The following is a 115,343-nucleotide window of genomic DNA, read 5'->3' as shown; positions in this document are numbered from 1 at the left end:
TCCATGCGTTTCAATATAGGATATGCTCTGCGCAGGTACATCTGCCATATACAAAGCTCTGCGGATCACATCCGCTTGCCCCTCAACGCTAGGAGCCGTGAATCCTACCTTGCGGTTCCCATCATTATTGACAGCAGAACCTCGAATAACCGCATAGATATGATCCCTGTCCTTAACCGCATTCTCAAGCCTCTTGAGCACTACGATTCCGACGCCATTACCCTCCACGGTGCCTTTGGCATCTTGGTCGAACGGGCGGCAATGCCCATCAGGTGAATTAATCATGCCATCCGTATATAAATAACCATTACGGCTAGGTACAGTAAAACTGCTGCCTCCAGCAACAGCAACTGAACATGCTCCGGTAAGGAGCTGACGGCAAGCAAGATCAATAGCATACAAGGAAGTCGAGCATGCACTATGCACAGTAACGCATGGTCCTTGAAGGTTAAGGCTATAGGCAATTCGAGTCGCTGCAAAATCTTTATCATTCAACAAACCAGTGCCAAACATATGCTCATCGTTATCCATACTGAGTTTCATTGTTTCAAGTTCCCAAGCAAAGTTACTTGTAGAACCTAAAAATACACCTATATTATTGCGGGGTTGTTCCGTTACATACCCGGCATCTTCCAAAGCATGGTAGACTTCTTGATGCAAAATACGAACTTGCGGATCTAATGTCGCAGCATCACGATGGGTGTAGTTGAAAAAATCAGCATCAAAGTACTCAATGTTAGGAAATACACCTTTAGCCCCAACAAAGTTAGGCATATCCAGCAATTCCGGATTCATCCCACTCGCTACAAGCTCATCTTTATCAAAAAAGGAAATTCCTTCTTTCCCATCAACCAAATTACTCCAGAACTCTTCGAGATCTCCCGCACTAGGAAACCTTCCTGACATCCCGATAACAGCAATTTCCATACCTGTATAATTATTTTTCATATCTTTATTTAGCCCTCCAAGAAACGAATTAGTCTATCAGTTTGTAATAGAGTTCTTCTGGATTCATTCAATTCAGCTTCCTTATCTTGTTCTTCTTGGTTGTCAATTACCTCTTTGGGCTGCAGGTATTTGGCCAGACGGGCTATACTGGTGTGTTCAAACAGAACCGTTAAGGGTATATCTCTATTTAGCTTCGCTTTGAGCTTATTGTTAATCGTAATAATGTTTAGCGAATTTACTCCCAGTTCAAAAAAATTATAGTTTATCGGTACAGCTTCTGTTTCCAATACTAAGGCAAAAATATCTGTTATAATGTTCTCCATTTCACTTGCTGGCTGCATTCGCTCGGATCTGCCTGGAACTATTGATGAGGGCAGCGGTAGTGCCCCCTTGTCAATCTTGAAGTTTGGTGTCAAGGGTAACGCTTCCATCTGAATAAAGAAAACAGGAATCATATAGACCGGCAACTTGGAAGCCAATAGCTTCTGCCAATTATCTATATCAGGAACACCTCTGCTAGTATAGTAAGCACATAGTTGCTTTTCCTGTCCTACGTTCTGAATCTGAACGGTCACTTCTTTGAGGTCTAAGAAGTTCGCCATAGTACGTTCAATTTCACCGATCTCAATGCGATATCCCCTAAATTTCACCTGAGAATCAGCTCGGCCTAAGAAATCGACGGTTCCATCAGGAAGCCAGCGGGCTAAATCACCTGTCCGGTACATCCTCCCATCAGGCATAAACGTATCTTGAACAAATTTCTGATCGGTAAGCTCCCCGTTATTGTAATAACCCAGGCTTACCCCATCACCGCCCACGCATACTTCTCCTATAGCACCTACAGGGAGAAGATGAAGTCCCTGATCCATAACATATACCGATGAATTGTCCAGAGGACGTCCTATCGGGACACGATCTGCTTCCAAATCGGAATCGTTAATAATGTGAACGGTGGAAATTGTCGTATTTTCTGTAGGTCCATATCCGTTAATTAGAATCAAATCAGGATTCGACTCTCTTACTTTGCGAACGTACTTAGCTAATAGAACATCACCGCCCACCATCATACTTGTTAAAGAAGAGAACACTGCAGGGTCTTGATCGCATAACCGGTTAAACAATGCAGTAACCAACTGCGTACTGTTAACCTTTCGGCGGATTAATAATTCACCAATCCTTCCAGAATCAATACAATCCTCCTCGTCTGCCACAACCAGAGTGCCTCCTTGCAGCAAAGCCACCCAAATTTCGAAAGTGCAGGGATCAAAGGTAGGCGAGCAAGTCTGAAGCATAACCTGACCATGCTGGAACTTCATAAACCCAGCACTACTTACTAGATGAATAATATTCCTATGAGTAATCATCACGCCTTTGGGTTTCCCTGTTGAACCAGATGTATACATGATATAAGCCGGACTCTCAGCAGTATGACTTTGGCTTATATCTTCGAACGCTACGTCGTTGTCTGTATAATCTAGGAATAGAGTTGCTATACCATCTGGCAGTTGAGATTCTAGTTCTTTCTGGGTACATACCATCTGGATATCTGTATCCTTAATCATTGTTGTCAATCTCTCAGCAGAGCTATTAATATCCAGTGGTACATAGACTGCACCTGTCTTCATTATTCCCAGCATGCCAGCTATCATTTCTGGTGAACGCCCTACTAATAAGCCCACATTACCACCAGGGCTCACCCCTCTAGCCCGCAGTAGAGCGGCTAAGCGGTCAGACCAGGCATCCAGCTCCGCATAAGTGAATTCTTTATTTCTCCATACAAGAGCAGTGTCGTTCGGATAGCTTGAAGCAATACTCTTAAAATAAGCGTCAACGGTAGTATCGGACGGATAGGTGGATCTCTTTCCATTGAAGCCTTGTATAATCTGCGTTTGATCGAGAGCTGAGCATAAACTCAACTCATCTACAGAAACATCCGGACTGGCGCAAGCCTCCTCTAGCAGGTTTATCAGACTTCGCTCCAAGCCTTCTATTGTTTCTCGCGAGTACCGTTTCTCATTATAGATAAATGTAACCGAATACTCATTTCCCGGATTGACGATAATGCTGAAATCATAATTCGCACGTTCATACACCTGAATATCCTCGAACCATAAAGAGTGTTCCGCTTCCGTCTCCCTTTCTCTAAGTTGATCGATTAGGGGATAATTCTCAAACGCCACTACATGGTCCAGCAGCCTATTCTTCAGTTCACAGTGTGTTTGAATTTCATAGAGCGGATAATATTCATAGGCAGTCGATGTAAAACTTGCATCTTGCACTTTGGAACAAATCATGGCAAAACTGTCTCCATCAGCGGTTTGAACACGTTGTGGCCTTGTGTTTATGAATAAACCAACCATGGATTCCACACCGGGTAAATCAGGTGGTCGCCCAGATACAACCGTTCCAAACACAACATCCCGAACATAGTTATACTTTTGGAGCAGCAGACCCCATGCACTTTGAAACAACGTATTCACCGTAAACTGTCGTGCTTTTGCCAAATACTCCATTGCTTCCACCAAATCCGATTTCAATGGAAAGACATGCCTAGCATGACAATAAGAATCCGTATTCCCCAGTGTAGGGATCGATGCTGGTTTATCATATCCATCAAGATACTGTTTCCAGTAGGCACAGGCCTCATCCACACTCTGCTTTTGAAGCCAACTGATATATTCGCTATATTGGTAGCCCGCTTTAACAGCCGGTATCGTCTGATTATTAACCGCAGTTTCATAATATCCGAATAGCTCCTGAAAGAAGGGCGCAAGTGACCATCCATCCATCACGATATGATGAAAAGTCAATATTAACCTCCAGGCTTTGTCCCCGACTCTCAATAACGCTGACCGAAGCAGCACATCTCGACTTAAATCAAACCCTCTAGCTCTATCTTTTTCCTTGAAATTATCTACAGCAGCTTCTATTGAATGCATGTTCCTATAATCCTCAACTGTCATTTGAGGGTGCCAGGATTTCAATACGATCTGCCTGGGCAGATCCGTTTTCTTGTAGGAGAACACCGTACGTAGAATATCATGGCAGTCAGAAATCTGAATCAATGCGTATTCCATACATTGGGGATTCACATCACCCATAATATTAAAATCAAATTGCTCCAGATATGCTGAAGATAAAGGATCGAGAGCATGACTTATTAACATCCCGTTCTGCATTGGAGACAAACCGTAAATATCCTGTATATCATCCTTATGGATCATATTGCAGCTCCTTGTTTATCCTTTACCGCCAAATAAATAGTACCATATTTGGTTAATATAAACAAACATAATCACTATTTAGCGATTTATTTAAAATAAAGGATATTAATTGTAATATTTAGAATTCATATACACTCAATTCAATGTTATATCCTCTAAGATACTATCTAGTTCTTCTTTGCTTAATTTGGTTACCGTGTAATCTGAAGCAGTTTTCTCACTGCTTTCTCTCTTCAAACAGAACTCGGCAATCTGCTCAGCCATCGTATCAAGCAGCGCCAAGAGCTCTTCAATCTCTTCTTCACTGAACATTGCGCGGGGATATCGCATTTCTATGGATATTGCCGATTCCACTCGAACTGCGACGATATCCAGCACCCATTGGCTCTCCCATTCGTCATCAGTGGTGACTTCGCCTGGCAAATGGTTAATATTCATTTCTGAATCATTTGTATTTCCTTGCACACCAAGATAATTAAAGCAAACCGCAGGTACCAGACTTTCCAACAAGGCTCGATCCTGATCTTCCAGTCCTGAATCCAATTGACGAAGAACACCATATCCAAAGCCCCGTCTAGGTACTCCGCGCACTGCTTCCTTAGTGTTCTTAATTGTATCTCCAATTCCGCTGACCGCCTTTAGCAACAACGGATAGGTGCTCGTAAACCAGCCAATCGTCCGGCTGATATCTAAACCTGGAGCGAAGTCCTCTCGTCCATGGCCCTCAAGGTTGACTAATAGAGCCGTTGTCTTAAACCATTCACACAATGCACGAGCCAGAACACTTAGCAAGAGATGGACAGTCTCGGTGTGATATGCAGAGTTGGCATCGCCACATAGCGCTCGGCCAACGTCTCCCTTAATCCAGTATTCTGCTCGCGCAGTATCCTTGCGCAAGACATTTACCGGGGCAAGCGGTGACGGCAATTTCCTAACCTCATTGGCTAATTCCAGCCAATACGGCAGCTCATCTCTAGCGCCTCCGGATCGGGCCCATTCTGTTAGCTCCTTGGTCCATGCGGAGAATGATGAGGTCTTCTTGGGTAGCGAAATCTCTGCATGTTCTAAACAGGCCTGAAAATCCTCCAATAGCACCCCCCACGATACAACATCCATAGCCATATGATGCACTGCAATGAATAGTTGACCTGCCTCTTGGCCTGACCCAATAGCTGCAGCCACCAGCGGACCTCCGTCAAGATGGATATGTTTTTGCACTTCAATCATTGCTTCATGAAGCGCATCTTCATTTAAATGCGGTGGCAAGTCCGTTAAATAGTACATCGGACCTTCATCTGGACTCCGCAATCGCATCCTTCCATCCGATGATACTGTCAGCCTAAGGGCATCATGATGTCTGCATATACTGGTCAACGCCGCTTGAATTTTTGTACGATCCCAGCTTGTATTGCTTCTGATGAACATGGCCTGATTGAACCGTCTGCCGGCATTCAACTCATTACTTAAAAACCAACTCTGAATAGCGCCAGGAGCACAGACGCCTTGAATATCGTGCTGCTCAACCTGCATCTTGAGTTGCATATTTAGATGTGGAGCCAAGGATTCAATACTCTGATTTTTGAACAAATCCTCCATCTTCACGCTATAGCCTTTATCTTGAAGTCTTGCGATTACTTGGATGGCTTTGATCGAATCGCCGCCCACATTGAAGAATTTATCATCCATGCTTGGCGTACGAATGCCCAGAACTTGAGACCATACATCGGCCAGCAACAATTCATGTTCATTGCGGGGCGCGCGAACCGGTTTCTGTGCACCTGAGAAGGGTCCGGGAAGTTGACTCTCGGCAATCTTTCCATTCTTATTGAGCGGTAAGACGGAGATAGGAATCACAAACGATGGCACCATGTAGCTTGGAAGAGTCTCTTCTAGCGAACGGCGTACATTCTGGCACCCAACTTCACTTGAATCCCCATCAAGGACTACCCACAAGCAGAGGCTCCGCACTCCTGCTTGATCCACATGAATTCCAGCATACGCTCCTATTACAGAGTCCAGGCAATTGGCGGTCGTTTCAATTTCCCCCAGCTCAATGCGATATCCTCTAAACTTCACCTGCTGATCGCTGCGACCCAAATATTTTAGAAGTCCGTCAGCCCCGCGAACCACCAGATCGCCACTGCGGTACAACCTTTCATCCGGCTGGAAGGGATTCTTAACAAAGCGCTCTCTCGTAAGCTCCGGCTGGTTCAAATATCCTATTGCCACACCAGGCCCTCCAATGTACAATTCCCCTGGCATTCCAATAGGCTGGGGATGCATCCGGTTATCCAGCACATACAATGAAGTGTTGCCAATAGCATATCCGATGGGAATTCCTTCATCTCCCGGCAAACAGTCTATTGCATACGTCACAGCGAACACCGTTGTCTCCGTAGGTCCATAGCCATTAATTAGACGATTAGGACCTATGCGTTCGTAAGCTTTCCGCACATGATATAGCGATGCTGCTTCACCACCAAAAACGACTTTTCGAGTAGAATCAAAGCATTCTAAATTGACATCAACCATCGCATTGAACAGAGAAGTAGTAACGAAAAGCACAGATACCTTGTTTCTCAAAATGATTTGGCTCAGCACTTGGGGATTGGTGACCTCATGCTTATGAAGCAATACGAGCGCTGCGCCATTTAATAATGCATTGAAGATGTCGAATACTGAGCCGTCAAAGGAGTAATTAGACAACTGCAATAATACGTCATCAGGAAGGATGTCAAGATACCTTGAATTACGCACCAATCTTATAACTGATTTGTTGCTTACCAGAACACCCTTAGGCGTTCCAGTAGAACCTGATGTGTACATGGCATAGGCTGCAGTATTACCATCCACTTGTAAGGCAGGATTGGCGTCAGAAACATCAGGATTTAGCGCATTAAGATCCAGCACAGGATTTTCATAATCAAGGCATTCCCTATATTTATGGAATAATTCTCCATGAGAAAGCAAAAGCTTTGCCCCACCATCCACCAGCATCATTTGCAAACGAGCCGTGGATAGTTCAGAATCCATTGGGATATAATAGCATCCGGCTTTTAGAACACCTATTATTGCAGCAATCATATCGAAGGAACGGTTTAATAAAAGAGCTACACCGGATCCGGGTTCAACACCATGCGCAGCAATCTCTCGCGAAATACGGTTGGCCCAAGCATTCAGTTCCTCATAGCTCAGGCGCTGGCCATCCATGATTAATGCGTCTACCTTGCCTCGGCGATCGACCATCTCTTCGAAAAGGGCGGGAATTCCCCGTTCATCAGGATATGGCATCTCAGCACGGTTCCATTGATTTAGAATCAAATCCATCTCCCCCTCCTCCATCAGATTCAGTTCATCTAAGGGAGAAGACGGATTATCCACTATGGAGGCAAGCTGCCGTTCAAATCGCCTAGCCATTCGTTCTATAGTGGAATGCCTATAAAGAGCTTCTGCATATTCCCATTCCATAAGCAGACCTTCCGGGGTTTCTCTTGCACTTACCGTAATATCAAACTTTGCGGTTCTCGAATCAAACTCTATAAATTTCTCATCCGAGCCCGACAGTCCCATGTCAACGTTTTGTAGAGCAAAATAGACATCAAACAAAGGGTTACGGCCAGGAATACGCTCAGGCTGTAAATCCTCGATCAAAGCTTCGTAAGGATATTCCTGATTATCAAAAGCTGACATTACCGTCGTTTTAAGTTGACCCAGAAAATCATGAAAGCTCTCCATATCGGTGGATCTTGTCCGAATAGGCAGCGTGTTAACGAACATCCCTACAATCTCTTGAAACTCCAGATAAGGTCTTCCGGCTACCGGTGTTCCAATGACAATATCACGGCCGCCTCCCAGACGGGCCAAAAGATTGTGAAAGGCTCCCAGCAGGACTGTAAACAAAGTCGCTCCAGCGTTCTTGGCCAACTGCTTCACCTGGGCTGTCAGCGCACCGGGCACCATATGAATAACCCGTGAGCCGCGGTAATCCCGTAACGCCGGACGGGGCTTGTCCATATAAAGATCCAGCACAGGTATTCCATCAGCGAACTGCTCCATCCACCATTGACGCTGCTTCTGCAAGGCTGTCTCATCAAGACGCTTCCGAATCAGTGCGGAGGCTTCCCGATATCCCATCAACAAAGGTGATAATGTCCTGTTCTCGGCCAAAGCCATGTATTCGGCAAAGAGTATCCCCATTGAAGCTCCATCTGTAATGATATGGTGCAGATCAATAGCTAGATAGGCCTCATGACCATTGATCTCGAAATATCCAGCCCTTACCAGCGGTGCCGTTTCCAGATCAAACGGTCGGACAAATCGTTGAAGCTCTGCCTGTAGCATGTTCATCCGGATATCCGCATGATCTTCACACTCCAGTAACTTGCGCTCTACATTAAAATTCACGTTGGAACGAATGACTTGCACAGGCAATCCATCTTGCAGATGGAACGATGTACGCAAACTTTCATGACGTTCGATCAGACGGCGCATTATTTTTTCAACATCGTCGATATTTTCATGCTTCCGAATTCTCGAAACTCCCGTAACGTTATACGCTACCGAATCGGGCATCATACTCACCGACAGGAACGTTCTGCTCTGGGCAGGAGTAAGCGCCAAGGTATTCTCCTCACCTTGAGAGCGTTGAATAACCTGAGCTTGTACGGTAGACCCCTCCAGCAGAGAATCCAGTACTGCATCTGTGAAACCGAAATCCTTGAACACGGTTTGCACAAAATCGCTAAAGACCGGGAAACCCAAAAGCGACGACGGGGGTAATTCTAGGCTGTACGCTGTATTAAGCACTTGGATGATTCTGAGCGCATTGATAGAATCACCACCAAGCGCATAGAAATCATCCTGAGGATGAATGACTGGATACCCCAATACCTCAGACCATATCCAGGCCAATAAAACCTCTACGTTACCAGAAGCCTCATGCTCTGCAGGTAATCGGGAACCTGATGCTACTGCTTCCTTCCATATTGATACAGCATCGAACTTCATACTGTTCCCTGTTTCAGACGCCTCTGACTCGCTCTCCCCTAAGTTCCGGGGAGTTTCATCCCAGTAACGCTGATTGTTAAATACCTGGGGAGGTAGCGGAGTTCGTCTTACTGACTGATTCGCATAGATCCCCTCGAAGTTAACGTTAACCCCGGTGATATATAGTTCAGCCAGTGACATCCATGCATTTGGCATTTCCCGCATTTCCGGATTTGCCAGAGACGCTACAAGACTCTGCATGGCAGTCTCGCTATCCACAGTCTGCTCTTCCTTCTGAGCAAAGGTAGAGGATTCCGGTGTTAACCACAGGCTAACCCCTTCTCCCGACTGCTGATAGGTATATGTATCCCATCCTCCTTTGGAGATAGCTTTCGCCAAGACCTCAAGTCCAGCTATGAGACCTTGGGCATTCCGGCATAGTATAGCTGCGCGCACATGATGATGCTCGCGCCCTGTACTGGCAGTAAAGCACATATCATGCCAACGCATGTTTGGATGCTTCTTTACATACCTCAGATGGTGCAGAACCGTTTTTTCCAAAAGCTTAATGTTACGTCCCGATAAAGGATACAGGCTCAGCCCCTCATCTATACCAGAACGTTCATCAATCGGAGCTTCTTCTACCACCAGATGACAATTTGTACCCGACAGACTAAAGGAGCTGATTCCCGCACGCCTTGGGGCCATGCCAGCATCCCATGATGTTAAAGTGTCTTGGATGTAAACTGGGCTGTTGCAGAAATCAATATATGGATTTGGCATTTGAAAGTTAATTGTTGGAGGCAACGCGCGTGCGCGCAAGGATAAGAGCACCTTAATCAGAGAAGCCATTCCAGCCGATCCTACCGTGTGGCCTATATTGGACTTAACAGACCCAATGGCACAAAATTGCCGCTTGTTCGTAAACTTGGAAAAAGCGCCGGTCAGTCCTTTTATCTCGATAGGATCGCCTAAATGGGTCCCCGTACCATGTGTTTCAATATAAGAAATCGTTTCAGGAGGTATTCCCGCACGCTCCCAAGCCTTTAGCAAGACTTCCTGTTGTGCACGGGCACTTGGTGCAGTCAAGCCGTTGGATTTCCCATCATTATTAATCGCAATACCGCGAATGATTCCATATACATGATCCTGATCAGCCAGAGCTTTCGACAACGGTTTGATAAATACCGCTCCTACACCTTCACTCCAGACAGTACCACTTGCGCCGCTGTCGAAAGCTCTTACAATATACTCACTGGACTGGGTCTCATTATCAAAATTCACCGGGTCTAAAAAGAGGTTGGCACTCCCTATAAGAGCAGAATCACAATCGCCTTGCCGGATAGCCTTAATGGCATAATCCAATGCCACCAGAGCTGAGGAACAGCCGGTATCGAGTACAATCGCTGGCCCATGAAGGTTCAACAGATAGGATAAGCGGCTGGCCAAAACACCTGTCCATGATCCGGTCACAGTTGTAAAATCCTGATCCGACACAAAGGGCATATAGGACATGCTCAATCGGTGTGTATGGTCATTGCCCACAAAGATCCCTACGGAACGTCCTTGTAACTGGCCGCGATGATAGCCTGCATCTTCTATCGTTTCTATAAAGGTCTCAAGCAACAGACGATGATAGGGATCTAGGTGTAAGGCCACTTGAGGTGGGATATTGAAGTATTCCGCATCAAAAGCATCAATTGACTCCAGGAATCCCCCTTGACGAAGGGGCCCCTTAATCTTGCGGATACGTTTAAAATCTTCGAGTCTCGCAGCCGGGAACGGCGTAATGGACTGGCGGCCAGCAGAAAGATTATCCCAGAGCTGGTCAGGATTGTCGGCATCAGGGAAATGGCAGGACATGCCCACTATTGCTATAGGTTCAACATCACTCTTAGCTGTACTCCCCAGTTCCTTCAAGTATTGCTTCACCAAATTTGGATCAAGCTCCCGTTCTTTCACTTTAGACAGAAGAAACTGAATCAATTCCTTTTTGACATTCATACTATCCTTCGCCACGCTGTCCCCCCCCAGTAGACTTATCTAAAAAGAACTCCAAAAATTCTGTTCCGCTCAATTCTCTCTCTAAGAGTTCCATGAGTTCATCCACCACATCATCCGATTGGCCTGCAGTTAATGATTCGTCAGGCACAGTATGTTGTCGTTGGCTGTCAATGAAGTCTGACATGTCATTAACCGAGGGATATGAAAAGATGTCCGAAATATCAACAAGTCCCGGGAACTGATCTTCAAGCAGCTTCAATAGCTGCGTAGACATCAGAGAGTTCCCCCCCATATCCTGAAAGCTTGCAAATACATCTATTTCACTTAGTCCCAGTACCGCAGCAAAAATATTACCTAATGTACGCTGCGTATCGGTTATCTCGACAACTCCCTTTAATTTGACCGATGCCTCACTCTGACTTTGGCCTGATCCCTTATCACTGGCAGCCAACGGTATAGAAATTTCTGGAGCCAGCCGGAAAGGCAGATCATCAGCAAGTTGAGCCGCCAGTCTCGTATTAAGAGCTGCCGGAACGATACGCTGCTTAGGATGAACAATCAAGTATTCAAGCCAGTTAAGCCCGTCCTCTACATCTAGATGGCTGAAGAGGTTATCAGCAGCATCTATACTGAAATCTACAGACATGCCTACCTCCTTCCAGCTCGGCCAATTCACTGAGATGACCTTAAGCCCCCGTTGTCTGCTTGCAGACTCAGCGAAAGAGTCAAGGAATGCATTCGCGGCAGAGTAGTCACCTTGCCCTTCTCCTCCGGTCAATGCTGTGATTGAAGAAAAGAGTGCCAAAAATCCCTTGCCCTCTTGCGGTAGAAGAAGATGCATCAAATTCATCGTGCCATCTAGTTTAGGATTCAGTACCTGCGAGAACTGCTCTTTATCCTTAGACATCAAAAAACCGTCTCCCGCTACACCAGCGGCATGAAAGATTCCTGCGATCTCTCCATAACGATCCTGCAGGGAATCTCCTAATACTCGGACACTATCACGATTTGAGACATCAAGGCTTATATATTCCAAACTTCCTAACCGGGATTTTAGATCAATCAGTTTGCAATATAATGCTGTCCTTTCGGAAGGTCCTGATTCCGATAAACTCTTCCATTCATCAGCCGGCGCTATAGGCGTTCGGCCCAGCAGTACGACGTTTGCCTTGCCTTTCTCAGCCAAACGTCCAGCCACAGCAAGACCCACACCGCCTAGACCACCGGATATTAAATAGACACCTGTACGCTCCATTGAAAGACTCGTGTTCAGCGGCACACGATGCGGCCGCAGTTCCTCAATGAAAACTCCCGAAGTACGTAATGCCCGTAGTCCGGCTCCTTTGAACCGGAACAACTCATCCACTACGGCAATTTCAGAGACCGGCCCCGATACGTCCACAATGTCTACATTTAAGTGCTTATACTCCTGACCGATTACTCTTCCAAGCGCTCCTGTAGCCGCCGAAAGGGGAACGATCCACTCCGAATGGTCTACAGCCCAGGCATCCCGTACCAATACTTTTAGACCGCCGGGCCATTTGGACTTTCCGTTCAGAATGCTCTTACATAGCTGGAACAAGGCATCCACGCCGAGACTGCGTCTTTCGGCAAACCCCAGATCAGATTCCCCAGCCTCTAAGGTGTAATCGCATGAAAACAGCAGTCCCTTGACTCCGTTCTTCTCGGCAATTGACAATATCGTATCCATACCTTTTGGATCTGGTGTATAAGCAGGAGCAGCTTCTTCCTTGTTATCCGCTGCCAGCAGAAAGGTCACCACCTCGACTCCAGCTACTTCCAAAGCGTTCCGCAAGCCCTGATAGCGACTTCCTTCGGTTGCAATGAGCGCCCACGGTCCGTCCTTCTCTTCATACAATGACTTCTTCGACTCTTCGCGGGCTACCCATGTCATCTGTAAGCAGGAACCTGCTGTATCATCACTGCCTATTAAATCGAGGTCATGCACCCGCTTAACAGAATAATCGCTGATTTGTGCCGCAATCCGTCCTTCAGCATCTACAATATCTATGTCATAGGTCATAGTCTCGCCTCTTCCATCCTTAGCAGTATGGAGGCGGATATGAGTATATAATTCCTGTGTAAACGAACGATAGAATCTTAGCCGCTTGTACATGAAGGGAAGGAATGTCTCCCCCGTACTTTGGCTGGTCAGATTAACTGCATTGTCCAGTAGCGAAGGATGTAAAGGATAGATATTAAGCTCCTGCTGTAAATTCTCTGCTAGCTGCAAACGAGCCAGTGTTTCAGAACCAATCCGCCAGACTGCACGTACCGTATCCCAGTGGGGACCGAATCTAAAAACTCCAGTGTCGTGGTCATCTATGAAAGGATCTTGCACCTCATCTGCCCGGGACTTGAGATCCGTTAGATCCATCCGATCCTGACCTAATTCAACATCCAAAGCATATACCTTACCCTCTAAGTGGGAAATCCACTCCCCAGCCTGATTACAGCTCGCCACAGAGAACGAGTACCCGGACTCCCTTGGCGTTAGCGTTAATTGGGCCAATACTTCAGCCTCTTCTTCAACGATCAGAGGAAACAGAAAGAATACATCACGAAACTCAATGCTCTCCTGGCCAAAAGCTCGAGCCGCAGCAAATCGCACCATTTCCAGGTAGCTTGTACCTGGCAGCACAGCTTTGTTGCTTATCCGGTGGTCCGACAGTACCCAATGCTTATCAATTCTGAACGTTGTTTGATAGCTGTGTTTTCCTTCATGGGCTGGAAGCTTCTCTTCTACCAGAGGATGCAGATTATCTGCGGGCTTTGTGCGGATTTTGCTGACCTTGGGATCAGCCCACACACGTATTCGCTGTAATGGATATACTGGAATAGGTATCCTTCTGCGAGATTCTTTATGATAGAGAAGCTCCCAGTTAATATCGGCTCCTTCGACATAGTGCCGGCACACTCTCTCAAGTATCGATGCGTCCGATGAATCCCCGTTCAGATAATCCTTCATCTTAAATGAGGCTAATTCACTAAGGTTATTACGTGTGTACACGCTAAGCTCACCAGATTCAAGCAGTTGCTTCTTCTCACTTACAATCATGTGATAGCCCGTGTATACTCCGGTTAACCCTAGGGGACTCCCTCCGTTATTCACTAAGGCCTTTACTTTCTCGCGCAGTTCATTCTCAGTTCCTGCAATAATTACAGTCCTGTATTCATAATGTCCCCGGCCAATGTTCGAGGTGTAACATAAGTCAGCCAGATTCCATGAATCCCCTTCTAAAAATGGCATGTAGCGCTGGAGGTATTGCTGCATCACCTCTTCATTCTTAGCGCTAATGGATAGACAATACCGGGGCTGCAAAGCTGGCTTCGGCTCCATATTAGGTGCTTCTTCGACAACCAGATGACAGTTCGTCCGACTGAAGCCGAAGGAACTGATTGCAGCCCGGCGGGGAATTCCATTAACATCCCAGGATTGCAGCTTGTTATTTACATAGAAAGGACTTTCAACGAAATTAATATACGGGTTAGGCGTATAGAAATTGATTGTAGGCGGCAATTCCTTATGCTCCATGGACTTAATAACCTTAATCAAGGATGCCACACCGGAGGCAGCAACCATATGCCCCATGTTGCTCTTCAGTGATCCGATGCCGCAGAATTGCCGCCGGGATGTATATCGGCGAAAAGCACTCATCAGTCCCTTTACCTCAATGGGGTCGCCCAATACAGTACCTGTCCCATGGGCTTCAACATAAGAGATCGTTTCAGGCGGAATGCCCGCTTTTTCCCAAGCATCGACAATTACATCTTCTTGCGTTTTTGCACTTGGTGCTGTCAAGCTATTCGTTCTGCCATCGTTATTGATGGCGCTGGCTTTTATTATGCCGCGGATATGGTCTCCATCCTCGAGTGCCCGATGCAGTGGCTTAAGCAGGACTACTCCGGCTCCCTCTCCCCATACTGTACCGTTAGCCTTTGCATCGAAAGTCTTGACTAATTCATCGTTTGACTCCACGTTTTCCATGTTCGCCCCTTCTAAGTAACGAGGCTTTATTTCACCTGTTGTCGTCAGATTAAGACCTCCGGCAATCGCTTGATGGCATTCACCAGCAATCAGAGCTTGAGCTGCCATATGGATACTAACCAGCCCTGCAGAACAAGCCGTATCTATGATCATAGAGGGTCCCTTAAAATCGAAAGCATACGAAATCCGGCTGACAATCATACTCTCCCACGAGCCCGTGAGCTGCATAGGATGCTTATCAGAGCTAAGCCGGTAAAAAGAATAATTGGTTTCATCCCTGCCTATATAAACACCCGTCCGGCTCCCGATCAGAGAATCACCGCCGTAGCCTGCATCCTCCATAGCCTCCCATGCAATCTCCAATGCTACACGCTGATTGGGGTCCATGTACGTTGCCTCAGTGCGGGGTATTCCAAAAAAAGCGGCATCGAACTTGTCTATTTCGTCTAAATATCCGGCCCGGACGTTAATGTCAGGAATATCCTCAGGATGTATTGCATTACCGAGCATAAACTCTGAGTAATGCGGGTTACGTAATACATGTTCAATATCACGAAGCCTCTCCGGAGGGAATTCACGGATGCCATTCACACCGTCCCTCAAGATTTTCCAGAACTCTTCAGTATCATTGGCACTTGAGAAACGGCCTGCCATCCCAATAATCGCGACGTCCCGCTGAACGGATTCAGTAGTTTTCATCAGTTCTGTAAGCAAGACCTTCGCTTCGTCTTTACTCAACTGTTGTTTAGCGACCTGGGACAATATATATTTTTTTAGCTCCTCCATCTGTTATCCCTCCTTCATTTTTTTATTGGTTAAGCGTGAAGAAGATTCCTCGACCGTCAGTTCTCCCGTTGCTACCAGCTCAAGTATTTCGTCCAAATTTTTATTGAAATCTGTAATCGGAGCTGTAGCTGCAGAAGCAGCTTTACCAAGCTGTTCTCTTACATATCCCGCTTGTTTATGTATGGTCGTATAAGTGAAGAGATCTGCAATTTCCATTATCCCGGGATAGATTTTTTCATATTCCCTGAGCATTTGTGATGTCAGCAGAGAATTGCCTCCTATACTACTGAACTCATCGTCGGCCTCTACTTTGTCTAATTCAAGTGTACGAGCCCATATGCCCGCCACTTCCAAATCGAATTCGTCCGGTTCAGTGATACCCAACAGTGTAATTTGTGTCCTTTTTTGTGGCACTGTATTGTGAAGCATCTTTGGCTTTTGTTGTATATAACCATTCGTTTTGAATGTCCTTCCAGGCATAATAACAGGTGGAAGCTCCTGGCCTCTCCATACAATCCTATCGAATAGCGCCAAAGCCTCATCGGTGTTCAGAGGGGTAAATAGTTCGTCTTCATCTACAGCATTCATCCGCCAGGCTATACCGGTCTCACGCCACGCCGGCCATTGAAGACTTAAAGCAGGTAAACCCATCTGCCGTCTATATGCAGCCAGCGAATCCATAAACATATTAGCTGCTGTATAATCCGACTGGCCGGGATTAAGCAGCAGCGAGGAGATGCTTGAGAACTGTATAAAGATCTCCGGTTGATCCTCCAACGTTACAAGATGCAGATTCAAAGCGCCATTAGCCTTCGGGGCATATACCTCGCGGAAGGTTTCTTCCGTTTTTTGAAATAAGAACCCTGATCCTGCCCGGCCAGCCAGATGAATAACACCCTGAATCGGTCCGTGGTCACTACGAAGCTCCGACATGAGAGCAGCAACTGCTTCAAAGTCTTCGATTCTAACTGAGCGGACCTCCAATACCTCTAACACCCGTTCCAACTCCAGCCATTGCTTCAGTCGCATAACCAGTTCAGCATCCATTGAGCTCTCAACTAAATGCTCCCAGGAATCCCTTGCTGGAATAGTACGATAACCTAATAAAGCCATTCGCTTTACCCCGCGCCGGGCCAAAAGTCCCGCTACCTCCATTCCAAGACTGCCCGTTCCTCCACTAAGAACAAACATTCCTGAATGCACTGGCACTGGAAGTGCAGCTTGCGTTGGCACAGCACAGTCTTCTACGACTGGCTCATAGGCCTGCCCTTTTCTGTAAGCCAAAAATGTCGGTCTGCCAACATCCGCAAATTCATCCAACATAACATCGCTAGAAGTCTCTTCGTCCTGATCGATACAGCGTAAGTTCATTGTCTCAAACTCAAGAGCGCCTACACGCCACAGGCCCCCCAAAGCCGCCTGCCCCGGATGTAGATCTGTTTCGTCATCGCCCACAGACCAGCCCCTATGGGTAAGGGCAATCACACCTGCTTGAGTCTTGAGTCTGGCGGTTGACCATGCCTTTAAGAAAGCGGCCCCCTGATATACAGCCTCATCAACCTCCCCCCAACTCTCAAGCTGGCTGCTGAGAGCTCCTGGAGTGTCCCATACAAAAATCGCCTGAGACAGCCATTCATTAGATAACAACTTTAACGGCTGCTCCCAATCACCGGAATCCGAGGTAATCTCAATTACGCGGTGTCCTCTCTCTTTCAGAGCCTGCAACAACCGCTCGTAGGTTCTGGAGATTCTTCCTGCCAGTACTACCGTTCCAGAAGGTAATTGCTTCGGCATAGGCAAGGGATAAGGACGGTAAACCTCTCTACGTCCATAGTTATTAGCCCCCTTCGTTCCAGAGAACGCTTCAGAAGCAGACTTTATACAATAATTACGGATCTCAACGACCAGACTGCCTTGGGCATCATACAGGTTAATATCGAAACGGTGAACAGGGTCTCCCTTTACTCCATGGATCTTACGTAAATGCGTGAAAAAACGGGCCGGAAGACGTCGGTGTACAACTAACTTGCCGTAGGACAATGGTAGATAGAGTTCTCCTTCTCCCATCATATTGTTAGCCGCATTCACTGCGTTATCCATTAAAGCGGGATGCAGAGTATAGGCGGCTTCATCCCCCATATATTCAGCAGGCAAAGAAAGTTCGATTAAAAATTCCTCCGCAGAATCATCAATCATACCGCTCACAAAAGAATGAACCCAACGCCCCCCAAGCTCTAATCCTCTAGCCAAGTCTTCACTTGAGTCCATCGCAACGGACCGGTTCATTCGTGCCCTTATCGCTTCTAAATCAACCTTAGAATGAATGTCCGGCTGTATAACGTCTTCGTTATACCAGAACCCTTCAGCATGCTGTACCCATTCACCATCAGACGAAAGACTGGCAAACCGGAGGTGCGTACGACCACCGTCATCCTCTGCAAGAAGATGCAGCTCTTTAGAGGATTCGTGATCCACCATGAACGGCTGTTCAAAGCGGATATCCTTAAAATACAAAGACATGTCTTGCCCGTTATGTCTCCCCGCATAATCCATCATCATTTCAACAAGAGCCGTTCCGGGTAGTAGATATGTACCTTGGATTTTATGTTCAGCCAGCTCCCAATGAGTCTCAGGCCCGAGAATGCTTTTGATTAATGTGTGTCCAATGGTATGCACCAATGACGTACCTAATAAAGGATGGAGCGGGTTCAAGCTGGTATCAGTTCCATCCTGAGAAGGTTCCGGCCAGCAACGTATATGTTGAAACGGATAGGTTGGCAGCGGGATGCGCCGGGCTTCCAAATCGATAGTAAGCTGGCTCCAAGGAAGCTCTCCCCCTGCGATATAGAGCTGTGCCCATTTGAGCAGAACTTCTTTTGTCGGCCTGTGTTGACTACCCTCAATCATAGTCATCGCCTCATGGCTCATACGCTCCTGTTCCATCTCCGTTATATCTGTAGAACGGCGCCGATTCATTCCATCTGCAATGAGGCGGTGCTCCCCATAGAACAAGCATGTGTCAGACAACATCTCCGGTCCGTTGTTCGCATACCGTTCCAGCAATGAACATAATTGGTCACGGGTCTCGAAAACAACAACCAACCGCAGATTATGATGCAGACGTCCCCGCGAAGCAGTCATAACTACATCAGCCAAGTCTACAGTAGACTCCGCTATACGGTTACTGTAAGCTGCGGCTAATTGTTTTAACGCCATCTCATTTTTGGCACTCAAAGGTAGCAGGAGCGGGCCTGGTTCCGTAGAACGTGAGCGCTGCTGTAGAACCGGAGCAGACTCCATTATCAGATGGCAATTGGTTCCACTAAGCCCAAAGCTGTTGATTCCTGCGCGTACAGCCTTATCTTGATCCCCTGGCCAGGATACAGTCTGATTATTTACATATACAGGAGACTGCACAAAAGGAATACTACGGTTGGGTATAGCAAAGTTTAAGCTGGCTGGAAGCACTCTTTGCTGCATGGCCAACACTATCTTCGCTACTCCCCCAAGACCTGCAGCATTGTCTAAATGTCCTATGTTTGTTTTCAAAGAACCGATCGCACAGAATTGCTTCTTGTTCGTAAAATGCTTGAAAGCGCGCTGAATGCCGCTGACCTCAATGGGATCTCCGAGGCGGGTGGCCGTCCCATGAGCCTCAATGTAGCTGATGCTCTCAGCGGAGACACCCGCATCTCTCAAGGCCCGAACAATTAACATTTCCTGAGCCTCAGAGTTAGGAGCGGTAATTCCATTAGAAGCACCATCTTGATTAGCGGCTCCTCCCAGAATTACAGCTCGGATAGTGTCTCCGTCTCTTACCGCTGCTTCCAGTGACTTCAATACAAAGGCAAAGGAACCCTCAGCTGCCGTAGTACCTGCACAAGCATTATCAAAGGTGCGGGTATGTCCATCCTGAGCAAATGTATCTTGAATATCTTTTATGCCTACTCTGCTCTCCTTACTTTCTAACAAAGGAACAAGGTCACATTTGACAGCACCGGCAATAGCCATGTAGCATTCCCTTGATTGAATGGAGCGGCAAGCTAAGTACATGGCCATTAACCCCGAGGAACAGGCCGTATCGACCAATAAAGCAGGGCCTCTAAGATCTAAATGGTATGCCAACCTGCTTGCTATAATCGATTTAATATTCCCGGCTACCGCAACTTCAGACGCATCCGGGTCTAGTGACGTCAACATATGCCGGTAAGCTTCACCAAAGTCTGATGAGAATCCTACATAGATTCCAGTATCCGATCCCTGTATTTCCTTTCCCCCGTACCCTGAATCCTCTAATGCTTTCCATGCCGTTTCCAGGAAAATTTTCTGGTTAGGATCCATATACTTTGCCTCTTGCTGGGATATACCAAAAAAAAGAGGGTCAAAACCGGTTAAATCTGTTAAAAAAGTTCCCTTAACATATGCGTTTTCAGGAAGAGGGGACTCCAGGCCTCTTGTTTTTGTATAGTTATCCAAGTCTCGGCGTCTTTGTTCCGAGAGAGATTTAAGCCCCTCCCGCTCATTCACTAATAGTTCCCAAAATAACTCCAGATTTTCCGCTTCACCCACTTTACCGTCCATACCGATAATGGCAATTGCCCGGGAAAGGGGGCGCAAATTCTCGGAATGTATCACAAGCTCAGTGTCAGACGAGCTATCCGATATATCATTAAGATCAATATCATCAAGACTGAAAATCGGTGTTACCATCAACAGCCCTCCTTAGCCGTTGTCAAGTACTCTGGAAAATCCCGGTCAGTTTCCGATGCCTTTAATAACAAACTAAATCTTGTAAACTGTTCCTCTGGAGGAATGCCCTTAGTCATAAAAATTTGACGCAATAGAGCTAATGCTTCCTGCATTTCTTCGTGGTTTGGAGTACGCCCTTCTTTTGCAGCCTTGTCGTACAGGTTTTGGATATTTTTGTAAGGCTCCACAACACCTTTATGATAAGCCGCCTCATCCCAATTTGTATTACGTGTGCTTACCGCTGCACCCAGGCAAAGTCCCACCAGGTTTGGCAGTCGCTCTTTATTCTGAAGAATTGCCGCAAGCTGTGTTCTACTAGCTTCATTGTCTGCTTCATCATCGTAGGCATAGAATTTACTATCAGGAAATGTTTGTAATCCAATTTTTTTGAGAACATCCTTTGGTCCCATCTCCAGCCACAGCGCTATGCGCTCTTCGGATAATCGGTCAAGCACCGTGGTCCAGCGTACTGGTCCAGTCAATTGAGCTGCAAGAATAGACTTAATATCATCATCTTTCGTATACAGCCGGCCCTCAAGTCCATTCATAACAGGAATTGACATATCCCCAAACTTCATAGGCTCCATAGCAGCAACCATTCTCTCAACCGCACTTGACATAAAGGTACTATGGAATGCGCCGCTTACATTCAGCGGATGTACCTTCCCTCCTATGGCAACCAGACGTTCTCCTGCGGATTGTAGCCCTTCAGCACTTCCCGACAATACTGTCTGCAACGGGGTATTGTAGTTAGCGATCTGGACACTATATCCTTCAGCTTGTAATTTTGCCACTATCACTTCAACTTGGGACGCTTCAACATTAGTTACTGCTGACATTCCTGTCTTAATGCCTGTAGAGCATGCAGCCATAGCCTCTCCCCGAATTCGCGCCAGCCTGACAGCATCTTCAAAATCCAACACACCAGATGCCGTCAGCGCAGACAACTCACCGAGACTGTGACCAGCCAAAAAAGAAGGCTGAAACCCTTCCTTTTGAGCCACTTCAAACATAGCCACACTAAGAACAAGAATCGCAGGTTGAGTGTTTTCAGTCTGTGTTAATGTAGCGGAAGGTCCGTTGAAACACAACTCAGACAGATCAAAGCCCAATATTTCCGAGGCTTTCGAGAATCGTTGGCGCACCGATTCATGGCGCACGAATAATGTTTTACCCATACCCACATATTGAGATGCTTGCCCAGGAAACATTGCAACTATTTGGCTCATGAAGTATCTCCTTTTGATTTAGTTTTGTTAATCACTATATTCAGCATCTTTATTAATCGGTTCAGGTGGTTCCGTATAATTGCCGCCTTTAGGCGTCCATTATAATAAATAGCGAGCTTGATTTCTTCGTCCGCTCCTTCAAGTGCAAGCACGAAATCCAGGTCATTCAGCACACGATGCCAATCAAGTCCATGGTCTGTGATGAATCCCACTCGCACCCCGTTCTCTGCAGTGATTAATGGGCTTATCGTCTGTAAGAGTCGATAATCACTAAATGACTGAACAGCAGAAGACCATTCACTGAGCATCTGTCCAATATCCGAGCGTCTTCCAAAATCAAAATCAATGAAACCTGCTCTTTCCGAATCTGCTATTAACCAGATAGGTATTGTTTCTTGCCCTAATTCCTTGTGCAGGTATACAGCAAATAGAGACATTATGATTTCTGAGATGCTGATCTTATTATTCTCTGTCCCCATTTCTCTTAAAGTCCGAACCATTCCCGGGGTCAGAGTCGCTGCAAAACGCCCTTCATTCCCGGAAGAATGGTTGAACCAAGAATCTGCAAGGGTTAGTACACCTTCTTGTCTTGTAGACGCACTAGAAATGGAACTATGAATATAATGTCTCAACCGTGCAATCGTAGGATTCGCAAACAAGTCCGCTACCGAGACAACACCCGGGAAGATCTTTTCTAACTCAGCCTGCACCAGCACAAGGCTAAATGAGTTTCCACCCACATCAAAGAAGTTATCGTGGATCCCAATATCGCGCTCACCCACGAATGTTCTCCATATATTCAGCAGAGTAGTGTCCAATTGATATAGAGGTTCTTCGATGTTTTCATTACGAACAGTAACAATAACGGGTGCTGCAGGCAGAGCCTTCCGGTCTATCTTTCCATTCGGAGTCTGCGGAATGACAGACAGCTCTGATAACCTTGCAGGCACCATATATTCAGGGAGACGGTCTGCAATCCATTCCATAAGCCCATCCTTGACTATCTCCATTCCGGGTTTCGTTTGAAAGTACGCGGCTAATACACTGTTACCTGGGCCCAGCTCCTGTACCGCCACAACAGCATTGGCGATAGCAGGATGTTGTTTAATAACCTCCTCTACTTCACCAAGTTCGATACGATAACCGCGAATCTTGACTTGATCGTCATTGCGACCGACAAATTCTAGTTCTGACCCCTTCCATATTGCTCGATCTCCCGTGTGATACATTCTTCCTTCATAAAAGGGATTCTCGGTGAAACGTTCTGCAGTTAGCTTAGGATTATTGATATATCCTCTAGCCACTCCTGTTCCTGCAATCCAGAGGTCACCCTCTACTCCTTCAGGAACCAATTGTCTATAGGCATCCAGCAAATAGATTTGTGTATTTTGTATAGGAACACCTATGTTAATCTCTTGAGCAGAGGTCAGCTCTTTGCATGTGGACCATATGCATGTCTCTGTTGGTCCGTAAACATTGAATATCCTCAACGATTCGAACTGCTGGAGCATTGGCAGCACCTTCTTCGGAAAGGCTTCACCTCCAACGATGAGGGTCTGAATGGAACCCATAACCTCTTTCATCACTTGCGGGTCCGTCAGAATTAACTGCAACCGTGTAGGCGTCATTTGTAAAATGTCCACCTGTCCCTCACGTACAAGTCGTGCTATAGACTGGGGATCAGCTGTCTCACGTTCATCCGCCAGAACCACGCATCCCCCTTGAGACAGACAGAGGAATGTTTCTAGCAGAAATATGTCAAAACTAATGGTAGTCAAACAAGCTGTCCGGCTTCCCCGCGTCCAATTCAATGCCTTAGCCATACCACAGAGGAAGTTAGCCAAAGAACCATGTTCGATCTGCACGCCCTTTGGTCTGCCTGTTGAACCGGATGTGAATATTAAGTAAGCCAAATCTTCAGTGCTGCTCTGATTCTCAAAGGTACATTCCGTCTTATATTCCATTACATCAGCCGGATCTAAGGTAGGTATAGAGAAATGGGAGCGGCCTTCATAGGAAGCTTCGCATATTACCAGGCTCGTTCTGCTGTTATCTAACATGTAATGCAAGCTTTCATCTGGATATGACAAGTCCAATGGCAGCCATGCCGCCCCCACCTTAAGAATTGCAAGCATCGCTGCCAGCATTTCTGGTGTTCGAGGCAACAATATGCCCACTATATCTTCTTTGCCTATACCAATATCCGCCATTCTTGCAGCCAAAGCTCCTGCGCGGACATCAAGCTCCGAATATGTCCATTCTCTCTGCCGAAACCAGACTGCAGGCTTATCACTCTGTTCCTTAACTACTTCAGCCATGATCCTGTCAGTCATTGCTCCTGTCTGCTTGACCTCGGGCCCCATTCCTTTGCTTGTTAGTTCTTCCTCTTCATCTTCTCCTAGAAGTCGTATTTCATCTAATGACTGGGAAGGATTAAGAATCATTTCGTGTAAATAGCTCTTAAATTGTATGATCCATTCGTCAATTCTCGATTGACTAAATAAAGGAACAGCATAATTAATACTGGAGAAGAGTTGACCGTCCCGCTCGATCATCTCTAGCGTCAGATCAAAAGTAGCATGTTCCGTTGGAACTTCTTCCGGCACGCCTTGAATTCCACCAAGTTCCACAATTCTCTGCTGGCCATTCTCATAAATAAACATGACATCAAATAGTGGATTTCGCCCCAAATCCCGCGGTACATTTAAATCTTCCAATAACCTATCTAATGGATATTCCGGATTTCCATAAGCCTCCAGGCATCTTTCCTTAACGGACGCCAGAAACTCTTCAAATGATAGCGTTGGCTCCGGCTGTAGCCGTAATACCAGCGTCTGCGCAAACATACCGACTATGCCATCAAGATCATTGTTGTTTCTCCGGTTCCATGGAATGCCGATACAGAAGTCCGACTGAACTGCAATCCGTCCTAAAAATGCTGCCCAAGCTGCCAAAAATAACATGAAAGGAGTGGTTTGATACTTCCGAGCCAGTACCTTCACATTAGATAGCATTTCAGACTCTATAGTGAAAAATCTGCTTGCTCCCTTGAATGTATTAATTGCCGGTCTTAATTCATCATTCGGCAAGTTAAGCCCAGCAGGCAGGGGACTCAGTTGTTTTAGCCACCAGTCCCTTTGCCGGGAAGCCTCAGGACTTGCTAGAAATACTTTCTCTGCTTGTACATAATCCTGATAAGTGAAAAAAGATTGTTGTGGAATAGCACCTCTGGAAACTTGCTCCAAATCTTGCAGAATGATATCTATAGAAGCGCCATCCACAATTAGATGATGAAAGCAAAATACGAGCTTATAACAGCCATCATGATCTACCAATAGTCCCCACCGCCATAGAGGAGCTTGAGTAAGATCAAATGGGCGCTTCCATAGTACTTCAAACCGCTCCAAGCTGTCGCCATTCCGTAAATCGGCATGTATACATTCAGGTTCTATGGTTTCGGCAATAACATGGATTACCTCTGAATTCTTGACATGGAATGAACTTCGCAACATCAAATGATTGTCGGATAGGGATTTAAAAGCTTTCTTTAATTCAGGAATATTAGGAATTCCATCCATGGCGAGCAAGCCGCGTACTTGATAGGCTTCGTTGCCGCCTTTGAACCTAGACATGATGTAAACCCTGCGCTCCTCAGAAGACAATCCAAACTGAATCGGGCTGGATTTAGACATCTCATTCGGATCAATGGGGTCTTTGGGATCTTCTACCGCTCTGAAACAAAAGCCTCCGGCTCTCAGTGTCTCCACACTGTACCGCAATGCCTCCAGAATCTTACTTGAATCCTCATTGGTATGAGCTGCTGAGAAAAAGCAGGTATGCCTCTCCCACACATACACACCTGCTTCCATCATCAGACGGAAGAACAGATTAATTTCTAATGACAATACACTCATATCTGTAGAGACCCCTGTAACAAACCGGTACATCGAACCAAACTGTAAGGTTGTAAGGGGCACACCCGCTTCAGCAAAATAAGCATTAGAACGCTCAACAAAGCAGCGGGTGCGTTCATTAATCTCGTCAATCAGAGCTGTTCCATTGTCTCTCAAGCGCTCCAACACTACTTTGGAAGCAGCCATTGTCAGAGGATGCTTACAGAAGGTGCCTGCGAAGAAGGTTGTCTCAGCTGACGGTCCTGACTCATCGCCATACGACCAGTTACCGCCATCCACTGCATCCAGATACAGTGCTTTGCCTGCCACTATACCAATCGGCATGCCGCCGCCAATCAGCTTGCCATAAGTAACGATATCCGCCTGAATCCCGAAATACGCCTGTGCTCCGCCCGTATGAATACGGAAGCCTGTCACCATCTCATCAAAAATCAAAGCGATGCCATACTCTGAACAAATAGCCCTTAGATGATGTAAATATTCCCTTGGTTGAAGCCCTGGATTCCGGCTTTGGACAGGCTCTACCAATACGGCTGCCAACTCCGACCCATGTTTGCGGATAGCCGCAAGGGATTCCTCGCTACCATATCGCAGTACTACCGTATCCTCCACCATAGACTGCGGTATGCCTGAGGTCATAGGCTGGCTATAACCGCCATCAGCTTCTGCCAAAACACCATCAAAGCTTCCATGGAAAGAGTTGGTAAATTTAGCTATCATGCTTCTTCCACTGACCGATCGCGCCAATCGCAAAGCGACCATAACGGCTTCAGTACCTGTATTACAGTAAGCCACACGTTCCACATCAGTAAGCTCACGGATCAGCATGGTTACCTCCCCAACCAATTGCGATTGAGGTCCAAGCTCGAAGCCCTTATCCAGCTGATTACGAATTGCCTCAATAATAAACTCAGGCTTATGTCCAAAAAATGATACTCCATAGCCCATTGCAGTATCCAGATATTCATTTCCATCTACATCCCAGAACTTGGAGCCTTGGGACTCTGCCGAAACCAATGGATAGACTAATTCTTTAATGCTGCGGCTAAAGTTAAGACTTACGATCCAATCAGCCAGCGTTTCTCTATACTCAGAGGCATATGCTTTAGATTTCCGGGTGCGCGAGTTCCATCGAATGATGAATTTGTTCAAGAATTCTTGCTGACGCGGTGTTAGTGAATCCTCCGTGAGCTTGATGCCCCTGGAGCTAGTGATACTAACAGGCGGCGAGCTTGAAGCATTTTTTTTCTTATCTGGTACAACAACACCATTCAACAGGCGCAACTGTTCTTCCATAATGGTTAGCTGACGGTTAATAATCTGTTGCACATCATCAGAATTACTATTACTTTCTACTTTCACCGGAACCTGATAAGCAGGTACTGCTACCGTGTGATTTTTTAAGATATAGTTCGCCAGTAGTTCAACAGTATGTAATTCTGCAAAGAAGGTTTTTATAGGAATATCCACTCCGAAACTTTTTCTGATATTCTTCCCTAGCTGCACTAACATCAGAGAGTCCAACCCTAGAGTAAACAGGTTGAGGGAACCAGAGATCTCAGCGGCAGCAGCACCAGTCACCTGTGAAATCATTTCTTTAAGCTGCTTCTGAATTCCACTGGTGTCTACATCCCAAGCAGGCGTTGCCTCAAGAGTCGCTGCAACCTCACTTCTGATCGATTCAGATTGCAATATATTTCCGGGCAAAGCAGCAATTCTGTTATCGGAATACCACACTCTCTGACGCTCGTAGGGGGTATGCGGTAAATTGCCAATGCGAGCAGCATGTCCACCATAGAGAGCCTTCCAATTAATAGGGTACCCTAGCTGCCACAATTGCCCCATACACTCATGCATCTGTTTCCATGCTAATCGATTTTTACGCAAACTTGGCAGTACTAGAATATCCGGATTACTAATATTCTGAGCAACCAACCCACTTAGGGTAGCGGTTGATCCGATTTCTAAGAACAAACTCCCCCCTGCCGCTACCGCAGTGGTTATCGCTTCTGAGAAGAGCACAGGCTCTACTAGATGGTCTCCCCAGTAAGCCGCATTCATAATTGTATCTTCTGAAACGAAGGTACCGGTACAGGCGGATATCAAGCGCCGGGATGGAGCATGAAACTTCAGATTTGCCAGCATCATCTCCATCTTCCTTGCGTCGTCACGCATAAGTACGGAATGAAATGGATGTGATACCTCTAGCTCTTCAATGAAAATCCGTTTCTTTTTAGCACGCTGTATCAGATTATCCATACTGGCTGTTCCACCAGATACGGTGATATTCTCAGGGGCATTTACAGCGGCTATTGATACATCATCATAACCGGCTATAAGCTCCCTTACCTTGACTTCATCGGCAAGTACACCGATCATCCGGCCTTGGACCGGAGTTCCATCCATAATCTTAGCGCGGGTAGCCACCATATACACAGCATCCTCTAGACTCATCACGCCTGCTATGCAAGCCGCAGCATATTCCCCAATGCTGTGCCCAATTAGTAGATCTGGAATAATGGAAAGAGATTCCCAATAATGCACCAACGCTATTTCTATCGAGAAAATTAGGGGTTGGGCATACAAAGGGCGCTGCAATGCATCATTTGAGTGACCATACACTAAATCGACAAGGGACACATTGATCTGAGACTGGAATGCTGCATCCAATTCATCAAGCTTGTCCTTGAATACGGGAGCCTGCTGGTACAATTCACAAGCCATGTCATGATATTGTGAACCTTGGCCTGTAAATAGGAACACTATCATTCCCGGTTGTTCAGTTGCTTTCACTCCCACAGGCATCTGTAGTTCCGCCAAGGCTTCCAGGCGTGCGGCAAGCGTATCCATGTTATCGACACTGAGGGCAAGCCGGTGGGTTAGAGTTGCTCTGCCTATACTCAACGTACGACAAAGCTCTGTAATCCCCACACTAGGTTTGCGGCACCACTCAGCCAGAGCTCTCACATACTCACGCAGGGCCGGCTCAGTCCTGGCCGAAACCGTAAATAGATTTGATGGCTCCGAGAGCCCTACATCTGAACTTGTTAACTCACTTGGTACGTTCTCCACCACAATATGTGCATTAGTACCATTGATCCCCAATGAACTGATGCCCGCCCGTCTCAATCCGTCCCGGGCTTCCCACTCCTGTACCTCATTCACAATGGTAAAAGGTATCTCGTTCCATTTAATCAACGGGTTCCCTTTATTAAAGTGCAAGTTAGCCGGAATCTGCTTATAATGCATGGATAATAAAATTTTGCAAAGCCCGGCTAATCCTGAGGCCGTCTCCAAGTGACCTATATTAGATTTAACGCTTCCTATATAAAGAGGACGCTCCCTCCCACCGAATACATCTACCAGCGCATTCATCTCTTGGGGATCTCCTAGCTTGGTGGCCGAACCGTGTGCTTCCAAATAATCAATATCATCCGGCTTGAGTTCAGCATCAGCTAAGGCCTGACGAATAACCTGTTGTTGTGCCAGCCCGCTGGGTACCGTAAAGCCTCCACTCTGACCGTTATGGTTGACTGCAGCGCCTTTAATAACTCCCCAAATATGATCTCCATCTTTACAGGCATCCTCCAGACGTTTGAGAACAAGCACGACTCCGCCCTCACTCCGGATATAGCCATCCGCCGATTCATCAAAACTACGGCATCTGCCCGAAGGCGATAAGGCTTCCATTCTAGAGAAGCTGGCATGCCCTTCAGCTCGCAAAATCAGGTTGACGCCTGCGACCAATGCGGCATCACAAGTATTAGCCCTAAGCTGTAACATGGCCTGTTGCACTGCTACAAGTGAAGAAGAACAAGCAGTGTCAATGGCCATACAAGGCCCTTGAAGACCAAAGACGTAAGAGAGACGGCCGGCTGCACTACTGAGCATTGCTCCCGTAAAAGTGTATGGTCCAGGTGCATGCCCCAGATCCCGGCCAACCTGTAAATAATCGCTACCGGCAATACCAACGAAAACGCCGGTATTGCTGCCCTTAAGAGACTTGGGATTCCACCCGGCCTCCTCCAGCGCCTCCCAAGTCAGTTCCAGAAGAAGCCGGTGCTGAGGGTCAAGTGCCTCAGCTTCTAACGGAGAAATCCCGAAGAAGAGCGGATCGAATGCATCAATATTATCAAGAAAGCCACCCATGCGCGTAGTTAGATCCGCTTGGGCCTGTGGATCTTTCTCCCAACGCCATTCCGGGATTTCTTGTACAGGGTCTATTCCTTCGCTTAGCAGACTCCAAAAACGCTCCGGTGAATCCACTCCTCCAGGAAAACGACATCCTATACCTACTACTGCAATGTTCCCGCCTTCAGCGGATGCAGGACGTTCAGTTTCGCCGGATTCCTTAAGATCCTCCTGTTGCGATAATAGCTTTGTCAAAGCGCTAATGCTTGGATAGTCCAGAACTGCTGTACTCGATATAGCAACACCCAAACGCTTCTCCAAGTTTTCTTGAAGTATCATTAGCTTGACCGAACTCAGTCCAAGATCTACCAAACCAGCATGCATATCTATACCGCTGCGTCCCAATAGATTCTCTACTTCTTCTCTTACCACCGTTAACATTTCTTCTTTATGTAAGGGCGAGGGGGCTTGTGAAATATCAGCTGAAGCTCTTTTTGGATGTACCCAATTTGAATTATCCATGTTCCCAGCGAATTTCCCATCAAGAAAGTCTCGAATTAACTTATGACGCTGTACTTTTCCGCTCGTTGTTTTCGGGATTTTTTTGACGGGCAATACGTAGTCTACTTTCAGCCCTAACCCATCCAATACTTGCTTGCGAACAAATTCTATAATAGGCAGAAACTCTTCGCTGCTCTTTTTAAAATATACAAATATCACTAAATCCTCTGTGCCTGATTCAGGATTAGGTACACCGCAAACAATATATTGATTTAGCTTATCTTCTCCCATACCGCGCAGTATGGCCTGTTCGATATCATGAGGGAAGTAATTTATTCCGCCGATAATAAGCATTTCCTTCAATCGGCCCACCATAATCAAACGTCCATTGTGCAGGAATCCTAAATCCTGTGTGTCAAGCCACCCCTCTTCGCTGAGAACTGCACGGGTAGCTTCAGCGTTCTTGTAGTATCCTGAAGTAACGCACAATCCTCTAACTTCGATATGTCCTACAGTGTCTTCCCCCAATGTCCTTCGCATATCATCAGTAATTCGGATCTCGCTGTGCTCACAAGGCAAGCCGCAATCTACAAATTGCAATGCTTCTTGTGCCGTATGCTCAACAAATCGGACAGGCTGGCCCGATGCCAATTGCGTCCGGTCAACCGTATACGTTAATATCCCTTCTTCCGGCGGAACAACCGTTACAATGAGCGTAGATTCAGCTAATCCGTAGCCGGGCTTAATCGACACAGGGGGCAAGCCCCAGTCCCCTAGCTCTTTTGTGAATTCTTCACATAACGAAGTCGATATAAGTTCAGCCGCATTAAAGATAATTTTCACGCAGCTCAAGTCCCATTGCTCCGCTTGTGCAGTATCTCGCTTGAACCGTTTAAGGAAATGTCTGAAGCCAAAGTTGGGAGATCCCAGGATTGTAGCTCTATATTTGTTGACTGCAGAGAACCAGCACATCGGATTCCAAACAAAGGTATTCGTGGGTATACGGTATTGCTGCAAGCCAGCAACGATCGGAGTCAGATGGAAACAGATCATTCCGAAATCATGTGAAATGGGCTTCCAGCTCAAAAAGGAATCCGTATCCTGCACGTTGTTACTTGAAATAATGTCATAAATGTTGTGCATGAGGTTCTCATGCGTAAGTAACACACCCTTGGGATCTCCGGTAGATCCTGAAGAAAACTGAATAAAGGCGATGTCTTTGCAATGAATTACGGGGAAATAAGGTTCCCGTCCAGCGCACTCAATCTGCTCCGGGTAAAAAAGATGAGAGGACATCCCTTCATAAACTGACAACAGATTTTCCTCATCAGAGAAGGATTTCAGCTTATTAAACAGAGTATCATTGTCGGTGGTAATCCATGGCTGCTCCAAGATGCCCCACACTGTAAATAGCTTAAGCATCTCATCCTTATTCTCAGGAAAAGCAAGAGGTACCGGCACAATCCCCCCTAAAAGACAGGCCCAAAATGCTGCCACAAAAGCGCGTGGTGATTTGTACAATAACAACATCTCATCGCCAATGTTCACTCCAACTGACTGATAAGCTGACAGGAAATTACCTGCCTCATTTAAAAGCTCTGAATAGGAGAAAAAATCGTCATCTAATGCGTTGTTAAGAAAGTGTATCCCAACATCATCTCGAGCATGATCTCGAAGTGCCTCGACCAAGTTATTATATGTACACATTTTGACCTCCTTATGAGAGAAAGCTAGCGTCTGCGATATTTCCTCATCCCATAGTTAGCAATCATCAATTGCTGAATCTGTGATGTTCCTTCAATAATTTCAAGAATCTTAGATTCACGGAATAATCGTTCTACCGGATATTCGTTCCAGCATCCATTGCCGCCGAATACCTGCACTGCGTCAGACGTTACTTGGCGGGCCATAATCGATGTGAAATACTTGGCGATATTGGTTTCCATAACAGCACTATGATCTCCGGCAATAGATAGCTCTCCAGCTCTAATGCATAGCGCTCTTGCAGCATGGACCTGTGTAACCGCATCACCAATAAGACCTTGGACCAATTGGAACTTGCCAATTTTCTGTCCAAACTGTTCCCGGGTCCTTGCGTAACTCACCATTTCCTCCAACGCTGCCTGACCGATGGCCACACCGGCCCAAGCTATGCTGTAACGGCCATAGAACAGGGCTGTATTAACAACAAAGCTAAGCCCTTCGCCTACATTGCACAAAACATTCTCTGCCGGCACCTCTACGTCTGTAAATGAGATTTCGGCAACATGGGCTGCTCTGCTCCCTAACAAGCCACTCATCGGTTTGACTTCGACACCCGGCATTGTGCGCTCCACTATAAAGGCGGTGATTATTCGTGTATCAGCTTCAGCAGCAACGACCAAGATAATATCCGCTATGCCGCCAAACGTAATCCATTTTTTTTTGCCGTTGAGAATAAACATATTTTCTTTCTTTGTATACTGGGTTTTGACAGAAGAAGCGTCTGAGCCCGCACCAGATTCGGATAATGCAAAACAGCCTAATTTTGTCCCTTTAGCAATCTCTGGCAAGTAACGCTCACGCTGTGCGGAACTTCCCAGTTTAACCAGCGTCTCACCAACAAGTGAAGTATGTACTGTCAATAACGCACGTGTAGAACAACAGGCTTTGCCTATAATTTCAGTTAAAGATCCATAGAATAGAGGGTCTAGGCCTAATCCGCCATATTTTTCAGGAATAGCAGCCCCTAATAGCCCTCGAGAAGCCAGTCCATCAATAATCTCCCGAGGCAGATATTCTTGGCGGTCGAACTCTCCTGCTCTAGGTCTGATTACTTTCTCAGCATACTCTGTAGCTTTTGAAAGAATCGATTGTTGAAATTCCTTATGCATACGAGCCTCCTTTAACTTTTTCTATTAAGCACAACATTTGATCTACCGAACTAAAGTTTGAGAGCAGGATATCTTCATCCTTAACTTCTATAGCAAAATCCTGTTCGATAAAATTCAACAACTGCATAGCAAACAAAGAGCTGACGAAGCCTTTTTCAAAGATGTTGTCAGAGTCGTGAACCTCATTATCATCAAACATTTCGTTCATATTGTTTTCAATAAAAGTTCGAATGCGCAAACGTGCTTTTTCCGCAGTTTCCATCATGCTATTCCTCCTTTACTAAGAGAATCCACTTGAATATATGGCGGGTATTCTTGAATCTTCGTAAGATCGTTCTCAAAGATTATGATATCTTCAACACATTCACGTTCCACGAAGTTAGCAAACTGATAGGTCAATAACATCTGGCGGTTACGTTCTGTCCGCCGAAAAACAGCTCTTAATCCTTTAGCTTGCGCTTTGGCTTCTTTCATCAAGAAAGACAGCAGGACGGTTCCTACTCCCCTGGAAATTACCCGGCAGGACATCAGCAACAGATGAATAACCCAAGCCTCTTCTTGTACCTCTACCAGCACCAACCCAATCTTACCGTAAGAGCCGTATTTATCCGTCAGCTCACAAATCCACAAATGATGATGCGGGGAATTTAACAATTCCTTAAGTTCATCAGAACTGTACTGAACTCCCGTTGAGTTAAGCTGATTCGTGCGAACCGTCAATTCCTCTGCACGCTGCAGATCCGATTCGTTAGCTTTAGATATGGTGAATACCATGTTCAGGCTTTTCAAGAAATCAATGGGCGTACCTTGGTATACTAGCTCGTCCCCTTTGCGCTGTTGCTCCTCTATATACATTAGCCTGCGCCTGCAGCTATCCTCAGTGATTACTTTTGGCATTAGAGTTGCCATTCCCAGCAGCTTATTATAGTTAGAAGCATCCACAATACTAACTTCCGGATGTGCCGCGCTTACCTCATCCCGCTCAAAGATCTGGTCATCTATAAAAAGAATGGTGTCCATACCGATATTCAGGCTTTTTTGGATATTAGCTACAGAAATAGATTTGGGCCCCCATCCAATCTGCGGATAGAGAAAGTAATGGGCAAGTCCAACTTGTTCTAAGTACTCCATCGTTTCCTTATAGTTGTTTTTACTGGCGATAGATAAAAGAATACCCCTTGAGTCTAAAATTTGTAAAATCTCCGAAATACCCGGTTTCAAGTAAAGCTGATCTCCCTCAAGTAGTACCCCCTCCCATAGAGTATTGTCGAGGTCCCAGATTACACATTTTATGTCCTTCAAATTCATATTCCTCTCTCATTATATGTATAAAAGCCCCGACCACTTTTACGGCCCTTCAGCCCGGCGTCAACCATCTTTTTCAGAAGCGGACAACACCGAAACTTAGGGTCCTGATAATTTTGGTAGAGTACATCAAGAGAACGCACAACGGTATCCAGCCCGATTAGATCCGCAGTTTCCAGCGGGCCCATCTTATGGCCGTATCCCTGTTTGAATAATGTGTCAATCTGTTCCGGCTCAGCCACCTGCTCTTGAACCAAGAAGGCTGCCTCGTTCATGAACAAGTGTGATAGTCGGTTTGATACGAAGCCCGGAGAATCCTGAACTAGAACCGATGTCTTACCAAGGCTTCTAAGAAAAGCTTCGGAAGCTTCAATCGTCTCATCAGAAGTATGAAACCCCCGGATCGTCTCAACAATGCCTTTCAACGGCACGGGATTCATAAAATGCATTCCAATAACTCGCTCAGGCTGGGGAACAAGACCTGCCAGCTGGGTAATTGTAATACAACTGGTATTTACAGCAAACCTTACATTTGATGAGCATACTTCACACAGCTCTCTGAAGACTGCGCTTTTCACCTCTACATCCTCAGTGGTGTTCTCAATAATCCAGGATGCCTGCTCAAAGCCTTCATAGCTGTCACTAAACGTAATTCTGGAGAGAATGTCCGATATATTCCAATTCTGAAGATCCTGAGAAATCATCTTATACTTTCTGATATTCTGGCGAATGATATGAGGCGCCTTTGCCAGAGCCTCAGGATCAACATCTTTTACAATGACTTTATATCCATGGAATGCTGCCGTCGCCGCGACATCTCCCCCCATTACTCCTGCTCCTACCACCGCGACCACTCCGATAATAGAAATCATCCCTTTCCGTTGGCATAGTTGGATAAGAATATTATTTCTTGTTCAGAATATAAATTGCGCCTCCATAACCGAGAACACACCAAATGGACAAATTAACATAGTGCCACCAGTCCACTGCGAAAGTAGAAGCAGCCATAGCAGAACGCATCACTTCCGCCATTGAATATATAGGCAAGACATGATGGGTGAGCTGAAGCCATTCCGGCAGTCTATCAATCGGAAAGTTAATTGGTGAGAACATGAGCGTTGCAAATGCCAATACTTGAGAAAGCGCCATAGCAGCATTACCTGGCAACGCATAAGAAAAACCGGAACCAATTCCAATACAGGTTAGTGCAGTAAGCAGAAATGCCGGAACAATGGTCCACGAAAAATCAAATCCAGGTTGAAAGGTGAGCTGTGAAATAATGGTTGCAATCGATATTCCGGGTACCGTTATCATCAGCCATACCAATGTATCCGAAACAATAACAGATGCGCGATTTACTGGCCATGTGCGAATAAATTCAATATATCCTTCGACCTTTGAAGTAGCCAACTGTTGCGGTAAAATAACCAACCCCGTCATTGTCAGAATGATCGTTGGAGCACCTGTTGCCAGAAACAGCATCGAATTTGAATCAGGATTTTCAAACAGATAAGTAAAACCAATAACAATCCCTACTGAAACCATGATTTGAATAATGGCAAAGAACACGAGGAATCCCTTGGTTCTATTAAATTGCATAGCAAATACATAATTAACTTGCTTTATAAAGTTCATAGCGCCGAACCCTCCTTTCCTCCTGTCAATTTAACATACACATCTTCAAGTGAGGTTGGGGACAATGAATAATCCAGGAACTTCCCTTCGTCTATTTGAGACTTCGCCCATTCAATTACCTCGACTACAGTATTTGGATTTATGTATATTGCAATACGCCCATTATCCTGATTGGATGAAAGAGCCCAGCCCGGGAGATCCACTTTGTCTATTCCTGCGGATAAACTCGCTTCAATACGTAAATGACTGCTTATTGAACCCTTCACCTCTGACGGAGTACCTTGCGTAATGATCTTTCCTTTATGTAAAATGGCTACTCGATCTACTGCCTTCTCTGCTTCAAGAACGTTATGTGTTACTAGAATTACCGACACGCCTTCTTTGGTTAGGTTACGGATTTCATTCCAGAGGTATCGCCTACGGACAGGGTCCACATCATTGGTAGGTTCATCCAGTATGATAATTTTCCCGGCCTGCACCACAGACATGCAAAAAGCGGTTAATCGGCGCACGCCTCCGGATAGCTTGGTCCCTTCCGTCTTAGACCATTGGCTGATATCCAGTGCTTCAAATAGCCTCTCTGCCTGTTTTATGACTTCAGATTGTTTCCCTCCTCGCATTTCCCCCATAATAGTAACCGCTTTCAAAGGAGTCAGCTCTCCTAGCGGCACCTGAGACTGCGGCTGGATTGAACATAATTTCCGAGCACGGGCAGGGTCGTTAATTACCGATTCCCCTAAAACATAAATCTCGCCTCGAGTCGGCTTAGTTAAACCTATAATCTGGCTTACCAGAGTCGTTTTCCCTGCTCCATTGTGACCTAAAAGGCCTAAAATCTCACCCTCTTTGACACTTAGATTCAGGTCATCGTTAGCAAAGATCTCAGATCCACCTGAACCTTTGTAAATCTTAGTAACACCTTGAACATTAATAACCATAATTACCTCCACACCATTATTATTAATTTGTCAAAGATACAAATATGTAATCATTAATATATAAACCCATAATTAAACAAAGAAAAAACATATATACACTTACATAATTACACTTTTGGTTATATTGTGCAATACCTAACATGAAAATGTTGTAATTTTTTTAATATAAATGTCTAAAAAGGTACTTTTCATTCAAACAAAGTTAAAATCTCCATTTCCCTCGACCACTCTTAAAAACGAGTAAAATGCTATATTCGTCAACACAGTTATAACAGAATCATGAGCAACAGTTTTTTTGAACTAGAGTAAAGGGCTGGCTTTAAACCAACCCCTCCTCATCAAACCGTACGTCATCCATCTCCTCCGTTGGCTCTTCTTCGCTTGCGAATATCTACCTGAACTACTTTGACCGGTAGTTTAGTTGCCATCTGCAGCACTCGGTCCCGTAAGGTCGGGATGCCTAGCGGTCTGGGCTTCCCATCTTTCTTGGGAATGTAGTGCCGCCGTACGGGCTGCGGATGGTACTTGCCTTCCTTTAGTTCTCGCTCGCATTCCTTGAGGAATCTTGTTTCTCCTTGTTCTTTAACATCTGCGCGCGTTACGGTATCCACTCCCGCAGCTCCCTTATTCGCTTTCACCCGTGTTCAGGCTTCGCATAGTACATCCCACCGGTAGACTTTGTCGTACAAGGCTTGGAATTTACGCTTATTATTCTCCTTGACCGCATGACCTAACTTTCCTTGGAGTTCTTGAACTTTTTCCTTAGGTTTCGTTAGCCGCTTGGCATTCACTCATTCGTACCTCCTTGAGAAACGTAAACAAAGCAGGGCTCCTCCCCTCCCTAAGATTATGTTACCCTTAGGTTCTTGGAGTAAACGAAAGTTAATAATAACAAGAAAAAGACGACATCCATTCGGAAGAAACGAATGGATGTCGTCTTTTTGAGATATGATTGTGACTTTACCAGGAAAGGTTAGTTTTTCAGTGGCCTCGCTGTTACCGTATTGTTTAAAACGGAACATGCCGTAGAACCCTACAATCTCAACGGCATCCAGCGTCACATCGGTACTTAAAATGGCTAGCCATTCCCATTTTTCATTCCGGTTGCGGACAAAAACAAGCTTTATGGGTAGTCCACAAGCTGTTTGTACGATGACGGAGCCTTTAATGTCTTTTGCCCTCGAGGCAGGAAGGCTTTGAAATACCTCACGCAGTGTCAGTCGCTTGCCTTGCCCGAGATAACGCCGCTTCATCTCTTTCACCATACCAATAACAGGAAGCCCCTGGGCCGCAAGCTCACGAAGAAGTGGAGCTTGTGTAAACCAGCTATCCATAAGGACGTAGTCGGCGGTAAATCCTGTATGCAGTGCCTGTTTTAGCATAGCCACGACCGCATCTGGTTTCCGAAAAAAGCCTCCAGCCGGCGTTTGTACCCATGACTGCGCTTGGAGAGAGCCCTAGACATTTCGCATACCCGGTTGGTGATTTTAGCGGAAGACAGCATGACAAAATTAAGTGGAGCAAAGCTAAATTTCTCCGACCAATTCAGGGTTAGTATGGTGTAGCCCTTAGTGAATTTGCCCATAGAATGGTCAAAGACGCGTACTAAAAACTCTGCTTTTTTGCTACGGTTTCGGCTCAAAACGGAATCGCCGATAATGAACACACTTACGAGCTGAGAAGAGGTAAGCGATTCGAAATGACATACAATACGAAGACTTAAAGCCTGCAAAAAGCGTCGCCAAGCAAACGAAGCTTGATTTAAAAAACGGTAAACAACATCTTTACCAGGAAGATCTGCTGCACGGTCGCTTTCCAGAAGCTGAAACCAGTTCTTTCCTTCGAAAACTAACGAGAATACGATTTGAAAAATGGATAAACTGGAAAGATCTAAAGATTTGAAATACCACTTTCCTTAAGGTTTTTCCAAGGTGAAGAGTGGCAAAAAGTTTGGAAAAGCGAGGTGTGTTTTGTAAATACAAGTAAACCTACAGAATTCTCCTTACGCGCTCAAGGGTTTAAGCCATTTTTCTAGGTGCGAAAGTTGAGTTAATAATAATAAAAAAACAGAAACCCTTGATCATTCAAGAGTTCCTGCTCATTTCCTAGTATGCGGTAGAGAGGACTCGAACCTCCACGGGTATACACCCACTACCCCCTCAAGATAGCGTGTCTGCCATTCCACCACTACCGCATATTGGTGACTCGTATGGGATTCGAACCCATGTTACCTCCGTGAAAGGGAGGTGTCTTAACCCCTTGACCAACGAGCCAAATTTATGTTTTTTCTTTGTGACAACAAAAATGAGTATATCAAACCTTAGTCCATTTGACAAGCCTTTTTTTGAAGGTCAACTTTCCTGGAAAATACGGGGAGAACTACAGTGTGCAGTCTCTGCTTCTCCCCTCTTAAGATCACTTCTCCCCGCCCGCAGCCAGCACCTGGATTCCATCCGCGTATTCATACCCCAGACTCCCGGCCACCGCAGCATTGGTCACCTGTCCAGCTACCACATTCAGGCCGCGCGCAAGCGCCGCGTTCTTCACCGCAGCCGCATGAATGCCCAGATTGGCAATTTGTAGCGCGTAGGGGATCGTCACATTGGTCAGCGCCAGTGTCGAAGTCCGGGCGACCGCTCCAGGCATGTTGGCTACGGCGTAGTGGACTACGCCATGCTTCACATACGTCGGGTTCTCATGTGTGGTGATCCGGTCAATGGTCTCAATCGACCCGCCCTGATCAATTGCAACATCCACGATGACAGAGCCCTCTTCCATCTGCTTCACCATATACTCCTTAACCAGCTTTGGCGCACGGGCACCGGGAATCAGCACTGCCCCGATCAGCAGATCCGCACGGCGCACAGCCTGCTCCAGATGATAGGAATCCGACATCACGGTCACCAGCCGTCCGCCAAAAATATCATCCAGCGCGCGCAGACGGCCCGCATTCAGATCCAGAACGGTGACACGTGCCCCCATGCCCAGTGCTATCTTCGCCGCATTTGTGCCGACAATTCCGCCGCCGACAATGACCACCTCTCCCGGTTGTACGCCAGGTACCCCGCCCAGCAGAACGCCTTTGCCGCCATGCGGCTTCTCCAGCAGCCCGGCACCAATCTGCACCGCCATGCGTCCGGCGACCTCACTCATCGGAATCAGCAGCGGCAGCGAGCCGTCCTCAAGTTGAATCGTCTCATAGCCCACGGCGGTCACACTGCTCTCCACCAGCGCTTTGGTCAGCTCCGCTTCAGGTGCCAGATGCAGATAGGTGAATAGAATCAAGCCTTTGCGGAAATAACCGTACTCCTCCGGCAGCGGCTCCTTCACCTTGATAATCATCTCTGCCTTGCTCCAGACCTCAGCAGCCGTATCCAGAATCACTGCACCTTTATCTGAGTACTCCTTGTCACCCATGCCGCTGCCTGCTCCGGCTGAAGCTTGGATGTAGACTTCATGACCTGCCTTCCGGAGTGCTTCCACCCCGGCCGGGGTGATGGCGACGCGGTTCTCGTTATTCTTGATTTCTGCGGGTACGCCAATAATCATGCCGATTCCCCCTAAAAGTTGTGTAAGCATAGCCTTCCTTGATATCTCACCGGCACAACTCGCTCCGGAAGCATCTGCTTAGTTGTGTAAGTATAGTCAACATTCTATCCTTGTGAGATGCGAAAAGAAAGGCTCCCATTCGGGGCCTTCCTCTTCACGGTTAAAGTGAGGCAAGAGGCTCCCTGGCCTCCTGCAGACCGGCTCCCCGTTCCCTTCACCTTAGTATATGCAATTTCACTGCTTAAGGATTAACCTTGGTTTCAAAGGTTTGCTTCCCGTCAACGAATTTCAGCACAACTGCGGCTTTGACCGGGTCATGCTTGTCGTTCAGGGTGATTTTTCCTGTAGCGAGCTGCAGATCCTTAGTCGCTGCCAATGCTTCTGTAATCTTGGCCGGATCGGCTTCACCGGCGCGGGTGATCGCATCAGCTACCAGTTTCAGGGCGTCATAGCCTAGGGCAGCCATACCATCTGGAACTGCTCCGCCGTTAGCGGCTTTGTAGGCATCCACGAAGCTGGTTACTTCAGGAGCTGTATCTTCTGGCGAGTAGTGATTGGACATGAACGTGTTCTCCAGCGCTTTGGCACCGGCGATTTCCGCCAACTGCGGGGAATCCCAGCCGTCGCCGCCCAGGAACGGAACGGTGATGCCCATTTCACGGGCCTGCTTCACAATTTTACCTACTTCTTCATAGTAACCAGGCAGGTAGATGACATCCGGGTTCGCTGCTTTGATGCGGGTCAGAACTGCTTTGAAGTCCGAATCCTTCTGCTGGTAGGACTCCTGGCTGAGCACCTCGCCGCCTTTGGCCTTGAAGGTCTCTTCGAAGAACTTCTGCAGACCCTTAGAATAGTCGGACGAAGTATCGGTATAGATGACAGCCGTCTTAGCCTTCAGGGAATCGAGCGCAAAGTTAGCCATTACCTCACCCTGGAACGGATCGATGAACGCTGCGCGGAACACGAATTCATTCACATTGCCGCTGCGCTCATCCACGGTAACCTTCGGATTGGTAGCCCCTACTGAGACAAGCGGAATCTTTTTCTCCATAGCTACCGGAACGATCCCCAGCGTATTGGTCGAAGTGGATGCGCCGATAATGGTCACGACCTTGTCATTGGTGATCAGCTTCTGTGCCGCCTGGGTAGCTTCTTCAGACTTCGATGCATTGTCTGCAACTACCAGTTCCAGCTGCTTGCCGAGCACACCGCCTGCGGCGTTGATCTGCTGAACCGCCAGCTTCGCGCCCTTGGATGCGGAGTCGCCGAAAGAAGCCTGACCGCCTGTGAGCTCAAGGTCAGCCCCGATCTTGATGGTGCCTCCGGCCGTGTTGCCGCCGCTTGCAGAGTTACCGCTGTTCTCTGTGTTGTTGCCGCAGCCGGATGCTAATACCGCAGTCAATACTGCCGACAAGATAATGGCCCCAATTTTCTTCATAGTTTCTCCCAGCCTCCTGATTATTTAGTTTATATATGTTGTTTCTGTGATGCTGCTGTACGATGGATACCCTGCTTAGTGCCCGAGATAAGCCATTTTGATCTCATCGGAGTCGGCCAATTCCTTGGCATCCCCTTCAAGCACTACCCGGCCTGTCTCCAGGACATAAGCGCGGTCAGCGATTTTAAGTGCCTGGTGCGCATTCTGCTCGACCAGCAATACAGTGGTTCCGGCATCATTGACTTCTTTTATAATTTTGAAAATATCCTGGACCAGCAGCGGCGCCAGCCCCATCGACGGTTCATCCAGCAGCAGCAGCTTCGGGTGGCCCATAATTGCCCGGCCCATCGCCAGCATCTGCTGCTCCCCGCCGGATAAGGTTCCCGCCTGCTGCTTCTTGCGCTCAAGCAATCGCGGGAAGGTGTTGTATACCTTCGCGAAGTCCGCAGCCAGACTGCTTCCATCCTGCAGGTAAGCGCCCAATTCGAGATTCTCCTCGACCGACATATTAGCGAATACGCGCCGTCCTTCGGGACAATGGATCAGCCCTTCTTTGACAATCGCCTGTACACTTTGATTCGTTATCGATTTACCCAGGAATTCAATACTTCCTGTCTTGGGCTTCAGCAGCCCCGAGAGCGTCTTAAGCAGCGTTGACTTGCCGGCGCCGTTGGCACCGATTAGCGTCACAATTTCCCCCTGCTTGACGGTGATGCTGAGGTCCTTCAAGGCATGAATCGCTCCGTAATATACATTAATCCCTTGTACTGTAAGCATAGCCCTACGCCTCCTGTCCCAAATACGCTTCGATGACCTTCGGATTGTTGCGGATCTCCGCCGGCGTTCCGTCAGCGATCAGTATTCCGCGGTCCAGCACGTAGATGCGGCTGCAGACCCCCATTACCAGTGACATATCATGCTCAATCAGCAGAATCGTCAGGTCGAACTCCTCCCGGATCCAGGCGATCAGGTTCATCAGGTCACGCGTCTCATTCGGGTTCATCCCGGCAGCCGGCTCATCGAGCAAGAGCAGCTTGGGTCCGGCCGCAAGCGCCCGGGCAATCTCCAGACGCCGCTGATTCCCATAGCTCAGGTTGCTCGCTACCTCTTCACTCTGATCAGCCAGATTGAAGATGGAGAGAATATCCATCGCCTTCCGGGTAATCTCCTCTTCGCCCTGGAAATGCTTCGGCAGACGTAGCATCGAAGAGAACAACGAGTGCTTCGCATGCTGATGGAAGGCAATCTTGACGTTCTCCAGCACCGTCATAGCCGTAAACAGGCGGATGTTCTGGAACGTACGCGCAGCGCCTTTATGATTGATCTTGTAGGGCTTCATCCCGCCGATAGACTCATTATTCAAAAGAATGCTGCCCGACGATGGCGGGTACACTCCGGTCAACAGGTTGAATAGTGTGGTTTTACCTGCACCGTTGGGCCCGATCAGGCCGATCAGCTCGCCTTTATCAATATGAAGAGATACCTCGCTGACCGCCTTCAGTCCGCCGAAGGCCCGGCTGGCCGCTTTCACATCAAGGAGTACCGCTGCTCTTGATTGCGTCATTTGCCTTCGCCTCCTTTTTGCCGAACTTGCCAAATGAGAATTTGCTTACGCCAAGCAGGCCGCTTGGACGGAAGATCATCATCAGAATGAGCACAATGGAGTAGATAATCATGCGCCATTCCGGGAATTCACGTAAGTAGGTATACAGCAGGGTAACGAACACCGCACCCACGATAGAGCCCGCGGTACTGCCCAGCCCCCCGAGAACAACCATGACGATGATTTCAAAAGACTTCAGGAAGTTGAAGCTGCCTGGCGTAATAACATAGAACGTATGGGCTGACAGGCCGCCCGCCATTCCGGCAAACAGCGCACCGATAGTGAAGGCAATGATTTTGTAGCGTGTCGTATTAATCCCCATCGCCTCAGCGGCAATCTCATTCTCGCGGATCGCAATACAGGCCCGGCCGTGAGTAGATCTAATGAAGTTATTAATCAGTACAACTGAAATCAGAGTGAAGAAGAAGAGCATGGTCCAGGTGGTTTTGGCCGGAATACCGCTTAGCCCTGAAGCTCCGCCGACAAATTCTGTATTCAGCATAATGATGCGGATGATCTCACCGAACCCCAGCGTGGCAATAGCAAGATAGTCCCCGTTAAGCCGGAGCGTAGGCATCCCGATCAATACACCGAATACCGCTGCCAGCAGCCCACCCGCAAGAATCGCAGGAATGAACGGCACATTGTAGTCAAGAGTCAGGATCGCCGAGGTATACGCACCCACTGACATGAACCCGGCATGACCAATGGAGAACTGCCCGGTAATCCCGGTAATCAGGTTCAGCGACACGGCCAGCATGATGTTAACCCCGATGAGCAGCAGCATAGACTGATTCACATCACTAAGAATTCCCGTTGTTAGAAGAACTTTTACGATTCCATAGAACGCAAGGGCGGTCAGTATGCCCAGCCAGAACTTATTATTTATCTTTTTCACGGCAGCTTCCCCCTACACTTTCTCCCGGACATTCTTGCCGAACAGTCCGGATGGTCTGAAGATAAGGATTAGAATCAGTACCGCAAAGGCTACACCATCACGCCAGGAGGAGAACCCGAGTGAAGAAATCTCTGTCTCAACCGTTCCCAGCAGCAATCCGCCGACAAGCGCACCCGGTATACTGCCAATCCCTCCAAGTACTGCCGCGACAAAAGCCTTAAGCCCGGGCATTACGCCCATGAGCGGATCAACCGAATTGTACGTCATTCCGAAAATCACGCCCGCTGCAGCGGCAAGCGCCGAACCAATTGCGAAGGTGGCTGAAATGGTGCGGTCTACGTTGATGCCCATCAGCCGCGCCGCTTCTACATCGAAGGATACGGCCCGCATAGCTTTTCCCGTCTTGGTGTAACGAACGATATATTGCAGTACAAGCATAAGAATAATCGTTGTTAGCAGAATCATGATCTGGTTGGATTCGACCTGGATGGAGGACCCGAAGAGATGATACTGCTTCTTATCCATAATATCCGGGAAGCCCTTGGCCTGCGGCCCGAGGATCAAGACTCCGGTATATTCGAGCAGGAAGGATACGCCGATCGCTGTAATCAGCGCTGCAATTCGAGTGGACTTACGAAGCGGCTTATACGCCAGACGTTCAATGCTGATACCGAGCAATGCACTGATGGTCATCGAGATGATCAGCGACAAGAGCAGTACAACGATCGGCGGCAATCCGGCATTCGCCAGGTATTTGGCACTGTACAGACCGATGAACGACCCAACCATGAATACATCGCCATGCGCAAAATTAATCAGCTTGATGATACCGTACACCATTGTGTAACCAAGGGCGATCAGAGCGTAAATACTGCCTACGGAAATCCCGTTTATTAGTTGCTGAATGAAATACTCCATCGCCATCCCCTTCTCCCCATATTCATCTTGTATACCCCTTTCTCTGTGCTGCTTCTCTATTCTTGGATTATGATGTCATTTATATTAACACAAGGTCGGAGAATCGTCACTAATAATTGTGGGAATTAATACAAAATTCAATAGTTGGTGTTATATTACATAACATGATATATGTAGGATTCGGTAGGTTTTTGTAGGTTTACGAAAAATGCGTAGAAAACAGTAGAAAAACAGAGGATTTTTAAGCAGGAACGTTTTAGAAGTTGTTTCCTTTTCTTATACAATACTTTTTTTCTGCGCAATTAATATAACATTTGTCTCTTTACAGCATCATTCCTTCAACAAGTGGAAACGGATTTGCCGTCCCTGTAAAGGACGGTACCGTTTCAGCGAGAAATAGAAGGATAAGTTATCATGTGAAACCTATAAATTCTTATATTTTTAATTAAAGAGGTAACGGATTGAACCAGCAGTGTGCGGTAGCAGAGGTCCAGATTATGCGTATAAAAGTTTCCCTACATCTACAGTCTCATAGATGACTGGGCCAAGGTCCCAATGGCCTGCTGGGCTCCAGGTTGTTCCTCACTTCCCCGTTCGTTGCTATACTCTACCAAGCATTACACACATTCAAAGGAGTGAAATTGAAATGAGCACCATCGAAAAAGAGGAGAGCGTCCAATCTGCCAGGAGAGGGTTGCTAGTATTCTTCCTGATACTTATACCCCTTACGGCTATAAGTTACATGTTGGCCCTTACTGTAACACCTGTGTACGGCTTGCTGCTGATGTGGGCGCCCGGGATCTCCTCCATACTCACCCGTATCCTGCTTCGTGAGGGCTTCGCGGATATCTCCCTGAGGTTCGGGGGACGGCGCACATTGAAGACGATTCCGTTCATCTTGTTGTTGCCGGTGGCGGTTGGCCTGGTGGCCTATGGGGCCGCTTGGATCACAGGACTGACGGAGTATACCGGCCACAATGGCAATGTTGTCGGTGCACTAGTCGGGGCGATCCTGATTCAAATGTCTGTTGGGACCGCGATGGGAATTATCAGCAGTGCTGGAGAAGAGCTAGGCTGGAGAGGATACATGCTGACCCGGCTCATCCAAGCCCGCGTCTCGAAGCCTATTCTCATGAGCGGACTGATCTGGGGCATGTGGCATATCCCGGCGATTCTAATCGGCAGCTACTATTCCGGCCCTTCCCTGGCCTTATCGATCGTATTGTTCATGGTAACCATCAGCTCATTTAACATCATTATTAGTCTATTGCGCTTAAGCACGGGGAGCATATGGCCGGCGGTTCTGCTCCACGCCTCATGGAATGCTATCATTCAGGACGCTTTCGATCGGTACACCAGCGGGAAGAATGCCTATCTCTGGACAGGCGAGTCCGGGATACTGGTGGCTGCTACGCTCGTGATTGCAGCGTGGTTCTTCTACAGAAGATCTACGCTAGATGTCAGATTGTAAATGGCAATTCGGCAAAAAATAGATAAACAATAAGAGGGTGTCCATAAGCCATGAAATGGCTGGGATACCCCTTGTTTTGGAGTTAGATGGACGTTTGTGTCGATGAGGACGCTCCGCAAACGGAACGTTGTTACAATCGCTGTTGTGTCCAGATTTTTTTCGTTCCCCTCAGCGGTGAAAATCCGGACACAAAGGCGACCGCTACCGCTTTTCCGCGGGTCGTTCCGTCCGCTCCGCTGTTTAAGCGGGATGCGAAAACAGATTTTTTAACACAAAAAAGAAACCGTCCAAACATCAATGGACCAAAAACAGAAAGCAGCGATTCTCCAATAACGAGAGAATCGCTGCTTTTTTAACATTTGAAGCTTTTACGAAATCTGAGATTTGACTCGGGCAATGACCGCCTAGTCCAAATATACGGCTTTCCCCGTCTGTGCCGATTCATAGATGGCCTCCAGAATCCGGGAGACCACATAAGCCTGTTCAGGAGTCACGACCGGATCTTTATCCTGCTCAATCGCTTCGATCCACTTTCTTAATTCGATATCCGTAGCTTTCTCTTCTTTGCCTTCATAGAAGGCCACTCCTCCGGCACCAAGCTCAATTTCATTCGTGTAGAGCTTGCTATGCTTCTCCCCGTTAATCCGGAGACCGTTCTTCATGTCCGCACCCGCTTCGGTTCCGCTTAAGCTGCACTTGGCTTCATCCACATCCAGCGAATTCAGCGCCCAGCTCGCCTCCAGCGTAATCGTTGCTCCATTCTCCATTACAATCATCCCGAACGCAGAGTCTTCCACGGCGAATTTCTTCGGGTCCCAGGGTCCCCAGGCGTTGGCCGCATCTTCTTTTTGGGAGAGCTCGTGGTATTTGGTCCCCAGCACAACCTTCGGTTTGTAGTTGTCCATCATCCAGAGCGTCAGATCCAGCGCATGGGTTCCAATATCAATGAGCGGGCCGCCCCCCTGCTTCTCCTCATCCAGGAATACCCCCCAGGTAGGGACCGCTCTCCGCCGGATCGCATGTGCTTTCGCATAATAGATATGGCCGAGCTCGCCTGCTTCACAGACTTTTTTCAGATACAGGCTGTCTTGCCGGAACCGGTTGTCATACCCTATGGTCAGCTTCATCCCAGTACGTTTCGCTGCTTCAGCCATACGTTTGGCGTCCGCCGCTGTTTTGGCCATGGGCTTCTCACACATCACGTGCTTGCCCGCTTCCAAGGCTGCAATGGATATTTCCGCATGCGCGTCATTAGGAGTAAGCACATGAACAATATCAATGGAAGCATCCTTCAATAATTCCTGATAGTCCGTATAGACAGCAGCATCTGCACCGCCATATTGTTCAGCAGCCGCTTCAGCCCGTTCCTTGATAATATCGCAAAAAGCTACCACTTGAACCTTATCCTGTCTGCTTAAGGCAGGCAAATGCTTCCCGTTCGCAATCCCTCCACAGCCGATCACTCCAACACGATACACTTTGCTCATCGCCGCACATCCTCACTGTTCATGTATTTTTCGGGCCTTGCGGTATGCAGCCGGGGTCATGCCCAGCCGCTTGCGGAATACCGAATGCAAATAGGTCGCAGTGGTGAACCCCTCGGACTCCGCGATATGTTCGATCGACAGGTTACTGGCTTCAAGCTTGCTGCACACTGCCTTCAACCGGATCTCTTCAAGAATCCGGCTGAAGGTCTGATCCGGATCGATCTGCTTAAATATCCGCTGCAGCTGTCTTGCGCTGATATTCAGCTTCTCTGCAACATTCTCCAGCGTCACGGCGGCTGAATAATTCGCTTCCATGTACTGAACAGCATATTGATAGCGGTAGGTTAACATGTCCCTTACGGGTGCCTCAGCTCCCATCCCGCCTGTATCATAAGCTCTGGTTACCTTCAGCAAGATACTGATCACGAGATGCTTGATGGATGTGTAATATCCCGCAAGCTTGCCGTCACAGGCTTCATAGGCTTCCAGAAAACACTTCATCGCCCTGTGATAATCCTGCGCAGGGACAAGCGGCAGCCTCCTCAGCTTCTCCACACATTCCTCCGCTTCGGCAACCTCCCATGGGTCTGCATCGTTCCGGGGCTTCTCCGCAATATGGATATGCAGACATAACTCCTCCATCGACTCTTCCGCATCTGCTTCCTGACGATGCATCACTCCCGGTCCGGTCAAATAGAGCATTCCCTCCGATAAAGGATACTGCTGATCGCCAAGAATGACGGTTCCCTTGCCCCGCGGTATGAAATGAAATTCAAATTCAGCATGGTTATGGAAATCAATGACCCTCCCCGGCGGAAAAGAGGTCAAATGAAACCGTAGAACGGAAATTTCATAATGTCCCCACAGGATAGAAATATCCAATCTTTCCAACAGATCCATCTTCTCAAACATAATCTCGAAGGGAAAAGGGCTCATGTTAACCTCCTGCTTAGGTTACGTTCTGTCTCGGATTTTGAATCAAGACTTCAGTTCGGCTAACCGGACCACCCGTCCTGCCTTCGCCGAGAGATTGGCCGCCTCCATTAACCGGGTAAGCTCCGTTGCCGCTTGAATATTGTCAGAAGCAAGCGTGTCATCCTGGATGTGGGCCACCCATTGCTCAAAAGCGCTATCACGGTTGGCCAGCACAGGCGTATCGTTCCAGGCAGCCCCTTGATCTGCTGCTTGATTACTTCTAACAAGCAGCTTCGCTTCAGGCGTTCCATAGAGTAGAGTTCCTTCCGTTCCATGCACTTCTATGGTAAAAGGGGAGTAGCTGTTCACGAAGCCGGCTTCCACCACACCGATCGCTCCCGAACCGGTATAGAGCGTCGCTACCGCGTTGTCTTCCACTTCCTTGCCCGTCACATATCCGAAGCTCGCGCTTACCCCGGTCACCTCTTGACCCAGAAACAGTCTGGTCAGGTACATGGGATGACATCCCAGATCAATCAATGCCCCGCCCTGGCATTGCTCGAGACTATAAAAATGCTCGGGAAGCCAGTTGGCCGTTGCGCCGTTATGAGATAAGCGGACTCTGACATAAGTGATCTCCCCCAGCAGTCCCTGGCTTAAAATGTCTTGAACCGTTAACGTATAACCGTCATTTAGCCGCGGCAAGGACACGGTTAGCTTCACTCCATGCTCCGCTACCTCAGAGAGGATTTCGTTCACCTCATTCAGCGTTGCAGCTACAACCTTTTCGGTGAAGATGTGCTTGCCTGCTCTGGCCGCCGCAATCATAACCTCCCGGTGCATATGGGTTGGCGCGTCGACAATCACGGCATCGATATCCTTCCTGGCAAGCATGTCCTCCAAAGAATCATAAAATGGGACATTCAAACTCTCTGCCGCCTTCCTGCCCCTCTCCGCATCCTCGTCCCATACCGCAGCAATCTCCGTATCTTCATGCTCCTGAGCCTGCTTCGTATAATCCCAGGCATGCACATGCCAAAAGCTGATCTTGCCAATCTTAATGCTCACCCGCCTGCACCTCCATATACATTATTCTGACATCACCTATAAAGTATCATATAATAAGCAGTATTTTTAGTAGATAAATGCGACATCGACTATATGGAATTACGACATCAGACAGGAAAATCGTATCTTCCAGGGATTCAGCGTTTCCCGCTAAAGGGACCCGCTTATATGAATCACATTGTTGCACATTATGCAGGATTCTTCTAAAAATATTACGGACTTTGGTACATTGTTGCATCATTTGCAGGATTTCCGGTGTTTAGTGCAACCTAGCGCTAGCTTTGTTGCCTTTCATGCAGAATTTCAGTACTGCTCGCTTCTATTGGGCCGTATTGCTGCACTTCTTGCAGGATTTCTCTACAAGGTTACGGGCTGCGGAGCAAGGCCCCCTCCTTTATCACAGCAGTACCGATTGTATTCGTTTCCCGTATACGTTTAGCCACTTCCCGTTATGGCAGTGCATTGTGTTCGGTTTTCCGCATATATTTGGCCCGAGATCCTTCGCGGCAACACATTGTATTCGGTTTTTCATATACAATCGGGCCAGATACCTTCGCCCAGCAAATTGTATTCGGTTTTTCATATGCACGTCAGAAGAAAATTGTAATTTTCTAAAAACAAAAAAAAGGAGCTCAATATGAGCTCCTTATGTGTTAATTCAAGAACGGAGAGAGAGGGATTCGAACCCTCGCACCGCTTACGCAGTCTAACCCCTTAGCAGAGGGTCCCCTTATAGCCACTTGGGTATCTCTCCAAGTAATGGCTCCCCGAACAGGACTCGAACCTGTGACAACTCGATTAACAGTCGAGTGCTCTACCAACTGAGCTATCAGGGAACATTAACATGAACAAGGATTAATTTATCATGATTCTACAGGTTAGTCAAGCGGGTAGCGAGAGATTCTGAGATCGTTTACAATTCAGACCCACTCCCCATCCAGCGGAATGGCAACGCGGGCGGACAGACCTTCCTGTTCAAGCCGCTCCTTCAATAGCTCCCTCGTCACACGGCAGTGGTTAATCGTATCCATATGCACAGCAATTACCGAAGCAGCCGGAGCGGAATGGCATACCTGCACCACGTCCTGCTCATCCATGGTAATCGGCCCTCCTATCAGGAACCGTGCCCCTCCGGCATTGACAATGATCACCTCAGGCGATTCCTCTTCTATCACCTGCTGAACCTCTTCGCACCAGATCGTATCGCCTGCCAGATACAGCACAGGTTCGCCTTCCGCCCGAAAAACGAAACCCGAAACCTTGCCCATTAATTCTCCGATCTCCCCTGTCCCGTGATGCCCGCCTGTACGCGTCAGAGTCACACCGCCGAAGGACGCAGACCCGCTATCCTTAATCTCAGTAACTCGCCCATAACCTTGGGCCGCAATGGTCTCTCCGTCACCTTCCTGGCAATACACCGGCAACTCCTTGGACAACTGCTCTGCTGCCGCAGCATCCCAATGATCCGGATGCAGATGCGTGACCAGCACTGCATCCGGTTCCAGCCACTGCTGAACAGGGCCCGGCAGAGGCACCAGCGGATTCCGGCGGTCATCGCCTGAATTCATAATCGGCGGATTCACGCCCTGCACACTCAGCATGGGATCGATCAGAAACGTTGCACCGCCGTATTCCAGCCATAGGGTGGCGTGGCGGATCAGCTTTATTTTCATCATATGCACCTCTTCCCGGATGTCTACCTTATGTTCACTTTCTGATACAATAAGTATAAATCAGGGCAAGAAGAGAAGACATTGTGCCGCGAAAGAGATTGTTATGTTCTGCTTTCAGCCGGAAAGGAATTCAAGGAAATGACCTCTTACCTCATCGACAATACCGATTACCGCATCCTCCAGCTCCTTATCGAAGACTCCACCTTAAGCCATAAGGATATCGGGGCGATGGTCCACCTGACCGGCCAGGCTGTAGGCGCACGTGTCCGCAGAATGCGGGAGCTTGGCATCATTGAGGGCTACACCATCCGTTATAACCCGCTGCGGATCGGCCAGAGCATTCACGCCTTTATCACGGTTTTTCTGAGCAGCAATAGGGATCATCCGCCTTTTCAGGCTTTTGCGAAGGCCCATGAGAGTGTCACCGAGCTCTACCGCATCAGCGGGGAGGGCTGTTACTGGATGCGGGTGCGTACTGTGGATCAGGAGGCGCTGACCGTTTTTTTGGATGAACTGCTGAAGTATGGCAATTACCGGGTCAACCTGGACATGGGCCAGATCAAATAAGGACAAATAAGGCTAGGGCGTGTCTTAAAACTAGATATTGCTTCCAACGCATAACCGTAGCATAATTTTACAAGGACGCAATTACGAGGAGCTTGTAAAAGATGCTAAGACGCCACGAAATCAAAGACCCGGACTGGGAAAGGGTCAAAGAACTGTTGCCACCTGAAAACAAGGGTGAAGGCAGACCCTCAAAACCCAATCGGGTGATGCTTAATGCCATGCTTTGGAAAGTCAAAACAGGGGCACCTTGGCGTGATCTGCCAGAACGTTTTGGTTCTTGGAAAACCGTGTATTCCCGGTTTCGTTTATGGAGCAATGACGATCTTTTTCAAAAGATATTTGAAGCGCTCGCCAGCGATGCAGACTTGCAGGATGTTTCTCTAGACAGCACCTCTTGTAAAGTTCACCAGCACGCAGCGGGGGCTAAAAAAGGGCTGAAAATGCCGCAACCAACCAAGAAATCGGACTTTCCCGAGGGGGACGCAATACCAAAATCCACGCTGTAGTCGACGCGCTAGGGAATCCGATTCGCCTATTTTTAACGCCTGGAAACATCCATGATTGTACGGCAGCGGTCGAAGTCCTGTCAGGGGTAAGCTTGTCCGGAACCGCTATTTTAGCCGATAAAGCCTACGGAACGGTAGAGATTCGAACGTACATTGAATCCCAAAACGCAACATACTGTATCCCGCCCAAATCCAATGCCGCAAATCCTTGGACATGTGATTTTTACCATTATAAAGAACGCCATGTAGTGGAATGTTTTTTCAACAAACTCAAACAATTCCGCGGAATCGCAACACGCTATGACAAGCTTTCTCGAAACTTTTTAAGCTTTGCCTTTCTCGCTTCCGCGATGATTCTGTTGAAGTAGCTTCAATATGATTAGTTTTCAGACACGCCCTAGGAACTGCCAAGGAGGCCGACATGAGTAACAAGATAGAACCACCCAGAATCACAGATCCCGGGCTACTTACGCCGCAGGACATTCACGCCCTTGCTTCCAAGGACGAATTCAGCAACTGCCTCATTGAAGGAGCGCTCATTGAATATCAGGAGGCTACGCGGGTAGCTTTCGACAAGACTATTTTCAAAAACGTCACCATCACGGAATCCTCGCTGCAGCGCATTGAGCTTACCGATGTGATCTTCGATCATTGCGACCTGTCCAATGTGGATTTCAGCGACGCCTTCATACACCGGACCGAGTTCAGGGATTGCCGCATGATCGGTACAGACTTCACCAGAGCACGATTTCAAAATGTATCCATCACCGGATGTATCGGGGAATTCGCGGTCTTCCGTTTCGCTAACTTCAAAGGGGCTTCCTTCGAACGCAGCTCGCTGGTCAGCGCAGATTATTACCAGTCCACCCTGAACGGCCTGTATCTCGCGGAATGTAATCTGGAGCAGGCCACGCTGGCTGGCTGCAAGCTGAAGGGTGTTGACCTGAGCGACTGCGAGTTCACCGGCCTTCTAGTGGATCTTCAGGATCTGGAGGGCTGCATCATCTCTGCGGAGCAGGCGGCTTCTTTTGCCGGACTACTAGGTCTGGTTATCAAAAGTTAAGTAGCCGGACCCGCGCCCGCTTCTAGCGCAATCAGCTTCAGCTTACCGGAGCATTTACCGCAGCGGTACCGCCCGGGATCGGCCCGGCGCTTACGCAGATACTCGGTGGCACAGGCAATACATACCAGCTTATACCGGTAAGGCTGCGGCTTGCGGGCCTTGGCTCCCGGCAGGGTCTGACAATACCGGCTGCCGCCGACGCGGGCCAGCAGTGTTTTGAAATCGGCATCCCGGTGCATGTACCCCCGCTTCGCCAGATGCAGATGGTAGTGGCAGAGCTCGTGCTTGATGATCTTCTCCGTCTCCTCCCGTCCGTACATCGCCAGCTGCTGGGGGTTAATCTCTATATTATGGCTCTTGGTAAAATATCGTCCGCCGGTTGTCGTAAGTCTGCTGTTAAAGCTCGCCGTATGCCGGAAAGGCACGCCAAAGCTGTTCAGCGACACCTGCTCGATCCACAGCTGCAGCTCTTCGTTGCTCATACTGGTCATAGCGTTCCTTCACGGTCCTCTCCTCAAGGAAATCAGATCTCTACTTGAATTGTAACTTGCCCATAGGCTACACTGTCAAGAAGGAAGACAAGTCCGGAGGGAGAATGAAAGATGCCTAGAATGCGTTACGTAATTATGCAGCAGGATCAGGAACTGCTATTCGTGGAGATGCCGGAGGAATATGCTTACCAGCTAAGCGCCCTCAATCTTCGCCTGAACAAAGAAATCGACAAGCTGACAGCCGAGAATGTACCCGGACTGCCGCGGGCGGTGGCCGAATGCGAGGCGCTGGAGCTGCTGCGCGAAGAGCATCATCTGGAGTCGGGGCTGGCGTATATTAACCGGCTGGAGCAGGCTTTTGCCTCTATTAAAGAGGAGCATTACCCCCTGATCTCACTACTGACCGAAATCCGGGCGCTCCAGGCCCAGCTTGAACAATGGTATGAAGAGGAAGAAGAACGGGTGCAGTAACGCCGGTTCCGGGCGGCCTTGTGAAATTCGGCTTGGCTACCTGAAACTAACCGTGCACCTTTGGGCGTATTCCCCCATATGCTATCTATACACAGGAAGCATGCAGAGGAGGGGTACCCTTGCCACAATGGCTTCGCCAACAGCTCATGAAGGCCTATCTCAAGAAGGACTGCCGTCAGATTAGACTGCTGAATGAATGCTGGTTCTTTTACCGGAATACCGCCGATTCCCACGAGATGATCCAGAAGAACGTATAGCCGTTATGCAAGTGGAAACGGCTTTGCCGTCCTTTTACAGGACGGTACCGTTTCGGCGGGAAATAGAAGGATAATGTATAGCGTGAAACATATTCATTCTTATATTTGAACAAAAAGCCACGATCCCTTGAGGGGGTTCGTGGCTTTTTGGCGTGAATCCGTCCAAGTCTGCACTTAGCTGGGCAACTGGCTTATTTGAACATCGGGAATACGTATTTCACCAGGAAAAACAGAACTCCGAAGGTGATAATAATGTAAGCTGCATATTTAATGAACGTGGATGCGACAAGACTGGAATCCGATTTGCGGTGCACCTCTGTCCGTTCAACCTCAACACTTCTGTCCTTGTAATTCGGCTCCATCCTCAATCTCTCCTCTCCGTTGATAGCTGCATGTCTTCCATTAACCCGGGGATTTGGAGCTGAAACAGAGCCGCCTACGAACAGATCACTTGTAAAATATGGCTGCTGCGCTTAATCGAAACGGCGGGTGCCAGGCCAAGAGCCTTGCAGCTTGCGGACCAGTACAATCTGTCCCGTATGATAGGCATCGTGCAGAATCAGGCTCATGACCTCTTCGCCTGGCGCATGCCCGGAGCCGCCCCATTCATAAGCGCCTTCCTCCAGAGCTACAATAATCTCGCGCAGCGAGGCATGAATGGACTTCAGCTTGTCTACCGCCTGCTTCCAGTCCTCTTCCCCGCTTCCTGTTACAGTGAATGTAGCGTCATTGCTCTCCAGATCAGGCAATTTCTCCATTCCCTTGAGCTTGCGCAACAGACGCTCCTTATAATACGTCAGATGGTTAACATTCTCCCAAATAGAATTGCCCGCAGCTCCCTCCGGCTTCCAGACGGCCTGTTCACTGTCCACACCTTCAAGCGCCGCACTCAGCGGCGGCTGCCAATCCTCCACATCCATCACATAATCCCAGTTCTCGATCAGCACATCGCTAATTTTGTTTTCCATCTATATCCCTCCTGTAAACAACCCCAATAAAAGTTACACGAGCACTGTAACATATTTGCCAGAGCGTATCAAGTAACTAGTGTAACTCAGTTTTAACTGTTACAATCAAGGGAAAGAACATGTGAAGGGACAGATGAAGCTTGCTGTGGGTAGATTTCATGAACAGCTATTGGCGGAATTGGCGGACTAGTGACCGGAGCACGGACCAGGACCGGCTGGAGGACCCCAAATGGCTGGCGGAATGGCTGGTGGAGCACAAGCTGCCGGCAGCAGCCCCTCCCCGGCCGGAGGAGCTGAAGCAGCTCAAAGGACTGCGCGGCTTGTTATGGGACGAGCTGCAGCGGCTGGTCACGGGAGAGTCTCCGTCCACAGCGCTGCTTGCGCAGTTGAATACGTACATGAGCGACGGGCCCGTGATACGGCAGGTGGTCTGGACGGCAGCAGGTGAAGCCGAGATCTCCCTCCAGCCGCAGCGTGCGGACTGGGGGCAGATTATGGCGGAGGTTGCCGCCTCTTTTGCGGCTGCGCTGCTGGAGAAGGAGCCCTCTCGCTTCCGCATTTGCGGGAATCCCGACTGTCTCTGGGCCTATTACGACGATACCCGCAACCGCTCGAAGCGGTACTGCGACGACAAGCTGTGCGGGAATCTGATGAAGGTCCGGCGGTTCCGGGCACGCAAAAAAGCAGCGGAGGGTGAGCCTTCGAAGGAGTAAGCGTGTTACCGGAGGCGGCGGATGAATCATCGGCAGCGTAAGCAGGTTACCAGGTGAGACAAATTTGACTACACAGCATTCCGCTGCGTCAGCGGGGTCAGCGTAGTATTTTTGCCGGAGTGCTTGGCCGTATAGAGGAGATTATCGACTTCTTCGAACAGCGCTTCTTTGGTGGCGCCTTCGGCATAGCTCTTGAGGCCAATGCTGACGGTCACCGCCCCGTGCTCCATCTCTTCATGAAGCGTCTCCGAGAGCATGTGGCGAATCCAATCCATGAGGGTGTAAGCCTCCTCGAAGCTCTTTTCGAACAGCAACACCGCAAATTCCTCGCCGCCGTAGCGGGCAGCAATGTCTGCGGGAGAGAGATGGTCCTTGATGATCTGCGCGACCCGGGCCAGCACCAGATCCCCCATACGGTGTCCATATTTATCGTTAATTCGCTTGAAATTATCGATATCTACCAGCGCAAGATGGAATGGGGCACCCTGACTGCCGTATTCCATCGCTTTTTCATAGAATTCGTGAAAAGAAATATGGTTATACAGTCCTGTCAGTGCATCGGTGGTAGACAGCTTGCGGATCACCGCATTCTCAATCATCAGATCCTGCTTGGCTGTCAGAGTGGCTTCCAGATCGCTTGCCAACTCGCGCCCGTTAATGATGATAATCCCCGCCACCAGCGTGCCAACTAGCAGGAAGAGCGGGATCGCAATCAGGTCGAAATCCGTCAGATAATACTTGAACCAGTAATCCCAGCGGTAGAGAATGAAGAAGGCCGCCGCCTGCAGGCCAGAGGTGAACAAGGTGAGATCCAGCCGAAAAAAGATCGCCGACGCAATAATCGGCAGCAGCATCAACGCCCCGATAATCCGTATATCCATATTCAGATGAATAATCATCATCGCGATAATTGTCCCCGCCACAAACAGCAGCACGAAGGAATACTTCGGTGCCGCAACATCCACCAGTTGCGTCAACCCAACCACCGCACTCATTAGTAGCGTCGGATAGAGCAACACATCATAGTAGAACTCGTGCGCTCCCATGGGATACGGCAAACATACAAAAGACCCCAGCTGGGCCAGGAAATGCAGAGCAATCACCAGCCAGTACGTATACAGAAACCGCTTGACCCACTTCGCCTGCCGGTGCGCCGAAGTCTCCGAAGGGCCCATGTAATCTCTCAATCTCAACGCTCTCACCTGTTGCCCCCCCCGATTAAATTCACACATAGGATGTACACATTGGTCCTATTCTAACATGCCAGGGTCCGGGTCGGATACTCACTTGCGGGATATGTACTTGTGGGGGGTGGGGGAGGGTTAGTGGGATTGGTGAAGTATAGGGGCGAAAGGACGGGGGGTGGGAGCTTGGGGGCAGGTGTTGGTATGAGGGCGATTATTCTTTGTGCGATTTCAATACATGCTCGTACATAAGGAGGGGCCAGACCATGCCTGTGATAGTGCCGATCGCCCCACTTTTAATACACACCCCTACATGAGGAGCTACGCCGACGCGCCGATCGCGAAGCCAGGCTTCATCCGATTTCAATCCACGCACTCATGTAGAGTGCGACAGCGGAAATGGGCATAATCGATGCCTTTCCCCTATCGTTTTACTTCTTTTCCCTTAATATTATATCAGTAAAGTATGAATCACACCTTGACATTCAACTAGCACTCTCGATCTTTCAGGGATTCGACAAATTTCGAGGTGCGAAGATCCTTGAGATTTCATGGGAGCTTGGCATTCGCACCGATTCTCTTTTTCCATTTTAATTCATCGCAAGTATTCTGCATAACTATAAATCTCTCAATATTGTAGTTTTTTTGTTGTGTTCAAGGTATTACATGTCCATCAATCCATTCGATATACTAAGGACAGGTCATTACTAAGCTGAAACGTATGAAGAAGAAGGGAATCTGACTCGATGAAAAAACTAATAGTAAAGTCCGTAGGTATTGTTGCCCTTATAAGCTACATAGTAGGGTGTACTGATCCTTCTCAAATTCAAACTGCGGAGGCGAAAGCAGCGCCAACCCAGACCCCAAAGCCAGCGGCCAAAGCAGATAATATCAATGCACTAATTCCGGCAGGTTGGCACATTCTAGAGCCTGTTCTCGGAGAGAAGGCCATCGCCAAAGGTGACCTAAATAAAGACGGTGTCTCCGATCTTGCAATGGTCATAGAGAAGAATTCAGTCAAGGACGAGGCGTCTCCACGGTCACTCTTAATTGCTTTTGGTGGCAAAAATAATAAGTACACCCTATCCATCATCGCCAAAAATGTCATTTTGCGGGCGGATGAGGGCGGAGTTTGGGGCGATCCTTTTGATAGCCTGACCATTGACCGGGGTTCTGTCCTGGTTAGCGATTATGGGGGGAGCAACTGGAGATGGTATAACAAATATAGATTCCGGTATCAAGATAAGGATTGGTTTTTGATCGGTTACACGAGCGGTAGCTACTTTACAGGAGCAACCACCATAGATCAAGCGGACGAGGATGATATCAATTTTTTGACCGGACAATTTATTGAGAGAAGAACGGACGAACAAGGACATACCACAACGAAAAAAGGAACTCAGAGGAAAAAACCTTTGATCCGCCTAAAGGAGTTCAACTCCGAAAATTTATAGCAAGTGTTTAGAAGTAACCCATACTTATCGGCCAGCATTTTTACCATCGTTGATTTTCCAGCATAGGCTGTCCCATTTATGAACAGAACGATTTTCAGGTAATGCTTGATAATACGATTATTTATTTCCACGGTAAGTCCGTAAGTCCTCCCTATCATGATACAGCGTATTACGTTGGCGCAAACTTCGATATAGATTATCTCACAAGCCTAACTTATAGCAACCTTCTCCTCTCTCGTGCGTCTACAATTGCAGGAAGAATAAAACATAAATTGGAACAAGGAGGATTTGCATTAGTGAACACAATGTTGAAAAAAGGCGTTGCCGGGTGGCTTATCGCGTCAATGCTATTCACTGGAAGTGCCTTAATGGGAACGGCTTCAGCCGCATCAGCTGCCATTCAGATCTCGATGAACAACTCGTTTGTGGATACAGATGTGGCCCCATATATCACGAATGGCACGACGATGGTCCCCCTGCAGGTGGCCCAAAAAATCCCCGGCAGCTCCATCCAATGGAACAACGCCTCGAAAACAGTCACGCTTACCCGGGACGGACAGACCGTGACCTTAGTGGCAGGCCAACAAACAGCAAAGATCGGTAATAAAGAAGTGAAACTCGAAGCAGCTTCGGTCATCCGAAAAGGGCGGGTGATGGTTCCCTTACGCTTCATCGCTGAATCGACCGGAGCCTATGTCTTGTGGAATCCCAAGCAGCGGATCGTCTTCGTCGCTTCGAGGCCCAGTGAAGAGCTTAAGCAGCAATTAGCGTCCTCTAATCTGGCTGAAGCCCGGACCGCCGCCCTGAAACTGCCCAGAGTTAGCGCACTTAAACAATTTGAAGTGAGTGGCGTAGAAGGAGGCAATTTCGATTACTATTTCCCGGAGGGCAGGGCCGACCAATTTTTCCTATCCGGGGGTAACAGTATCTCTTACTATGAGGTTGTGGGGGACCATAGCGAAGTCAAGTGGACCGCCACCTTCGACTGGAAGGTTAAAGCAGCAAGCGGACTGTTCTTTAAACCTTACCAAATTACCAACCAGGACGGCACACTCCCCAAACTAACGGGCCGGGTCGTATTCTACCATTTCATGGGACATATTGGAGCAGCGGGTTATGGATTCATTGATCCTGACGGGAACGTGACTACTTTGGGAATGAAGGATATGAATTCTGAGGTGTTTTTTGAGATTCCGGGAGAGGTGAAGCCTTAACCCATTGTCATTGAAAAAGCGGACAACGTAGCTCTATCCAGGCGTTGTCCGCTTTAGTGTGCCTACCAACCATTTTGCCGCATCCAGGAGGTCCTTCGCAATATAATCTGGTGCTGCCTGCTCATACCACAGGTGACGGTATTTATCCAAAGACTGCAAGCATATCGGTCAAAACCACATCGCCAATCACCGCACACCGGGTATCACCCACAAATTACAGCTTGAAGAGTCAAGCGGACTCACCTCTTTTTCCTGAATACTCCAAAAATTATAATAAAAATAAGAACAACGATTATGAACCCGCTCAACGCAATCCCCCCCTTTTTTGGGATTATATCATGAGCATTATGGTATGAATATCAGACTCTTAGTGTGAGTGTAGAGATTGATCCTTTACCAATTCCCAGTTTATCATTCCGTTCTCTACTCCGGTTCGTGTAAAACTCAATTTCTCCAGAACTCTGATAGACGGAATATTATCGATAAGGCACTCGGCCACAATTTTTTGGACTTTTTTTGATGATAAGGCCCATTCTATAATAGCTCCTACCGACTCAGTGGCTATACCCATATTATGCATCTCAGGAATAAGGCCAAATCCAACTTCTACAATTCCTTGATGATCAGGCTTTCCCTTGAAGCCAATATCACCGATAATTTGTTGATTATCCGTCAAGGTTACAAACCACGCACCCCAGCCTAATAATTCAGGGTCCTCTTTAAGCTTATCTAAATAGTTAATGATATGATTTCTAACAGAATATGTTTCTGATACTTTTATGTAATTTTCTTGGGTAAAAGGGGTAATGCTGAGCCGTTCTGTCTGAATGTGCATAATTAATTCCTCCTCTTGACTGGCTGCGCATGGAATAATTATACAAACAGACTTCTTTAAAAACCAGGTGAAAGTTGAATAAAACCAAACTACACTGCCCTAACTTTAGGGGCGTACTCGCCACACAGAACTAACATCCCCGTTAGCGAGCTAACTTGAAAGGTAGACATGAATTTATTTTACACAGATGACTCGTCCGTTTGTCATTTGAATTAATTCTTCGGGTGTTAATTGAAACACAGCTCTTGGATGTCCGGCAGCAGCCCATATCTCTCTATATTGTAACAAATCTTGATCAACAAAAGTGAGGATCGACTCTTTATGTCCTAAAGGCGGTACGCCTCCAATAACAAATCCTGTGTGTTCACGTACAAAATCAGCGTCAGCTTTTCCCAATTTGTCATTCAGATAGCTAATAATTTGTTTTTCGTTAATCCGGTTGACTCCGCTTGCTATAACCAATAAGGGTTTATCTTCATTTTTGAGCCGAAAGATAATGGACTTCGCTATGTGTGCAACCTCGCAGCCTATCGCATCGGCAGCTTCCTGTGCAGTTCGTGTACTGTCAGGCAGTTCTACAACTTGATTTGCATACCCCAGTTCCAATAGTTTGTTTTGAACCTGCTGGGCACTATCTTTAAGTTGACTTGTCAACGTGTATTCCTCCTTAATCATTACATGCAATTAAGAATCCATATAATGCATAATCACATGTATCGTCACATCTTCGTCCGATTTATTGATATAACGGTGTTCAATATTGCCTGTAAATTTTATAGCCTGGCCTTCTTGTAATTCGTATATTTCGTCCTTAATCTGTAGACTGAACACTCCGGAGGTAACCGTGATATACTCTTGAACCCCATCATTGTGCGGGAATGAAACATAGTTACAAGTAGGGCTGAGAATAATCGTAAACGTTTCAATACGTGTCTGCGGATCAAACGGAAATAGTAAGTACACTCTACATTTTCCATTGTCTTCTGTTAAATCTGGAATTTCTTTTCGAGTTGCAATGGATACTACTGCGTCATCCTCTTTAAGTAGAGATGAGAACGAAATATTGAGTCCCGTAGCAATTTTCCACACGGTTGTCACTGTGGGCTGCGTTTCTCCCCGCTCAATTTGATGAAGCATACCTTTGCTAACCTTCGTTAAATCAGCGAGCTTATCTAAGCTTAACTGCCTATTCTTTCTAATACGCTGCAGGTTGTTTCCTATCCTGATGTGTATAGCATTCAAGAAATTGCACCTCCTTCTTGTTCATTATAATATACAAATGTAGTAATATACAATACGTTCCGTGAAGTAACCCAAACCCCGTCCACTCTCATTCTCATCAATGAACAATGGTGCAATCCATGACGATAAATCTTTTCGACTTGTCGTTCTCCAATAGTAGGAATGTGTATGGCAACCCAGCTTCAGCCGATAAACTTTTGTCGATTTTTGGGAGGATCACCTTCTTTACATTTGGCCACTTTTCTTTAACCTATTCAGCAAGCTCAATATACCGCTCTGGACACTCTGTTATAGATTTAATACCTTGCATTAAGTCCACTCCTTGAAAAAGCTGCTTCCAGTTTACACTTTAAGTTAACTATGGGATGGGAAATTTCATTTATGTACTCTGCACGAGATGAGGCCAGTGAACAGTAGACGTATACTGCGCACTAAAGGAGGGATAGTACGGGGAGAAAACTCAGCTTGTCGCGGCAGCTCTGAACTAAAAACCAAAGTCAAAGACTGCCGCTGTTATTGTTTAACTAACGTTTCTTCGTTAGTTAAACGCAAAATAGTTATTCATTAGTCAAGTTTAATAAACTTATCAAAGCAGTATGAATCTTTGTCATAGCCATTTTGTTCATAGAAAGCATGAGCCTCGGTTCGCCTCATCCCTGAGCATAGAATTATGCTGGATATTCCGCAATCTTTCGCATAATTTTCAGTGTATCTTAACAGTTTAGTGCCTACCTTTTGTCGCTGAAAATCATTATGTATAGCAAGTCCGGTTATATGCAGATAATCATTCGCAGACCCTACAGCTAATGCATGAACGCTAGATATAAAACCAACAACATGGTTCTCAAGTAACGCAACAAACGTTTTGTAATTGCCCGCCATTCTCATCTGTTCCATCTTAACGCGAAAGTTCTCATCCGTAACAGTATGAACGCCAAGTACATTGTTCCATAAGAAAACAACTTCATTATAATCGTTTGCTATAATTTCTCGTATCTTAATTTCCATACCCTGCCCCCGTTATTAAGATATTCACAATAAAGTATTCGTCGATTAAATGAAGCAATCCTGCCCGTTAGCTTAATGAAGCATTTTCATCGAGAGTCATAGTGCTTGTTGGACAGTCCGAGAATAAGGCGTAACAGAAAGGGGATTTTAATTTGTACACTGTTTACAAGAGTGGACTAGTGAACTTTTGACGTATACTGTTCAGTAAGAGCGGGATAGTACGGTGAAAATTCAACCTATCATGGCAGTTCCGAACGAAAAACAGAGTCATAAACTGCCGCTATGTTGATGAAACAACGTTTCTCGTTAGTTGAACAGACTAATCTACTAAAGTTGAAACTCTAATTGATAATCGTTTGGATCGTTTTCGTATAGTTTCTTATTTATCTCTACCGTCTCTTTACAGCCAATTGCAAAATAAAATGCAACCGTCTCCTCGGCAGAACCAGCACAAATATATATTTTATCTGCTTTCCACGCTTTAGCTCTTTCTGCGATTATTAAGAATAGCTTTCTACCAATTCCTTTATTCCTATGCTCTAATGAAATAAATAACTGGTCTAATAAAACGTATTTATATTTTTCACCAAAGAACTCACGATTTAATGTTGCGAACCCTATTAATTTGTTGTTTTCATCAAAAGCACCAACCGCTTCACCGTTACTTAATATAGTTGCTTTTAAACTGTTGAAATGATGTTCATAACCATTAGCCCAATCAGAATCTTGATAATTAATTTTGACTAACTGGCGTTTTCCATCAACTTCTCTCCATGCATTATTTATGTATTGTGAAGGATTTATATCATTTATCAGTACACACTCTTCAATCGCTAATTTTCTATACTGCATACTCAATATAAATTACCTCCTCTAGCTTCATCACTCATATTACTTTCGATCCCTTTATACACCTTAATAAATTCTTCACCTTCATTCAGAGAATCCAACAGCTTTAATAGACCAGGAGTACCCACAATTCCATACCACCTCGAAACCTCATAACACGCCAGTTCATAGTTCATACGACTTTGAGCATTAGGCTGGAATGCAGAGTGGGAGTCCAATAGGTCGAAATTTATTGATTCTTTGCCGTCTTTCGTTTGGATTTTCCAAGTTTTTTCATTATCTGTAAATCGGCCATCGACCATAGCGGCTAGCCCCTCATCAAACCATACTGGCACTTTGCTGCTGTTTTTGAGCCTCTTTCTTAATTCTGCATGGGTGAATTCATGAGCAATAACATTCTCGTTATAACCCCTTGAGCCGATTACAATGTAGTTATTCCATGGATAATAATAAGTTTGTCCAATATCAGAATCCGCATAATTATCCAAAGCCTTTTTTGATTTTGCATAGATTACAACAGGGGCCGATTCTTTTGGACCAAAAAGTACATTAATTTTCGCAGAAGATATTTGAACAAAATGGATTAGTTCTGCTTTTTCACTCTCATTGATTTCAGGTTCAACGAATACATTAGGAGCAATTTGGTTCATTCTAGAGTATTTGACTAATACAGCATTTGTTTGCTTCGCATAACTCAAATACAAGATTAGTACGACAAGAGCGAATATCAGAATGGTAGAAAAGGTGATGATTTTGATCCTTTTGGATCTGAGTAGTATCAATGTAGTATTCTCCTTACGCATATAGCACACCATGTTTAATAGGAACAAATCATGTTGCGATAAATTACTTTATAGTGTCGTACTAGCTTCAGCCGATAAACTTTCATCAATTTTTGGGAGGACCACCTTCTTTACATTTGGCCACTTTTCTTTAACCTATTCAGCAAGCTCAATATGACGTTCTGGGCACTCTGTTATAGATTTAATAACTTGCATTAAGTCCATTCCTTCAAAAAATCTGCTTCCAGTTTACACCTTATGTTAACTTATGGGATGGAAAGTTTTATTTAAAGTTACTGAGAGGGAAAAATCATGTTAGATTGCTTTCTTAAAAGATTAACTCACAATCATTATGCTCCCATACATCAAATAAGTTTCCATCTAGGTCTTCAAAAACAAAAAACTTGCCGTACATGCCTTCATTGCTAATAGGTCTGGTCGTAACTCCCCCAGATGTTAGCCTCATGTGTAATGAGTCAATATCATCTGTAAAAAATGTTACAATCCACCTTTGCCGTCCATTTACTTCAAACACTGCTCTTGTGTCATTATCAGATTCAATTAAATCAATTATTGGACGGTTGTCCCTGAATAAGCTTAAATAGTTTCCCCTATCATTTCTGATGTTAAAACCAAAATGACTGACAAACCATTCTGCAGATTTTTTTACATCTTTAACCGGAATTACATTATATGCGATTCCTAAGATTTTTCCATTTTCCATCTACTCAGCCCCTTTCTTAATTTATCTCGATAATTATTTCAAGGTGGTTACCATACTATCCTGCCCGCTGGCTTAAATGGTTTTTTTCATAGAGCGTCATAGTGACTATTGCGCAGTACGAAGAAATAGTAAATGTATGCGTTATCAAATTACGCTCCCACAGGGGGAGCGACCAAACGAAGATGAGTTATATACGCAAACTGTGTCGTAAGAAAGCGATTGGACGTTACCCCCAAATATTAAACGACGGCGGCCTTGAAGGAGTAAACAAAGCCAAAGACTGCCGCAGCGTTTTGAACTAGCGTGTTCTGCTAGCAGAACGATAGTTCGAATAATACATCAATTAAAAAAAGGACTTTGGATACTTCAACTCGCCCTTAATTGTTGTTTTTATCTTTCCTTCTGTTAATTCAAAGACCATAAAAACGTCATCTGGTACGTCAAATTGCTTTAGTTCAAATCCACAGTTTCTCGCTGGCTTAAATCCAAATTTCGGATAATAAGTCGGATGTCCTATTATTACGAATACAAATTCATAACCTAATGCTTCACATCTTTTTAAGCCTTCTTGAATTAGTGTACCACCAATCCCTGTTTTTTGGTTGCTTGGCAATACTGCAATAGGGCCAAGAACTATGACCTCATGAGAGTGTTCATCGTCAACAATTTCAGCTTTGCTAAATAACGCATGACCTACTTTTTTGTCATTTTATTCCACAATAAGGGATAGTTCAGGGATGAAATCATCAGATATTCTAATGCTTTCAATTAATTTTGATTCATCTTCCCTATTTCCAAAAGCCAAATAATTCAATTTAAATACTTCACCAAAATCATTTAATTGTTCTGATCTAACTTTAATGTAAATCGCATCCTTTTCTTTTTAATGCAAATAATATTACACCAATTTCTTCTTCGAGATTGGGAAAGTACTCCTATAGTCAAAATTTACTGCCTGGGAGCTTAATTAATCTCCTTTATCATCGAGAGCCATAGTGATTGTTGCACAGTCCGAAGATAGGGCGTAACAGAAAGGGGATTTCAGTTTATGTACTCTGCCAAGGGTGGACCAGTGGACTATTGACGCAAACTGTACAGTAAAGGGGGGGTATGTACGGTGAGAAACCGCAGCCTATTGCGGCAGCTCTGAACGAATAACAAAGTCATAAGCAGCCAATGTGTTGTTTAACTAGCGTTTTTCGTTAGGTTGGTTAATTTCCCACCACCATGTCTAAATATTTCTTTAAGTTATCTTTGGCGTAAGAATTATTAGACCAAGCTCCTAAATTCCAACTCATATATCTAAGTCCCAGGTAGCGGGAAGCAATTCCATACATTTGACTGAAATGATCATAAGAAAATTCTATGCTTTTATCAGCCAGTAGCCCCCTGTAATCCTTAATTTGTTCCAAGGTAACACAACGGAGTGGGATATCTAAAAATAAAGAGCCATACCTAGCTGCTTCCCAATCAATAAAGAGTACATCAGAATTGTTATGTACCAATACATTTCCTGGATTAAGGTCGTTATGAATTAACGTTTGGCTGCTTTCATCATTTATTACATGTTTAATATCCTCAATAATCGTATCAGCAACAGCTTCCACTAAGGGGATGTAATGCCCGAAGATATCTATAAACTGTTCATTTTTCTTAGCAGCTTGCCATTGGGGTCTCCACCACTCGAATATCGTCTTTTCTATATATAAGCTGTCTACTTCAGGTAACCATGAAAGTTCGTTTCTTTGGCCAAAGTTAGAGGCGTGAATGTAGGCTAGTGCCTTCGTTTCACTCTTCTGAAGTAAACTAACATTTATGTTACTATAGTTTGTTTGATAATCAACATCCTGTATGCAAATAAGAAACCTTTCATCTAATTCAGAACCATAGGAAAAAGAAAAAGGTACACTTGCTCCTTGGGAGTAAAGCCTCGTCAATACCTGTCGTTCTATCATGGTTGCATATTTTGAAACAAGGGACCACTTCGATGTTTCGTCAAGTATCTTCAATTGTACACTATGGCGCATTAACTCAACTGCTTGTAAGCCCATACTAATAGGCGTGCTTTCAATGCTTACAACTTCTGCATTAGGATCTATATATTTCTTTACAGTCTCTTGTACCAATCTTAGGAGGTAGTTATTTATTAACGTCAATTTGTTCACCCATTCATATTACATTTTGCCTAAATATACCATATTACTCATTTTCAATGTGAGAAAAGTTTAAGACCGTTTGCTTCACTAATCTGTCTGTTAGCTTAATGCCTGGCATACGGCGTAACAGAAAGGAGTGAAACCATGGACTATAAGCAGAAGACCTTCATAGAATGTGGATTGCGGCAGTGTAAGGCTTGAGCCGGCGAAAAGAATGACGACCCATGCGGCGCGCTTACTGGTTGTATCATCTGCCCGGTTGTGACCATCGACAAAAGCTCTCAGGAGTTCGCGAAGCACAACCCGTGGTTACAGCCGTATGTTGGACTGCGCAATCTGATGATTCAAATGTACAAGACACGCGGAATTAAGCCGGTCGAAGACGCAGCGGAGGTTGAGCGGTTAATGAGACGAAGATCAAGGGATTGCAGGTTAGCTATCAAATCGTTTGGAATCATCTGTATGACACTCCGGACCGCGAGAACAGGTAAATAAAAAAGCCTGATATAAGCCAGGTTTAAGCATTCTTGTGTCTAAAGAAACCAACGGCACAGCTAAGAGTCGTTAAACCAAACATAATAGCACGATATTCGATATACAGAAAATCGAGAGTCAAAAAAATAGTTAAAGCAGATAGCCATATCGTGAAATATGTACTTTGGCTTCGAGTCATGTTAAATCATCCTTCCAACAAGGTATATAAATACAATATATACCATTACAATAAAGGGTTGCAATACATTTATTGCAACGCTCGAATTAGGGTAGAGAACGAAGAATCCGAGGACAAGGATTGTGGGAGGGTTAACCTCCCTCTCCCTCGAAGGAGAGGACACATAACCATTATATATTGAAAGAACAATGATACAAACAAGTTACTGAGCGCCAGGGGCTTAATAAAAACAGCTACAAAAATTGGTATACGTATGCGCAGTGCATATAATCCATGCTACCATGCACTGGGGGGGCTTGGATCTCCCCTCTAAAAACCAATTTACTTTTTCTTACGCTTACTTAGGAACACAGTCAAACAACTAATAGCCGCGAGGAACGCAAGAATAACTGGTACTAATTGATTATTAGTCAAGTGCCACACCTCCAAGTTACAAATAATTCCACCTTTCTTTTGTGAGTTGAAACATGAAGCTGTAATGTTATGTTCAAAATTTATCCGGATTTTTAACTCTAATGGAGACTACTTCTCCGCACTTTTTACAAAATGTATATATAACCGGGGAGCCAAAAGAAAATGTTTTACCAATCGGCATTAATCTAGCATCCACAGCGTTCACTTCACCTTTAGCAAAGGTAGTACCTCCACAAGCTTTACAAGTTGTGTTTTCTTGAATCATAATAACCATCCTCAACAGAATATTTTTCCATTAATACGAATTATCCCAATGGTAGGTTTCATTAATAAAATGTGTTAATGCACACGTAACAGATACTGCCAGTGAAAACTAGACGCGTATTAATCAGCGAAGAGGCCCCTTCGCTCCCTATGAGAGAAGAGGCCTATCCGTGCGTGGGATATCAGAACTGATTCGCAGCTAAGTTTTGCAGCAGGAGATTGTTATATTTAGCCGCATGTTTTTGCTCATCCAGAATAATGCCATACAGAGTATCCTTGTAAATGCCGTACGGAAGACCGAACCATATCTTTCGATATTTCTCAACAGCAGATAATTCACCTTGGAAGGCTTGTTGCAACCCGGCAATATATGAATTAACATTATCCGGAGCTTCGTTGCTAACTCCTGTTACTTCATGTCCTGTTAATTCCCTATACATTTGCCGAAACATTTGATTATGTCCTCTTTCATCATTCCGGATAGAGGTAATCACGTTAACTTGTTCTTGGTTCGGAGCCAGTTTGATGAGTTGATCATAAAAAAGTTCATCATTCCGTTCACCTTGTACCGCATTCCTTATTAGTTCAAGTGCTTCTTGTGTTGTAGTGGCCCAAACGGGGACAAATTGTGATCTATACCAATACGGATAAATCCTATTCATGAGCTTAACCTCCAGAAATGCAAATAATCACATCATCAATTATATGCATAGAAGCCCAGAGTGTGATTATTCGAGAAAGGTTTATCATCACCGTGATGTTGACTCATCCTATATTAAAGCTCCCACCAAACGTAGTACGTGCCTAGCAGCTCTGTAAGCTGGTTGATCGTAGCGAGGCAGTCTTGCGAACATTCGGTGATCAACACACCTTGGATGAGCGGCATTGCGAGATAGAGCTTACTCAGTACTGCCGTTTCCACTGGAAAAGCAGGCTTTTCCCGCGACACACGAATTCGCCATGATTCCATGAGCAACTTCTCATACTCTTCCCGTGTGTCTGGATCACTATAAAGCAACTGCTCGATATGCGTATCCATCATGATTGGCAACTTCGCTGCTTCGAATGCGTCCTTATGTACTAAGCGGCTTACCAGCCTCCTCATGATCGCGTTTACGCCAATGTTAGCCGGGGAAGCTTGCATACGAGCTTCTTCCCATATGAGCTCGGTGACCTGCTTGCCAGCTTCGAGTGTGAACTGGAGATTTTCATTTGTATAGCTCATCGCTTCAAAAAGTTCACCAGTCGAAATAGTCAGATAACCGCCGACAAATGCACTTCTGACCCAGGAGTCCAGGTGATCTGCATGAAGAATTCCGTCCTTGTTCCTCAATAGGCTTCGCTTTGATCCATCTATATAGTCCATAACATCAGTTGTACGAATATTTGCACGGACTAGGATGTCGACAATCTCCTGTGAAAACACGGCCTCCCGCGTCCATTCATGATGATCCACGCCTGGAAGGGATTCTAGTGTATGACTGAAAGGCGCATGCCCGATATCATGCAGTAATGCTGCTGCCCGCAACGTATGATTATCCGGCTCAAAATGCGCTATAAGCGCAAATACACCTAACGTGTGCTGTAAGCGGCTGTAGGTATGGTGGGTATTGATGAAAGAAGCTCCTCCATGCCGAATGTAATGAAGCCGCCGCACCTTCTTGCTTCGGAGCAGCGCTTTTTCTTCATCGGTGAGCTGAATCCGTAACTGCCATAGCGGTTCATATATTTCGTCTAACGCACCATCAAGTCTTAACCGAAAGTCCATTCCAATGGTTCCTCCTGGGTTCTCCTTTATTCTTCAACCTCAAATATTGAATCAATAATGATTGGAAGATTATCTCTAACCGAAACAGCTCCAAACACTGATCGTGCATGGACACCCTTTTCTCCGAAAACATCCAACATAAGATCAGAACAACCATTTAACACTTTATGATGTTCTTCAAAATTAGCGACCGCATTAACAAAGCCCTGAATTTTAACCACTCGTTTCACTTTATCCAGTGTACCTAAAGCAGCTTTTAGTACAGCCATAATTTCAATCCCAACCTGCCGTGCAAACTGATAACCTTCTGCGGTTGTATACTCTTGACCTAACTTTCCTTTAGGCGTTCCAGCAGGTCCCTTACCTGAAACATACAATAACCCGTTTACTTTAACGAAGTTTGCGTACTTAGCTGCTGGTTCGCTTGCATTGGGGAGGACGATTCCTAATGTTGCTATTCTACTATCTACTGTTTGTTCAGTCATTTTTCAATCTCCTCACGCATCATATTTGGAAGAATTATACTACCCAATGAGGTAAGGAGCAACAATTAGTCTAGCAATGCTTCAATCGGATACTTATCCGTGGTCATACGCTTATTCTCTGAATCTTCGAGCGGGATATATAATATACCGGACCCATTATTTCGATTTTTCCGTCTTTTACACGAATCGCACTCTCCTGCTCTGCCGCATATACATCCATCTCCTCCGATAAGGGGAACAGGTAGCCTTGGACGAACGAGGCATAGTCGCGTTGCGAGTGTGATTCATAGGCAAACGGATCAAAGCCCAACCCCTCCTGAATTGTATCTATTTCAACGGTATGAGCGGCGTTATGCGAGGTTACCCATTTGGCAGACATGTTCAACGCACCAGCGCTGGCTCCCAAGATAACGGCATTGCTGTTTTTAATCACATTCGTTAATTCATATTCCGCCAAAAAATCATGTTGCTGAACAGGATCTCCCCCGCATAAAAAAATAACCGACGCGTTCTGGATCCATTGCCGGGCCTCTTCCTTCTGCATGCGGTAATCGATGTAATGAGACTCTTCAAACCTAAGATTTGCCTGATGGAGCCATGTCCATTCTGTTATATCCTCAAAGTTAATCTGCTCATCATCAAAATCAGAGGGTTGAGCGCTAATCATAACAAGCGATTGTCTGTCTTGTAGATCCTCCTGCAGCCACTCAACCAGCCCCTCTGGCAAAACACCATTAAACCAACTGAAATAATAGTGAGTACTCATGCTTCGTTACCTCCATATGTATGATTTGCCTCGTTAAAGCAGTTTAATTTAGCTTCAGCCGTCAGCATGGCGCTGGTGAGTGTAAGATAATTCCCATCATTCCGGTCAATCGTTCTGAAATACAGGCTGCGCACGATATTTTTCCCATTCACTCTGGCGACTCTCTGTGCGCGTGTATCCGGCCATTCCATGCACTGCGACAAGCTATGAATCCAGCCGGCAATCTCCTGTTGCGGAAGCAGCTTTTCGCGGATCATCGTGTTCACAACACTAGCCATGCGTTCGTCTTCCTCCTCGTCAAAAATCCGAACACCGTTATGCAGCATTCCTGTAATCGCCTCTAACACCTCATGCTGCACCGCAATGTCACTTTCCTCATAGCGGATCAGCTCCTCCAGAGCATCTGCCCCGTGAGCTGCGGCATGAGCCCAGCCTTCGGCTGCCAGATAACCGCGCAGGTCCTTCTCCTCCTGATAGTAGCGAAGCAAGGACAGCTTTAGATACTGGAAGTCTTTTGGCGGCAAGAACGGATGAATCCTGTCCCGCTGCATAATAAGAGCGATAGGCAGAACCGCGAATGCCCTGGTTAGTACACTGTGACCGCCCTCACTTCCAATCCGGTAGAACAAATGCTGGTCGTCCAGCAAGACAGTTAATAGATGCCGCATTTCCTCAGCTGTGAGCTTATTATCGCGCTTCAGCCATATGTAAAAGGTAGAGTAAATATGCTCACGAAGCTCAGGCTCCGGGTCACCCATATGCCTCAGCATCAGATCGGTGAAGTCTTGGAAGCTTTCTCCCTCTCGCAGGATATACTGTTCTTCCTCCAATCTGTGCAGCTTGTGTATCAGTTCTGTCCGTGTGTCCTTCGTACCCCATTCATTGACTTCTTCGTCCAAAATGCAGGCTTTCATCTAGTCGGTTCACTCCTAACCTAGTTATAGCGGCGGTATGTATTTCTCCCGGCAATATCCCTACTATAAAATACAATGACTGACACCAGGGGGTCAGTCATTGTAGGATAAAAGCATATTGTGCATATATTGCTGCAGCTCGGCCCGTAATCCCCGAGGCTCCAACAGCTCGCACTCCCTGCCGAAGCTTAGAATGAATTTCAGCAGACCCTCCTCATGAGGAAAAGTATCCGTAACGAGATAGAAGCCATCTTCACGCAGGCTAATCTTCTCTTTCTCAAAATACTCGGTAAGCTGCGCGCCAATTCGCGAAGTGAATCTCAACACAACCTGTATGCCCGCCTGCGAATAATTGTGTTCAATGACCTCGGCAATCTGCGCATCCGGCACATCTCTTTTGGCAAAAGACGGCCCCAGCTCCAATTGTCTGATCCGCACAAGCTTGAATCTGCGATAGTCGTTTCTGACCCGGCAGAAGCCGATCACATACCAATGGCCGTGACGAAAGTCAATCCAGCCCGGCTCGACCGTCCGCTCCAGGTATTCCATATCCCGGTTAATGTAGTCGAACACCAGCAGCCTATTCTCCGTGATGGCTTCGCTTATAATCCCGAGGTACTCTTTAATCTCCTTTTCCATACTGAAATGGGACAAATCCAGAGTCAGTTTATCCTGATTGGATTCCCGCTTATAGGTATGTTCAACCTTCAGCAGAATGTCATTAAAAGCTTCGTTCCGGCCAAACAAGCCGTGTAAATTCTTCATTACAGCTACAAACGTATGAGCTTCGTCCCCATTAAGAAAGAGATTGCTTACATTATAGCTGTCCATAATATAGTATCCTCCACCCTTGCCGCTGGTCGATGCAACCGGTATGCCGGCTTCGCTTATTTTCTCAATATCCCGGTAGATCGTCCGCAAGGATACCTCGAAATGCTCAGCAAGCTCCTTGCCCGTTACCGTACCTTGACCGGAGATGATTAGCAGCATGGAGAGTAATCGATTGACTCGCATGATGGGTGTGTGACGCTAAGGAACGTCTCCTCCTTTGGGTGGGATTTTTTACTATCCATTATTTAAGGCTACTTGGTAAAGGATGTTTACGGTATTCATTAGTTGTACTTCTCCCCGATTTTCCTAACATAGGCTTCTTCGAGATATTCTTTTAATCCATCACATTGATCTTTAATCAGTGTCATCCATAAGATCTTTCCTTTTGCAGCAAGCTCTTCTTCACTGTATTGTCCTTTGATAAAAACTCCCCAGTTACCATCCTCTGTAAGTTTGTCCCAGCCAATATAATCGGAATATCTATTGTTTTCTTCCGGTATTTCAGAGCCCATGGCTTCTAACTTTACTAGCTCAGGACATAACCACATTGCCGTACAAACACCAGTTAACCCACCATGTATTTCATTGCGTCCATCTAATCCAGCGGCCTTCACTGCATTATCCCACGAACCGTTATAACCGGGGTAAATAACAATGATGTCTTGATATTTATAATTCATATGTTTAATAAATGCGTTATACCAATATGCTCCACCATGCCCTGAACATAGGAGATATTTCTTGAAACCTTGTCTTCTCAAGCCCAATATTATATCTTCAAGCATAGCAGTCAAAATATTAGGACTAACAGTCACTGTTCCTTTGAACGCTGCATGTTCTTCCGAGGTATTGAAGGGTAAAACGGGCAAAACGTATGCATTTAGTGCTTTACCATATTCATTGGCGTAAAGCTCAGCAATCAAACTGTCTATATGCATTGGCAAATAAGGCCCAAATTGCTCTGTAGCCCCAACGGATATGACTACAGTGTCAATGCCGCTTAAAGATAATTCTGTTGTGGTATTTGTATAATCTAGCATGGTTAGCTCCTTCATTGTTGATCTAGGTTACTTGATAAGCACGACTAACCTTCGATCCCCTCCTCGATCAGCTTGCCTCGAACTCTCCTAGCCATGCGCTCCACACGGAGTACGACAGCGGAAAACAGCAAAACTCATGCTTTCTCCGTATCAATTCACTATCTATTTCCCATTTCAATTCTTGAAAAGGACCCGGGGATTTCATGGGAGCTTGGCATTCGCGCCGATTCTTGTTTTTATTGTACCTCTCCTACCAAATTCTGCACAATCCTAAACCTCTCAACACTGTATCGACCAATGACAAGGGTGTGATTTGCCCCATCGAAAAGTTAATTCCTTGCCCACCCTTTCGACTGCTCCCGGACCAGTGAGAGAAATGCTGCTGCCGCTGGCGACAATGCCTCCTGTTTCCGGGTACAGACGGCAATCGGATTTAGCAGCGAAGTGCCGTTAACCATCACACGCTCCACTTCCCCGCGCTCCACATTGTCCCTTACTGCCAGGGAGGAGATGAAGATGGCTCCATAGCCCGCGATGACGGCCCGAACCATCTCGTTCACCCCATTAAATTGTAGACCGACCTTGGGAGGACTGACGTTCAAAGCCCGACATAAAGAGAAGAGACGCTCCCGGGTTGAACTTCCTTCTTCACGCAGAATGAAGGGAACCTTCATCATTTCCGCTAAAGTAATTTCCTTTCCTCCGTATGGATGGTTTTTCGGGACGATGAACCAGAGCTCATCCTCCAGAAGCTCCTCCCATTCAATACCCGGTTGCTCCTCCCAGCCGCCTCCGTATACGGCTACCTCGGCATCGTAATGTAGTAGCCCCTCCACCGCTTCCCGGGAATTCGCAGTATTCAAGACCACCTCCACGGAAGGATGCTCCTGCTTGTAGCGTGCCAGCCATTCCGGCAGCAGGAGATTAGCAGGCAGATAGGTGGCGACAATCCGCAGGATACCGCTGAACCCGGCCTTGTATTCACGGACTGCCTCATCCAGCTCACGCTCCAATGCAAACAATCGTTTGGCATGACTGGCCAGCATCTGACCCGCATCGGTCACTAAGATACCACGCCCCTTGGGGGCTAACAGTTGTATGCCTAATTCCTTCTCCAGATTGCGTACCTGGGCCGTAACCGCAGGCTGACTAATCCGCAATTCCTCCGCAGCGCGGGTGACTCCGCCTTTTTCAGAGATGGTGTGAAATATTTTAAGGGCATGAAGATTCATAAGATGACCTGCCTCCTACATCAAAATTAATGAAGAACGAAATTATATATATTTTTCTGATGAATCATTATGCTTTATTGTAAGGATAAGGGAAAATTTTCACAAGGTAAAATAATTTATCGATGAAGGAGAGAATTTCATGAGCAAAACTAAAATCGTCTGTACCATCGGCCCCTCCAGCGAAAGCCCCGAAATGCTCCGTAAGCTGATCCAAGCAGGTATGAATGTCGCCCGCCTGAACTTAGCTCACGGTGAGCTGGAGGAGCACGCAGAGCGCATCCGCCACATCCGGGAAGCAGCCAAGGAGCTAAACCAATATGTGGCCGTCCTGCTTGACATCAAAGGTCCGGAAATTCGTATCGGCAAAATGGCCTCGGACTACGTGGAATTGGTACCAGGGGGAACAGTGGTTCTGACCACAGAGGAAGTGCTCGGCACGAAGAACCGCATCCAAGTCACCTATAAGCAGTTACCCCAAGATGTGAAGCCCGGCAGCAGTATCCTGATTGATGACGGTCTATTGCGTTTGGAAGTCGTAAAGTCCGAAGGCACCGAGATCACCTGCCTCGTCAAGAACGGCGGCAAGCTGAAGCCGCGCAAGGGTGTCAACGTTCCCGGCATCAAAACCAGTCTTCCCGGTGTAACTGAGAAGGACATCCTGCACATCAAGTTCGGCGTTGAGCAGAATATCGACATCATCGCTCAATCGTTTGTCCGCAAAGCTGCAGATATTCTTGAGATTAAACATATTCTGAGTAAACACAAGGCCGACCATATCCAAATCATCGCCAAAATTGAAAATGACGAGGGCCTGGAGAACCTGGATGCCATCCTGAGCGTAGCCGACGGACTAATGGTTGCCCGCGGAGATCTGGGCGTGGACTTGCCGGTGGAGGAGGTGCCGCTGGTTCAAAAAGACATGATCAAGAAGTGTAATCTGGCCGGAAAACCGGTTATCACCGCCACTCACATGCTGGAGTCCATGCAGATGAACCCGCGTCCGACCCGTGCAGAAGCAAGTGACGTCGCCAACGCTATCTTTGATGGCACCGATTCTGTCATGCTGTCTGGTGAATCTGCCGCAGGTAAGTACCCGCTGGAGTCCGTCCAGACTATGGCCCGCATCGCCGCCCGCGCTGAGTCCGTTCTGGGGAGCTATGGCCGCTGTAACTGCATGGGTAATGAAACTGCCATCGACGTAACAGGTGCCATCGGCGAATCTGTTGTCCGCACTGCCCTCACGCTCTCCGCCAAGGCTATTCTCGCCCTAACCGAAAGCGGATTTACTGCCCGGATGATCGCCAAGCACAAGCCCGCTGCACCAGTCATCGCCGTATCCACTAAGGAGAGCGTGCTACATGCCCTTTCTTTGACCTGGGGTGTAATTCCTCTGCTCCGCGACGAGTCTGCTTCCAGCACTGATGCGGCCGTAGAAGCCGCCGTTGAACTGGCAAGGTCTGCCGGATACGTACAAAATGGCGACTTGGTGCTCATTACCGCCGGTGTCCCTGTAGACTGCGCGGGAACCACTAACCTGCTGCGGGTTCACCGAGTTGGGGAAGGGATTTAAATAAAAACGGGGTTCGTATTTTACTCCAGCCTGTTAGAAACGCGGATTGCCCCCGATCAAATCTTTGGTCATTGGATCAAAAAACATTGTAATCGGTCCCAGTAGGCCGTTCATTTCCGTATCAAATTGAACGGATACAACAACATCTAACTTTCTGTCATCCATCCAATAGCCAACGTTTTTTCCAGACTCTAGAATCACTTTGGCTTTCTCTTTCGGCGTGGTTAAGGTGCTTCTTTCCTTTTCAGAGATTTGGGCCCAAGCTAGATTCCGAAATTCATCTTCATTTTTAAGTTTGTCATAATGGAAGACATAATAGTACCATCCACCGCCCAGATTCTTATAGTCATTGACATAGCTGAATTTCGAAGGATCGCCTTTGGCCATCTCTGGTAGGCTGATATAGGTTATGCCTTGCTGATACAAGTTGTCTTCGGCATTACACAAAAAGTCAATACTTTTACTAGGGTCATCATTTAAGGAGGATATCCTTATTACAACACCTTCTTGAAACAATGTTTGAGCGATTTGTTGAATTTCAGGGTCTTGGATGTTCTCGATGGAATAATCTTGTTGAAGTATGACAGGCCGAGTCTGGAACACTTTTTCATTCTCTAACAGATAACCGCCTAGAATATCAAAATCTTCACGACGGTTTTGAAAATATTCAATAACCCCAGTCTCTGGACGCTTCAACACTTCGCTAACGTTCAAGGGAATAATGAAATCACTTGCCGTAACATGCTCCGTGCCCTTGCTTTTCATGCCAGCACATCCGCATACCGTCAATGCAAAACAAGTTAGAACTGAAATGAATTTCATCGGCCAAAGCTTCATATTGCTGACCCCCATTAAGACATACGTTGTGAATTCATGTCACGAAATAGCTTCTCGGTATTATTCTATAAAAACAGTAATAACATTGATGCTCACCTTAGGTATGACGGTTGCAGGGGGCGGGCTTTCTGTTTATGCAGGCAACGGGACTTCCGGGCAGGCTTCTGCCAGCGGCCTCACTGGCTCCAGTTCTGTGTTGGCGAATAGAGTTGCAAGCAGCGCGGCTGGCTCAGCTGTGACGTCAGAGACACAAGATGAAGTGACCCTCAGTATATCCAATGTTGTTTTTGACGGGGACAATCTTGTCATGAAGACTGTGAGAAGCTTGTGCCTGGAGGTCACGCCAGTGCTTAATTCATACGACTTGTAGCATTAGGTATGTTGTAGCGGCAGCTTATACATTGATCCTGAAGTTTTTCTTAAAATTATTTCAATGATTTCTTCAGTTTCTCTATGGTCAGTTTCTATATGTTCTTGAAATCTACTCTCATTAAATGTAGCTACACCTGCTTTTGTATGCTGTTGGTACCAAGCATCATAAGTGTTCCCGCGTTTTTCAATACGTTTTTCAATTGTGTTTTCGGATGCCAAGAGACAAAAATGAAAAACTTCTCGATCCATACTTTTAAAACCGTTGTAAATATACTCGAAATTTACAGCTTTATATATTGTCATAGGAACAATAAGATGTTTCTTGTACTTCTTCAATAATTCTTGAGCTGTCTTTACAGCAAGTATTCTCCATAATTCTATATCCTGAAAATCATCAGTTAGTTCTAATTATTCACTAATTATTTACGTATTCTTCATGTATACTACGCAACCTAACCGAAACAGCTTCCAAAGACTGAACGGGCATGGATACCTTTTTCTCCGAAAACATCCAGCATCAGATCAGAACACCCATTTAGCACTTTATGATGCTCTTCAAAACTGGCTACCGCATTAACAAAGCCCTGAATTTTAACCACCCGTTTCACCTTATCCAGTGTATCTAAAGCTGTTTGTATTACAGCCAAAATCTCAATCCCCGTTTGCCGTGCAAACTGTTTGTTCAGTCATTTTTAATCTCCTCACTCATCAGATTTGGAAGAAATACAGTAAGGAATCAAGTTTCATTTTGAAGCCGAGTCGATATTAAACAGGACTGCAATTTCTATAATCATTCGTTTTAAATTCATGAGATATCACCTAACACGTTTAGCAATCGGATGATTCTGATTCAACTCCAGCAGGTCCCATAAATTCCCGTATAAATCTTTAAAGACAGCTACTTTTCCGTACGATTGATCTTGGGGCTCTCTAACAAATTCAATGTCCTTAGAGACCATATCCTTATAATCTCTCCAAAAGTCATCCGTGTTCAGGAACAGAAATACCCGCCCACCCGTTTGATTACCGACAAATTGCTCTTGTTCAGGTTTGGACGCCTTGGCAAGCAAGATCGTAGTCCCAACTGAGCCAGGAGGCGAAATCACCACCCACCGTTTATCCTGCTCCGGCTGATATGTATCTTCTACTACTGTGAAATTCAACTTTTTTGTATAAAATTCAATGGCCTCATCATAATCGTTTACGACCAGAGCAATATGTACAATGGACTGAATCATTTGTCATTTCTCCTCACCCATATCATTTAGTGTTTACAGCTCAATTACTTTCAATCGTTTAGATTGCAGCCGCTAACTTGGCAATAACATTAAAATAGACATGATCCGAAAACAATGAACTGCTTTAATGATTTCATGACATCCTATCCTCTACGGTTTTTAACCTATCTTATCACAGAGAGCATCGAGAATCAGGATCTACCACTGCTTAGTCCAAACGGGCTCCATGTTGGAGCAACCCCCTTTTGAAGTGAAAATCCTATATGAAAGCATACAAAAAGAGGGGCTGTTACAGCCCCACGCAGGAGACAATCATTCATCTTTAGCTTTAGGTTTTACCGTCATGGAGAAGACAACCCCAAAGATAATCCCGAAAGTAATGCCTAGTGGAATACTATGGAGAGCTGCACCAAATACCACACCAAAACACAAGCCTAAAGATGCACCGGTTACAAGAGATTTATTGTTCATAATCCACGCCTCCTTTCCCAATACAACGAATTTAAACAGTATCGGCTGGAGTATCCAACACATTGCAAATAAGCCGGACCGCATACTTAAGTATGCAGGCCGGCTATCTCTGTTACCTCTACTTGGCTATGCCCTCAGCATAGTGCTTTCTCCCACTCTCCCCAGCGGACTGCAGGGCCCTTATTCTGCGAGAAATCCAACTGTATCAGCTGTCGCGGACTCCATGGGTTTAGAATAGATAGTAGACGTCTCTTAACGGACGGAGGGATAATAAGGATCACGGAGGTGTGTTGCCATGGGTGACCAACGAAAACGGTACAATGAAGAGTTTAAAAAGCAGACGGTTAAGTTTCTACAAGAACAGACGAAGAGTTTCGGGGAGTTAGCGGAAGAGCTGGACATCCCCAAGAGCACGCTTCATCAATGGATGGGACAATACCGGGAGCTCAAGAATGAACCTGTAGCCAGTGTGGATCGGGTGAGGGAGCTCGAAGCCGAGTTGAAGGAAGCGAGCCGTCAGCTCCAGGAGCGCCAAGATCAACTCGTCGACCGGGAGGAAGAACTGGCCATCCTAAAAAAAGCAGTGCACATCTTCAGCAAACCAAGGAACGCCGATTCCAGTTCATGAAGGAACATCGCTCCGCGTTTCGCTTGGAGAAGATGTGCATCACCTTGCAGGTATCCAGGAGCGGATATTACAAGTGGCTCGGAGCCAAAACCAGTGCACAGGCTCTCCGTAAAGCGGCCGTGCAGGAGCGAATCCGCTACCATTTTAATGACCATAAGGGGCGGTATGGAAGTCCGAAAATCACTCGACTGCTGCACCAGGAAGGCTATACCCTCACCGAACGTACGGTGAGTGTGTACATGCGGCAAATGAAGCTCCGCTCGGTGGTCTCTAAGCCGTACCGTGTACAGACCACGGATTCCAAGCACAACAACCCTATTGCCCCGAACACACTGAATCAAGAGTTTACCGTCGACAAGCCCAATACCGCCTGGGTGACCGATATTACGTACATCCCCTGCCGTGGAGGCCGCTTGTACCTGGCCAGCGTCATGGATCTGTGCACGCGCGAAATTGTAGGGTGGCGGTTATCGGACCACATGGAAACCAGCTTGGTCTTAGACGCCTTGCAGGCTGCCTATCAAGCCAAGCGACCCGGCCCGGGACTGCTCCACCACTCGGATCGGGGATCGCAGTATACCTCCAAGGAATATACCGAGCAGTTGAGGACGTACCAGATGGAATCAAGTATGAGCCGCAAAGGAAACTGTTACGATAACGCTTGTATTGAATCCTGGCACAGTATCTTGAAGAAGGAGCTCATTTACTGTAACCCGCGTTTTAAAACTCCAGGGCAGGCGTACCAGGACATCTACCAATACATTGAGTTTTACTACAACCGCAAGCGAATGCATGGCACGCTGGGGTATCTTTCCCCCGCCCGATTCGCTAAGCAGTTTACGACGGCATCCGTTGCGTGAGTATCTACTTTCTTGACAGAGGTCCACCAGGGCCCTTATTTGCAGGTTATTCGCCTGAGAGGGTTCGCAGAGAGGCAATAAGCGCACTCCAGTCCGCAGACCGGCAAAAAGGTACCTTTTCTTGAAAATAACGGCCTTCAGGTCCGTTAAGGAGCAGATTGGGCACTCGAAGGTCCTCAATCGCCCTCCCATCCCCCATCAAGCATTCATCAACACCTGAATGCGCTCCACATCCTGGCTGAATTTTTTGGCCAGGCGGGCTTTGCCGAGGTTGGACTTCACGATCTTCTGCATGCGCTTGTCATCCGTCACTGCGAACTTGGCAAGCATGCGGAAGCCTTGCTCGGGCGCACGTTCCACGAATACACTAAGTGCGTATTCCAGACCTTTGGAGAGGACGCGGAATTCCTCCGCACCGTAGAGGGTCTGTCCGGCGGCAATGGCGTCCAGGATCTCCTCGGACAGCTCCAGTGCATATAGGACATTGGCCTGCTCCTTCAGCATCGGCGGGTGAGCCAGCGCGGCGACGAAGGCCCGCTGCTCCAGCGCGTTAGCTGTGCTTTTCATGCCGTCGAACAGTGCGCGGAGCACGCCGAAGTCCTGCTCCCCGATGCGCTGCAGCGCCATCGCTGCCGCCTCGCGCATCCGCCAGCGGGCGTCATTCATCGCCGCCCGGCAACGCTCCAGAATGATCTCCCGACGGGCAGGCTCCGCATAGCGGTAATAGCTGCCCATCGCCTGGAGCGCGCAGAACGGCAGGAACTCGCGGGCATCGTCGGTCGGCGCTTCCGCCTCCGTCTTGACGCTCCATGCCACCACCAGCTCCCACGCTTCATCCGTCACCCAGTCGGACGCGAAGGCGTCCGCGAAGGCGGAAGCCGCCCCCAGATTGGCCCGCGGCCCCGGCAGGTTCGACTCGCCCATCAGGCGCTGCTCCAGCTCCGCATACTTCCCGGCCTCCTGAAGATCGCCGTAGAAGACGTTTTTGCTCATTTTACTGTTCATTCCAGTACCCCTCCATTATTTTGGAAAAGCCATCTTGATCTGCTCCTCACAGAACTCCTTACATACATTGTTGCCCCAGAACAGCCCGTGGAAACGCGTCAGCGCAATCGTGTCCTCGCGGATCTCCACCAGCCCTTCCTTCACGAACTTATCGAACAGCTCCGGGAAATGCTCCTCCGGGAAAACGCCGAATTTGCGGCGGAACTGCTGGCGGTCAACCGCTGTACGGCGCAGGCCCATCGCCAGGAACTGGTTGGGCAGATCCTCTGCCTTTACTTCGTAGCCTAAAGCAATGGGGAGGTCGCCGGATGTAACTTTTTTCACATATTCAGGGAGTAATTTCACATTCTGGTAGGCATAGCCGCCCACATCGCCGAACGCCCCCAGCCCCACCGAGAGCAGGTCCAGGTAATCGTCGAAATGCTTGCGGCTATACACATGATGGCCTCCCGGCCGTACGAAATCATACGTCGATTCCACCGAATAGCCCTGCGACTCCAGATAACGGCAAGCCTCCACATACATCTGCTGTTCCAGCTCAAGACCGCCGCAGGCCGGAAGCTCGCCGCTGGCAATGCGCTTAGCCAGACCGAAGCCGGGGATGATCTTCAGCGGAAATAGTGTGACATGGCCAATGTCCAGCTCTACTACCTTCGCCAGATCCTCCAGCCATTCCTCCATCGTCTGGCCCGGCAGATTGTACATCAGGTCCAGGCTGACATTGGTGATCCCGGCTGCTCTGGAATCCTGAATACTGCGCAGGGAATCCTCACCGGTCTGAAGCAGCCCAAGGCGTCTGCCCAGCTCATCGTTGAAGGTCTGCACCCCGAGACTGATCCGGTTCACCCCAAGCGCCTGAAGCAGCTTCAGCTTGGCAGCGGTGAACGAGGCGGGATTACCTTCGAACGTGATTTCTTCAACGCTGTGCAGGGGAAGCGTGGCCTGGAGCTGCTCGAATAGAGCGGTGATCTCTTCCTCGTCCAGTACGCTGGGCGTCCCGCCGCCGATGTAGAGCGCCTCCACCGAGCAATTGCGGATCTGCGGCGTCTCCCCGTACATCTCCAGCTCGCGGAACAGCGCAGTCAGATATTCCTGGCGGGCTCCCTGCTCGTTGAACGCCTTGGGGTACGGGCAGAACGGGCAGATGGAATCGCAGAACGGAATATGTACATAGGCCAGCTTGGAGCTTGCCGCAGCTTGATTCAGGTTCATAAGGGACGGCAGGCGCTTACTGTCCTCCGGGGACACCGGAGTGTTCCCCATGGGATAATGCCCTATCCCGATCTCCCGGAACGGGTACCCAGGCTTGTTCATTCTATCAAGTCCTTCCTCCAATTGAATTCATAAGCATATCCTTATAGATATGGCGTGATGCGGACAGAGCATCGGTGAGCAGGTCAGCACTATAATCCTTGGACTGATAGTAGGCCGGAAACAGCAAGTTATCCCCAGCCCGGATCACCTGCTCCTGTAGAGCGATATGGTAGAGTGCCGTGTGAGGGTAGACACGGATGCCTTGGCTGGCCAGAATATACACAGGGTTCATCTGATTGACTACCTGTACTGTCTCCTGCACCGTATCCGCATTCTCTCCCGGCCCGCCGAACAGCAACGATACCGAATAAGGAAGCTGATACTGCTCCAGCAGGCGTCCCAGCTCAACCAGCTGCTCCGGGGTGAACTGCTTGCCCATCCGCCGGAGCATCTGCCGCGAACCCGAGTCGGCACCGATATCCACGAAGCGGCAGCCGTTCTCCTTCAGCGAGCGGATCAAGTCCCCGGTAATATGGGCCGGGGTCAGGGCGCAGCTCCATTCCAGCGCGGGGCTTGTGCGGCCGATCAGCCGGCAGAACTCCACCGTCTCCTCCACCTCATGATTGAACACCCCGTCTACAAAAGTGATATTATGCACCTGATAGCCGTTCTCCAGAATCTTCATATCCTCGCTGAACTGCTCCGCAGGAATCCGGCAGGCACCGGGATTCATGTAGCCCTCCGAGCAATAGATGCAGTGCCGGCTGCAGCCTCTGGAGGCCTGATAGCCCATCGAGGCTTTTTTGATGCGGGGATTGGGGATAAAATACTGCGGAGCGAACAGCGACTTCGGGGGAATACGGCTGTACACCGGATGATAGGCAGGATCTGCATGACGTACCGTACCTGTCTCCGGGGCCTGCCCCTGTTCCATCTCACAGGCCAGCCGCACTGCTTCCGCTTCGCCTCCGCTCCCCTTGATTCCGTAGTCCGCCCCCAGCTCCTTCACCAGCTCGCCTGGCATCACCAGCATCGCAGCCCCGCCAAGCAGTACCTTGGCTGAACTGCAAGTACGGCATACCTGCATGACTTCCTGTATAAAAGCAAGATAGCTCTCCGGCTGCTGAATCACCTGGTTATCGATGTTGCGCACCGAGAGGCAGATCAGATCCGCTCCGGTGACCCGCAGCTCCTCGCGAAGCGCCTCCAGCGGTTCAGCTACGAAGGCCAGATCCAGAAAACGGGTGCTAAATCCGGCAGCTGTGAGGGCCGAGTAGACCATCCCCGCGCCGACAGGAAGAACCGGCATCGGCCGGAGCAGGGTATTCGTAGACACTACCAGTATTCTCATGATTCACTCCACCCTGTCTTCCTTCAAATGAACATCCAGTCCGGGTTACGCTCCCGGTACGGGGCGCAGATGCGGTTCGCCTGCTCCAGACTCAGCTGCGGGGACATGAAGAACTTCGGATGCAGCAGATCATCCGGCTCCGGCGAACCCACATAGCTATACATATCGGTGGACGGCAGAATACGGATGCCGAACAAGCCGAAGATGCGCTGCACCGCAAGCTCCTCCATCAGATCCAGCGTCTCGTGCAGGGTCTCCGGCGTCTCCTCCGGCCCTCCGATCAGCAGACAGAAGCTGAAGTCCAGCTCCTGATCACGGCAGAGCTGGACCACCGTCCGGATCTCGGCCTGCCGGAAGTTTTTCTTGAACGACCTGAGACAGACATCGCTGCCTGAATCAATCCCGAACTCCACCTCCGTACACCCAGCCCCTTTAAGCAGCCCGGCGAATTCTGCCGTGAAGAACCGCGGATTCAGGAAGCAGCCCCAGGACAACGGCAACGTCCGCCCGATCAGCTCCCGGCAGATCTCTTCGGCATGCTCCAGCGGATAGTTGAACACACTGTCCACGAAATCAAAAGCACCGATGTCATACTGCACAACCATCTGCTCAATCTCATCGGCAACCCCCTTCGGCGACCGCAGGCGGACGGCCCGGCCCTCCAGTGACGGGTAAGCACAATAGGTGCAGCTTAGCGCACAGCCCCTTTTGGTCAATACATTATGGCGGACCTTCCGCTCTACATCATAGCTGTGCAGAAATCCGCTGCGGCTCGGGAAATACTCCTGATCCAGCTGCTCCGGTGCATATGGCGACCAGTAATTCCATTCCCCGGCCCTTGTTCTGAACATCAGCCCGCTCACTGCGGACGGCACCTGCCCCGCTTCCAGCTGGCCCAGCAGCTCCACGATACTGTCACAGCCGTCTCCGACAATGCCGTAATCGGCTCCTGTCTCCTGCAGCCACTGCCGGGGCAGAAGCGAGAAGCCCGCCCCTCCCAGAATAATGCGGGCGGTACAGTTCCATCCCCGGACCCAATCGACCAACGCACAGACCTGGTCCACGAAGCTCCGGGGGTACTGCATGCAGCAGTTATCGAGGTTGCGGATGGATAGACCGACATAATCCGGCATATAGGCATTGAGGTAATCCGTAACGGTCTCCCGGTTATACTCCAGCTGGGTCATGTCCAGCATGCCTGCTTCCCAGCCGGAAGCGACAAGACTGGCATGAATATAGCTAAGACCCAGCGGGAATACAGGCGGCCGCTTCTCCGTATTCGCCGAGATCAGCAGCACTCTGCCCATGCTCACTCCCCCTTAAGAAAAGTGAGCGTGGCAGCAGCTACATCCCCGCCCGCCTCAAGAAACATAAAGTGTCCGGCGCCTGGAACCGTATGCATCCGGGAGTCCGGCAAATACCGGTTCAGCTCCAGCGCCTTGTGCAGCGGCGTAATCCGGTCCGCTTCCCCGGTAATAATCAGCGATCTCTGCCGGATGCCCTGAAGGACCGGACGCAGGTCGGGATGCTTAATCTGAATCATCAGACGGTGGGTCGCGGCAGGCAGCCGGGACCAGCCCTCCAGAATCTGCTGCTGAACTGCTTCATGCCCCTCGGTGAAAAAATACGGAACCGCCGCCGCATTCGTCTGCCGCACAGCATCCGGCGTAATCTCTTCCCCGTGCTCCGGCCGCTTGAACGGAACCGCGAAGGTGGCCGCAGCCCCCATCAATACCAGCTTCTTCACCCGGTCCGGCTCACGAGCGGAGAGCAGCAGCGCAAGCGTGCTGCCCAGGGAATGCCCGATGATCGAGACCTGCTTCAGCCCCTGCTCATCCAGCAGCCTGAGAATATCATCGACCATATCCTCCAGGGTGAAGGCCGGACCGTCGTATTCCGACTGGCCGTGTGCACGCAAGTCCGCGCACAGCACCTGATAATGAGGCGCAAGCGCCATGGCCAAATCCCGGAAGACAAGCGAAGAGTCGCGGTTACCGTGCAGGCACAGCACGGCTTCTCCGGTACCCTGAACAGTGTGATGTAAAGGTATCCCTTTAGTCTTCAACATGTAATTTGTATCCTCCCTTGAACTTCCCGGCCGGGCCGCTCATACGACAGCTTCCTCCAGATAGTCCACGACCCGGTCTATATCCCGGCCGTCTGCTTCATCCACTGCAAACAACCGCCACTCCCCGGGGCTTCTGCCTACCAGAATGGCCGGCTGTCCGGGCGCCAGCGTGCAGCGCGAGGCCAGCTTATCCTCCCAGTCATAGTACAGCGTGAAGCCGGGAACAGTCTGGCCTGTCTTCTCCTTCACGAATTCATGAGTGATGAAGTGGGGCAGCTGCCCCACCCTCGCAATCAGCGCACAGTCTGCGGTCCCGCCGAACTGCCGCTTCAGCTGCTCCAGCAGCGGCCCGCAGCGGAGGCTGGCCTGCTGATCGCCGATGACGAAGATCCTTGGCTGAATCGAAGCGAGTTCACCGAGCGTAACCTCCCCATCCCGGACGTCCTGTACAGTGAAGGCAGGCCAGGCTTCGCTTTGCTCCAGGCTCGCCAGCCCTTGCCCCTGCCCGTGGCTCTCCCCCGGATCACCGTTCACCTGCACCCCTCCCGACTGCCCGGGAAGGTCGAAGTAAGAGAAGCCCAGGGATGAGGCCACCCGCATCCCGACTGCCCGGGCCATCATCTTCGCCTCCTCCGCTTCTTCAATCGGCTTGCTCCAGGAGCGCTTGCGGATGCCAGGCTGCCCGTCATATTCAATCAGGCTGATGCCTGCGCTGGCAATCATCGACAGCTTGATCGCCGTGAAGCAGGGCATCAGCGAGGCCAGCGCCCATTCATTCCCCGGTCCCGCTGCGACAACAATCTGTCCGGCGACCTTACCCTTGAACGCCTTGCCCTTCACCCCGGCTACCCGGTCATAATTGTAGTACTCGAAGTCCAGATCCTCGTCGCTGCAAGGCTCGCAGCGGTCGATCCAGTTCTTCCAGACGGCCGGAAGCGAGAGCGCATAGACCGGAGAGGCGAAGACGAAGCCGTCCGCCTCCTTCAGCTTGTCGTACAGCTCCGTCAACTGGTCCTCCGGGTCCTTCAGCAGGTGGCAGTGCTTGCCGTTCATGCAATTGCCGCAGCCGTCACAGGGCAGAATGTTGTAATCATTCAGCCGCAGCAGCTCCGTCTGCACCCCCTGCTCCGCTGCGGCTTCAAGCGCAACAGAGAGCAGGTATTCACTGGAGCTGTGGCGCTTCTTCATGGACCCGGCGAGCCCGATGATCTTCTTCATCCGGCCGCCTCCTCTAAGTCCAGCTCAGCCGTATCGAAGCCCAGCGACCGCAGATCGCTGAGCGCGAACATCCGGAAGTCAGCCGGGGTACACAGCACATTCGCCTTGGCGACATCATGTCTTACGACCTGGGCGCTTCCGCGCGCTGCGGCCAGCTCCTCGGCTTTCTTGCGAATCTCAGGTCTCGCCATATCACGGATGAATTCCGGCTTGCGCCCGATGACCGCGTCGAACAGACTCTCGCCTTCCGCGCTCCAGGCCACCTTCATTCCTCCGGCCGCCGAATCGAAGAAGCTTCCTGAAGCCAGCGCCGCGAACAGCTGCTCGAATTCCTTCAGCGCCTCGTCCCCGGGCTTCGCCATGGACACCGTCCGGCTGGCCCATTCGGCACAGTAGCCGCATTTGTCACAGTCCATCCGGTCGCAGCGCTTCGAGCGGAAGCCCTCCAGGAAGCCTTCCAGGCTCTCGTTGTCGATGCTGGCCTGGAAGCTGAACAGCAGGCGGTAGACCTGTCTCATTTTCTCGGACGGAGCGAACTCCTCCTTGATATTCTTCGAGAAGTTGGGCATTTCGAAGTCAGCCTCTGCCATCCGCGAATTAAGCAGGCTCAGCAGGTTCCCCTGATACTTCCGCTGCGAATAGGACTGCGCGGTAGCCGCAATCTTCTCCGTGGTCTTCATCCGCTCGGTCAGCTTGAACTTGTGATAGCCCAGCTCCTCATAGACATACATGTCTTCCGGGCGAATCCACTGCGACTTCAGCAGCTCCTCAGGGTGCTGGAGCTTACGCTCCGTACAGCGCAGCATATAATAATCCAGCGCGAAGCCCTCCGTTACATGATTGCACTGCGAGGCATGACTCTGGAAGTTCGCATGATTGTGGCGCATGGGGCAATCCAGCATACAGTCATTGGTCGCAATGAGCTGATAGTCGCAACGGGTATTCTTGCGCAGGCTCTCCAGGAAGGCGAAGTCGCGGTTCCGGCTCTCGGGCAGAGTAATCTCGCTGACGCCTTTTTCCTCGAAATACTGTGCCTGCCGCAGCGTATTCACATTGGCGAAGGTGGACAGGCTGATCTTCACATCCGGCAGCGCGGTGCGCACCATATCAATCAGCATCGGGAGGGATACGGTCACATATTCCGGCTGCAGGGTGCCGATCCATTCCAGCAGCTCGCGCAGGCGGTAATGGAAATCCTTGGTAGTCTCCAGGTTATCCAGACAGGTCGCATTCAGCAGATAATTGAACTTGAACCCATAGGCATGCAGGAGCTTGACATGCTCCTCCACCCTCGCCCGGTCTATCGTGGGCAGCGCAAAGGTCGGTCTTCCGCCGCCCACCAGATCAGAAGATAGCTTGCCATAGAAGACATCCACATGCGAATCCTTCAGCAGGATGGGCAACCGGTCATCAAAGTTCGTGCCGACAGACAGCTTCATCCCTTCAGCTCCTCTCCGGCAGCCTCAGCCGGCTTTTGTCCGCGTGCCAGCTTCACACGGCTCTCGAAGGTCTGCTGGTTCGCTTCCGAGAAGAATTCCTTGCAGACGTTGTTGCCCCAGACAATCCCTCTGTCCGACAGGCGGATCTCATGCTCATCCGTTTCCAGCAGGCCTTTGGCTACCAGATCATCGATCGTCTGACCGAAGACCTCTTCCGGCTGATATCCAAACATTCCAGCGAAATCCTTCCGCTTCACTGAGAGCATCCGCAGACCCTTGGCCATCATCCCGTGCATCGCTTCCAGATCATCTGCCTGACTGGCAATGAAGACGGACAGGAACTGCTGCTGGAGCCGGTCGCTGTACTCCTGGATATCCCCCTGGTTGATATACATCAGCTTGTTGACGTACCCGAAGGCCGCCGGACCGTGCGCGAACAGATCCTTCTGCTGGGTATAGTACAAGAGAACATGCCGGTCCTCGAAGCCCGGCTTGGCGAAATCCCACACGCTGTACTGGACATAGCCTTCTTCCTGGAGCAGCCGCTTGGCTTCCAGATACATATCCACTTCCAGCTCGACGCTGCCGGTAGGCGGAATCTTGCCTTCCTTGATCATTTTGAACAGGGCAGTAAAGGGTACTACACACAGTGAAAATACCGTGATATGGTCGATGCCGAGCCGCACCGCCGTGCGGACATCCTCCAGCCACTCCTCCATGGTCTGCTCGGGCAGGTTGTACATCAGATCGATCCCAATATTCTCGAAGCCTGCTTCCTTCGCTTCCTCCAGCACCTCAAAGGCCCGCCGGGAATCATGGCTCATCCGCAGATGATGCCCCATCTTGTCGTTGAAGGTCTGGATGCCGATGCTGATCCGGTTCGCCCCCTGGGCGCGGATGGCCTGCATTTTTTCCAGCGTCAAGGTGGCCGGGCTGCCTTCAAAAGAGATCTGCGCATCCGGCGTCACCCGGTAACTCGCCTGGACGCTCTTCAGCATCTCCACCATCCGTTCAGCCGACAGAGCCGAAGGCGTACCGCCCCCGAACGTCACCGCACTGATCGTGGACTGCGAACCATACGGAGAAGAGGCATAGATGCCGATTTCGGCCTTGACGGCCTCCATGTACTGCTCCACCTGCTTTTCCTGATAGGCCATCTTGTTGAAGGGGCAGAAGATGCAGACGGACGCGCAGAAGGGAACATGCACATAGACTGCGCCCACATTATCCGCCGGAGGCTGGCCGCCAAGGCCCATCGTTCCATAGATATCAGCGGGGGCAACCTCGGTCACAGGGTTCGGATAGTGGGACACACAGATTGGATCTCTATGAGGATAGACGTTGTAGAAGCGTTCGTAGGCCGTGGTCTTAACCGACATGATGAACACCCCGCTTAGCTTCCACTGCCGACAAGGCCGCAGCCAGACCGGAAGAGACCGCCTCAATACCTGCCACAGGCAGACAATTCATCACCGTCTCTGTCACTTCCTCCGCGCTCGCCCCCAACTCATAAGCCTTCATTGCATGCAGCCGGATGCCGTAGGCAGAACGGTCTGTAACCACGCAAGCCAGCCGGATCAATTCCCGCACCTTGGGGTCAAGCGTCCCCGTGTCCTCAATCGACTTGCACATGCTCTCAAAAGCGTTCCCCACCTGCGGATTAACTCTCATCAACATATCGCTCATCAGCTATACCCTCCTTATGATTGTACCGACTGTACCGATTGTACCGACTGCACCGGGCGTCCCTTGGCCAGCTTCATCCGGTGCTGAAGCCCGTAATCCGCATATTTTGCGGAGAAAAATTGCTTGCTCACATTGTTGCCCCATATAATGCCGTCCTCAGTCAGCCGAATCCCTTCCGCATCCTGAATCAGCAGCCCGTCCTGCACCAGACGTTCGATCGTCTCCGGGAACAGCTCCTCCGGCTCCTGCCCGAACATCTTCACGAACCCGGCACGGTTAACGGACAGCATCCGCAGCCCCTTAGCCATGGCCCCGTGCGCCAGCTCCCGCTCATCCGCCTTCTCCCCGCAATTGACCGGCAGCAGCCCGTCCTGCACGCGGGTCATATATTCATTCAGATTGCCGCTGTTGATATACATATAGCCGTTGATGATGCCAAAAGCGGCCGCGCCGATCCCGATCATATGCGACTGCTCCGAGAAGTACAGGGTGGCGTGCCGGTCCGTCTTGCCCGGCTTGGCGAAATCGATGACGCTGTACTGCTCATACCCGGCTTCCAGCAGCATCTCCTTGGCGATGGTATACAGCTCGATCTCCCGGTAGACATCCCCGATGCCCGGGATCTTCCCTTCCGCTATACGCGAGGCAATCTGCGTATGCGGGACAACACAGAAGGAAATCACGCAGATATGGTCAATCTCCTGCTCGATGGAGGTGAGGATATCCGCCCGCCATTGATCCAGCGTCTGGCCCGGCAGATTGTACATCAGGTCAATGCCGACATTCTCAATGCCGCTGTTACGCGCATTCTTCACTAACGCGAATGAATCCTCGACACTGTGATACAGCCCCAGCACTTCGGCCAGCTCTTCCTGAAAGGTCTGCACCCCCACGCTGATCCGGTTGAGGCCCTGCAAAGCCAAGGCCTCCAGCTTGTCTGCCGTGAAATTCCGCGGGTTGCCTTCGATGAAGATCATGGCGTCCTCTTCCACGCGGAAGGCCTGCTTGATGTATTGCAGGACACCGGTCAGCTCTTCCGAGGACAGGCAGGAGGGAGTTCCGCCGCCGAGATTAATGGACGAGACCGTAATGCTGCTGCCAAACGGCGTAGCTGCATAGCTGTCCATCTCCTGCCGGACAGCGGCCAGGTAGCGGTCCACCTGATCCTGCCGCTTCAGATAACGGTTGAACGGGCAGAACGAGCAGGTGGCATCGCAAAAGGGAATATGCAGATACAGCGCTACCGGTGTATCCTTGGTATTCACCTGATTCAGCTCCATCAGCGACCTTACTTCAGACTCTTCGTGCTGAGAGACAGGTACAGGATAATGCGAGACACAGATCGAATCTCTCTCCTTGAACAATTCAACATATTGCTTCGCTCTGGTCATATGGAGCGTTCCCCCTTCATTTGGATTGCAGCATCCGGCCCGCATATGGGGAATCTTCGGACGGCTCCACCGGAATACGGCGGATCTCCATCGTCATCTGGTTGCGCAGATCCGGGCAGGCCGAATGTACAATGTTGCCTTCCGGGTCCCACGGCAGCTTCGCATCCATGTTCAGCGCCAGCAGCATCGGAAAGACCGCATGAAACGCCGTTCCACACAGATTCCCTGCATTCAACGGGGAGACCTTCATGATATCCCCTTCCTTATGTCCTGCCCGGCAATGCCCCTTAACACCCGTAACCTTAAGCTCAAATTCATAATTCATCCCTAATTCCTCCTCTTGGATTATGTGATTGGTATGTGACTCGTTTCACTTAACTTGTGATGTACTACTCAATAATGGCTACTACCCTTACCCAGGCCGCACCGGCCTGCCTGATCTTGATCGGAAAGCAAGCGACCTTGAACCCGTATGCCACCGGAATCCGGTCCAGATTCGCCAGGCGCTCCATATGGCAATACGTCTGTTCTCTGCCCCAGAAGTGAGCGGGGAACAGATAGGCGTTGTCGCCGGTCCGCTTATAATCGCTGATCATATGCTTGAACGGACGGTCGAACCCGTAGCTGTCGATGCCCATCAGCCTGATGCCTTGCCCGGTCAGGAATGCTGTAGCCTCCCTGCTCATGCCCGGATAATCCGTGAGATACCGGGGGGTTCCCCAGTGCCGGTCCGCACCTGTACGAATCAGCACAATATCCAGCGGCTTCAGTGTATACCCGATCCGCTCAAGCGCCTGTTCAATATCCTGCTGCCCGATGGATTCTCCTGCTTGCTTATGGGTGAAATCCAGCACCACCCCGTCGCCAAAGCACCATTCCAGCGGGACCTCGTCAATGGACGCTGCCGGTTCTCCCTCGCTCATGGAGCCGAAGTGCAGGGGGGCATCGAAGTGGGTCCCGGTATGCGTGGATGTGGTGATCATCTCCATGTTCAGGAACTCTTCGCCCGGAAAGTCCTTCCGGCTCCCGTCGAATTGGCGGGCGAAGCGGTCTGCCCCCTCCTGATGGCCGGTCTGCTCGAACCCGTACGGGGCCAGCTCGCCCGGATTCTGCTCCATCGGCACACTTAAATCAATGAACTGAACTGCCATGTCCTCACCTACTTCATAATTCTGAGTGCGTTACGCCCCAGGATGTTCTGGACATCCTCCCGCTTGATCTCCTTCACCCCCATCATCAGCTTCATGGGCAGCGGGATCACTACCTTCTGCATGTAATTCAGCACCTCGGCAATGTTCGGAGTGACTGTCCAGTCCGAGCCCCAGAGAATCTTGTGGCTGCCGCAGACCGAGATCATTTTGGCCAGCTCCATCCGGAACACCTTCGGGTTATTGTGAATCAGGATATTGGCTACCGCCGTGATGGTCACATACATATTGTCGTGCCGGCCGACCATGTAATAGCACAGGTCATTCCAGGGATGGCCCATATGCTCCACAATCAAGGTCAGGTCGGGAAAATCCACCGCCACATCATCAAGAAGAATCGGGTAGTTATGCTTCATCCGAAAAATACTGCCCGGCGTAATCCCGGTATGCACGCTGACCGGAATGCCCAGCTCACTGCACCGCTCATACAGCGGATACAGCAAATCCCGGTCATTCAGGACGAAGCCTCCGTAATCATTGGGGTTCAGCTTGAAGCCCTGCATGCCCAGCGTCTTAATGGCATAATCCAGCTCCGCCAGCGCTTCCTTCCCTTTGTAGGGATTGACGCTGGCGAAGCCGCGCAGCTTGTCGGGGTGGGCGCGGACCGCCTCGGCGATTTTCTCATTGGACAGCACCTCATAGCCGTAGACATCCTCGAAGCTGAGCTGATGCACCCAGCTCATGGCAATCTGGTTCTCGGCCATACAGTTCAGGTAATCCTCCAGCAGATTGTTGTCATCGACGAAGCCGTCCTGCGTGGCCCCCACCATCTTCTTCAGATACTGCAAGTCATCGAAGCCCTTCTGCTTCTTGTAATCCGGGACCGTCCCGGCCCCGGCCAGACTAAGCTCCAGGCTTTTGTTCTCCTTGACGGCGAAATGGGCATGAGTATCTACAATTACAAGATCGCTCTTCACGTTCGTCTTCTCACCACTTTGCTTAGAATTGGTATTGCAAGGCCGGGAGGCTAGACCTCTCTGTGCCCAATCTCCGGCCTCGGGGCCAGCGGCGCAGTGGCGAAGACCAGCTCCATCTCGCCCGGACCCTCATTGACGACCCGGTGCCGCTCACCCTTCCGCGCAATGAACAGGCTGTTCTCCCGGATGGCATGCGGAATATCCTCGATGACCGCCGTTCCCCGGCCCCGGATCACGAAGACATTCTCTTCGCCGTAATCATGAAGATGCTCCTTGATCTCTTCTCCCGGCTGGAGCAGAACATGGCCCATGATCAGCTGGGTGGACCCGACAGTCACCGGACTCGCCAGCACACGCATCTGCCCGCCTCTGGCATGAACCACCGGCACCTCCTCCATATGGACCACTGTATTCACTTTCACCTGATTCATACTGCACCCCTTATCCCGCAGATTTATATTCGGTGACACCGGCTTCTTCCTTTTTGCCAAGGCTTAGTGAGATCAGCAGCGTCAGCACCATCAGTCCGGCGGCCACCAGATAGCTGGGATGCGTGCCGATTCGGCTGTAGAAGAATCCGCCAAGCGTAGACCCCAGCGCAATCCCGACCCCCTGAAGAGTCCGGAAGGTTCCTAAGGCTGCGCCCATCTCCATCGGATTAATCTTGATGACCTTATCCGTAATAATCGTGTTGACCAGGGTAATAATCGGCCCTTCCGTGAGTCCGATCAGGGCATAGCCGAAGGTTAACAGCCAAGGATTGAAGTCAAGAGCATACAGCAGCACGAGCGCTCCTACACAGATCGACTGGGCCCAGATCAGCGGTGCATGTCTGCCTACCTTGTCCGAGATCCAGCCAACAAAGACCGCTCCGAACGAGGCTACTGCTTCATACGGAATGAAGAGCAAACTCAGCAGCACCAGGGAGATATCCTGTTCCTTAGCCGCGAACGGCACCAGGAAGGTGGTGAAGACACCCACCATGAAGCATAGAGTTCCGACAATCCCCGCCAGCAGGATTTCGCGGACGCCCAGCCATTTGAATGAGCTTTTGAAGGCTTGCCCGATGCTTCTGCTTGTATTCTTGACCCCGGTCTCCCTCAGCAGCACTGTGGTAACCAGCGTGGACAGCAGCAGCAGTGAAGCCAGCACCGCGAAGGAGGTATGCCAGCCGAAATAATTGCTCAGCAGCCCGCTAAGCACATACCCCAGCACCGACCCGGCACCAATCGCCCCGGACACAATACCCATCGCCCGGCCCCGCTCCTCGGGCTTGCACACATCCATCACCACCGCGAAGATCGGCGTGGACACGAACCCTCTGGCGAAGCCGAACAGCAGCCATCCAGCCGTGAACAGCAGCACTCCGTGGGATGCAGCCACCATAAATACAGCCACTGCCGATAATGCCATGGAGGCGATAATAATCTTCTTCCGCCCGTACCGGTCTGCGAAGACACCAGACGGAATGGACAGAAAGGTCATCACCAGCGAGGCAATCCCCGCTATGGTTCCAATCTCACCGGAGGTCATGCCGAGATCACTGCTGATCAGGGGTGCGATTGGGAAGATGCTGACCATAATAGAGAATACAAGCAGAATGTTGATGGCGAGTAGTGTGAATATTTTGTTGTTGCTCATGTGATTCGTCCTCCTCACAGTCATTGACTGCTCTCAATAATGATGAATGCAGCAGCATAATCACCGTGATGACTAATGCTTACGTGGATGCTCTCCTGCTGCTGTATATAAGACTCCAGTCTTCGGCTGCGGACCAGATAGGGCTGGCCGCTGGGAAGGCTCAGGAACTCCAGCTCATTCCAGTCCAGCTCACAGTTCATTCCGGTGCCGATGGCCTTCAGCAGCGCTTCTTTGGCGGCGAATCTACCGGCCAGGAACTGTTCTGCATGTCTTTTTTTACAGGCGAACAGTTCCCTTTCTTCCATTGAATAGTACTGCTGGATGAAGAGTTCACCGCACTTGGCCAGCATCTGCTCCACGAAGCTGATGCTGACCAGATCCATGCCGATCCCTCTGATCATGCCTTCAAGGCAACGGCTTCGATCACTTGGGCTACAGAATACGTCTTGAGCACCCGGCTCTCAATGAAGATGCCAAATGCCTTCGCCAGTGCTGTAGAGACCAGCGCCAGCTCTGTTGAATCCAGGGCCAAATCGTCATAGAGCCGCGATGATTCCGTAATTTCATCCTCAATGCCAATATCCTCAATGATTGCTTTTACCTTCTCGAATACCATTAGATACACCCTCCCGCTTAAGTTAATGTGCCGTAATGTTCACCCTTACAAGCCTTCAGCGTTCACAACCAGTGCCGAAGAGACACCACCCCTTCCTCTGGATATAATCAGTGAAGACTCCACAGCTGTTCGGCGGCTGATCCCCGGGACGAAGTTCAAGCCATTGTCCTGAACCGATTCTGCCAGATACGGAAGGCCGGGCAACTCCCCGTGATTCATAGCCAGCACACTCAGTGCCACATCGAACGCCCCTGCCGCTCCAATCGTGTTGCCGAAGACAGTCTTGGGGCAGCCCGCCCACTTGGCTTCTGTACTACTGCCGAAGACCTCTTGGATAGCCGAGCATTCAATTCCGTCTTCGCGGGCGGAAGCCGCCCCATCCAGCGACAGATAGCCGATCTGCTCCGGCTGCGTCTCCGAATGCTCAATGGCCAGCCGGATTGCCCTGGCACACTGCACTTCACTCTCTTCAGGCGGGGCTGCAGCCTGGCCGTCATTCGTGAAGCCGAAGCCCTGGATGCTCGCCCGTACCCGGCGGGACGCCTCTCGCTTCTGAAGGCTGCGCTCCGATTCGAGGCAGAGGAACGCGGCTCCTTCAGCCAGGGCCATCCCGCTGCGCGACTCCACAAATGGCTGGTATGCCGCCTGCGGGCGATCCGCCTTCAGATTCAGCAGCCCCTCCGTGTTATAGAAGGACAATGCCCACGGATCAAGCGGCGTCTCGGCTCCGCCCACAATAGCTGCATCGATAATCCCGCTGCGGATGGCTCTGGCCGCATAGGCAATGGCGAGCAGCCCGCTGCTCCGGTCGGCGATCACAGTCTTGCTGTAGCCCTTGATGTCGAAGGCCAGGGACATATGCCCTTGTGCCGCCGCCGGGAACCAGTTGCTCGCCAGGTTCGGGTCAATGAAGGGCGCCCCTTCGGTGTGCAAGACACGCAGGCCGTTCCGCGCACTCTCCCAGCCTCCCGAGTTGTTGCCGACGAAGATCCCGATCCGCTTGCGGCTCATCTGATCCAGCTCCCAGTGCGCATCATCCATGGCATCCTTCGCAGCCAGGATCGACATCACAGAGAAGCGGGAGCATTTCTTGAGCAGACGCTTCGAGATGACCCGCTCCGGCTCCATCCCGCTGACTTGTCCCGCGAAGGGAGGGGCGGCTCCGGTTGTATGCTCAAGCTGGAGCGGAGTCATATAATTGCGGCCGCTCAGGAGTCCCTCCCAGAAGGCCCCGGCACTATTCCCGCACGGCCCCACCATTCCTACTCCGGTTACGAATACTGTATTCTTCATAGGCTGCACATCCATTGTTCAGTCTGAAGCTTGCCCGCCTGATTACTGTATTCGTTCGCTGCCAGGATCATGGCGGAGTGAATGCCGGAGAATCCGCTGGCATTGGTCAGAATATGGTACAGGTCGCGCTGTATCGCATGCTTCGGTACATAGTTCAAATCACAGGCCGGGTCCGGCTCGTCCAGATTCGCGGTTGGCGGGATATATCCCTCGTTCAAGGCCAGCAGGCAGTGCACAATCTCAATGGCACTCGCTGCTGAGAGCGGATGGCCTACCATCGATTTCGTGGAGCTGATCGGGATAGAGTAGGCGAGCTCTCCGAACGTTCTTTTATAAGCGGCGGTCTCAAAAGCATCATTCTGCGGAGTCGAGCTTCCATGCGCGTTGATATATTGAATGTCCTCCGCTGTCAGGCCCGCGTGGCCCAGCGCCTCGTTCATCGTCAGACTGAGCGCATCCCCGTCCTGCGGCAGATCGGTCATATGAAAAGCGTTATTGGTACTTGCGAATCCGGTCACCTCGCCATAGATCGGCGCCTGCCGCCGGAGCGCATGCTCCAGCTCCTCTAGAACCACAACGGCACAGCCCTCACTGAGAACAAAGCCGCTGCGGTTCTTCTCAAACGGCCGCGAAGCCCGCTGCGGATCATCGTTGAACTTAGAGGTCAACGCACCAATGGCATCGAAGGAGGCAATGGTCATGGAGCTGACCGGTGCTTCCGCTGCGCCGCAGATCATTACGTCATGTTCCCCGGCTGTAATCGACTCATATCCATATCCGGCCGCATCAATGCCGCCCGTGCAGCCCGTAGACATGACCAGCGCCTCTCCCTGAAGTCCGAACTCATGCGCCACTTCGAAGGCAATATAAGAGAACATGCCCTTGCGGTACAAATCCTCCTGACAGAGTCCATGATCAATCGGCCCCTGCCCGCCCTCCGTCATCCGCAGGAAGGTTTGCTCCGAGAACGGGGTATCGGCAATCGCATTGGCGATGCAGACCCCAGAACGCTCCCGCAGCTCCTTCGTGAACACAAGCCCCGCATCGGCAACCGCCCTTATCGCGGCATTGACCGCCAGAATCCCCGGCCGCCCCATGCCTGCCCGCTGCGCTTCATCGGCTGTCCGGCCCAAATGCTCGAACTGCGGTATTGTGCCGGTAACTCGGCTTTTGAGCGCCATATGCTCATAGCCCTGCAAGCGGTCATATCCCACCTTGCCCTGCAGGCTGTTCCTCCAGAACTGCTCCAGCGTATTCCCCAGCGGGGTAAGCAGCCCCATTCCGGTGATCACGACTCTTTTTCCTGTCACCTTCTCCATGTAAGCCCTCAGCTCCGAACCGTTTGCTTCTCGATATTGTGCTTGATCGCTGCCATCTGCTCCTTAGTCGTGCGGTTCAGATGCGCTTCCACCTGATCCCCGGTCAGCCCGCTTGCCGGATCTACCTCGAATTCCTGAATCCAGGTCATGTACGTCCCTTCGTCCTTCTCCTCATAGAGCCATTCCAGATTCATATGCTTGAACGGCAGCAGCGGCGCAAGGCGTCTGGCCGTAATCCGGAAGTTCGGCCGGTCCAGCCAGCGTTCCGATTCCCATGTGCGCGAAGGCCGGTTCCCCTCGGGATGTGTCGTCAGCTCAAACCGGATGTAGGCGTCCCCTTGCTCCAGCACCCGCGTCTCCTTGTATTCCGTGAATAAATCTGTCCAGTGCGCAATATCATTCGTCCGCTCAAATACGGTGATCCGGTCTGCGTGAATCCAGACACTGTTCTGAATCGTTGCCACTTCATCTGCCTCCCCATTCGTATTAATGACATCGTAACGCCTAAGCCCGGAAGGGGACATAACCCGGCTGTTAAGCTTGCGTTAATTTACAGTTATTGTGCATTTCTGAGAGGAGACGGCAGAGTACAATCTATGTGTTTCCCGGGCACAAAAAAGACCTGACAGAACTCTGTCAGATCAATGGGTTCACCGAATATCCGATCCCCCGGCGAAACAGGATGATGTCGCTTCGTCCGGAGATGATCTCAATTTTGTGCCTCAGCTTGTATACGTACTGCCTCACAATCTCAGGGGATGTATACCTATCCCACAGATGGTGCAGAATCTGCTCGGTGGGAATGTATTGGCCTTGGCATTCCAGCAGCAGATCCAGGAGTTCGAACTCTTTACAGGTAAGCTCAATGACGAATTCTCCGACCTTCAGGGATTTGGAGTGCAGATGAAGGGCGATATCCTTGATTTGTCTGGTGTGGTGTGTGGGGAGGCCCAGTCCTTCGTCGAACCAGCAGCGCAACCGGCTGAACAATTCCTCTTGGAAGCCGTAACGCTCGAAGCTGCTGATATACATATGATTGGAAGGAAAGGGGACAGGGGTACCGTGCGCGCTGATCTCCTCTACAATGAAGAATATTCTCAGCGTAAGCATCTGCTGCAGGTACTGCACCGTGTGAATGAAGCCCGGGTTGAAGTCAGGGGTGCTGATCACCACACCATCGAGCCGGAGGCCCTCCTTCACAATATCGACGAGCGCCTCAAGCTCCTTGAAATGCAATACCTTACAACCGTACACCTGTGAAAAAAAAGAATGAACTTTCTTAAACCTGCAATCCTCACAAGGCTCTGTGGAATCTGCACAACACACCAGCGCAACACGCATGAACTTCTCTCCAATCCCATTCTTCTCAAATAAGCTTGGTTTCCCAAGATTGCATCTCCTATATTATAGTATTTTATGGGATTAAAAAGGAAAAATATCATAGTTTCTTATTCACAAAATGAACAATTTAAAAGTTTGGCAGTGTGTGATAATCCAGTTCCAAACTTCCCCTCCGCTTCTTTTTACTTAAGTGTATGTTTTACAACTAAATGGAAATTAGGCGCTACACTGGACGATTTAGTTGTACAGAATACACTTGAGCATATCGCTGGTAACTTAATGGCGGGACGACACCCTCAGCATGCGATTACGCTGGAACGAGAGTAACTGTAGTTTGTACAATAGAATGCTGTAAAAAAGGCTTCCAAATAGAATCTATTGTATTTGATACAACTGATGTTGGATAAAGGCCATATTTCGCTCAAAACGCAACATTCCACTGTACGAAATACAACAGAAGCACATTTCACGGTCAAATATGAGTTTTCTATTGCAGGAAATACAATCAGCCGTCTGCAGAACTATATTTCCCCTTCAAAATCCTACGAAGTACATCCGTCTCGATTTTCTTTCCCAATGAAGATTAGTTGCCTTCTTATGCTATAATCGTTCACCAAGAGGGATTGTTATCCGAACTTAGAAGGAAAGGAAGATGCTAAATGGAACACTTCGTTTTGAATAACGGAGTCCAGATGCCGAAGGTGGGTCTGGGTGTGTACAATATCAAAGACAATAATGAAGACGCTCTAGTATGGGCGCTCCAGAACGGGTACCGGCATCTGGATACGGCGGCAGCTTACCGCAACGAGGAGCTGATAGCCAGGGCTGTTCAGAAATCGGGTGTACCTCGAAGCGAGCTCTTTATTACGACCAAAGTATGGAGCACGGACCTGGGGCGAAAGACCCGGAAAGCCTTTGAAGCCAGTCTTCAAAAACTCCAAACGGATTATGTTGACCTCTACCTGATCCACTGGCCGGCTAAGCACTATCTGGAAAGCTGGCATATCCTGGAGTCTTTATACAAAGAGGGCAAGATCCGGGCGATCGGGGTGTCCAATTTTGAGCCGGAGCATCTGGACAAGGTCATGAAGCAGGGGACGATTGTCCCCGCAGTAAATCAAATTCAGACGAATCCGCTGCTCCAGCAAGGGTCGCTTCATGACTATATGAGGGGGCACGGTATCCGGCATGTCGCATGGAGCCCTTTTGGACACGGTAACTCGGAGATGCTTACCCATCCTGTGCTCACCGAAATGGCAGAGAGGTATGATAAAACAGCGGCGCAAGTCATCCTGCGATGGAACCTTGAGCGTGGTATCGCTGTCATACCGAAGTCGGTTACTCCTGCAAGGCTGAAACAAAATCTGGAGCTGTTTGATTTCTCCCTGTCCGATGAAGAGATGAAGAGAATCGCAGCCCTGGACCAGAATAAAAGAGGATTTACCGATCCGCAAAATAAATTTTACCTGTGGTCCACCCGGTTTATCCCGTTGTCCTAAGTTTATTCGTATTATTTTCCGGACAACTGCAACTTTTCGCCGTAAAGAACCATCTGAGTATATAGAGGTGATGCACAATGAAACCAACTAATCTAACGAAGCACGCAAAAAAAATGAGCATCGCGTGCGGAATCCTGGCTGCCAGTTTATCCTTCGGAGCGTCCGCATTTGCCTTCACGGACCTCAAGGGAAATTCAGCCGAAACCAAGATCAATTCACTGCATAGCGCAGGCGTAATTAACGGAATTACAAACGACCTGTTTGCCCCCAATGCCAAAGTGACGAATGCGCAAGCCGTACAGTTCCTTGTAAAAGGATTGGCGCTTGCGCCGAAAGCCGGTACTGACAGCAGTACTAAGGCCAGCCAGCTCTTCGACAATGTAAAAGATAATACCTGGTACGCCTCCTCCTTCGCCCTTGCGAAGCAGAGCGGCCTGACACTGGCAAAGGATATCAACCCGAATGCACCGATGACCCGTGCAGAATTCGCCCATCTGTTGACCCAAGCCTTGCAGAGCAAGGGCAATTTCCCGGTGACCAAGATGTTCTTCATGATCGAGGATGGCGATAAGCTTACTCCAGAGGTGAATTACAGCCTGCAGGTGCTGCTGAACACGAAGGTGCTCACACTGGATAACGGAAAATTCCGTCCGTCCGATGCGATTACCCGTGCTGAAGCCGCTGTCATGATCCATGATGCCGCTGAATTCGCCGACCGGGTGATTACGCCGAACAATCCGGGCAATGAGCCTTCTGAGCCGGAGCCGGTTCCGGCTAACAATTACGTCTCCGATGTAGTCCTGGACAAAGCCGCGGAAGGCGTCAACAAAGCCACCATCACCGTTGACAATCTGCCTAACCCCGGTTACGGCCTGACAGTAGAGCGTATCGAATTCACCAGCGCCACCAAAGCCGTAATCTACTTCAAGGTAACCCTGCCTGACCCGGATAAAATGTATCCGCAAGTGATCACCAAAGGCTCGGTATCCACGTACCTGCCCGCAGGTTACACTGCGACGGCTGAGCCTGTAATGGATTCACGCTGGCTTGAGCCATCGGCTCCAGCGAAGTAAGAGGTTCCCCTTCTATCAAGGCTTGCACAACTAGCAGGAAAAAGCAGTTCCCATACGGGAACTGCTTTTTCCTGCTTTGTATAGAAGTATTAATATTTTTTACGAAAAGCAAAAAAGAAGTTGAGTTCACCGCAGCGACGAACTCAGTTTCAAGTCGAATCTTAAGCTGCTCCGCCTACTTACTCTGCCGCAGCCTATTCCGGTAATCCATCGGGCGGCAGCCGTAGGTTTTCTTGAACATCTCCGTGAACCGGTTCACATTGCTGAAGCCGGTCATGCCGGAGATCTCCATGATCTTCTTATCCGTGGTCTCCAGCAGGCTGACTGCCTCCGAGATCCGGTATTCGTTCAGGAAATCCATCGGGGACAGGTCGAACTGCTTCTTCATGAAGCGGCAAAAGTACGACGGGCTCATATTGACCTGCTGGGCCATATCCGAGAGCGTTATCCGCTTGCTGTAGTTCTGCTGGACGTAGGCCAGCGTTTTTTTGGCCAGCATCGAGCTGTTGCCGCCCCGGGACTGCCCGGGCAGTCCTGCCCGCGGATGCTCAGCCGCACACTTTTCCAGCCGGTACAGTACCTCGAACAGCCTGGCCTTAATCAGCATCTCATAGCCGTGCGACTCCTGCTGATAGAGATCCCGCACCTCCTCCAACAGTGGGATAAGCCGCAGCTTCTCCTCCAGCTCCCGCCCGATCAGCAGCGGATAACGCCGGTTGTCGAGGAAGAGCGGGGATACAAACTGCTGCTGAATCTTGTCTCTCTCCAGGCTGGAGAGGAAATTGAAGTGCACCAGCACGGCGCAGAAAATGATCTCCTCCTGATCCACGCGGATCGCCGAATGCAGCATATTGGGCTGAATGAAGACTGCCTCTCCGCTCTGGACGACCAGCTTCTCCTGTCCCACATGGAATTTGGCCGTGCCCTTAATCATGAACAGCAGCTCCAGCTCTTCATGCCAGTGGGAATACAGCACCAGATTATTCATGGAGGGTACCTTGGTTACATGCACGCTCATGCGGAATTGTCTGCTGCCATGAATTAGCTTTTCCTTCATATCTTGAGATACAGGTTCGCCGATGGAATCGAGCAGTTCAAGACTTTTTTTCACTGAGGTTCCCTCCCTCCCGGCCCACCGGATGCTGCCCGCAGCGTCAGCTATACGCTCAGCCCTTCACCGCACCGATCATTACACCCTTCTCGAAGTACTTCTGGATAAACGGATAGATAATCAGCACCGGCACCGTCGATACGATAATGACCGCATATTTGATCTGATCCGCGAACTGCTGGGCATAGCTGCCCGCACCGGCACCGGCACCTGATCCGGCTCCACCCGCGAACGCCTGATTGGATAACAGAATATTGCGCAGGACGATCTGCAGCGGCTGTAAGCTATCCGTATTAATATAGAGCAGGGCGTTGAAGAAGTCGTTCCAGTGACCCACCACATAATAGAGCGTGATGACGGAGATCACCGCCTTGGACAGCGGAACCACCACCGAGATGAAGTAACGGAAGTGCGAGCAGCCATCCAAGGTTGCCGCTTCATGCAGCTCCTCTGGTATAGCGGTCTCGAAGAAGGTCCTTGTAATAATCAGATTGTATACACTAATAGCGCCGTTCACAATCATTACCCAAGGCGTATTCAGCAGATTCAGGTCACGGATAAGCAGATAGGTGGGAATCATGCCCCCGCCAAAATACATCGTGATCACGAATAGCGGCATAATGAATCTGCGTGCCCGGAATTTCCGCTGGGACAAGGCATACGCCGCAGGGAGTGTGACCAGCAGGTTGAGCAGCGTGCCCAGCACCGTATAAATAATCGTATTCTTATACCCCTGCCAAATCCGGGTGTCCTTGAATATCTGCTCATAACCATACAGGTTAATGTCCTTGGGCCATAGAATAACCTGTCCCTGATTCACCATGGTAGAGTTACTGACGGAAGCTATGATGATGAAATACAGCGGGTACGCGACCATGATGAACGCTGCGATGCTTATAACCGCAACCACCAGCGTATACAGCCTGTCTGCGATACCGCCCGAATGCTTAATCTTTTGCGAAGGAGCGGCTTGACTGTTTGACATCCCATTTCCTCCTTACATTAGACTGATTTTTGAAGTTTTTTTGGCCAGTGCATTCGCCAGCATCAGGAACGTGAAGTTGATCAGGGTATTGAATAGTCCGACCGCTGAACCGAAGCTGAACTGGTTGGATTTCACGCCCACATTGAAGACATACGTGGAGATGACCTCCGAGACAGGCTTGTTGAGACTATTTTGCATCAGAAAAGTCTTCTCGAAGCCTACACTGAGTATGCTGCCCATATTCATAATCAATAAAATAATAATGGTCGGCAGGATCGCCGGAATCTCGACATGCCATACCGTCTGCCAGCGGTTAGCCCCGTCAATCCGGGCGGCGTCATACTGCTGCGCATCCACCGAGGACAGGGCGGCGATGAAGATAATGCTATTCCAGCCGCAGGCCTGCCAGATGGCAGAGATGACATACACCGGAACGAAGGCGCCAGGGTCACCAATGAGGTTCGTATCCGCAGGGATCAGGTGCAGCGCCTTCAGGAAACCGTCAATCAGACCGGTGGTAGGAGACAGCATAATCTGCAATAGTGCGACCAGTACAACGGTGGAAATGAAATAAGGCATATACACCGTAGTCTGCAGGATACGCTTTCGTCTGTTGCTGCGGATTGAGTTGACCACCAGTGCCAGCAGAATCGGCATCGGGAAGCCCAGCAGGATGGAGAAAAAAGCAATTATAAACGTATTTCTCAGCGTAGGCCAGAACATCGGGCTGTTGAAATACTGCTCGAAATATTTGAGCCCGGCCCATTCCCCGCCCGTCAGTCCTTTGCTGAAATCAAATTCACGAAAAGCAAGCTGGATGCCATACATCGGACCATAGCAGAAAATGGCGATATAAATGACCGCAGGAAGCACCATCAGCCAAAGCTGATAATGCCCGGCATGCTTACGCAGCCATCCGTTCTCCCGCAGCGTCTGATGCGGCACCGTGGTCTGTGCTGGTTTCATTTGGGAGCGCCCCTTCCATTCAAGTCCACTATTTCAAGGTCGAGAGGTATTCGTCATACGCCTTTTGGCGGATTTGCAGGTTCTGCTCAAGACCGGAGCTATTAACGGAGGCGACATAGGCAGCCCACTCCTTCTCAATGTCTACCTTGGTGGTCAGCCAGGTGGCCCACTTTTGATCCGTGATATTATTGACGTTCGCCTGATTCATTGCCAGGGTGTTAGTGTCCTCTGTGCTGTATTTCATGAAGTTCTGCGGATAGACATTACTCTTCTCGTCTGCCTTGTTCAGCAGCTCATCATAGACAGCCTTCTCCTTCAGCACATTCTGCATATCCGACCCAAGCGTCACCTTGTCCTTCAGTGCATCGGCAATGTACATCGGACCGTTGTCCGCGAACGAATTCGTCCATTTCCATGAGCCGGGGTCGAGGGATGCATCTGCCGGAGGAAGAATCGCATACGTGCCATCCCCGTTATCCTTGATTCCCTTATCCGTGTCATTCATCCCGCCGAACAGAACCTGCAAGCTGACAACCGGCTCATAAAAACCATCAATGAACCGCATCGCAGCTTCCTTGTTCTTGGAGCGGGCACTGACCGACACCGCATTGGAGCCGTAATTCTGGTAGTAGTAGTCATTGCTCCAGTACAGCTCATCCGTAGAATCTGCATGCTGCTTCAGCTGCGGCAGGGTAACATATTGATCCTTCAGCTCGTTGCCGAAGCGGTCTCCTGTCTCCCAGCCCCAGGTGAATCCGACCTTGGCCGTAGCTCCATTCCCGCGGGCAACGGACTGGTATTTGGAGTAATCCTGCGTGACCACTTCCTTGCTGATCAGATTCTGGCTGTACAGCTTCTGCAGGAATTGCATGAGCGTCTTGAACCGTTCATCTACATAGAAATTCTTAACCTGCGCCCCTTCTGTAAAATAGCCGTCGCTCGCCCCGTTGGACAGAGGCAGCCCCAGACTGCCCAGCAGCAGCTTCGGCGTGAAGTCCCAGCCAATCGGGTTGAAATCCATCGGAATCTCATCCGTCTTGTCCCCGTTCTGATTCGGGTCGCCATCGCGGAAGGCAAGCAGCACCGTCTCTAGCTCATCCCAGTTCGTAGGCACCTGAAGGCCGAGATTGTCGAGCCAGGTTTTGTTAATGAACATCGAGGCGGTGGAGCCAGGCCAGATGCCCTTATAACGCGGAGTGCCGTAGAGCTTCCCGTCAATTTGAGTAGCAAGCGTTTTCAATTCCGGGTGCTCGCTGAACATTTTTTGAATATTAGGCGCGTCCTTCTCAATCAGCGGGCCCAGATCCTCGAACAACCCGTTGAATTGCACAAAATCAGAGTTCGAGGTCGCATTGAACAGCAAATCCGGAATTTCACCGCTGGCAAACAGGGCACTTTTCTTCTGATCCCAGTCCGCAGAGATTTGCTGCCATTCAATTTCGACATTCGCCTTCTCCTCTATTTCAGCGAGCCATTTCATTTGCGTGACATCTTTGGTTAATGAATGCTTCACGATAATCGCCTTCAGCTTCGTCTTCCCCTCCGGCGTATTGCTGCTGTCGTTCCCCACATCCGAGCTGTTCCCCTTACTGCTGCAGCCTGTGAGTGATAGCCCTGCCAGACAGCCTGCCAGCACCAAAGCAAGAATACTCTTTTTTCTCATTTGACTTACCCCCTTAGTAGGAATTCATAAATGATCTATGCTTAAGAGCGAGGCTCTGTTAGCCGGGAAACGTGGAACTATTAGGTCACAATACACTCAACAATACTCTCAGGTAAGACAAGCCATTCCTTCTTCGCAATATTAACGAAAGCGTTATCATTATTATAATTTTTCTTCTGCACCCTGTCTCACCGTATATTACCTTTCAATCATCGTATATTGACCTTTTTAGCTGCAATAGTAGCTGTATTCAGGCGAAGATTCGACTTCTGGTAGATGAAAATTGACACATGATGAATTGTTTTGGACCTCCGGCGAATCACCACTGCGGGGTTAGAGAATAATAATTCCATCTAAGAGGATACGAGGTGAAGTATAATGAAGAATACATTACCCCGGCTGCGCACGGCCATAATCCCGCTGGCCTGCTGCATTCTGGCGGCAACCATAGCTATCGGAGCACAGGCTTCCGCTTTCTCAGATCTGAAGGGCCATGCGGCCGTGAAGGAAGTGATTATGATGGATAAGAACATTGCTGCCCCGTCCGGCACATACGATGCAGCCGTTACACTGGACAAAGCAGCCGCTGGTGTCAACAAAGCTACGGTGACCGTATCCAATCTGCCGAATCCGGGATATGGCCTGGTCATTGAGCGGATTGAATTCAGCGCTGACAAAACTGCCGTGATCTACTTCAAGGTAACCTCACCGAAGCCCGGGTCTATGAACCCGCAGGTCATCTCGGCAGGTACCGCCGTCACCTATCTGCCGGAAGGCTATACCGCAGTAGCCCAAGCTACACCAGGCTCGGCAACCTCGGCTGCTTCCAGAGTCACAAAGTAATTGCCTTCACTTAACTTGCTGCATCGCAAAGAGCGCACCCCCGGATATCCGGCTGGTGCGCTCTTTGTGATATGTGATTGTACAGTCTCTATGATCAGGGAGTCGTTCGTTAGCACAGCTCCTTGGAGTATCTAATCTCCTGACGCCCAGTCTGGAAACCTACTGAATGGTACAGGGACAGTGCGGAATCATTCGTGGTCAATGCGACCAGCTGCGCCTGCTCCAGACCCTTCTCCTGAAGATACATTAACGCACGATTCAGCAGCGCCTTGGCAATGCCTCTTCTTCTCCAGGGCTTACAGACAAATACATCCTCAATGATGCCAAGCTCCTCTTCCTGCCAGACCATCAGACTGCCCGCCACCCGGCCTGCATCCCGCACAACCATCGATGCCCAGAGCGGATGCTCCTGATATTCCAGCAGACGCTCCATTCCAAGCGGGGTCTCCGGCCAGATCTCCGCTTCCAGCTCCAGATAAGCCGCCCGCTGCTCCGGTGATTCCATAGGCACATTGGTCAATTCAAAGCCTGCCTCCAGCTCCACCGTATGAACGGGTTCACGAAGATCGCGCTGGAGCGTATACAAGCGGCTATGCGGCAGGTAACCGAGATGCTCTGCGAAATAAGCATGGCAACTCTCTTCCGCCGCATAATTGCCTGTGCACAGGAGGGTCCCATATTCCGGGGGCAGCGTACGCTTCAGCACCTGTACCCGTTCCAGCAGAAGGGCGTAGACGCTGTCAAGCAGCTCCAGATCATTTTCTCGTCCGGGCGACGTCTTCAGATTCACGAAAATCTTGTGTTTACTCTCCGCTGCGCGTCCCGGAGGCACCACATTAAAGAGCTGCAGCTGGCCTTTGGCCACCATCTGCTCCCCTTCAAAAGCACAGAAGACATTCTCCCAATTGTCCGCATCCCCCACCCACCAGAACAGTACATCCTCCTGCGCCGACACCTGCCCGTACATCACGCCAAGCGCCGCCATATCCTTCTCTTCAAACTGCCGGATCACTCTATTGCTCAATTCCCAACCGCCACCTTCTGTTTCTGTCTATCATAACACTGCCGGGCAGGGGGCTCCGTTCTTGAATAACTATAGTTGTTTTATACTGCTGAGCTGAATCTTCAGCTCAAATTCATCAGCCCTATTTCGCAAAAAAACTGTGCCATCCTGATGAAGGATAGCACAGCTTTTTTTTCGCTCCTCCGGTCTTTGCGGACCGGGATGCCGTTATTCTCTTAAAAAGGCCTCTTTTGTCAGCCTAAACGGACTCAAAAGACGCTAATGAGGCTGTGAGGCCTACTTACAGGCTTCGAAGCCTGTATTAACGGCTCCTGAGTCCGCAGCGGTCTACAAAACGCCGATTTCAGCAAAATAAGGTCCTCTGAGTCCGTAACGTCCTCTACTTCTACTCCCCGCTGCCCGCCGCCTCGCGCGGCTGGCGCATCGTCAGGCTGACGCGGCCCTTCTTCACATCTACGCCGAGCACCCATACGGTGACATTGTCTCCGACGGAGACAACATCCATCGGGTGCTTCACATAGCTGCCGCTAAGCTGGGAGATATGCACCAGCCCGTCGTTCTTGATCCCGATATCGACGAAGGCGCCGAAGTCGATTACGTTGCGCACCGTGCCCTGCATCTCCATGCCGGGCAGCAGGTCTTCCATCTTCAGCACATCCTTGCGGAAGATAGGCAGCGGCAGCTCCTCGCGCGGGTCGCGGCCCGGACGCTGAAGGCTCTCCAGGATGTCGCGCAGCGTAGGCACGCCCACCGCAAGCTTCACCGCAAGATCCGCCGCATCCTGAGCGCTTAGCTGCTCTGCAACCTCCTTGCTGCCAAGCTGCTTCACATCCAGCCCCAGCTCGCGGAACAACTTGTCGACCACCGCGTAGGATTCCGGGTGGATCGGCGTGCGGTCCAGCGTATTGTCCCCTCCGGGGATACGCAGGAAACCGATGCACTGCTCGTAGGATTTCGCGCCCAGGCGCGGCACCTTCTGCAGTGCCTTACGCGTAGTGAACTTGCCGTTCTCCTCGCGGAACTTCACAATATTCTTGGCAATCGTCGTATTCACTCCTGCCACATAGGAGAGCAGCGAGGCCGAAGCGGTATTCACGTCGACGCCGACATGGTTAACCGCCGACTCTACGACGCCCCTCAGACTCTCTTCCAGATGCTTCTGCGACACATCGTGCTGGTACTGCCCCACACCGATGGCCTTCGGGTCGATCTTGACCAGCTCCGCGAGCGGGTCCTGCACGCGGCGGGCGATGGAGGCGGCGCTGCGCTCCGCCACATCCAGATCCGGGAACTCCTCCTGCGCCAGCTTGGAGGCCGAATACACACTGGCCCCTGCCTCGTTAACGATCAGGTAGGCCAGGTCAGGGTCGCCGACCTCGGCAATGACCTCGGCCGTGAACTGCTCCGTCTCCCGCGAGCCGGTGCCGTTGCCGATCACGATGAGCTGGATGCCATATTTGGCGATCAGCTCCTTGAACTTGGCCGCCGCCTCGCGCTTCTTGTTGTTCGGCGGCGTCGGATACGTGACCGCTACCTCCAGCAGCTTGCCGGTATCGTCCACTACGGCCAGCTTGCAGCCGGTGCGGTAGGCCGGGTCGACGCCCAGAACATGGCGACCCTTCACCGGCGGCTGCAGCAGCAGGCTGCGCAGATTACCTGAGAAGATGGAGATCGCCTGCGTCTCCCCCTTCTCGGTCATCTCCCCGCGCACCTCGCGCTCAACGGAAGGAGCGATCAGCCGCTTGTAGGCATCCTCGGTCACCGCTTCCAGCAGCTCCTTGACCGGAGAAGGCCCCTTCACCAGCTTGCGGATAATGAACACATGAATCTTGTCCGGCACCACCTCGATACCGACCTTGAGGATATTCTCCCGCTCCCCCCGGTTGATCGCGAGAATACGGTGCGGCGGCATCCGGTGCACAGGCTCCCGGTACGCATAATAATTCTCGTATACACTTTCCTGCTGGGCATCCTTGGCCTCGGAGACCAGAATCCCCTGACTCGCTGTATACTGGCGCACCCAGGAACGGATATCCGGATCATCGGCAATATTCTCGGCAATGATATCCATCCCCCCTTGCAGCGCCAGCTCGGCGCTCTCCACACCCCGGTCCGCATCGATATACTTCGCAGCCTCTTCCAGCGGAACCCCTTGGCGTCTCTGCTCCATGACCCAATCCGCCAGCGGTTCAAGTCCCCGTTCCTTGGCGACACTGGCCCGTGTCTTGCGCTTCTGCTTGAACGGACGGTACAGATCCTCCACTTCCTGCAGCTTCACAGCCTTCATGATACTCGCCTGCAGCTCAGGAGTTAGCTTGCCCTGCTCCTCGATGCTGCGGATCACATCCTTCTTGCGGTCACCGAGGTTACGCAGATATCCGAGCCGTTCTTCGACATCGCGGAGGACATTCTCGTCCAGCTCCCCGGTCATTTCCTTGCGGTATCTGGCGATGAACGGAATGGTGTTGCCCTCGTCTAGCAGCCCCACCGTCGTTCTTACCTGCTTCAGACTGATGCTCAGCTCCTTCGCGATAGCTGCAAGTATCAGTTCCTGCTCCTGACGGGCAGCGGCATCTTCCGCCGCCTTCACCGCCTGATTCGTATCAACGCTCAAGTAGATCCCTCTTTCTATACACAGTCTAAGTTCATAGCTCTCTACTGAAATACTATCACAGTTTGCCGCAGGACCAAAGTTTGCCCCGTATAAAAGAAGAAGCGGCCGCTCCATCCCCACCGGGATAGCACAGCCGCAATCATGTTAACGTATTGTATTCGGTTTTTCACATACATTTAGCGCACCGCAGTAACCTGCTTGCTTCTTCTCCGCCGGGCATAGCCTACCGACAGCATGAAGCTGATGAACAAGACCAGCGCAGCTACCGCATAAGGGAAATTGATATCCAGGTCGAACAGGACCCCCGCCACAATCGGACCGGCAATGTTGCCAAGGCTCGTATAAGCGGAATTCATTCCCATCACCAGACCCTGCTGCGAATCATCTGCCATCTTGGAGAGCTGGGTGCCGACCGCCGGGCGAAGAATATCCATAGCCAGAAAAACAACAAAGGTCACAGATACAATCGCCACGAAGCCATGCACGAACAGCGTCAGGAGAATCGACAAGCCCGCGATCATCAGACAGGCGGAAATGACCCGGCTCTCCCCGAATTTGTTCAGAATCCAGCTGAATGCGGTAATCTGCACCACCGCCCCGGCAATGGAGCCGAACGTCAGGACAAACGCAATATCCTTAGGAGTAAACCCGAATTTATGATCTACGAAGAGTCCGAATACCGTCTCATAATTGGCCAGTCCGAAGGACAGCACGAATAC

At 49.1% G+C, this 115,343-nt stretch carries 93 protein-coding genes, 4 tRNA genes and 2 pseudogenes (2 of these 99 cut by a window edge); 15 read left to right on the top strand and 84 right to left on the bottom strand.

The annotated features are described in order from the left end of the window. From MKZ07_RS29910 to MKZ07_RS29795, 23 genes and pseudogenes are all read right to left on the bottom strand, one after another. Positions 1-948, bottom strand: the beginning of a protein-coding gene (locus MKZ07_RS29910; protein ID WP_341029131.1) for a beta-ketoacyl synthase N-terminal-like domain-containing protein. It extends 6,177 nt beyond the left edge of the window; 948 of the gene's 7,125 nt are visible here — the first part of the coding sequence; it begins with the start codon at positions 946-948; its stop codon lies off the left edge, out of view. 8 nt (positions 949-956) lie between these two features. Then, complete coding sequence (locus tag MKZ07_RS29905; RefSeq protein ID WP_341029130.1) at positions 957-4,172, bottom strand: non-ribosomal peptide synthetase; 3,216 nt, start codon at positions 4,170-4,172, stop codon at positions 957-959. A 135-nt stretch (positions 4,173-4,307) separates the two neighbouring features. Continuing rightward, the gene (locus tag MKZ07_RS29900; protein WP_051493783.1) at positions 4,308-11,177 is read right to left on the bottom strand and encodes a non-ribosomal peptide synthetase; all 6,870 of its coding nucleotides are present in this window, start codon (positions 11,175-11,177) and stop codon (positions 4,308-4,310) included. Beyond that, positions 11,164-15,957: a type I polyketide synthase gene (locus tag MKZ07_RS29895; protein WP_051493784.1), complete on the bottom strand. Its 4,794-nt coding sequence runs from the start codon at positions 15,955-15,957 to the stop codon at positions 11,164-11,166. The genes MKZ07_RS29900 and MKZ07_RS29895 overlap by 14 nt, the downstream gene beginning before the upstream one ends. 3 nt (positions 15,958-15,960) lie before the next feature. Further along, positions 15,961-20,667: a beta-ketoacyl synthase N-terminal-like domain-containing protein gene (locus MKZ07_RS29890; RefSeq protein WP_341029127.1), complete on the bottom strand. Its 4,707-nt coding sequence runs from the start codon at positions 20,665-20,667 to the stop codon at positions 15,961-15,963. Then, on the bottom strand, positions 20,667-21,935 hold the full coding sequence (gene fabD, locus MKZ07_RS29885) for an ACP S-malonyltransferase (protein ID WP_036697191.1): 1,269 nt from the start codon (positions 21,933-21,935) through the stop codon (positions 20,667-20,669). The genes MKZ07_RS29890 and fabD overlap by 1 nt, the downstream gene beginning before the upstream one ends. Next, complete coding sequence (locus MKZ07_RS29880) at positions 21,932-32,188, bottom strand: non-ribosomal peptide synthetase/type I polyketide synthase (protein ID WP_341029125.1); 10,257 nt, start codon at positions 32,186-32,188, stop codon at positions 21,932-21,934. The genes fabD and MKZ07_RS29880 overlap by 4 nt, the downstream gene beginning before the upstream one ends. Before the next feature lie 23 nt (positions 32,189-32,211). Further along, positions 32,212-33,354, bottom strand: coding sequence for an acyl-CoA dehydrogenase family protein (locus tag MKZ07_RS29875; protein ID WP_036697193.1), 1,143 nt, complete (start codon positions 33,352-33,354; stop codon positions 32,212-32,214). After that, positions 33,347-33,619, bottom strand: a complete 273-nt coding sequence (locus MKZ07_RS29870; RefSeq protein ID WP_051493787.1) for a phosphopantetheine-binding protein — start codon at positions 33,617-33,619, stop codon at positions 33,347-33,349. The genes MKZ07_RS29875 and MKZ07_RS29870 overlap by 8 nt, the downstream gene beginning before the upstream one ends. Beyond that, a complete protein-coding gene (locus MKZ07_RS29865; RefSeq protein ID WP_036697195.1) occupies positions 33,616-34,662 on the bottom strand; it encodes an HAD-IIIC family phosphatase in 1,047 nt (348 codons plus the stop codon). The genes MKZ07_RS29870 and MKZ07_RS29865 overlap by 4 nt, the downstream gene beginning before the upstream one ends. Beyond that, complete coding sequence (locus MKZ07_RS29860; RefSeq protein WP_200869226.1) at positions 34,659-35,522, bottom strand: 3-hydroxyacyl-CoA dehydrogenase family protein; 864 nt, start codon at positions 35,520-35,522, stop codon at positions 34,659-34,661. The genes MKZ07_RS29865 and MKZ07_RS29860 overlap by 4 nt, the downstream gene beginning before the upstream one ends. A 40-nt stretch (positions 35,523-35,562) precedes the next feature. Further along, complete coding sequence (locus tag MKZ07_RS29855) at positions 35,563-36,294, bottom strand: ABC transporter permease (protein ID WP_036697200.1); 732 nt, start codon at positions 36,292-36,294, stop codon at positions 35,563-35,565. After that, the gene (locus MKZ07_RS29850; protein WP_051493788.1) at positions 36,291-37,232 is read right to left on the bottom strand and encodes an ABC transporter ATP-binding protein; all 942 of its coding nucleotides are present in this window, start codon (positions 37,230-37,232) and stop codon (positions 36,291-36,293) included. Before MKZ07_RS29850 ends, MKZ07_RS29855 begins: the two co-directional genes overlap by 4 nt. Before the next feature lie 644 nt (positions 37,233-37,876). Continuing rightward, positions 37,877-38,023, bottom strand: a complete 147-nt coding sequence (locus MKZ07_RS29845; protein WP_235218485.1) for a hypothetical protein — start codon at positions 38,021-38,023, stop codon at positions 37,877-37,879. 228 nt (positions 38,024-38,251) lie between these two features. Continuing rightward, positions 38,252-39,214: pseudogene (locus MKZ07_RS33690) on the bottom strand (IS4 family transposase); the annotation flags it as partial. Positions 39,215-39,343: 129 nt separating this feature from the next. Further along, positions 39,344-39,426: transfer RNA gene (locus MKZ07_RS29830), tRNA-Leu, on the bottom strand. 4 nt (positions 39,427-39,430) lie between these two features. Beyond that, positions 39,431-39,505 (bottom strand) — tRNA-Glu (locus MKZ07_RS29825). Between the two features lie 142 nt (positions 39,506-39,647). Then, positions 39,648-40,781 carry an alanine dehydrogenase gene (gene ald / locus MKZ07_RS29820; RefSeq protein ID WP_076158999.1) on the bottom strand — a complete coding sequence of 378 codons (1,134 nt, stop codon included), beginning with the start codon at positions 40,779-40,781 and terminating at the stop codon, positions 39,648-39,650. A gap of 241 nt (positions 40,782-41,022) precedes the next feature. Next, on the bottom strand, positions 41,023-42,219 hold the full coding sequence (locus tag MKZ07_RS29815; protein ID WP_341029120.1) for an ABC transporter substrate-binding protein: 1,197 nt from the start codon (positions 42,217-42,219) through the stop codon (positions 41,023-41,025). Positions 42,220-42,294: 75 nt separating this feature from the next. Next, positions 42,295-42,996, bottom strand: a complete 702-nt coding sequence (locus MKZ07_RS29810) for an ABC transporter ATP-binding protein (RefSeq protein WP_036697211.1) — start codon at positions 42,994-42,996, stop codon at positions 42,295-42,297. A 4-nt stretch (positions 42,997-43,000) separates the two neighbouring features. Beyond that, positions 43,001-43,783 carry an ABC transporter ATP-binding protein gene (locus tag MKZ07_RS29805; protein ID WP_341019197.1) on the bottom strand — a complete coding sequence of 261 codons (783 nt, stop codon included), beginning with the start codon at positions 43,781-43,783 and terminating at the stop codon, positions 43,001-43,003. Continuing rightward, the gene (locus MKZ07_RS29800; RefSeq protein ID WP_051493791.1) at positions 43,752-44,720 is read right to left on the bottom strand and encodes a branched-chain amino acid ABC transporter permease; all 969 of its coding nucleotides are present in this window, start codon (positions 44,718-44,720) and stop codon (positions 43,752-43,754) included. Before MKZ07_RS29800 ends, MKZ07_RS29805 begins: the two co-directional genes overlap by 32 nt. 12 nt (positions 44,721-44,732) lie before the next feature. After that, complete coding sequence (locus tag MKZ07_RS29795; RefSeq protein ID WP_036697217.1) at positions 44,733-45,638, bottom strand: branched-chain amino acid ABC transporter permease; 906 nt, start codon at positions 45,636-45,638, stop codon at positions 44,733-44,735. Between the two features lie 646 nt (positions 45,639-46,284). Between MKZ07_RS29795 and MKZ07_RS29790 the strand changes: the two genes are divergently transcribed. Continuing rightward, the gene (locus tag MKZ07_RS29790; RefSeq protein WP_341029118.1) at positions 46,285-47,109 is read left to right on the top strand and encodes a type II CAAX endopeptidase family protein; all 825 of its coding nucleotides are present in this window, start codon (positions 46,285-46,287) and stop codon (positions 47,107-47,109) included. Positions 47,110-47,513: 404 nt separating this feature from the next. On the opposite strand, the gene MKZ07_RS29785 is transcribed toward MKZ07_RS29790, so the two are convergent. From MKZ07_RS29785 to MKZ07_RS29760, 6 genes are all read right to left on the bottom strand, one after another. Then, entirely contained in the window at positions 47,514-48,596 is a 1,083-nt protein-coding gene (locus tag MKZ07_RS29785; RefSeq protein WP_341029116.1) for a Gfo/Idh/MocA family protein, read from the bottom strand. Positions 48,597-48,608: 12 nt separating this feature from the next. After that, entirely contained in the window at positions 48,609-49,532 is a 924-nt protein-coding gene (locus tag MKZ07_RS29780; protein WP_036697223.1) for a helix-turn-helix domain-containing protein, read from the bottom strand. A 42-nt stretch (positions 49,533-49,574) separates the two neighbouring features. Then, the gene (locus MKZ07_RS29775) at positions 49,575-50,579 is read right to left on the bottom strand and encodes a Gfo/Idh/MocA family protein (RefSeq protein WP_036697226.1); all 1,005 of its coding nucleotides are present in this window, start codon (positions 50,577-50,579) and stop codon (positions 49,575-49,577) included. Between the two features lie 665 nt (positions 50,580-51,244). Then, positions 51,245-51,333: transfer RNA gene (locus MKZ07_RS29770), tRNA-Ser, on the bottom strand. 6 nt (positions 51,334-51,339) lie between these two features. Then, positions 51,340-51,415, bottom strand: a tRNA-Asn gene (locus tag MKZ07_RS29765). 84 nt (positions 51,416-51,499) lie between these two features. Continuing rightward, positions 51,500-52,252 carry an MBL fold metallo-hydrolase gene (locus tag MKZ07_RS29760; RefSeq protein ID WP_036697228.1) on the bottom strand — a complete coding sequence of 251 codons (753 nt, stop codon included), beginning with the start codon at positions 52,250-52,252 and terminating at the stop codon, positions 51,500-51,502. A gap of 138 nt (positions 52,253-52,390) precedes the next feature. Between MKZ07_RS29760 and MKZ07_RS29755 the strand changes: the two genes are divergently transcribed. From MKZ07_RS29755 to MKZ07_RS29745, 3 genes are all read left to right on the top strand, one after another. Then, complete coding sequence (locus MKZ07_RS29755) at positions 52,391-52,819, top strand: Lrp/AsnC family transcriptional regulator (protein ID WP_341029113.1); 429 nt, start codon at positions 52,391-52,393, stop codon at positions 52,817-52,819. A 101-nt stretch (positions 52,820-52,920) separates the two neighbouring features. After that, a protein-coding gene (locus MKZ07_RS29750) for an IS5 family transposase (RefSeq protein ID WP_341027176.1) occupies positions 52,921-53,693 on the top strand; the annotation gives its coding sequence in 2 pieces (ribosomal slippage) (positions 52,921-53,251 and positions 53,251-53,693; 774 coding nt in all). A 53-nt stretch (positions 53,694-53,746) separates the two neighbouring features. After that, positions 53,747-54,388: a pentapeptide repeat-containing protein gene (locus MKZ07_RS29745; protein WP_076154104.1), complete on the top strand. Its 642-nt coding sequence runs from the start codon at positions 53,747-53,749 to the stop codon at positions 54,386-54,388. On the opposite strand, the gene MKZ07_RS29740 is transcribed toward MKZ07_RS29745, so the two are convergent. After that, a complete protein-coding gene (locus tag MKZ07_RS29740; RefSeq protein WP_051493793.1) occupies positions 54,385-54,870 on the bottom strand; it encodes a SprT family protein in 486 nt (161 codons plus the stop codon). The two genes, MKZ07_RS29745 and MKZ07_RS29740, sit on opposite strands and share 4 nt — an antisense overlap. A 120-nt stretch (positions 54,871-54,990) precedes the next feature. Here MKZ07_RS29740 and MKZ07_RS29735 point away from each other — a divergent pair, with 120 nt between their 5' ends. Both MKZ07_RS29735 and cmpA read left to right on the top strand, forming a co-directional pair. Then, positions 54,991-55,350, top strand: coding sequence for a hypothetical protein (locus tag MKZ07_RS29735; RefSeq protein ID WP_036697237.1), 360 nt, complete (start codon positions 54,991-54,993; stop codon positions 55,348-55,350). A 119-nt stretch (positions 55,351-55,469) separates the two neighbouring features. Then, positions 55,470-55,607, top strand: coding sequence for a cortex morphogenetic protein CmpA (gene cmpA, locus MKZ07_RS29730; protein WP_143804182.1), 138 nt, complete (start codon positions 55,470-55,472; stop codon positions 55,605-55,607). Between the two features lie 191 nt (positions 55,608-55,798). On the opposite strand, the gene MKZ07_RS29725 is transcribed toward cmpA, so the two are convergent. Further along, entirely contained in the window at positions 55,799-55,969 is a 171-nt protein-coding gene (locus MKZ07_RS29725; protein ID WP_200869223.1) for a hypothetical protein, read from the bottom strand. Between the two features lie 111 nt (positions 55,970-56,080). Continuing rightward, a complete protein-coding gene (locus tag MKZ07_RS29720; RefSeq protein ID WP_036697238.1) occupies positions 56,081-56,575 on the bottom strand; it encodes a DinB family protein in 495 nt (164 codons plus the stop codon). A gap of 140 nt (positions 56,576-56,715) precedes the next feature. On the opposite strand from MKZ07_RS29720, the gene MKZ07_RS29715 reads away from it, so the two are divergent. Then, entirely contained in the window at positions 56,716-57,288 is a 573-nt protein-coding gene (locus MKZ07_RS29715) for a CGNR zinc finger domain-containing protein (RefSeq protein ID WP_036697240.1), read from the top strand. A 68-nt stretch (positions 57,289-57,356) separates the two neighbouring features. On the opposite strand, the gene MKZ07_RS29710 is transcribed toward MKZ07_RS29715, so the two are convergent. Next, the gene (locus tag MKZ07_RS29710) at positions 57,357-58,490 is read right to left on the bottom strand and encodes a GGDEF domain-containing protein (RefSeq protein WP_305954422.1); all 1,134 of its coding nucleotides are present in this window, start codon (positions 58,488-58,490) and stop codon (positions 57,357-57,359) included. A 728-nt stretch (positions 58,491-59,218) separates the two neighbouring features. Here MKZ07_RS29710 and MKZ07_RS29705 point away from each other — a divergent pair. Both MKZ07_RS29705 and MKZ07_RS29700 read left to right on the top strand, forming a co-directional pair. Continuing rightward, the gene (locus tag MKZ07_RS29705; protein WP_036697244.1) at positions 59,219-59,926 is read left to right on the top strand and encodes a hypothetical protein; all 708 of its coding nucleotides are present in this window, start codon (positions 59,219-59,221) and stop codon (positions 59,924-59,926) included. Between the two features lie 305 nt (positions 59,927-60,231). Beyond that, positions 60,232-61,140 carry a copper amine oxidase N-terminal domain-containing protein gene (locus MKZ07_RS29700; protein WP_235218492.1) on the top strand — a complete coding sequence of 303 codons (909 nt, stop codon included), beginning with the start codon at positions 60,232-60,234 and terminating at the stop codon, positions 61,138-61,140. Positions 61,141-61,507: 367 nt separating this feature from the next. Here the strand turns inward: MKZ07_RS29700 and MKZ07_RS29695 are convergent, their stop codons facing one another. The 18 genes and pseudogenes from MKZ07_RS29695 to MKZ07_RS29610 form a co-directional block, all read right to left on the bottom strand. Then, positions 61,508-61,975 (bottom strand): GNAT family N-acetyltransferase, encoded by a 468-nt coding sequence (locus MKZ07_RS29695; RefSeq protein ID WP_036697246.1) that lies wholly within the window; start codon positions 61,973-61,975, stop codon positions 61,508-61,510. Positions 61,976-62,149: 174 nt separating this feature from the next. Then, positions 62,150-62,629, bottom strand: a complete 480-nt coding sequence (locus tag MKZ07_RS29690) for a YbaK/EbsC family protein (protein WP_036697247.1) — start codon at positions 62,627-62,629, stop codon at positions 62,150-62,152. Positions 62,630-62,659: 30 nt separating this feature from the next. Continuing rightward, positions 62,660-63,217, bottom strand: a complete 558-nt coding sequence (locus MKZ07_RS29685; protein WP_076161991.1) for a helix-turn-helix domain-containing protein — start codon at positions 63,215-63,217, stop codon at positions 62,660-62,662. Positions 63,218-63,781: 564 nt separating this feature from the next. Continuing rightward, entirely contained in the window at positions 63,782-64,225 is a 444-nt protein-coding gene (locus MKZ07_RS29680) for a GNAT family N-acetyltransferase (RefSeq protein ID WP_036697251.1), read from the bottom strand. A gap of 327 nt (positions 64,226-64,552) precedes the next feature. Beyond that, positions 64,553-65,077, bottom strand: coding sequence for a GNAT family N-acetyltransferase (locus tag MKZ07_RS29675; protein WP_235218493.1), 525 nt, complete (start codon positions 65,075-65,077; stop codon positions 64,553-64,555). A gap of 2 nt (positions 65,078-65,079) precedes the next feature. Further along, positions 65,080-65,856 carry a hypothetical protein gene (locus MKZ07_RS29670; protein WP_051493795.1) on the bottom strand — a complete coding sequence of 259 codons (777 nt, stop codon included), beginning with the start codon at positions 65,854-65,856 and terminating at the stop codon, positions 65,080-65,082. Between the two features lie 328 nt (positions 65,857-66,184). Continuing rightward, entirely contained in the window at positions 66,185-66,580 is a 396-nt protein-coding gene (locus MKZ07_RS29665) for a VOC family protein (protein ID WP_341029106.1), read from the bottom strand. 343 nt (positions 66,581-66,923) lie between these two features. Further along, a pseudogene (locus MKZ07_RS29660) lies at positions 66,924-67,274 on the bottom strand (GNAT family N-acetyltransferase); the annotation flags it as partial. A 517-nt stretch (positions 67,275-67,791) separates the two neighbouring features. Next, positions 67,792-68,736, bottom strand: coding sequence for a phosphotransferase (locus tag MKZ07_RS29655; protein ID WP_162174487.1), 945 nt, complete (start codon positions 68,734-68,736; stop codon positions 67,792-67,794). 1,160 nt (positions 68,737-69,896) lie between these two features. Beyond that, the gene (locus tag MKZ07_RS29650; protein WP_076161985.1) at positions 69,897-70,088 is read right to left on the bottom strand and encodes a hypothetical protein; all 192 of its coding nucleotides are present in this window, start codon (positions 70,086-70,088) and stop codon (positions 69,897-69,899) included. Positions 70,089-70,269: 181 nt separating this feature from the next. Further along, positions 70,270-70,749: a ferritin-like domain-containing protein gene (locus MKZ07_RS29645; protein ID WP_036697259.1), complete on the bottom strand. Its 480-nt coding sequence runs from the start codon at positions 70,747-70,749 to the stop codon at positions 70,270-70,272. Between the two features lie 113 nt (positions 70,750-70,862). After that, positions 70,863-71,855: an HD domain-containing protein gene (locus MKZ07_RS29640; protein WP_076161983.1), complete on the bottom strand. Its 993-nt coding sequence runs from the start codon at positions 71,853-71,855 to the stop codon at positions 70,863-70,865. A 26-nt stretch (positions 71,856-71,881) separates the two neighbouring features. Next, complete coding sequence (locus MKZ07_RS29635) at positions 71,882-72,340, bottom strand: RidA family protein (protein WP_341029100.1); 459 nt, start codon at positions 72,338-72,340, stop codon at positions 71,882-71,884. A 103-nt stretch (positions 72,341-72,443) separates the two neighbouring features. Continuing rightward, complete coding sequence (locus tag MKZ07_RS29630; protein ID WP_341029099.1) at positions 72,444-73,106, bottom strand: Type 1 glutamine amidotransferase-like domain-containing protein; 663 nt, start codon at positions 73,104-73,106, stop codon at positions 72,444-72,446. Next, a complete protein-coding gene (locus MKZ07_RS29625) occupies positions 73,103-74,020 on the bottom strand; it encodes a DUF2785 domain-containing protein (RefSeq protein WP_341029097.1) in 918 nt (305 codons plus the stop codon). Before MKZ07_RS29625 ends, MKZ07_RS29630 begins: the two co-directional genes overlap by 4 nt. Before the next feature lie 93 nt (positions 74,021-74,113). Continuing rightward, positions 74,114-75,034, bottom strand: coding sequence for a helix-turn-helix transcriptional regulator (locus MKZ07_RS29620; protein ID WP_036697268.1), 921 nt, complete (start codon positions 75,032-75,034; stop codon positions 74,114-74,116). Between the two features lie 98 nt (positions 75,035-75,132). Then, complete coding sequence (locus MKZ07_RS29615) at positions 75,133-75,891, bottom strand: creatininase family protein (RefSeq protein ID WP_036697269.1); 759 nt, start codon at positions 75,889-75,891, stop codon at positions 75,133-75,135. Between the two features lie 329 nt (positions 75,892-76,220). After that, positions 76,221-77,123, bottom strand: a complete 903-nt coding sequence (locus tag MKZ07_RS29610) for a LysR family transcriptional regulator (protein WP_036697271.1) — start codon at positions 77,121-77,123, stop codon at positions 76,221-76,223. Positions 77,124-77,262: 139 nt separating this feature from the next. On the opposite strand from MKZ07_RS29610, the gene pyk reads away from it, so the two are divergent. Further along, entirely contained in the window at positions 77,263-78,693 is a 1,431-nt protein-coding gene (gene pyk / locus MKZ07_RS29605; protein ID WP_076161977.1) for a pyruvate kinase, read from the top strand. A gap of 33 nt (positions 78,694-78,726) precedes the next feature. Here the strand turns inward: pyk and MKZ07_RS29600 are convergent, their stop codons facing one another. The 5 genes from MKZ07_RS29600 to MKZ07_RS29580 all read right to left on the bottom strand — a co-directional run bounded on the left by MKZ07_RS29600 (position 78,727) and on the right by MKZ07_RS29580 (position 81,611). After that, positions 78,727-79,530, bottom strand: coding sequence for a hypothetical protein (locus tag MKZ07_RS29600; protein WP_076161975.1), 804 nt, complete (start codon positions 79,528-79,530; stop codon positions 78,727-78,729). 372 nt (positions 79,531-79,902) lie between these two features. Then, on the bottom strand, positions 79,903-80,238 hold the full coding sequence (locus MKZ07_RS29595; RefSeq protein WP_341029094.1) for a hypothetical protein: 336 nt from the start codon (positions 80,236-80,238) through the stop codon (positions 79,903-79,905). 116 nt (positions 80,239-80,354) lie between these two features. Further along, positions 80,355-80,558, bottom strand: a complete 204-nt coding sequence (locus MKZ07_RS29590) for a RidA family protein (protein ID WP_372238104.1) — start codon at positions 80,556-80,558, stop codon at positions 80,355-80,357. A 159-nt stretch (positions 80,559-80,717) separates the two neighbouring features. Continuing rightward, positions 80,718-81,140 carry a VOC family protein gene (locus tag MKZ07_RS29585; RefSeq protein WP_341029091.1) on the bottom strand — a complete coding sequence of 141 codons (423 nt, stop codon included), beginning with the start codon at positions 81,138-81,140 and terminating at the stop codon, positions 80,718-80,720. A 312-nt stretch (positions 81,141-81,452) separates the two neighbouring features. Then, the gene (locus MKZ07_RS29580) at positions 81,453-81,611 is read right to left on the bottom strand and encodes a hypothetical protein (protein WP_179090535.1); all 159 of its coding nucleotides are present in this window, start codon (positions 81,609-81,611) and stop codon (positions 81,453-81,455) included. A 295-nt stretch (positions 81,612-81,906) separates the two neighbouring features. On the opposite strand from MKZ07_RS29580, the gene MKZ07_RS29575 reads away from it, so the two are divergent. Both MKZ07_RS29575 and MKZ07_RS29570 read left to right on the top strand, forming a co-directional pair. Then, the gene (locus tag MKZ07_RS29575) at positions 81,907-82,239 is read left to right on the top strand and encodes a transposase (protein ID WP_036693708.1); all 333 of its coding nucleotides are present in this window, start codon (positions 81,907-81,909) and stop codon (positions 82,237-82,239) included. Continuing rightward, entirely contained in the window at positions 82,236-83,099 is an 864-nt protein-coding gene (locus tag MKZ07_RS29570; RefSeq protein ID WP_084648871.1) for an IS3 family transposase, read from the top strand. Before MKZ07_RS29575 ends, MKZ07_RS29570 begins: the two co-directional genes overlap by 4 nt. Positions 83,100-83,297: 198 nt before the next feature. Here the strand turns inward: MKZ07_RS29570 and MKZ07_RS29565 are convergent, their stop codons facing one another. The 21 genes from MKZ07_RS29565 to MKZ07_RS29465 all read right to left on the bottom strand — a co-directional run bounded on the left by MKZ07_RS29565 (position 83,298) and on the right by MKZ07_RS29465 (position 102,741). Then, the gene (locus MKZ07_RS29565) at positions 83,298-84,104 is read right to left on the bottom strand and encodes a hypothetical protein (protein WP_341029090.1); all 807 of its coding nucleotides are present in this window, start codon (positions 84,102-84,104) and stop codon (positions 83,298-83,300) included. Positions 84,105-84,119: 15 nt separating this feature from the next. After that, positions 84,120-85,418, bottom strand: coding sequence for a radical SAM family heme chaperone HemW (hemW, locus tag MKZ07_RS29560; RefSeq protein ID WP_341029088.1), 1,299 nt, complete (start codon positions 85,416-85,418; stop codon positions 84,120-84,122). 4 nt (positions 85,419-85,422) lie between these two features. Then, positions 85,423-86,709: a B12-binding domain-containing radical SAM protein gene (locus tag MKZ07_RS29555; protein ID WP_341029086.1), complete on the bottom strand. Its 1,287-nt coding sequence runs from the start codon at positions 86,707-86,709 to the stop codon at positions 85,423-85,425. A 23-nt stretch (positions 86,710-86,732) separates the two neighbouring features. Further along, positions 86,733-88,016, bottom strand: a complete 1,284-nt coding sequence (locus MKZ07_RS29550) for a B12-binding domain-containing radical SAM protein (protein WP_341029085.1) — start codon at positions 88,014-88,016, stop codon at positions 86,733-86,735. A 2-nt stretch (positions 88,017-88,018) separates the two neighbouring features. Further along, positions 88,019-88,777 (bottom strand): alpha/beta fold hydrolase, encoded by a 759-nt coding sequence (locus tag MKZ07_RS29545; RefSeq protein ID WP_341029083.1) that lies wholly within the window; start codon positions 88,775-88,777, stop codon positions 88,019-88,021. Positions 88,778-88,816: 39 nt separating this feature from the next. Beyond that, positions 88,817-89,995: a flavodoxin family protein gene (locus MKZ07_RS29540; RefSeq protein ID WP_341029081.1), complete on the bottom strand. Its 1,179-nt coding sequence runs from the start codon at positions 89,993-89,995 to the stop codon at positions 88,817-88,819. After that, positions 89,992-91,434, bottom strand: coding sequence for a U32 family peptidase (locus tag MKZ07_RS29535; protein WP_341029079.1), 1,443 nt, complete (start codon positions 91,432-91,434; stop codon positions 89,992-89,994). Before MKZ07_RS29535 ends, MKZ07_RS29540 begins: the two co-directional genes overlap by 4 nt. Continuing rightward, the gene (hemW, locus tag MKZ07_RS29530; protein ID WP_143804436.1) at positions 91,431-92,813 is read right to left on the bottom strand and encodes a radical SAM family heme chaperone HemW; all 1,383 of its coding nucleotides are present in this window, start codon (positions 92,811-92,813) and stop codon (positions 91,431-91,433) included. The genes MKZ07_RS29535 and hemW (MKZ07_RS29530) overlap by 4 nt, the downstream gene beginning before the upstream one ends. Further along, positions 92,803-93,120, bottom strand: coding sequence for a carboxymuconolactone decarboxylase family protein (locus MKZ07_RS29525; RefSeq protein WP_051493801.1), 318 nt, complete (start codon positions 93,118-93,120; stop codon positions 92,803-92,805). Before MKZ07_RS29525 ends, hemW (MKZ07_RS29530) begins: the two co-directional genes overlap by 11 nt. A gap of 14 nt (positions 93,121-93,134) precedes the next feature. Beyond that, positions 93,135-94,511, bottom strand: a complete 1,377-nt coding sequence (gene hemW / locus MKZ07_RS29520; protein WP_036697298.1) for a radical SAM family heme chaperone HemW — start codon at positions 94,509-94,511, stop codon at positions 93,135-93,137. Between the two features lie 16 nt (positions 94,512-94,527). Further along, positions 94,528-94,836, bottom strand: coding sequence for a TIGR04076 family protein (locus MKZ07_RS29515; protein ID WP_036697299.1), 309 nt, complete (start codon positions 94,834-94,836; stop codon positions 94,528-94,530). Between the two features lie 64 nt (positions 94,837-94,900). Then, positions 94,901-95,662 (bottom strand): cyclase family protein, encoded by a 762-nt coding sequence (locus tag MKZ07_RS29510; RefSeq protein WP_036697300.1) that lies wholly within the window; start codon positions 95,660-95,662, stop codon positions 94,901-94,903. Positions 95,663-95,670: 8 nt separating this feature from the next. Further along, entirely contained in the window at positions 95,671-96,636 is a 966-nt protein-coding gene (locus MKZ07_RS29505) for an amidohydrolase family protein (RefSeq protein WP_051493802.1), read from the bottom strand. Positions 96,637-96,686: 50 nt separating this feature from the next. Then, positions 96,687-97,067, bottom strand: coding sequence for a cupin domain-containing protein (locus tag MKZ07_RS29500; RefSeq protein ID WP_036697305.1), 381 nt, complete (start codon positions 97,065-97,067; stop codon positions 96,687-96,689). A gap of 10 nt (positions 97,068-97,077) precedes the next feature. Next, positions 97,078-98,277, bottom strand: coding sequence for an MFS transporter (locus MKZ07_RS29495; RefSeq protein ID WP_036697307.1), 1,200 nt, complete (start codon positions 98,275-98,277; stop codon positions 97,078-97,080). Between the two features lie 20 nt (positions 98,278-98,297). Next, complete coding sequence (gene acpS / locus MKZ07_RS29490) at positions 98,298-98,678, bottom strand: holo-ACP synthase (RefSeq protein WP_036697309.1); 381 nt, start codon at positions 98,676-98,678, stop codon at positions 98,298-98,300. After that, the gene (locus tag MKZ07_RS29485) at positions 98,675-98,893 is read right to left on the bottom strand and encodes a phosphopantetheine-binding protein (RefSeq protein ID WP_036697310.1); all 219 of its coding nucleotides are present in this window, start codon (positions 98,891-98,893) and stop codon (positions 98,675-98,677) included. The genes acpS and MKZ07_RS29485 overlap by 4 nt, the downstream gene beginning before the upstream one ends. 45 nt (positions 98,894-98,938) lie before the next feature. Beyond that, a complete protein-coding gene (locus MKZ07_RS29480) occupies positions 98,939-100,186 on the bottom strand; it encodes a beta-ketoacyl-[acyl-carrier-protein] synthase family protein (protein ID WP_036697312.1) in 1,248 nt (415 codons plus the stop codon). Continuing rightward, positions 100,183-101,505 carry a beta-ketoacyl-[acyl-carrier-protein] synthase family protein gene (locus MKZ07_RS29475; RefSeq protein ID WP_051493803.1) on the bottom strand — a complete coding sequence of 441 codons (1,323 nt, stop codon included), beginning with the start codon at positions 101,503-101,505 and terminating at the stop codon, positions 100,183-100,185. The genes MKZ07_RS29480 and MKZ07_RS29475 overlap by 4 nt, the downstream gene beginning before the upstream one ends. A gap of 8 nt (positions 101,506-101,513) precedes the next feature. Then, a complete protein-coding gene (locus tag MKZ07_RS29470) occupies positions 101,514-101,969 on the bottom strand; it encodes an SRPBCC family protein (RefSeq protein WP_036697313.1) in 456 nt (151 codons plus the stop codon). A gap of 172 nt (positions 101,970-102,141) precedes the next feature. Continuing rightward, the gene (locus MKZ07_RS29465) at positions 102,142-102,741 is read right to left on the bottom strand and encodes a winged helix-turn-helix domain-containing protein (RefSeq protein ID WP_162174489.1); all 600 of its coding nucleotides are present in this window, start codon (positions 102,739-102,741) and stop codon (positions 102,142-102,144) included. 764 nt (positions 102,742-103,505) lie between these two features. On the opposite strand from MKZ07_RS29465, the gene MKZ07_RS29460 reads away from it, so the two are divergent. Next, positions 103,506-104,345, top strand: a complete 840-nt coding sequence (locus MKZ07_RS29460; RefSeq protein WP_036697318.1) for an aldo/keto reductase — start codon at positions 103,506-103,508, stop codon at positions 104,343-104,345. A 77-nt stretch (positions 104,346-104,422) separates the two neighbouring features. Beyond that, entirely contained in the window at positions 104,423-105,418 is a 996-nt protein-coding gene (locus tag MKZ07_RS29455) for an S-layer homology domain-containing protein (RefSeq protein WP_083678201.1), read from the top strand. Between the two features lie 175 nt (positions 105,419-105,593). Here MKZ07_RS29455 and MKZ07_RS29450 read toward each other — a convergent pair whose 3' ends face one another. Genes MKZ07_RS29450 through MKZ07_RS29435 form a run of 4 tightly spaced genes read right to left on the bottom strand, consistent with a single transcriptional unit; the run spans position 105,594 to position 110,143 of the window. Next, complete coding sequence (locus MKZ07_RS29450; RefSeq protein ID WP_036697320.1) at positions 105,594-106,529, bottom strand: helix-turn-helix domain-containing protein; 936 nt, start codon at positions 106,527-106,529, stop codon at positions 105,594-105,596. 55 nt (positions 106,530-106,584) lie between these two features. Continuing rightward, positions 106,585-107,514 (bottom strand): carbohydrate ABC transporter permease, encoded by a 930-nt coding sequence (locus MKZ07_RS29445; protein WP_051493805.1) that lies wholly within the window; start codon positions 107,512-107,514, stop codon positions 106,585-106,587. 12 nt (positions 107,515-107,526) lie between these two features. After that, positions 107,527-108,480, bottom strand: a complete 954-nt coding sequence (locus tag MKZ07_RS29440) for an ABC transporter permease (RefSeq protein WP_083678199.1) — start codon at positions 108,478-108,480, stop codon at positions 107,527-107,529. A 28-nt stretch (positions 108,481-108,508) separates the two neighbouring features. Further along, positions 108,509-110,143, bottom strand: coding sequence for an ABC transporter substrate-binding protein (locus tag MKZ07_RS29435; RefSeq protein ID WP_051493806.1), 1,635 nt, complete (start codon positions 110,141-110,143; stop codon positions 108,509-108,511). A gap of 378 nt (positions 110,144-110,521) precedes the next feature. On the opposite strand from MKZ07_RS29435, the gene MKZ07_RS29430 reads away from it, so the two are divergent. Next, a complete protein-coding gene (locus tag MKZ07_RS29430; protein WP_036697323.1) occupies positions 110,522-110,986 on the top strand; it encodes a protease complex subunit PrcB family protein in 465 nt (154 codons plus the stop codon). Positions 110,987-111,095: 109 nt separating this feature from the next. Here MKZ07_RS29430 and MKZ07_RS29425 read toward each other — a convergent pair whose 3' ends face one another. The 3 genes from MKZ07_RS29425 to MKZ07_RS29415 form a co-directional block, all read right to left on the bottom strand. Further along, positions 111,096-112,010, bottom strand: coding sequence for a GNAT family N-acetyltransferase (locus MKZ07_RS29425; RefSeq protein WP_341029069.1), 915 nt, complete (start codon positions 112,008-112,010; stop codon positions 111,096-111,098). A 385-nt stretch (positions 112,011-112,395) separates the two neighbouring features. Beyond that, a complete protein-coding gene (locus tag MKZ07_RS29420; protein ID WP_445670315.1) occupies positions 112,396-114,600 on the bottom strand; it encodes a Tex family protein in 2,205 nt (734 codons plus the stop codon). Positions 114,601-114,800: 200 nt separating this feature from the next. Next, positions 114,801-115,343 carry the end of an MFS transporter gene (locus tag MKZ07_RS29415; RefSeq protein WP_076162119.1) on the bottom strand. Its footprint extends 669 nt past the window's final position, so the window shows 543 of its 1,212 coding nt (coding positions 670-1,212); its start codon lies beyond the right edge, outside the window — the gene reads right to left on this strand; it ends in the stop codon at positions 114,801-114,803.

Source organism: Paenibacillus sp. FSL P4-0338 (assembly GCF_038002365.1).
In the GTDB taxonomy this organism is placed as follows: domain Bacteria; phylum Bacillota; class Bacilli; order Paenibacillales; family Paenibacillaceae; genus Paenibacillus_AQ.
The sequence above is the reverse complement of the archived record's forward strand: the minus strand, read 5'-3'. Positions and strand labels throughout refer to the sequence as shown.

What these genes read in the sequence shown, in the direction of transcription:
- MKZ07_RS29525 (WP_051493801.1), bottom strand. Translation starts at nt 93,120, where the DNA reads ATGAGCGATATGTTGATGAGAGTTAATCCGCAGGTGGGGAACGCTTTT.
- MKZ07_RS29535 (WP_341029079.1), bottom strand. Translation starts at nt 91,434, where the DNA reads ATGAAGCTGTCTGTCGGCACGAACTTTGATGACCGGTTGCCCATCCTG.
- MKZ07_RS29665 (WP_341029106.1), bottom strand. Translation starts at nt 66,580, where the DNA reads ATGGAAAATGGAAAAATCTTAGGAATCGCATATAATGTAATTCCGGTT.
- MKZ07_RS29695 (WP_036697246.1), bottom strand. Translation starts at nt 61,975, where the DNA reads ATGCACATTCAGACAGAACGGCTCAGCATTACCCCTTTTACCCAAGAA.
- MKZ07_RS29745 (WP_076154104.1), top strand. Translation starts at nt 53,747, where the DNA reads ATGAGTAACAAGATAGAACCACCCAGAATCACAGATCCCGGGCTACTT.
- hemW (WP_036697298.1), bottom strand. Translation starts at nt 94,511, where the DNA reads ATGACCAGAGCGAAGCAATATGTTGAATTGTTCAAGGAGAGAGATTCG.
- MKZ07_RS29700 (WP_235218492.1), top strand. Translation starts at nt 60,232, where the DNA reads ATGTTGAAAAAAGGCGTTGCCGGGTGGCTTATCGCGTCAATGCTATTC.
- MKZ07_RS29565 (WP_341029090.1), bottom strand. Translation starts at nt 84,104, where the DNA reads ATGAACAGTAAAATGAGCAAAAACGTCTTCTACGGCGATCTTCAGGAG.
- MKZ07_RS29430 (WP_036697323.1), top strand. Translation starts at nt 110,522, where the DNA reads ATGAAGAATACATTACCCCGGCTGCGCACGGCCATAATCCCGCTGGCC.
- MKZ07_RS29515 (WP_036697299.1), bottom strand. Translation starts at nt 94,836, where the DNA reads ATGAATTATGAATTTGAGCTTAAGGTTACGGGTGTTAAGGGGCATTGC.
- MKZ07_RS29805 (WP_341019197.1), bottom strand. Translation starts at nt 43,783, where the DNA reads ATGACGCAATCAAGAGCAGCGGTACTCCTTGATGTGAAAGCGGCCAGC.
- MKZ07_RS29755 (WP_341029113.1), top strand. Translation starts at nt 52,391, where the DNA reads ATGACCTCTTACCTCATCGACAATACCGATTACCGCATCCTCCAGCTC.
- MKZ07_RS29780 (WP_036697223.1), bottom strand. Translation starts at nt 49,532, where the DNA reads ATGAGCCCTTTTCCCTTCGAGATTATGTTTGAGAAGATGGATCTGTTG.
- MKZ07_RS29500 (WP_036697305.1), bottom strand. Translation starts at nt 97,067, where the DNA reads ATGAATCAGGTGAAAGTGAATACAGTGGTCCATATGGAGGAGGTGCCG.
- MKZ07_RS29580 (WP_179090535.1), bottom strand. Translation starts at nt 81,611, where the DNA reads ATGAACAATAAATCTCTTGTAACCGGTGCATCTTTAGGCTTGTGTTTT.
- MKZ07_RS29895 (WP_051493784.1), bottom strand. Translation starts at nt 15,957, where the DNA reads ATGGAGGAGCTAAAAAAATATATATTGTCCCAGGTCGCTAAACAACAG.
- MKZ07_RS29455 (WP_083678201.1), top strand. Translation starts at nt 104,423, where the DNA reads ATGAAACCAACTAATCTAACGAAGCACGCAAAAAAAATGAGCATCGCG.
- MKZ07_RS29510 (WP_036697300.1), bottom strand. Translation starts at nt 95,662, where the DNA reads ATGGCAGTTCAGTTCATTGATTTAAGTGTGCCGATGGAGCAGAATCCG.
- MKZ07_RS29575 (WP_036693708.1), top strand. Translation starts at nt 81,907, where the DNA reads ATGGGTGACCAACGAAAACGGTACAATGAAGAGTTTAAAAAGCAGACG.
- MKZ07_RS29795 (WP_036697217.1), bottom strand. Translation starts at nt 45,638, where the DNA reads ATGGAGTATTTCATTCAGCAACTAATAAACGGGATTTCCGTAGGCAGT.
- MKZ07_RS29480 (WP_036697312.1), bottom strand. Translation starts at nt 100,186, where the DNA reads ATGAAGAATACAGTATTCGTAACCGGAGTAGGAATGGTGGGGCCGTGC.
- MKZ07_RS29810 (WP_036697211.1), bottom strand. Translation starts at nt 42,996, where the DNA reads ATGCTTACAGTACAAGGGATTAATGTATATTACGGAGCGATTCATGCC.
- MKZ07_RS29645 (WP_036697259.1), bottom strand. Translation starts at nt 70,749, where the DNA reads ATGAATAGGATTTATCCGTATTGGTATAGATCACAATTTGTCCCCGTT.
- fabD (WP_036697191.1), bottom strand. Translation starts at nt 21,935, where the DNA reads ATGAGCCAAATAGTTGCAATGTTTCCTGGGCAAGCATCTCAATATGTG.
- hemW (WP_143804436.1), bottom strand. Translation starts at nt 92,813, where the DNA reads ATGTCGGTTAAGACCACGGCCTACGAACGCTTCTACAACGTCTATCCT.
- MKZ07_RS29875 (WP_036697193.1), bottom strand. Translation starts at nt 33,354, where the DNA reads ATGCATAAGGAATTTCAACAATCGATTCTTTCAAAAGCTACAGAGTAT.
- MKZ07_RS29760 (WP_036697228.1), bottom strand. Translation starts at nt 52,252, where the DNA reads ATGAAAATAAAGCTGATCCGCCACGCCACCCTATGGCTGGAATACGGC.
- MKZ07_RS29540 (WP_341029081.1), bottom strand. Translation starts at nt 89,995, where the DNA reads ATGAAGAAGATCATCGGGCTCGCCGGGTCCATGAAGAAGCGCCACAGC.
- hemW (WP_341029088.1), bottom strand. Translation starts at nt 85,418, where the DNA reads ATGAACAAGCCTGGGTACCCGTTCCGGGAGATCGGGATAGGGCATTAT.
- MKZ07_RS29790 (WP_341029118.1), top strand. Translation starts at nt 46,285, where the DNA reads ATGAGCACCATCGAAAAAGAGGAGAGCGTCCAATCTGCCAGGAGAGGG.
- acpS (WP_036697309.1), bottom strand. Translation starts at nt 98,678, where the DNA reads ATGATCAGAGGGATCGGCATGGATCTGGTCAGCATCAGCTTCGTGGAG.
- MKZ07_RS29630 (WP_341029099.1), bottom strand. Translation starts at nt 73,106, where the DNA reads ATGAGTACTCACTATTATTTCAGTTGGTTTAATGGTGTTTTGCCAGAG.
- MKZ07_RS29705 (WP_036697244.1), top strand. Translation starts at nt 59,219, where the DNA reads ATGAAAAAACTAATAGTAAAGTCCGTAGGTATTGTTGCCCTTATAAGC.
- MKZ07_RS29640 (WP_076161983.1), bottom strand. Translation starts at nt 71,855, where the DNA reads ATGGACTTTCGGTTAAGACTTGATGGTGCGTTAGACGAAATATATGAA.
- MKZ07_RS29850 (WP_051493788.1), bottom strand. Translation starts at nt 37,232, where the DNA reads ATGGTTATTAATGTTCAAGGTGTTACTAAGATTTACAAAGGTTCAGGT.
- MKZ07_RS29855 (WP_036697200.1), bottom strand. Translation starts at nt 36,294, where the DNA reads ATGAACTTTATAAAGCAAGTTAATTATGTATTTGCTATGCAATTTAAT.
- MKZ07_RS29585 (WP_341029091.1), bottom strand. Translation starts at nt 81,140, where the DNA reads ATGATTCAGTCCATTGTACATATTGCTCTGGTCGTAAACGATTATGAT.
- MKZ07_RS29610 (WP_036697271.1), bottom strand. Translation starts at nt 77,123, where the DNA reads ATGAATCTTCATGCCCTTAAAATATTTCACACCATCTCTGAAAAAGGC.
- MKZ07_RS29620 (WP_036697268.1), bottom strand. Translation starts at nt 75,034, where the DNA reads ATGCGAGTCAATCGATTACTCTCCATGCTGCTAATCATCTCCGGTCAA.
- MKZ07_RS29675 (WP_235218493.1), bottom strand. Translation starts at nt 65,077, where the DNA reads ATGCAGTATAGAAAATTAGCGATTGAAGAGTGTGTACTGATAAATGAT.
- MKZ07_RS29555 (WP_341029086.1), bottom strand. Translation starts at nt 86,709, where the DNA reads ATGAGAATACTGGTAGTGTCTACGAATACCCTGCTCCGGCCGATGCCG.
- MKZ07_RS29785 (WP_341029116.1), bottom strand. Translation starts at nt 48,596, where the DNA reads ATGAGCAAAGTGTATCGTGTTGGAGTGATCGGCTGTGGAGGGATTGCG.
- MKZ07_RS29890 (WP_341029127.1), bottom strand. Translation starts at nt 20,667, where the DNA reads ATGGTAACACCGATTTTCAGTCTTGATGATATTGATCTTAATGATATA.
- MKZ07_RS29570 (WP_084648871.1), top strand. Translation starts at nt 82,236, where the DNA reads ATGAAGGAACATCGCTCCGCGTTTCGCTTGGAGAAGATGTGCATCACC.
- MKZ07_RS29735 (WP_036697237.1), top strand. Translation starts at nt 54,991, where the DNA reads ATGCCTAGAATGCGTTACGTAATTATGCAGCAGGATCAGGAACTGCTA.
- MKZ07_RS29445 (WP_051493805.1), bottom strand. Translation starts at nt 107,514, where the DNA reads ATGTCAAACAGTCAAGCCGCTCCTTCGCAAAAGATTAAGCATTCGGGC.
- MKZ07_RS29870 (WP_051493787.1), bottom strand. Translation starts at nt 33,619, where the DNA reads ATGATGGAAACTGCGGAAAAAGCACGTTTGCGCATTCGAACTTTTATT.
- MKZ07_RS29650 (WP_076161985.1), bottom strand. Translation starts at nt 70,088, where the DNA reads ATGATTCAAGAAAACACAACTTGTAAAGCTTGTGGAGGTACTACCTTT.
- MKZ07_RS29880 (WP_341029125.1), bottom strand. Translation starts at nt 32,188, where the DNA reads ATGTGTACATATAATAACTTGGTCGAGGCACTTCGAGATCATGCTCGA.
- MKZ07_RS29865 (WP_036697195.1), bottom strand. Translation starts at nt 34,662, where the DNA reads ATGAATTTGAAGGACATAAAATGTGTAATCTGGGACCTCGACAATACT.
- MKZ07_RS29435 (WP_051493806.1), bottom strand. Translation starts at nt 110,143, where the DNA reads ATGAGAAAAAAGAGTATTCTTGCTTTGGTGCTGGCAGGCTGTCTGGCA.
- MKZ07_RS29680 (WP_036697251.1), bottom strand. Translation starts at nt 64,225, where the DNA reads ATGGAAATTAAGATACGAGAAATTATAGCAAACGATTATAATGAAGTT.
- MKZ07_RS29600 (WP_076161975.1), bottom strand. Translation starts at nt 79,530, where the DNA reads ATGAAGCTTTGGCCGATGAAATTCATTTCAGTTCTAACTTGTTTTGCA.
- MKZ07_RS29460 (WP_036697318.1), top strand. Translation starts at nt 103,506, where the DNA reads ATGGAACACTTCGTTTTGAATAACGGAGTCCAGATGCCGAAGGTGGGT.
- MKZ07_RS29625 (WP_341029097.1), bottom strand. Translation starts at nt 74,020, where the DNA reads ATGAAAGCCTGCATTTTGGACGAAGAAGTCAATGAATGGGGTACGAAG.
- MKZ07_RS29740 (WP_051493793.1), bottom strand. Translation starts at nt 54,870, where the DNA reads ATGAGCAACGAAGAGCTGCAGCTGTGGATCGAGCAGGTGTCGCTGAAC.
- MKZ07_RS29475 (WP_051493803.1), bottom strand. Translation starts at nt 101,505, where the DNA reads ATGGAGAAGGTGACAGGAAAAAGAGTCGTGATCACCGGAATGGGGCTG.
- MKZ07_RS29440 (WP_083678199.1), bottom strand. Translation starts at nt 108,480, where the DNA reads ATGAAACCAGCACAGACCACGGTGCCGCATCAGACGCTGCGGGAGAAC.
- MKZ07_RS29905 (WP_341029130.1), bottom strand. Translation starts at nt 4,172, where the DNA reads ATGATCCATAAGGATGATATACAGGATATTTACGGTTTGTCTCCAATG.
- MKZ07_RS29725 (WP_200869223.1), bottom strand. Translation starts at nt 55,969, where the DNA reads ATGGAGCCGAATTACAAGGACAGAAGTGTTGAGGTTGAACGGACAGAG.
- MKZ07_RS29615 (WP_036697269.1), bottom strand. Translation starts at nt 75,891, where the DNA reads ATGCTAGATTATACAAATACCACAACAGAATTATCTTTAAGCGGCATT.
- MKZ07_RS29495 (WP_036697307.1), bottom strand. Translation starts at nt 98,277, where the DNA reads ATGAGCAACAACAAAATATTCACACTACTCGCCATCAACATTCTGCTT.
- pyk (WP_076161977.1), top strand. Translation starts at nt 77,263, where the DNA reads ATGAGCAAAACTAAAATCGTCTGTACCATCGGCCCCTCCAGCGAAAGC.
- MKZ07_RS29485 (WP_036697310.1), bottom strand. Translation starts at nt 98,893, where the DNA reads ATGGTATTCGAGAAGGTAAAAGCAATCATTGAGGATATTGGCATTGAG.
- ald (WP_076158999.1), bottom strand. Translation starts at nt 40,781, where the DNA reads ATGATTATTGGCGTACCCGCAGAAATCAAGAATAACGAGAACCGCGTC.
- MKZ07_RS29815 (WP_341029120.1), bottom strand. Translation starts at nt 42,219, where the DNA reads ATGAAGAAAATTGGGGCCATTATCTTGTCGGCAGTATTGACTGCGGTA.
- MKZ07_RS29635 (WP_341029100.1), bottom strand. Translation starts at nt 72,340, where the DNA reads ATGACTGAACAAACAGTAGATAGTAGAATAGCAACATTAGGAATCGTC.
- MKZ07_RS29550 (WP_341029085.1), bottom strand. Translation starts at nt 88,016, where the DNA reads ATGGGCAGAGTGCTGCTGATCTCGGCGAATACGGAGAAGCGGCCGCCT.
- MKZ07_RS29720 (WP_036697238.1), bottom strand. Translation starts at nt 56,575, where the DNA reads ATGGAAAACAAAATTAGCGATGTGCTGATCGAGAACTGGGATTATGTG.
- MKZ07_RS29545 (WP_341029083.1), bottom strand. Translation starts at nt 88,777, where the DNA reads ATGTTGAAGACTAAAGGGATACCTTTACATCACACTGTTCAGGGTACC.